The organism is Acidocella sp. C78, assembly GCF_907164655.1.
The window spans coordinates 1-107,292 of record NZ_CAJQZK010000007.1 but is presented as its reverse complement, the minus strand read 5'-3'; the positions used below and the strand labels follow the sequence as shown (position 1 = coordinate 107,292).

Annotated in this window: 93 protein-coding genes, 5 pseudogenes and 1 riboswitch; of the genes and pseudogenes, 55 read left to right on the top strand and 43 right to left on the bottom strand. The window is 66.2% G+C overall.

Annotated elements, in window-relative coordinates; translation table 11 throughout:
• Positions 1-531: ATP-binding cassette domain-containing protein (locus ACIDOCELLA78_RS000000102875; RefSeq protein WP_201728300.1), on the bottom strand; the 531-nt coding region annotated here is incomplete at its 3' end.
• A gap of 281 nt (positions 532-812) precedes the next feature.
• On the opposite strand from ACIDOCELLA78_RS000000102875, the gene ACIDOCELLA78_RS000000102870 reads away from it, so the two are divergent.
• Both ACIDOCELLA78_RS000000102870 and ACIDOCELLA78_RS000000102865 read left to right on the top strand, forming a co-directional pair.
• Complete coding sequence (locus ACIDOCELLA78_RS000000102870) at positions 813-1,565, top strand: SDR family oxidoreductase (RefSeq protein ID WP_201728299.1); 753 nt, start codon at positions 813-815, stop codon at positions 1,563-1,565.
• Entirely contained in the window at positions 1,565-2,383 is an 819-nt protein-coding gene (locus ACIDOCELLA78_RS000000102865; RefSeq protein WP_201728298.1) for an amidohydrolase, read from the top strand. Before ACIDOCELLA78_RS000000102870 ends, ACIDOCELLA78_RS000000102865 begins: the two co-directional genes overlap by 1 nt.
• Before the next feature lie 111 nt (positions 2,384-2,494).
• Here the strand turns inward: ACIDOCELLA78_RS000000102865 and ACIDOCELLA78_RS000000102860 are convergent, their stop codons facing one another.
• Together ACIDOCELLA78_RS000000102860 and uxuA are read right to left on the bottom strand one after the other, a co-directional pair.
• Positions 2,495-3,388 (bottom strand): sugar kinase, encoded by an 894-nt coding sequence (locus tag ACIDOCELLA78_RS000000102860; RefSeq protein WP_201728297.1) that lies wholly within the window; start codon positions 3,386-3,388, stop codon positions 2,495-2,497.
• Positions 3,388-4,569, bottom strand: coding sequence for a mannonate dehydratase (uxuA, locus tag ACIDOCELLA78_RS000000102855; RefSeq protein ID WP_201728296.1), 1,182 nt, complete (start codon positions 4,567-4,569; stop codon positions 3,388-3,390). Before uxuA ends, ACIDOCELLA78_RS000000102860 begins: the two co-directional genes overlap by 1 nt.
• 167 nt (positions 4,570-4,736) lie before the next feature.
• Here uxuA and ACIDOCELLA78_RS000000102850 point away from each other — a divergent pair, with 167 nt between their 5' ends.
• Together ACIDOCELLA78_RS000000102850 and ACIDOCELLA78_RS000000102845 are read left to right on the top strand one after the other, a co-directional pair.
• On the top strand, positions 4,737-5,531 hold the full coding sequence (locus ACIDOCELLA78_RS000000102850; RefSeq protein ID WP_201728295.1) for a GntR family transcriptional regulator: 795 nt from the start codon (positions 4,737-4,739) through the stop codon (positions 5,529-5,531).
• 100 nt (positions 5,532-5,631) lie between these two features.
• Positions 5,632-7,143, top strand: coding sequence for a UxaA family hydrolase (locus tag ACIDOCELLA78_RS000000102845; protein ID WP_201728294.1), 1,512 nt, complete (start codon positions 5,632-5,634; stop codon positions 7,141-7,143).
• Between the two features lie 60 nt (positions 7,144-7,203).
• Here the strand turns inward: ACIDOCELLA78_RS000000102845 and ACIDOCELLA78_RS000000102840 are convergent, their stop codons facing one another.
• Complete coding sequence (locus tag ACIDOCELLA78_RS000000102840) at positions 7,204-7,920, bottom strand: ABC transporter ATP-binding protein (protein WP_201728304.1); 717 nt, start codon at positions 7,918-7,920, stop codon at positions 7,204-7,206.
• Positions 7,913-9,163: a branched-chain amino acid ABC transporter ATP-binding protein/permease gene (locus tag ACIDOCELLA78_RS000000102835; RefSeq protein ID WP_283770826.1), complete on the bottom strand. Its 1,251-nt coding sequence runs from the start codon at positions 9,161-9,163 to the stop codon at positions 7,913-7,915. The genes ACIDOCELLA78_RS000000102840 and ACIDOCELLA78_RS000000102835 overlap by 8 nt, the downstream gene beginning before the upstream one ends.
• Before the next feature lie 104 nt (positions 9,164-9,267).
• On the opposite strand from ACIDOCELLA78_RS000000102835, the gene ACIDOCELLA78_RS000000102830 reads away from it, so the two are divergent.
• On the top strand, positions 9,268-10,494 hold the full coding sequence (locus tag ACIDOCELLA78_RS000000102830) for an IS256 family transposase (RefSeq protein WP_201728293.1): 1,227 nt from the start codon (positions 9,268-9,270) through the stop codon (positions 10,492-10,494).
• An 82-nt stretch (positions 10,495-10,576) separates the two neighbouring features.
• Here the strand turns inward: ACIDOCELLA78_RS000000102830 and ACIDOCELLA78_RS000000102825 are convergent.
• The 5 genes and pseudogenes from ACIDOCELLA78_RS000000102825 to ACIDOCELLA78_RS000000102805 all read right to left on the bottom strand — a co-directional run.
• Positions 10,577-11,110: pseudogene (locus tag ACIDOCELLA78_RS000000102825) on the bottom strand (branched-chain amino acid ABC transporter permease); the annotation flags it as partial.
• 33 nt (positions 11,111-11,143) lie between these two features.
• Positions 11,144-12,028 (bottom strand): branched-chain amino acid ABC transporter permease, encoded by an 885-nt coding sequence (locus tag ACIDOCELLA78_RS000000102820; protein ID WP_201728292.1) that lies wholly within the window; start codon positions 12,026-12,028, stop codon positions 11,144-11,146.
• A gap of 89 nt (positions 12,029-12,117) precedes the next feature.
• Positions 12,118-13,401, bottom strand: a complete 1,284-nt coding sequence (locus ACIDOCELLA78_RS000000102815; RefSeq protein ID WP_249675492.1) for an ABC transporter substrate-binding protein — start codon at positions 13,399-13,401, stop codon at positions 12,118-12,120.
• A gap of 124 nt (positions 13,402-13,525) precedes the next feature.
• Entirely contained in the window at positions 13,526-14,197 is a 672-nt protein-coding gene (gene bioD / locus ACIDOCELLA78_RS000000102810; RefSeq protein ID WP_201728290.1) for a dethiobiotin synthase, read from the bottom strand.
• The gene (locus ACIDOCELLA78_RS000000102805; RefSeq protein WP_201728289.1) at positions 14,194-15,339 is read right to left on the bottom strand and encodes an aminotransferase class I/II-fold pyridoxal phosphate-dependent enzyme; all 1,146 of its coding nucleotides are present in this window, start codon (positions 15,337-15,339) and stop codon (positions 14,194-14,196) included. Before ACIDOCELLA78_RS000000102805 ends, bioD begins: the two co-directional genes overlap by 4 nt.
• Before the next feature lie 87 nt (positions 15,340-15,426).
• Here ACIDOCELLA78_RS000000102805 and bioB point away from each other — a divergent pair, with 87 nt between their 5' ends.
• Together bioB and ACIDOCELLA78_RS000000102795 are read left to right on the top strand one after the other, a co-directional pair.
• Positions 15,427-16,413 (top strand): biotin synthase BioB, encoded by a 987-nt coding sequence (bioB, locus tag ACIDOCELLA78_RS000000102800; RefSeq protein ID WP_201728288.1) that lies wholly within the window; start codon positions 15,427-15,429, stop codon positions 16,411-16,413.
• The gene (locus ACIDOCELLA78_RS000000102795) at positions 16,410-17,666 is read left to right on the top strand and encodes an adenosylmethionine--8-amino-7-oxononanoate transaminase (RefSeq protein WP_201728287.1); all 1,257 of its coding nucleotides are present in this window, start codon (positions 16,410-16,412) and stop codon (positions 17,664-17,666) included. Before bioB ends, ACIDOCELLA78_RS000000102795 begins: the two co-directional genes overlap by 4 nt.
• Positions 17,667-17,755: 89 nt before the next feature.
• Here ACIDOCELLA78_RS000000102795 and ACIDOCELLA78_RS000000102790 read toward each other — a convergent pair whose 3' ends face one another.
• From ACIDOCELLA78_RS000000102790 to ACIDOCELLA78_RS000000102780, 3 genes are all read right to left on the bottom strand, one after another.
• Positions 17,756-18,451 (bottom strand): VIT family protein, encoded by a 696-nt coding sequence (locus tag ACIDOCELLA78_RS000000102790; RefSeq protein WP_201728286.1) that lies wholly within the window; start codon positions 18,449-18,451, stop codon positions 17,756-17,758.
• A gap of 119 nt (positions 18,452-18,570) precedes the next feature.
• On the bottom strand, positions 18,571-19,713 hold the full coding sequence (locus tag ACIDOCELLA78_RS000000102785; protein ID WP_201728285.1) for an acyltransferase: 1,143 nt from the start codon (positions 19,711-19,713) through the stop codon (positions 18,571-18,573).
• Positions 19,714-19,827: 114 nt separating this feature from the next.
• Complete coding sequence (locus tag ACIDOCELLA78_RS000000102780) at positions 19,828-20,703, bottom strand: glycoside hydrolase family 16 protein (RefSeq protein ID WP_214006276.1); 876 nt, start codon at positions 20,701-20,703, stop codon at positions 19,828-19,830.
• Positions 20,704-20,905: 202 nt separating this feature from the next.
• On the opposite strand from ACIDOCELLA78_RS000000102780, the gene ACIDOCELLA78_RS000000102775 reads away from it, so the two are divergent.
• The 5 genes from ACIDOCELLA78_RS000000102775 to ACIDOCELLA78_RS000000102755 all read left to right on the top strand — a co-directional run bounded on the left by ACIDOCELLA78_RS000000102775 (position 20,906) and on the right by ACIDOCELLA78_RS000000102755 (position 27,847).
• Positions 20,906-22,006 (top strand): acyltransferase, encoded by a 1,101-nt coding sequence (locus tag ACIDOCELLA78_RS000000102775; protein ID WP_283770824.1) that lies wholly within the window; start codon positions 20,906-20,908, stop codon positions 22,004-22,006.
• Positions 22,007-22,041: 35 nt separating this feature from the next.
• Entirely contained in the window at positions 22,042-23,172 is a 1,131-nt protein-coding gene (locus ACIDOCELLA78_RS000000102770) for a UDP-galactopyranose mutase (protein ID WP_201728282.1), read from the top strand.
• 4 nt (positions 23,173-23,176) lie between these two features.
• Positions 23,177-24,817 carry a GMC oxidoreductase gene (locus ACIDOCELLA78_RS000000102765; RefSeq protein WP_201728281.1) on the top strand — a complete coding sequence of 547 codons (1,641 nt, stop codon included), beginning with the start codon at positions 23,177-23,179 and terminating at the stop codon, positions 24,815-24,817.
• A 100-nt stretch (positions 24,818-24,917) separates the two neighbouring features.
• The gene (locus ACIDOCELLA78_RS000000102760) at positions 24,918-25,847 is read left to right on the top strand and encodes a DUF707 domain-containing protein (protein ID WP_201728280.1); all 930 of its coding nucleotides are present in this window, start codon (positions 24,918-24,920) and stop codon (positions 25,845-25,847) included.
• Positions 25,848-26,170: 323 nt separating this feature from the next.
• Positions 26,171-27,847: a PAS domain-containing methyl-accepting chemotaxis protein gene (locus tag ACIDOCELLA78_RS000000102755; RefSeq protein WP_249675489.1), complete on the top strand. Its 1,677-nt coding sequence runs from the start codon at positions 26,171-26,173 to the stop codon at positions 27,845-27,847.
• A 290-nt stretch (positions 27,848-28,137) separates the two neighbouring features.
• Here ACIDOCELLA78_RS000000102755 and ACIDOCELLA78_RS000000102750 read toward each other — a convergent pair whose 3' ends face one another.
• Entirely contained in the window at positions 28,138-29,790 is a 1,653-nt protein-coding gene (locus ACIDOCELLA78_RS000000102750) for a TonB-dependent receptor (RefSeq protein WP_249675486.1), read from the bottom strand.
• A 62-nt stretch (positions 29,791-29,852) separates the two neighbouring features.
• On the opposite strand from ACIDOCELLA78_RS000000102750, the gene ACIDOCELLA78_RS000000102745 reads away from it, so the two are divergent.
• A protein-coding gene (locus tag ACIDOCELLA78_RS000000102745) for an IS630 family transposase (protein WP_201728277.1) occupies positions 29,853-30,886 on the top strand; the annotation gives its coding sequence in 2 pieces (ribosomal slippage) (positions 29,853-30,372 and positions 30,372-30,886; 1,035 coding nt in all).
• On the opposite strand, the gene ACIDOCELLA78_RS000000102740 is transcribed toward ACIDOCELLA78_RS000000102745, so the two are convergent.
• On the bottom strand, positions 30,868-31,659 hold the full coding sequence (locus ACIDOCELLA78_RS000000102740) for a TonB-dependent receptor plug domain-containing protein (protein ID WP_249675481.1): 792 nt from the start codon (positions 31,657-31,659) through the stop codon (positions 30,868-30,870). The genes ACIDOCELLA78_RS000000102745 and ACIDOCELLA78_RS000000102740 overlap by 19 nt on opposite strands.
• 284 nt (positions 31,660-31,943) lie before the next feature.
• On the opposite strand from ACIDOCELLA78_RS000000102740, the gene ACIDOCELLA78_RS000000102735 reads away from it, so the two are divergent.
• Positions 31,944-33,677, top strand: a complete 1,734-nt coding sequence (locus ACIDOCELLA78_RS000000102735) for an IS1634 family transposase (RefSeq protein WP_201727483.1) — start codon at positions 31,944-31,946, stop codon at positions 33,675-33,677.
• Between the two features lie 72 nt (positions 33,678-33,749).
• Here the strand turns inward: ACIDOCELLA78_RS000000102735 and ACIDOCELLA78_RS000000102730 are convergent, their stop codons facing one another.
• Together ACIDOCELLA78_RS000000102730 and ACIDOCELLA78_RS000000102725 are read right to left on the bottom strand one after the other, a co-directional pair.
• Positions 33,750-34,517, bottom strand: coding sequence for an energy transducer TonB (locus ACIDOCELLA78_RS000000102730; RefSeq protein ID WP_201728276.1), 768 nt, complete (start codon positions 34,515-34,517; stop codon positions 33,750-33,752).
• A gap of 227 nt (positions 34,518-34,744) precedes the next feature.
• Entirely contained in the window at positions 34,745-37,105 is a 2,361-nt protein-coding gene (locus tag ACIDOCELLA78_RS000000102725) for a TonB-dependent receptor (RefSeq protein WP_249675477.1), read from the bottom strand.
• Between the two features lie 288 nt (positions 37,106-37,393).
• On the opposite strand from ACIDOCELLA78_RS000000102725, the gene ACIDOCELLA78_RS000000102720 reads away from it, so the two are divergent.
• The 6 genes and pseudogenes from ACIDOCELLA78_RS000000102720 (at position 37,394) to ACIDOCELLA78_RS000000102695 (ending at position 41,746) form a co-directional block, all read left to right on the top strand.
• The gene (locus tag ACIDOCELLA78_RS000000102720) at positions 37,394-38,683 is read left to right on the top strand and encodes an efflux RND transporter periplasmic adaptor subunit (RefSeq protein WP_249675473.1); all 1,290 of its coding nucleotides are present in this window, start codon (positions 37,394-37,396) and stop codon (positions 38,681-38,683) included.
• A gap of 10 nt (positions 38,684-38,693) precedes the next feature.
• Positions 38,694-38,861, top strand: a pseudogene (locus ACIDOCELLA78_RS000000102715) (ATP-binding cassette domain-containing protein); the annotation flags it as partial.
• A gap of 107 nt (positions 38,862-38,968) precedes the next feature.
• Positions 38,969-39,508: an ABC transporter ATP-binding protein gene (locus tag ACIDOCELLA78_RS000000102710; RefSeq protein WP_283770823.1), complete on the top strand. Its 540-nt coding sequence runs from the start codon at positions 38,969-38,971 to the stop codon at positions 39,506-39,508.
• Complete coding sequence (locus ACIDOCELLA78_RS000000102705; protein ID WP_249675470.1) at positions 39,418-40,797, top strand: ABC transporter permease; 1,380 nt, start codon at positions 39,418-39,420, stop codon at positions 40,795-40,797. The genes ACIDOCELLA78_RS000000102710 and ACIDOCELLA78_RS000000102705 overlap by 91 nt, the downstream gene beginning before the upstream one ends.
• A gap of 60 nt (positions 40,798-40,857) precedes the next feature.
• A riboswitch (Fluoride riboswitch) is annotated at positions 40,858-40,919 on the top strand.
• A gap of 124 nt (positions 40,920-41,043) precedes the next feature.
• Positions 41,044-41,421 carry a fluoride efflux transporter CrcB gene (gene crcB / locus ACIDOCELLA78_RS000000102700; protein WP_201728274.1) on the top strand — a complete coding sequence of 126 codons (378 nt, stop codon included), beginning with the start codon at positions 41,044-41,046 and terminating at the stop codon, positions 41,419-41,421.
• Position 41,422: 1 nt separating this feature from the next.
• Positions 41,423-41,746 (top strand): DUF190 domain-containing protein, encoded by a 324-nt coding sequence (locus ACIDOCELLA78_RS000000102695; RefSeq protein ID WP_201728273.1) that lies wholly within the window; start codon positions 41,423-41,425, stop codon positions 41,744-41,746.
• Here ACIDOCELLA78_RS000000102695 and ACIDOCELLA78_RS000000102690 read toward each other — a convergent pair.
• From ACIDOCELLA78_RS000000102690 to ACIDOCELLA78_RS000000102675, 4 genes are read right to left on the bottom strand one after another with little or no spacing between them, the layout of a single operon-like run.
• Positions 41,724-43,037 carry an efflux RND transporter permease subunit gene (locus ACIDOCELLA78_RS000000102690; protein ID WP_283770822.1) on the bottom strand — a complete coding sequence of 438 codons (1,314 nt, stop codon included), beginning with the start codon at positions 43,035-43,037 and terminating at the stop codon, positions 41,724-41,726. The genes ACIDOCELLA78_RS000000102695 and ACIDOCELLA78_RS000000102690 overlap by 23 nt on opposite strands.
• Positions 42,959-44,779: an efflux RND transporter permease subunit gene (locus tag ACIDOCELLA78_RS000000102685; RefSeq protein WP_283770821.1), complete on the bottom strand. Its 1,821-nt coding sequence runs from the start codon at positions 44,777-44,779 to the stop codon at positions 42,959-42,961. The genes ACIDOCELLA78_RS000000102690 and ACIDOCELLA78_RS000000102685 overlap by 79 nt, the downstream gene beginning before the upstream one ends.
• Positions 44,776-45,822 (bottom strand): efflux RND transporter periplasmic adaptor subunit, encoded by a 1,047-nt coding sequence (locus ACIDOCELLA78_RS000000102680; RefSeq protein ID WP_201728272.1) that lies wholly within the window; start codon positions 45,820-45,822, stop codon positions 44,776-44,778. Before ACIDOCELLA78_RS000000102680 ends, ACIDOCELLA78_RS000000102685 begins: the two co-directional genes overlap by 4 nt.
• A gap of 4 nt (positions 45,823-45,826) precedes the next feature.
• Positions 45,827-47,188: a TolC family protein gene (locus ACIDOCELLA78_RS000000102675; protein WP_201728271.1), complete on the bottom strand. Its 1,362-nt coding sequence runs from the start codon at positions 47,186-47,188 to the stop codon at positions 45,827-45,829.
• Positions 47,189-47,322: 134 nt separating this feature from the next.
• Here ACIDOCELLA78_RS000000102675 and ACIDOCELLA78_RS000000102670 point away from each other — a divergent pair, with 134 nt between their 5' ends.
• On the top strand, positions 47,323-48,021 hold the full coding sequence (locus ACIDOCELLA78_RS000000102670) for a response regulator transcription factor (RefSeq protein WP_201728270.1): 699 nt from the start codon (positions 47,323-47,325) through the stop codon (positions 48,019-48,021).
• Positions 48,018-49,427, top strand: coding sequence for a HAMP domain-containing sensor histidine kinase (locus ACIDOCELLA78_RS000000102665; protein WP_201728269.1), 1,410 nt, complete (start codon positions 48,018-48,020; stop codon positions 49,425-49,427). The genes ACIDOCELLA78_RS000000102670 and ACIDOCELLA78_RS000000102665 overlap by 4 nt, the downstream gene beginning before the upstream one ends.
• Before the next feature lie 28 nt (positions 49,428-49,455).
• Here ACIDOCELLA78_RS000000102665 and ACIDOCELLA78_RS000000102660 read toward each other — a convergent pair whose 3' ends face one another.
• Positions 49,456-49,929 (bottom strand): MarR family winged helix-turn-helix transcriptional regulator, encoded by a 474-nt coding sequence (locus ACIDOCELLA78_RS000000102660; RefSeq protein WP_201728268.1) that lies wholly within the window; start codon positions 49,927-49,929, stop codon positions 49,456-49,458.
• An 85-nt stretch (positions 49,930-50,014) separates the two neighbouring features.
• On the opposite strand from ACIDOCELLA78_RS000000102660, the gene ACIDOCELLA78_RS000000102655 reads away from it, so the two are divergent.
• Together ACIDOCELLA78_RS000000102655 and ACIDOCELLA78_RS000000102650 are read left to right on the top strand one after the other, a co-directional pair.
• Positions 50,015-51,844: a chloride channel protein gene (locus ACIDOCELLA78_RS000000102655; RefSeq protein ID WP_201728267.1), complete on the top strand. Its 1,830-nt coding sequence runs from the start codon at positions 50,015-50,017 to the stop codon at positions 51,842-51,844.
• A gap of 91 nt (positions 51,845-51,935) precedes the next feature.
• Positions 51,936-53,144, top strand: a complete 1,209-nt coding sequence (locus tag ACIDOCELLA78_RS000000102650) for a diaminopropionate ammonia-lyase (protein WP_201728266.1) — start codon at positions 51,936-51,938, stop codon at positions 53,142-53,144.
• Here ACIDOCELLA78_RS000000102650 and ACIDOCELLA78_RS000000102645 read toward each other — a convergent pair.
• Genes ACIDOCELLA78_RS000000102645 through ACIDOCELLA78_RS000000102635 form a run of 3 tightly spaced genes read right to left on the bottom strand, consistent with a single transcriptional unit; the run spans position 53,138 to position 56,251 of the window.
• Complete coding sequence (locus tag ACIDOCELLA78_RS000000102645; RefSeq protein ID WP_201728265.1) at positions 53,138-54,130, bottom strand: substrate-binding domain-containing protein; 993 nt, start codon at positions 54,128-54,130, stop codon at positions 53,138-53,140. The genes ACIDOCELLA78_RS000000102650 and ACIDOCELLA78_RS000000102645 overlap by 7 nt on opposite strands.
• A gap of 49 nt (positions 54,131-54,179) precedes the next feature.
• Complete coding sequence (locus tag ACIDOCELLA78_RS000000102640) at positions 54,180-55,214, bottom strand: ABC transporter permease (RefSeq protein ID WP_201728264.1); 1,035 nt, start codon at positions 55,212-55,214, stop codon at positions 54,180-54,182.
• Complete coding sequence (locus ACIDOCELLA78_RS000000102635) at positions 55,211-56,251, bottom strand: ATP-binding cassette domain-containing protein (protein ID WP_249675468.1); 1,041 nt, start codon at positions 56,249-56,251, stop codon at positions 55,211-55,213. Before ACIDOCELLA78_RS000000102635 ends, ACIDOCELLA78_RS000000102640 begins: the two co-directional genes overlap by 4 nt.
• On the opposite strand from ACIDOCELLA78_RS000000102635, the gene ACIDOCELLA78_RS000000102630 reads away from it, so the two are divergent.
• The 10 genes from ACIDOCELLA78_RS000000102630 (at position 56,241) to ACIDOCELLA78_RS000000102585 (ending at position 66,105) form a co-directional block, all read left to right on the top strand.
• Positions 56,241-56,681, top strand: a complete 441-nt coding sequence (locus ACIDOCELLA78_RS000000102630) for a cupin domain-containing protein (RefSeq protein ID WP_201728263.1) — start codon at positions 56,241-56,243, stop codon at positions 56,679-56,681. The genes ACIDOCELLA78_RS000000102635 and ACIDOCELLA78_RS000000102630 overlap by 11 nt on opposite strands.
• Positions 56,682-56,688: 7 nt before the next feature.
• A complete protein-coding gene (locus tag ACIDOCELLA78_RS000000102625) occupies positions 56,689-56,928 on the top strand; it encodes an FAD-dependent monooxygenase (protein WP_283770820.1) in 240 nt (79 codons plus the stop codon).
• Positions 56,877-57,935, top strand: coding sequence for an FAD-dependent monooxygenase (locus tag ACIDOCELLA78_RS000000102620; RefSeq protein ID WP_283770825.1), 1,059 nt, complete (start codon positions 56,877-56,879; stop codon positions 57,933-57,935). The genes ACIDOCELLA78_RS000000102625 and ACIDOCELLA78_RS000000102620 overlap by 52 nt, the downstream gene beginning before the upstream one ends.
• Positions 57,932-58,750 (top strand): alpha/beta hydrolase, encoded by an 819-nt coding sequence (locus ACIDOCELLA78_RS000000102615; protein ID WP_201728262.1) that lies wholly within the window; start codon positions 57,932-57,934, stop codon positions 58,748-58,750. The genes ACIDOCELLA78_RS000000102620 and ACIDOCELLA78_RS000000102615 overlap by 4 nt, the downstream gene beginning before the upstream one ends.
• Before the next feature lie 119 nt (positions 58,751-58,869).
• The gene (gene pqqC, locus ACIDOCELLA78_RS000000102610) at positions 58,870-59,634 is read left to right on the top strand and encodes a pyrroloquinoline-quinone synthase PqqC (RefSeq protein WP_249675466.1); all 765 of its coding nucleotides are present in this window, start codon (positions 58,870-58,872) and stop codon (positions 59,632-59,634) included.
• A gap of 210 nt (positions 59,635-59,844) precedes the next feature.
• Positions 59,845-61,245 (top strand): transporter, encoded by a 1,401-nt coding sequence (locus tag ACIDOCELLA78_RS000000102605; RefSeq protein WP_201728260.1) that lies wholly within the window; start codon positions 59,845-59,847, stop codon positions 61,243-61,245.
• A 74-nt stretch (positions 61,246-61,319) separates the two neighbouring features.
• Positions 61,320-62,153, top strand: coding sequence for a FadR/GntR family transcriptional regulator (locus tag ACIDOCELLA78_RS000000102600; protein WP_201728259.1), 834 nt, complete (start codon positions 61,320-61,322; stop codon positions 62,151-62,153).
• A 31-nt stretch (positions 62,154-62,184) separates the two neighbouring features.
• Positions 62,185-63,189 (top strand): substrate-binding domain-containing protein, encoded by a 1,005-nt coding sequence (locus ACIDOCELLA78_RS000000102595; protein WP_201728258.1) that lies wholly within the window; start codon positions 62,185-62,187, stop codon positions 63,187-63,189.
• Positions 63,190-63,199: 10 nt separating this feature from the next.
• Positions 63,200-65,101 carry a sugar ABC transporter ATP-binding protein gene (locus tag ACIDOCELLA78_RS000000102590; protein ID WP_201728257.1) on the top strand — a complete coding sequence of 634 codons (1,902 nt, stop codon included), beginning with the start codon at positions 63,200-63,202 and terminating at the stop codon, positions 65,099-65,101.
• Positions 65,098-66,105, top strand: coding sequence for an ABC transporter permease (locus ACIDOCELLA78_RS000000102585; RefSeq protein ID WP_201728256.1), 1,008 nt, complete (start codon positions 65,098-65,100; stop codon positions 66,103-66,105). Before ACIDOCELLA78_RS000000102590 ends, ACIDOCELLA78_RS000000102585 begins: the two co-directional genes overlap by 4 nt.
• Positions 66,106-66,110: 5 nt before the next feature.
• Here ACIDOCELLA78_RS000000102585 and ACIDOCELLA78_RS000000102580 read toward each other — a convergent pair whose 3' ends face one another.
• Positions 66,111-66,533 (bottom strand): hypothetical protein, encoded by a 423-nt coding sequence (locus ACIDOCELLA78_RS000000102580; protein WP_201728255.1) that lies wholly within the window; start codon positions 66,531-66,533, stop codon positions 66,111-66,113.
• A gap of 642 nt (positions 66,534-67,175) precedes the next feature.
• Between ACIDOCELLA78_RS000000102580 and ACIDOCELLA78_RS000000102575 the strand changes: the two genes are divergently transcribed.
• Genes ACIDOCELLA78_RS000000102575 through ACIDOCELLA78_RS000000102565 form a run of 3 tightly spaced genes read left to right on the top strand, consistent with a single transcriptional unit; the run spans position 67,176 to position 72,161 of the window.
• Positions 67,176-69,536 (top strand): bifunctional diguanylate cyclase/phosphodiesterase, encoded by a 2,361-nt coding sequence (locus ACIDOCELLA78_RS000000102575; RefSeq protein WP_214006275.1) that lies wholly within the window; start codon positions 67,176-67,178, stop codon positions 69,534-69,536.
• Entirely contained in the window at positions 69,520-70,116 is a 597-nt protein-coding gene (locus ACIDOCELLA78_RS000000102570; RefSeq protein ID WP_201728253.1) for a hypothetical protein, read from the top strand. Before ACIDOCELLA78_RS000000102575 ends, ACIDOCELLA78_RS000000102570 begins: the two co-directional genes overlap by 17 nt.
• Positions 70,116-72,161, top strand: coding sequence for a TonB-dependent siderophore receptor (locus ACIDOCELLA78_RS000000102565; RefSeq protein WP_201728252.1), 2,046 nt, complete (start codon positions 70,116-70,118; stop codon positions 72,159-72,161). The genes ACIDOCELLA78_RS000000102570 and ACIDOCELLA78_RS000000102565 overlap by 1 nt, the downstream gene beginning before the upstream one ends.
• Before the next feature lie 146 nt (positions 72,162-72,307).
• On the opposite strand, the gene ACIDOCELLA78_RS000000102560 is transcribed toward ACIDOCELLA78_RS000000102565, so the two are convergent.
• Together ACIDOCELLA78_RS000000102560 and ACIDOCELLA78_RS000000102555 are read right to left on the bottom strand one after the other, a co-directional pair.
• Positions 72,308-73,684, bottom strand: a complete 1,377-nt coding sequence (locus tag ACIDOCELLA78_RS000000102560) for a glutamate--cysteine ligase (protein ID WP_201728251.1) — start codon at positions 73,682-73,684, stop codon at positions 72,308-72,310.
• A 15-nt stretch (positions 73,685-73,699) separates the two neighbouring features.
• On the bottom strand, positions 73,700-74,416 hold the full coding sequence (locus ACIDOCELLA78_RS000000102555) for a 16S rRNA (uracil(1498)-N(3))-methyltransferase (protein WP_201728250.1): 717 nt from the start codon (positions 74,414-74,416) through the stop codon (positions 73,700-73,702).
• On the opposite strand from ACIDOCELLA78_RS000000102555, the gene ubiA reads away from it, so the two are divergent.
• The 6 genes from ubiA to ACIDOCELLA78_RS000000102525 all read left to right on the top strand — a co-directional run bounded on the left by ubiA (position 74,403) and on the right by ACIDOCELLA78_RS000000102525 (position 79,565).
• Complete coding sequence (ubiA, locus tag ACIDOCELLA78_RS000000102550) at positions 74,403-75,332, top strand: 4-hydroxybenzoate octaprenyltransferase (RefSeq protein WP_201728249.1); 930 nt, start codon at positions 74,403-74,405, stop codon at positions 75,330-75,332. The two genes, ACIDOCELLA78_RS000000102555 and ubiA, sit on opposite strands and share 14 nt — an antisense overlap.
• Positions 75,329-75,973, top strand: a complete 645-nt coding sequence (locus tag ACIDOCELLA78_RS000000102545; RefSeq protein ID WP_201728248.1) for a methyltransferase — start codon at positions 75,329-75,331, stop codon at positions 75,971-75,973. The genes ubiA and ACIDOCELLA78_RS000000102545 overlap by 4 nt, the downstream gene beginning before the upstream one ends.
• A gap of 114 nt (positions 75,974-76,087) precedes the next feature.
• Positions 76,088-76,519, top strand: coding sequence for a succinate dehydrogenase, cytochrome b556 subunit (gene sdhC / locus ACIDOCELLA78_RS000000102540; RefSeq protein ID WP_201728301.1), 432 nt, complete (start codon positions 76,088-76,090; stop codon positions 76,517-76,519).
• A gap of 35 nt (positions 76,520-76,554) precedes the next feature.
• A complete protein-coding gene (sdhD, locus tag ACIDOCELLA78_RS000000102535) occupies positions 76,555-76,932 on the top strand; it encodes a succinate dehydrogenase, hydrophobic membrane anchor protein (RefSeq protein WP_201728247.1) in 378 nt (125 codons plus the stop codon).
• A gap of 22 nt (positions 76,933-76,954) precedes the next feature.
• Positions 76,955-78,766 carry a succinate dehydrogenase flavoprotein subunit gene (sdhA, locus tag ACIDOCELLA78_RS000000102530; protein ID WP_201728246.1) on the top strand — a complete coding sequence of 604 codons (1,812 nt, stop codon included), beginning with the start codon at positions 76,955-76,957 and terminating at the stop codon, positions 78,764-78,766.
• Between the two features lie 16 nt (positions 78,767-78,782).
• Positions 78,783-79,565 carry a succinate dehydrogenase iron-sulfur subunit gene (locus ACIDOCELLA78_RS000000102525; RefSeq protein ID WP_013640436.1) on the top strand — a complete coding sequence of 261 codons (783 nt, stop codon included), beginning with the start codon at positions 78,783-78,785 and terminating at the stop codon, positions 79,563-79,565.
• Positions 79,566-79,630: 65 nt separating this feature from the next.
• On the opposite strand, the pseudogene ACIDOCELLA78_RS000000102520 reads toward ACIDOCELLA78_RS000000102525, so the two are convergent.
• A pseudogene (locus ACIDOCELLA78_RS000000102520) lies at positions 79,631-81,276 on the bottom strand (stimulus-sensing domain-containing protein).
• Positions 81,273-81,974 (bottom strand): response regulator transcription factor, encoded by a 702-nt coding sequence (locus tag ACIDOCELLA78_RS000000102515; protein WP_174503103.1) that lies wholly within the window; start codon positions 81,972-81,974, stop codon positions 81,273-81,275. Before ACIDOCELLA78_RS000000102515 ends, ACIDOCELLA78_RS000000102520 begins: the two are co-directional and overlap by 4 nt.
• A 68-nt stretch (positions 81,975-82,042) precedes the next feature.
• Between ACIDOCELLA78_RS000000102515 and ACIDOCELLA78_RS000000102510 the strand changes: the two genes are divergently transcribed.
• Together ACIDOCELLA78_RS000000102510 and ACIDOCELLA78_RS000000102505 are read left to right on the top strand one after the other, a co-directional pair.
• The gene (locus tag ACIDOCELLA78_RS000000102510; RefSeq protein WP_201728245.1) at positions 82,043-82,753 is read left to right on the top strand and encodes a HugZ family protein; all 711 of its coding nucleotides are present in this window, start codon (positions 82,043-82,045) and stop codon (positions 82,751-82,753) included.
• A gap of 109 nt (positions 82,754-82,862) precedes the next feature.
• Positions 82,863-84,485 carry a phosphoenolpyruvate carboxykinase gene (locus tag ACIDOCELLA78_RS000000102505; RefSeq protein WP_201728244.1) on the top strand — a complete coding sequence of 541 codons (1,623 nt, stop codon included), beginning with the start codon at positions 82,863-82,865 and terminating at the stop codon, positions 84,483-84,485.
• 168 nt (positions 84,486-84,653) lie between these two features.
• On the opposite strand, the gene ACIDOCELLA78_RS000000102500 is transcribed toward ACIDOCELLA78_RS000000102505, so the two are convergent.
• Positions 84,654-84,848 carry a hypothetical protein gene (locus ACIDOCELLA78_RS000000102500; protein WP_201728243.1) on the bottom strand — a complete coding sequence of 65 codons (195 nt, stop codon included), beginning with the start codon at positions 84,846-84,848 and terminating at the stop codon, positions 84,654-84,656.
• 214 nt (positions 84,849-85,062) lie between these two features.
• On the opposite strand from ACIDOCELLA78_RS000000102500, the gene ACIDOCELLA78_RS000000102495 reads away from it, so the two are divergent.
• From ACIDOCELLA78_RS000000102495 to ACIDOCELLA78_RS000000102475, 5 genes are all read left to right on the top strand, one after another.
• Positions 85,063-86,232: an amidohydrolase gene (locus ACIDOCELLA78_RS000000102495; RefSeq protein ID WP_201728242.1), complete on the top strand. Its 1,170-nt coding sequence runs from the start codon at positions 85,063-85,065 to the stop codon at positions 86,230-86,232.
• Positions 86,229-86,918: a MarC family protein gene (locus ACIDOCELLA78_RS000000102490; RefSeq protein WP_201728241.1), complete on the top strand. Its 690-nt coding sequence runs from the start codon at positions 86,229-86,231 to the stop codon at positions 86,916-86,918. Before ACIDOCELLA78_RS000000102495 ends, ACIDOCELLA78_RS000000102490 begins: the two co-directional genes overlap by 4 nt.
• Before the next feature lie 116 nt (positions 86,919-87,034).
• Entirely contained in the window at positions 87,035-87,580 is a 546-nt protein-coding gene (locus ACIDOCELLA78_RS000000102485; RefSeq protein WP_201728240.1) for a MarR family winged helix-turn-helix transcriptional regulator, read from the top strand.
• Entirely contained in the window at positions 87,580-88,683 is a 1,104-nt protein-coding gene (locus ACIDOCELLA78_RS000000102480) for an HlyD family secretion protein (protein WP_201728239.1), read from the top strand. Before ACIDOCELLA78_RS000000102485 ends, ACIDOCELLA78_RS000000102480 begins: the two co-directional genes overlap by 1 nt.
• A 27-nt stretch (positions 88,684-88,710) precedes the next feature.
• Positions 88,711-90,285, top strand: a complete 1,575-nt coding sequence (locus ACIDOCELLA78_RS000000102475) for a DHA2 family efflux MFS transporter permease subunit (protein WP_201728238.1) — start codon at positions 88,711-88,713, stop codon at positions 90,283-90,285.
• 86 nt (positions 90,286-90,371) lie between these two features.
• On the opposite strand, the gene istB is transcribed toward ACIDOCELLA78_RS000000102475, so the two are convergent.
• The 3 genes from istB to ACIDOCELLA78_RS000000102460 form a co-directional block, all read right to left on the bottom strand.
• The gene (gene istB / locus ACIDOCELLA78_RS000000102470; protein WP_013641220.1) at positions 90,372-91,166 is read right to left on the bottom strand and encodes an IS21-like element helper ATPase IstB; all 795 of its coding nucleotides are present in this window, start codon (positions 91,164-91,166) and stop codon (positions 90,372-90,374) included.
• Complete coding sequence (gene istA, locus ACIDOCELLA78_RS000000102465) at positions 91,156-92,685, bottom strand: IS21 family transposase (RefSeq protein ID WP_201727588.1); 1,530 nt, start codon at positions 92,683-92,685, stop codon at positions 91,156-91,158. The genes istB and istA overlap by 11 nt, the downstream gene beginning before the upstream one ends.
• Before the next feature lie 90 nt (positions 92,686-92,775).
• Entirely contained in the window at positions 92,776-94,404 is a 1,629-nt protein-coding gene (locus ACIDOCELLA78_RS000000102460; protein WP_249675459.1) for a peptidase domain-containing ABC transporter, read from the bottom strand.
• Between the two features lie 253 nt (positions 94,405-94,657).
• On the opposite strand from ACIDOCELLA78_RS000000102460, the gene ACIDOCELLA78_RS000000102455 reads away from it, so the two are divergent.
• A complete protein-coding gene (locus ACIDOCELLA78_RS000000102455) occupies positions 94,658-95,161 on the top strand; it encodes a GNAT family N-acetyltransferase (RefSeq protein ID WP_201728237.1) in 504 nt (167 codons plus the stop codon).
• Between the two features lie 110 nt (positions 95,162-95,271).
• Here ACIDOCELLA78_RS000000102455 and motA read toward each other — a convergent pair whose 3' ends face one another.
• The 9 genes and pseudogenes from motA to dapA all read right to left on the bottom strand — a co-directional run bounded on the left by motA (position 95,272) and on the right by dapA (position 103,523).
• Positions 95,272-96,141, bottom strand: coding sequence for a flagellar motor stator protein MotA (motA, locus tag ACIDOCELLA78_RS000000102450; protein ID WP_201728236.1), 870 nt, complete (start codon positions 96,139-96,141; stop codon positions 95,272-95,274).
• A gap of 39 nt (positions 96,142-96,180) precedes the next feature.
• Positions 96,181-97,263 carry a flagellar motor protein MotB gene (locus ACIDOCELLA78_RS000000102445; RefSeq protein ID WP_201728235.1) on the bottom strand — a complete coding sequence of 361 codons (1,083 nt, stop codon included), beginning with the start codon at positions 97,261-97,263 and terminating at the stop codon, positions 96,181-96,183.
• Between the two features lie 67 nt (positions 97,264-97,330).
• A complete protein-coding gene (locus tag ACIDOCELLA78_RS000000102440) occupies positions 97,331-98,314 on the bottom strand; it encodes a threonine/serine dehydratase (protein WP_201728234.1) in 984 nt (327 codons plus the stop codon).
• Complete coding sequence (locus ACIDOCELLA78_RS000000102435) at positions 98,311-99,741, bottom strand: glycosyltransferase family 39 protein (protein ID WP_201728233.1); 1,431 nt, start codon at positions 99,739-99,741, stop codon at positions 98,311-98,313. Before ACIDOCELLA78_RS000000102435 ends, ACIDOCELLA78_RS000000102440 begins: the two co-directional genes overlap by 4 nt.
• Positions 99,738-100,762 (bottom strand): annotated as a pseudogene (locus ACIDOCELLA78_RS000000102430) (glycosyltransferase). Before ACIDOCELLA78_RS000000102430 ends, ACIDOCELLA78_RS000000102435 begins: the two are co-directional and overlap by 4 nt.
• A gap of 82 nt (positions 100,763-100,844) precedes the next feature.
• On the bottom strand, positions 100,845-101,330 hold the full coding sequence (locus ACIDOCELLA78_RS000000102425; protein WP_201728232.1) for a peroxiredoxin: 486 nt from the start codon (positions 101,328-101,330) through the stop codon (positions 100,845-100,847).
• Between the two features lie 76 nt (positions 101,331-101,406).
• Positions 101,407-102,096, bottom strand: a complete 690-nt coding sequence (locus tag ACIDOCELLA78_RS000000102420; RefSeq protein ID WP_201728231.1) for a sulfite oxidase-like oxidoreductase — start codon at positions 102,094-102,096, stop codon at positions 101,407-101,409.
• Positions 102,097-102,165: 69 nt separating this feature from the next.
• Positions 102,166-102,645, bottom strand: coding sequence for an SsrA-binding protein SmpB (gene smpB, locus ACIDOCELLA78_RS000000102415; protein WP_201728230.1), 480 nt, complete (start codon positions 102,643-102,645; stop codon positions 102,166-102,168).
• Entirely contained in the window at positions 102,645-103,523 is an 879-nt protein-coding gene (gene dapA / locus ACIDOCELLA78_RS000000102410; protein WP_201728229.1) for a 4-hydroxy-tetrahydrodipicolinate synthase, read from the bottom strand. The genes smpB and dapA overlap by 1 nt, the downstream gene beginning before the upstream one ends.
• Positions 103,524-103,614: 91 nt before the next feature.
• Here dapA and ACIDOCELLA78_RS000000102405 point away from each other — a divergent pair, with 91 nt between their 5' ends.
• From ACIDOCELLA78_RS000000102405 to ACIDOCELLA78_RS000000102390, 4 genes and pseudogenes are all read left to right on the top strand, one after another.
• Entirely contained in the window at positions 103,615-105,651 is a 2,037-nt protein-coding gene (locus ACIDOCELLA78_RS000000102405; protein ID WP_201728228.1) for a lytic transglycosylase domain-containing protein, read from the top strand.
• Positions 105,633-106,115 (top strand): phosphatidylglycerophosphatase A, encoded by a 483-nt coding sequence (locus tag ACIDOCELLA78_RS000000102400; RefSeq protein WP_201728227.1) that lies wholly within the window; start codon positions 105,633-105,635, stop codon positions 106,113-106,115. The genes ACIDOCELLA78_RS000000102405 and ACIDOCELLA78_RS000000102400 overlap by 19 nt, the downstream gene beginning before the upstream one ends.
• Positions 106,112-106,584 (top strand): annotated as a pseudogene (locus ACIDOCELLA78_RS000000102395) (CinA family protein). Before ACIDOCELLA78_RS000000102400 ends, ACIDOCELLA78_RS000000102395 begins: the two are co-directional and overlap by 4 nt.
• A 138-nt stretch (positions 106,585-106,722) precedes the next feature.
• Positions 106,723-107,196, top strand: coding sequence for a PAS domain-containing protein (locus ACIDOCELLA78_RS000000102390; RefSeq protein ID WP_249675444.1), 474 nt, complete (start codon positions 106,723-106,725; stop codon positions 107,194-107,196).
• Positions 107,197-107,292: the final 96 nt, after the last annotated feature.

Genomic DNA, 107,292 nt, shown 5'->3' with positions numbered 1-107,292 from the left:
GGCCGCCGTCGGCTCGTCCATGATGACGACCTTCGCCCGCCAGTAGAGCGCGCGCGCGATCGCCACCGCCTGGCGCTGCCCGCCGGAGAGGTCGAGCACGCGGGTCATCGGGTCGGGAATATGGCTTTCGATCCGCGCCAGCAGGGCGGCGATCTCGCCATGGATCTTCCGCTCGTCGAGCATCGGCACCAGGCCCATGAAGCGCCGCATCGGCTCGCGGCCAAGGAAGATGTTGGCGCCCACATCGAGATGATCGGCAAGGGCGAGATCCTGATAGATCGTCTCGATCCCGGCATTGCGCGCATCGCGCGGCGAGCGGAACGACATCTCCTCGCCGCCGAGCCGGATCGAGCCGGAATCGGCCCGGTGCACGCCGGAAATCACCTTCATCAGGGTGGACTTGCCGGCCCCGTTGTCGCCAACCACGCCGAGCACCTCGCCGGGGGCCACTTCGAGCGACACGCCGCGCAGCACCTCGATCGCGCCGAACCGCTTGTCGACGCCGCGCACCTCGAGGGCGGGCACGCTCACGCCGTGATCTCCGTTCCGACCGGCGCGCCCGTTGCTGGGTCGTTCGCTCGCATCGTTTTTCCTCCCTCCGCCGGCGCTTCAGCACCAGCCATTGAGTTGCAGAATATCGATATGCGGCAACGCTGACAAGCGGGAAGCGCGTGCCCGTTTCTCACCATCGCGGGATCGTGGGCCGGCTTGCGCGGCGAGAACCCGATTGATAGCCTCGTCAGCATGTCTCGCAATTTTCATTGCGTATACACAATAATAAATTCGCGTAATCCGTGAGGGAGGGAGCAAAGATGGAACTTGGGCTCAATGGAAAGATCATTATCGTCACCGGCGGCGCCTCGGGAATCGGCGCCGCGGTGGTGGACACGCTCGCCGGCGCTGGCGCGGTGCCGGTCGTGCTCGACCGTGCCGCAGCACCCGGCGAGCATCACCGCCTCGACCTGACCGACGACGCCGCCTGCGCCGCGGCCATCGCCGCCATCGCCGCGCGCCACGGCCGGATCGACGGGCTGGTGAACAATGCCGGCGTGAACGACCGCGCCGGGCTTGGCGGCACGCTCGATATCGCCCTCGCCGCCTTCCGCGCCTCGCTCGAACGCAATCTCGTGCAGTGCTTCACCCTGATGCATCTGTGCCTGCCGCATCTGCGCCAGTCGCGCGGCGCGGTGGTGAACATCGCCTCAAAGGTCGCCCTCACCGGCCAGGGCGGCACCAGCGGCTATGCCGCGGCCAAGGGCGGCCTGCTCGGTCTCACCCGCGAATGGGCCGCCGAACTCGCCGCCGATGGCATACGGGTCAACGCCGTCCTGCCCGCCGAGGTCTCCACGCCGATGTACGACCAATGGCTGTCCGCCCAGCCCGATCCCGACGCCCGCCGCGCCGCCATCACCCGCACCATCCCGCTCGGCGCGCGCATGACGACGCCGGCGGAAATCGCGGCGAGCGTCGTCTTCCTGCTCTCCGTCGCCGCCTCGCACGTCACCGGCCAGCATCATGTCGTCGATGGCGGCTACGTTCATCTCGACCGCGCGCTGACCGCCTGATGCGCATCGACGCCCACCTGCATCTCTGGTCGCCCGCCCGTGGCGACTATGGCTGGCTGACGCCGGACCTGCCGATCTGCCGCGAGATCACGCTCGACGAGGCAAGCCGCACCGCGACGGGGATCGACGCCGTCATCCTCGTCCAGGCCGCGCCCACCGAGGCGGAAACGCGCTTCCTGCTCGACATCGCCGCCCGCGCCGGCGGCTTCGTCCGCGCCGTGGTCGGCTGGACCGATCTCGCGGCGGCGGACGCGCCCGCCCGCATCGCCGCCCTCGCCGGCGAACCGCGCCTCGCCGGCCTGCGCCCGATGCTGCAGGACATCGCCGATCCCGACTGGATTTTGCGCCCGGACATCGAACCCGCCCTCGCCGCGATGGAACGCGCCGGCCTGGTGCTCGACCTGCTGGTCCGCCCCGCGCATCTGCCGCGCTGCCGCGAACTCGCCCGCCGGCATCCCGGCCTCGCCATGGTGCTCGACCATGCCGCCAAGCCGCCGATCGCGCAGCGCGGCCACACCGCCTGGGCCGACGCGCTGCACCGCCTCGCCGCCGATACCGCGATCGCCTGCAAGCTCTCCGGCCTCATCACCGAAGCCGCACCTGGCGCGGGATTCGACGCGCTCGTCCCCTATGTGCGAACGGTGTTCGAGGCCTTCGGGCCGGACCGGATTCTCTGGGGCAGCGACTGGCCGGTGCTCACCCTCGCCGCCTCCTACGATGCCTGGCGCGGCGCGGCGGAAGCCCTCACCGGGATGATAGCACCTGATGCGATGGACGCGGTGTTCGGCGGCAACGCCGCGCGCATCTACCGGGGCTAGAGCATCATCCGATCAGATGGAGTCATCTGATCGGATAAAGATGCTCAGTTTATCAGCATGATAGAGCACTACATCCGATCCAAAAGGATCGGAAAGTGCTCTGAGCCCGGCTCACGCCTCTTCGGCGATCAGCGCGCCGCGCGTCAGCACCGCCCGCGCCGCCACCGCCTGCGCCGCCGCCACCGCAGAAGCGGGCGCCATCCCCTGCATCCGGCAGGCGAGGAAGGTGCCGTTGAACGCATCGCCCGCGCCGGTCGAATCCACCGGCGTCACCACCTCGCGCGGCACCACCTCGAAGCTGTCCGCACCAAAGCGCCCCAGCGTCGCCGCTGTGCCGTTCTTGACGACGATATCCCGCACCCCCGCCGCCGCCAGTCGCGCGACCGTCGCCGCCGGCGCCGCGTCGCCGAACAGGGCCGCCTCGTCCTCGAAGGTCGGCAGCGCGATATCCACGAGCGGCAGCACGCGCCGGACGATCTCCCGCGCCTCGTCGGCGTCGCGCCACAGCGCCGGGCGGTAATTGGTATCGAAGGCGATCTCGGCCCCCGCCGCCCGCGCCGCGCCGAGGACGTCCAGCAGCGCCGCCCGCCCCGCCGGCGGCAGGATCGCCAGTGTGATGCCCGAGACCAGCACGAGCCGCGCGCCCGCCAGCGCCCGTGCGAGGAACGCCGGATCGTCGGCCAGATGCGTCGCCGCCGAGTGCCGCCGCCAATAGGCGAAGCTCCGCTCGCCCGCCTCCACCCGGATCACGTAAAGCCCGACCGACGCGCCCTCGACCCGCCGCACGAACGCCGCATCGATCCCGGCCGCCTCGATCCGCGCGCGCATCGCGTCCGACATCCAGTCGGTCCCGATCGCGGTCACGTAGCGCACCGGCACGGCACCGCGCAGCCGCACCCGCGCCGCCCAGGCGGCGTTGAACGTATCGCCCGCGAAACCGAGCGTGTAGCCGCCCGCCTCGTTCGGCGCGAACTCCGCGAGGCACTCGCCGATGGCGACGAACATCAGGCCGCCGGCGCCGTGGCTTCGAGCGCGCGGATCACGCCGCGCAATTCCGCCAGCCCGCGCAGCCGGCCGATATAGGAATAGCCGGGATTGACCCGCCGCGCCGCATCGGCGGCGAGCAGATGCCCATGATCCGGCCGTAACGGGATCGACGCCCGCCGCCCCGCCGTCGCCGCCTCGCGTTCCTCGCGCAGCAGCAGGGCGAGCATGGCCACCATGTCGGTCCGCCCGTCGAGATGCGGCGCCTCGACGAAGGAGCCGTCCGGCTCGACCGTTACGTTGCGCAGATGGACGAAATGGATGCGGCTGCGGAACGTCTCGGCGATCGCCAGCACGTCGTTATCCGCGCGCGACCCGAGCGAGCCGGCGCAGAGCGTCAGCCCGTTCGCCCGCGAGGGCACCGCCTGGAACAGCGTCGCCAGATCCTCCAGCGTCGAGACCACGCGCGGCAGGCCGAACAGCTTCACCGGCGGATCGTCGGGATGGATCGCGAGCCGCACGCCGAGTTCCTCGGCCACTGGCACCACCTCGCGCAGGAAATCGCCCAGGTTGGCGCGCACCGCCGCGTCGTCCAGCCCATCGAACCGCGCGATCTCGGCGGCGATGGTCTCCCGCGTCTGCGACGCCGCCCCGCCCGGCAGGCCGGCGATGATGGTCCGCTCCAGCCGCTCCAGCGCCTGCGCGTCGCAGGCCGCCATCCGCGCCTCCGCCTGCGCGACCAGCGGCGCCGGATAGCCCTCCGCCGCCCCGGCGCGGCGCAGCACGAAGGCGTCGTAGAGAATAAAATCCACCATGTCGAAGCGCAGCGCCTTCGCCCCGTCCGGCATCTCGTGGGCGAGTTCGGTGCGGGTCCAGTCGATCACCGGCATGAAATTGTAGCAGATCACGCCCACCCCCGCCCGCGCCACCGCGGCGAGCGAGTCCTTCCACGCCCCGACGAGGCGCGGCCAGTGACTGTCTCGGCACTTGATGCCGGTCGGCACCGGGATCGACTCGCACACGCTCCAGCGCAGCCCGGCGGCCTCGATCGCGTCGCGACGCGCCTGCACCGCGGCGACCGGCCAGGGCTCGCCGGGGGGGATGTCGTGCAGCGCCGTCACCACGCCGGTCGCCCCCGCCTGCCGGACATGGGCGAGCGGGATCGGATCTTCCGGCCCGAACCAGCGCCAGGTCTCTTCCATCGCCCCGCCCTTTCCCCTTGTCAGTCCAGCGCACGGAGGCGCGCGCTGAACGGCCAGCCGATCCGCCCATAAGTCCCACCATCTTTATCCGATCCGGCGGGATCGGAAAGGGCTCCGGGCGCCCTACCCCGACTTGACCGAAAAAGCGCACCGGACCAAGAAGGCAGATGCCGCGTCCCCGCAAACATGAAGCCGGATTCACCGGCGATGAACCGGAAGACCCTTTCCTCGCGTCGCTTGCGGCGGTGTGGCTCGACCCCGCGATCGGCAAGACGGCGCAAATCTACACGATCATCCGCAACGGCATCGTCCAGCTCAAGCTCCCGCCAGGGGCGGCAATCAACGAGCGGGAAATCTGCGCCCGGCTCGGCGTGTCGCGCACGCCGTTGCGCGAGGCGATCCTGCAACTCGCGGCGGAAAACCTGGTTACCGTGGTGCCGAATTTGGGCACCAGCGTCGCTCCCATCCATATCCAGGACGCGTTCGACGGCCAGATGGTGCGCGACGCGCTGGAGATGCGCGTGGTGCGGCTCGCCTCATCGCGGATGAACCTTGCCGTCGAACGCGCGCTGGCCGCGAATATGGAAGCCCAGCACAAGGCCGCCGAAGCCCGCGACTTCGATGGGTTCTACCTGCTGGACGAGGATTTCCACCGCCTCATCAGCGAATGCGGCGCCTCGCCCACGGTCTGGCGCATCATCAACGGCGCCAAGGCGCAGCTCGACCGCATCCGCCGCCTCGGCTTCCCGCGCCCGCACCACGCCGAAACCGTGCTCGCCGAGCACCAGGCGATCTTCGACGCGCTGATGCGGCGCGATGCCGAGCGCGCCGCCGCCGCCATGCAGACGCATCTCGACCGGGTGTTCGAAACCGTGCGCCTGCTGATCGCCGAGCGGCGCGACTACTTCTCGCCCGATGCCGGCGAGGTGGCCCAGCGCGCGGGGCGGCCCGCCGGCGCTTGACCGGACTGCCGTTTATCGGAAAAATACAAACCGATATATTCCCTTCAACGACCGGGGCGCACCGCCGCCCCGCGCCTAGGCGAGAAACGGAACCAGACCCATGAACGCTCCCACCACCGTGCGCCTGAACGACGCCGACAACGTCCTCGTGGCGATAGAGCCGATCGCATCCGGCACCGGCGTCGCCGAGGGCCTGGTGACCTCGGCGCGCATTCCCCGCGGGCACAAGATCGCCGCCGCCCCGATCGAGGCCGGCGCGCCGGTGCGCAAGTTCGGCCAGATCATTGGCTTTGCGAAGGAGGCCATCGCCCCCGGCGCCTGGGTGCACGAACACAATGTCGAGGTTCACGAATTCGCGCGCGACTACACGCTCGGCGCGGTGAAGCCGGTCGAACCCGTCGCCGCCCCGGCGACGTTCATGGGCTTCCGCCGCGCCAACGGCCAGGTCGGCACGCGCAACTACATCGCCATTCTGAGCTCGGTGAACTGCGCCGCCACCGTCGCCCGCCAGATCGCGCTGCGGGCGGAACGGAGCGGCCTGCTCGACGGGTTTCCGAATGTCGACGGCATCGTCCCGCTCACCCACGGCACCGGCTGCGGCATGGCGGCCGACGGCGAGGGCTACGAGCTGCTCGAACGCACGCTCTGGGGGGCGGCCTGCAACCCGAACGTCGCCGGCGTGCTGTTCATCGGCTTGGGCTGCGAGGTGCTGCAGATCGCGCGGATGACCGCCCGCTACGGGCTGAAGGACGATCCCCGCTTTCACTGGATGACGATCCAGGATTCCGGCGGCACGCCCGCGACGATCGAGGCCGGGCTCGCCGCGCTGCGCGAGATCCTGCCCCGCGCCGACGCCGCGCGGCGCGAGCCCCTGCCCGCCTCGCATCTTGTTCTCGCCCTGCAATGCGGCGGGTCGGACGCCTATTCCGGCCTCACCGCCAACCCCGCACTCGGCGAGGCGGCGGACATTCTGGTGCGCCACGGCGGCACCGCGATCCTGTCGGAAACGCCGGAAATCTACGGCGCCGAACACCTTCTTGTGCACCGCGCCGCGAGCCGCCGCGTCGCCGACGACCTGCTGGCGCGGATCGACTGGTGGCGCGACTATCTCGCCCGCACCGGCGGACAGATGAACAACAACCCCTCACCCGGCAACAAGGCTGGCGGGCTGACCACCATTCTCGAAAAATCCCTCGGCGCCGTGGCCAAGGGCGGCACCACCCCACTCACTGCGGTCTACCGCTATGCCGACCCGGTCACCGAGCGCGGGTTCGTCTTCATGGACACGCCCGGCTACGACCCCGTCTCGGTCACCGGCCAGGTCGCCGGCGGCGCCAACATCCTGTGCTTCACCACCGGCCGCGGCTCGGCATTCGGCTGCAAGCCGGTGCCCTCGATCAAGCTGGCGACCAACAGCGATCTCTACCGCCGCATGGAAACCGACATGGACATCGATTGCGGCGACATCCTCGCCGGCATGACGATCGCGCAAAAGGGCGAAGAGATCTTCCGCCACCTGCTCGACGTCGCCTCCGGCGCGCGCACCAAATCCGAACTGCTCGGCTATGGCGACAACGAATTCGTGCCCTGGCAGGTTGGGGCGGTCATGTGACCGCCAGACGCAGCGTCATGTGACCGCCAGATGAAGCGTCATGTGACCGCGGCGCTGGCGTCAGTGGGCGCCGGCACCCAGCATCGCCGCGCGGAATCCCTCATCAGCGCGCAGCGCCTCGGTGGTATCCGCCCGCACGATCCGCCCGGTTTCCAGCAGATAGGCGCGATGCGCGACCTTCAGGCTCAGATTGACATTCTGCTCGACCAGCAGCACCGTCGTCCCTTGGGCGTTGATCCGCGCGATCGTCGCGAACACCTGCTTGACGATCACCGGTGCGAGGCCGAGCGAGGGCTCGTCCAGCATCAGCAGGCGCGGCTTCGCCATCAGCCCGCGCCCGATCGCCAGCATCTGCTGCTGCCCGCCGCTGAGCGACCAGCCCATCTGCGTGTAAAGCCGCTTGAGATCGGGGAAGATTTCGAGAATCCCCTCGATGTCACGCTCGGTTTCGGCGCGCGACACCTTCCGGTTCGACGTGCCCATGATCAGGTTCTCGCGCACGGTAAGCCCCGGAAACACGTGCCGCCCTTCCGGCACATGCGCGATGCCGCGGCGGACGATCGCCTCCGGCGCCATCCGGTCGATCCGCTCGCCCTCGAAGCGGACTTCACCGCGCGTCGGGTGCAGCAGACCGGAAATCGTCTTGAGCGTGGTCGACTTGCCAGCGCCATTGACGCCGAGCAGGGCGACGACCTCACCCGCCCTTACCTCGATGCTGATATCGTGCAGGGCGGTCACCTGCCCGTAGCGCGACTGGATGTTGCTGACCTCAAGCATATTCGACATCGTCACCCAGATACGCCTTCATCACGGCAGGATCCGACAGCACCTGCTTCACCGATCCCTCGCTGATCTTCTGGCCGAAATCCATCACATAGGCCCGCGTCGCCACGCTGGAGACGAAGCTCATGTCGTGCTCGATCAGCAGCATCGTCACCCCCAGCGCATGGATCCGGTAAAGGATCTGCGACAGCACCTCGGTTTCCTCGTGGTTCATCCCCGCCGCCGGTTCATCGAGCAGCAGAAGCTCGGGGCCGGAGACGATGGCCCGCGCGATCTCGACGATGCGCTGCTGCCCGTAAGGCAGGTTCTTCGCCTTTACATCGAGCCGGACGAAACCGAGAAAGTGCAGTGTCTCCCTTGCCTTTTCCATCGCCTCGCGTTCCTCGCGATAGCCGCGCGGCCGCGATAGCAGCGCCCCCGCGAGCCCGACCGTTCCCCGCCGGTAATGACCGACCGCCACATTCTCCAACGCGGTCAGTTCGGGAAACAGGCGGATATTCTGAAAGGTGCGTGAAATGCCGAGCCGGTTGATCCGCGTCGGGCCGAGATTGGTGATCTCCTTCCCGTCATAGACGATCGATCCCGCCGTCGCCGTGTAGATCCCGCTCAGCACGTTCAGCACCGTCGTCTTGCCCGAGCCATTCGGCCCGATCAGCACCGCCACATCACCGCGATTGACCGTCAGCGACACGCCATTGACCGCCTTGATGCCGCCGAAATGCTTGGCCAGATCACGAATTTCCAGAAGCGGCCGATCCGAGGCCACTGGCCGTTCAGGCACCGCGTCAGACTTGAGATGTGCGACCTCGTCCCGACCATCCTCGCGTCGCCCCAGCACCAGCGTCGTCACCGCGCCGACACCGCGCAGCAGCAAGCCGTATAGCCCTTCGGGCATGAACAGCACGACGACGACGACCAGCACGCCATAGACCGCGATGTAATAGGCATGCAGGAAGCGCAGCACTTCCGGCAGGAAGGTGATCAGCCCGGCGCCCAGCGTGGTGCCGACGATCGAAGCCTGCCCGCCCACCAGCGCCATCGCGAAGAAGGAGACGGACTGGTAGAAGTTGAACACGTTCGGGCTGATATAGAGCGAGCCGGAAGCATAGAGAATCCCGCCCATCGCGGCGAGCGCGGCGGAGACGGCGAAGGCGAGAACCTTCGTCCGGAACAGGCTGATTCCGTTTGCCGACGCGGCGATTTCATCCTCGCGCAGGGCGAACAGCGCGCCGCCCAGCCGCGAAGGTGGCGTCGTGAAGTGTGTGGAAATTCTGGGTGGCGTAATCTCCGGGTGAGTTCAACCACCAGACTCGGCGTTGTAGCGCCGATGGAGATCACGCCATGGAGAAGAATAGCACAGGAACGCCGGAAGCCAGGCTGTTTGATGGGACGGCGTGGTTCGACCCGATCGAGACGGGCGTTCGGGATCGGATCCGAGGGTTCATTGAAACCATGCTCGAGGAGGAGCTGACGGCGGCGCTCGGGCGGGGGCGATACCATCGGGATGGCGAGGCGGCGGCCGGATATCGTCACGGTGTCCGTCATCGGCAAATCCTCGGCTCGTTCGGACCGCTCGACATCACGGTGCCGCGGGGTCGGATGCCAAAGCCTGAAGGTGGAACCGCCGAATGGCGCAGCGCCGCACTGCCTCGTTATGCGCGGATGACGAAACAGGCGGAGGCGTTGATTGCGGCGACTTATCTCGCCGGCACGAACACACGGCGGGTGAAGCGGGCATTGGGGGCGTTGTTCAAGGGGGCGGTAGGCAAGGACGTGGTCAGTCGTACCTGGCGAAAGGTGAAGGCGGACTGGGAAGGCTGGAACCGGCGCAGTCTGGCCGATGATGACATCGTCCGGCTGATCCTGGACGGCACCGTGGTGAAGGTCAGGCTCGACCGGAAAGCGACCAACATCTCGCTGCTGGTCGTGCTTGGTGTCCGCCGCGATGGGCAGAAGCTGCTGCTGGCGGTGAAGAACATGGGAGGCGAAAGCGAAGCCGCCTGGCGCGCCGTGCTCGATGATCTCATCGCCCGCGGCCTGCGCACTCCGGAACTGCTGCTGATCGATGGTGGCGCCGGCCTCGAACGTGCGCTGGCCAGCCTGTGGCCAAACGTGCCGACGCAACGCTGCACCGTGCACAAGCACCGAAACCTGCTGGCCCATGCGCCAGACGCCCTGCACGAGGAGATCACCGCCGACTACAACGACATGATCTACGCCGAAACCAGTGCCGAGGTGATGCGCCGGCGTCGGCTGTTCCTGGCCAAATGGCGTCTGAAATGCCGCGGTGTAGCCGACAGCCTCGAAGAAGCCGGCGATCGGCTGTTCACCTTCACACGATTGCCCCAAAGCCAGTGGAGATCAGCGAGAACGACGAATGCGATCGAACGTCTGCATGAGGAGTTCAAGCGCCGGATCAAGACCCAGACCGTCCTGCCCTCGGCCGAAACCGCGGCGATGTTGTTCTGGTCATTGCTCGCATCCGGACAGATCTCCATGCGCAAAGTCGACGGGTGGCAGAGCCTCGGAGAGCCTCCCGCCTCAATGCATCTTGATCTCGTCGCCTGACCTCGTCATGTTCCACCAGCCGGAGACGCCGCCCAAGGCAATTTCCACACAATCCGAGACGCCACCGCCGCGAATGGCGCAGGCGGAACACAACATAACTCGCCAGCACGAGAACCGCGACGGAGATGAAATAGAACCCGTGGTCGCTGTTGATCGCGTAGCCGAACAGGCTCGGCCGGGGGATGTTGGAAATCCCGTCGGCACCGCCGGTCATGGCGTTCCAGTTGTTGAGCACAAGCTCGGTGATGATCTGAAACCCGATCGTCACCAGCGCGAGATAATGGCTGGCGAGCCTGAGCGAGATCGCGCCGAGGAAGAGGCCGAAGCCGGTGGTCACCACCACCGCCGCCAGCGCAGCACTCCAGTAGCCGACGTGATGGTTCACCGCGAGAACCGAGAACGTATAGGCGCCGATCCCGAAAAACGCTGCCTGGGCCAGCGAGATCTGCCCCGAATAACCGAGCAGAACCGTCAGCCCGAGCGCCGCGACGGCATAAGACAGCGAGAGGATGAGCAGCGTGAGATAATACGATCCGAGCCGCCCACCCGGCAGCAGGAACGGTATCAGCACCAGCAGTGCGATGAAGGGCAGGAACCTGGCGATCGACCTGATCATGTTGTCGTTTTCCTGAAGCCGCCGGCGCGCCGGTCAGACCTTCTGTGAGACTTTTTCACCGAACAGCCCGTATGGCCGGAAGATCAGGAACAGGATCAGCACGATGAACGGAAATGCATCGCGATACGATCCCGAGATATAGGTCGCGCCATAGGTCTCGATCAGCCCGATGCCGAGCCCGCCGACGATCGCCCCCTTCATGCTCCCGAATCCGCCGACGATCGCCGCGGCGAAAGCCTTGAGCGCGATGCTCGACCCCATCGTCGCCGTCACCGTGTAGACGGGTGCGATCAGCAATCCCGCAAGCCCGCCGAGCGCGGTGCTGATCGCAAACGTCAGCGCCGCCATCCAGGCCACGCGGATCCCCATCAGCCGCGCCGTGTCAGGGTCCTGCGCCGTCGCCTGCAACTGCTTGCCGAGCTTGGTTCGTTCGAGAAACCAGTTCAACAGCGCCACCATGGCCGCGGTGACAACGATGATGACGATGTATTGCGGATAGACATGAACGCCGAACACCGCGACGGAGTCAGCCTTGAAGATCGGCGGCAGCTGGTAAGGTATCGGTCCATAGATCAGCAGGAAGGCCTGTTCGAGAAAGACCGAGGCACCGACAGTGGCGATCATCACCGGCAGGAAGTTGCGCGGCCGGTTTCGCACCGGCTGAAAGATCAGCAGCTGGAACAGCGCGCCGACCAGACCGGTTGCCACCACTGCAAGTACCAGCGCGAGCCACCAAGGCAGATGCAGCACAACGACGAGGCTGACCATGAAATAGGCGCCGATCATCGCGAAATCGCCCTGGGCGAAATTCACCACATTGACGGAAGTATAGATCAGCACGAAGCCAAGCGCGATCAGCGCATAGATGCTGCCGACCGCAAGTCCCGCGATGGTCAGCTGGATGAATTCGGAGAACACGCAGACAATATCCCGGTCAGCTGATTTTCATTCCGGCAGAAAACGAATGCGCCGTCCGGGAGACGAGCCACCCGGACGACGCCCGGCATTCAGCCGACATATTTAATCGGGATCACCTTCCGATGCTTGATCTTGACCACCCAATAGCCGTGCAGCCCATCGCCGTTGGTGTCGAAAGTGTAGGTGCCCTCGACCCCGTGATAGCCCTTCACCGCGCGAATGCCCTTCTGGATCGCGGCCGGCGCGGTGCCATCCTTCGCGATGACCCGGCTGAGGACGTTCATCGCGTCATAGACCCACCCACCGAACACGTCGGGCTGGCTGTTATATTTCGCAACATAACGTTTGGTGAACGCCTTCGCCGCATCGTTGCCATCAGCCACGAAATCGGACACGCCATAGGTATCGTCGACCGCGGGGCCAGCAAGCTGGATACAGACCGAGGTCGCGATCGAGGTCGAGCCGATGATCTTCACCTTGAGACCCAGCTGGCGCAGCTGCTTGAGCATCTGCGCCTCGTCCTCGGAATTGGTCATGTAGGTTGCGAGCGTATCGGCGCCGGAACTTTTGACCTTCTCCAGAAACGACGTGTAATCCCGCGTCGCGGTGGTATAGCCCTGATCGCTGACAACCTTGGCGCCGTTCTTCACCAGCGCCACCTTGAGCAGCGCATTCCCGGCCGCACCGAAAGCGTCGGTATCGTAAAGAACGGCGACGTTCTTGCTGCCCATCGTCTTTACCGCGTACTGGGCCATCGTTGCCGACGCATAGGTATCGTTCGGCCGGAAACGGAACACCCACTGGTTGCCGACATGCGTCAGCTTCGGATCGGTGCCGCCGATCATGGTTGGGATCTTGTAGCGCGCGACATAAGGCAGCGTCGCCTGCACGATCGTGCTGCGGATCGAGCCGATGATGGCGACAATGTTCTGATTCGCGGCGAGCTTCTGATAGGCCGAGACGCCGGCCTGATTCTGCCCGCGATCGTCCTCGACAATCAGCTTGATCTTCTTGCCGGCGATGCCGCCATGGGCGTTGATCTCGTCAACGGCGAGCTTTGCGCCATCAACCTTGTGCTGGCCACTGAGCGCTGCGGGGCCTGTCAGATCGGCGATCATGCCGATCTCGATCGTGCCGGATGCTGCATGGGCCACACCCGCACCGCACAGAAGCGCAATCATGCCCGCGCCGCCGAGTAATTTTCCGATCATTGGTTTCATCTCCCTCGATTTTATTTGATTGGACGTCTTATTCCCCCTCCCGGCGCGACGGTTCGAGGGCGGGCAACTGACAAGGTTGGCGCCGTGTCGTGCATCGCTTCTGCAGAATACGCAGCCGGGTGGAGAGTGCAGGGAAGGGTCGCGCCGCAACATATTGCCGCTTGCCCAGGCAATCCGGCAAAAGAGCGCGCATCGGTCGGCCTCCCCTCGCAGATTATTGATAACCGGTATATAGGATTTTTGGGGGTGTCAACACGCGCGCGAGGGGCATGATCCCTCAGCGTCGGGCGGCCGCGTCGAGCCAGGCAAACCAGTCCGGCGTCGCATCCACCAGCAACGGGGGCGGGCTGGTGCCGAGATAACGCAGTAGCGTCTCCTGCGTCTGTCCAACCGGTACAGGCAGCGGTTCCATCGGGTTGATGACGATCGCGGCAATCGGAATCTCGCGCGCGCGCAGCGCCTCGACGGCGCAGAGCGTATGGCTGATCGTGCCGAGATACCCGCCAGCGACCAGCACCACCTCAAGGCCGAGTGCGGCGATCCAGTCGCGCACGGTATGCGTTTCATCCAGCGGTACCATCGCGCCGCCGACGCCTTCGACCAGCAGCGGGGCCCGCGCCTCGGCCAGCGCGGTCTCGCAGAAAGCGACGAGCGCATCGAAGGGAATGCGCCGGCCGGATCGCGCCGCCGCCATGTCGGGTGAGATCGGATCGGGAAACCGCCAGGGACAGATGGCGGCAACGTCATCGTCGGTGACCGCCGCCCTGCCCATCGCCCGCAACAGAATGCCAGCATCGCTCTCTGCCGCGAGGACTGGGTCATAGCCACTGGCAACCGGCTTGAGCGCCCGCGCGGAAACGCCACCGGCCCGCCAATGCCGGATCATGCCGGCGGCGACATGCGTCTTGCCGATCTCGGTGCCGGATGCGGTGATGAAGAAATGGCTCATGCGCTCCCCATGATTTTGGTGCGGACGAGTTGGGCCAGACGGTCGACGTCTTCTGGTAAATGCCCCGCGGTGAAGGCGAAGCGCAGCCGCGCCGTGCCCTCGGGCACGGTGGGCGGGCGAATGGCGGCGACGAGATAGCCCGCCGCCTCCAGCACCGTCTGGGCCGCGAGGGCGCGCTCGGCGGTCCCGAGCAGGAGCGGCACGATCGGGCTTTCGGCCGGCGCCAGGCCCAGGGCGGCGCAGAAGCGGCTTGCATGGGCGAGCGCGGCGGCGCACAGGGCGGGATCGGCCGCGATCAGGTCGAGCGCCGCGATCGAGGCGCCGACCACCGCCGGCGGCAGGCCGGTGGTGTAGACGAAGCTGCGGGCACGGTTGCGGATCAGCTCGCACACGACATGCGAAGCGCAGAGATAGCCGCCATAACTGCCCACCGCCTTGGACAGCGTCCCCATCTGCAACGGCACGCTATGGCCGTGGGCCGAGCCGCGCCCCTGGTTGATGACGCCGATGCCATGCGCGTCGTCCGTCATCAGCCAGGCGTCATGCGCGTTCGCCAAGGCGAGCATCTGGCCCACGGGCGCGAGGTCGCCATCCATCGAGAACACGCCATCGGTCGCCACCATCGCGTGGCGGGCGGCCGGGCGATGGGCGGCGAGAAGTTCGGCGAGATGAACGAGGTCGTTGTGCCGAAAGATGTGCAGCGCAGCGCCGGACAGGCGGGCGCCGGCCCAGATGCAGGCATGGGCGAGTTCGTCGACGAAGATCGCATCGTCCCGCGTCATCAGCGCCGGGATGATGCCGGTATTGGCGAGGAAGCCCGAGCCGAACACCACGGCGTCTTCCGTCTGTTTCAGCGCGGCGAGGCGCGCCTCGAGCGCGCGGTAGAGCGGATGGTCGCCGGTGACGAGGCGGGAGGCGCCGGCGCCGGCGCCGTGGCGGCGGGCGGCGTCGATCGCGGCGTCGATCACCGCCGGGTGGGTGGAGAGGTTGAGATAGTCGTTGCAGGAGAACGAGATCAGCCGCTGCCCGTCGCGCTCCAACATCGCGCCGGCGGCGCGGGCGGTCGGGCGCAGGCGGCGGCGGAGGGCGCCGGCCTCGAGCCGGGCGAGCTTGTCGGTCGCGAACTGGTCGAGCGTGGTCATCCTGTCTCAATCTGCCGCAAAAGCTTCACGAACGCGGATGCAGCGTTTATCACCGGTTCGACCCCTTGGGGCAAATCGGAGCTTGCCATGTCCATCGCACTCGATTCTTCCACTGCTGCCGCTGCTGCCGCTGCTGCCATGCCGTCCCCGACGCGGGCGCGCATCGCCGCCCTGCTGGCGCTGCCGCTGCCCGAGCTGATCTTCCAGGCGCAGACCGTGCACCGCCAGCATTTCGACCCGACCCAGGTGCAGATTTCCACCCTGCTCTCGATCAAGACCGGCGGCTGCCCGGAGGATTGCGGCTATTGCCCGCAAAGCGCGGGATTCGACGCGGGGGTGCCGGCGTCGAAGCTGATGGACATCGCCCCGGTGCTGGAAGCGGCACAGCGGGCGAAGGACGCCGGGGCGCAGCGCTTCTGCATGGGGGCGGCCTGGCGCTCGCCCAAGGACCACGATCTCGACCGGGTGGCGGCGATGGTCGAGGGGGTGAAGGCGCTGGGGATGGAAACCTGCGTCACCCTCGGGATGCTGCGGCCGGACCAGGCGGCGCGGCTGAAATCGGCCGGGCTCGACTATTACAATCACAATCTCGACACCTCGCCGGAATTCTACGGCAGCATCATCACCACCCGCACCTACCAGGACCGGCTGGACACGCTGGCGGCGGTGCGGGATGCGGGCATCAATGTCTGCTGCGGCGGGATCATCGGGATGGGCGAGGATCTCGACGACCGGGCCGGGCTGCTGGCGACCCTCGCCGATCTCGATCCGCCGCCGGAGAGCGTGCCGATCAACGCGCTGGTCGCGGTGAAGGGCACGAAACTCGGCGAGAGCGCGCCGATCGACCCGATCGATTTCGTACGCACCATCGCGGCGGCGCGGATCAGCATGCCAAAATCCTGGGTGCGGCTGTCGGCCGGGCGGGAGGCGCTGAGCGACGAGGCGCAGGCGCTGTGTTTCCTCGCCGGCGCGAACTCGATTTTCTACGGCGACACGCTGCTGACCACGGCGAACCCGGCGGCCGCGCGCGACAATGCGCTGTTCGACAGGCTCGGGATGACCAAGCTTTCGTGAGCGACTGGCTGGAGCGCGGCTGGCGGCATGTCTGGCTGCCCTATGCGCAGATGCAGACCGCGCCATTGCCGCTGCCGGCGGTGCGGACGGAGGGATCTAGCATCCATCTGGCCGACGGGCGGGTGCTGATCGATGGCGTCGCCTCATGGTGGACGTCGTGCCACGGCTACAATCATCCTCACATCCGTGAAGCGGTCGCGGCCCAGCTCGATTCGATGCCGCATGTGATGTTCGGCGGGCTGGCGCATGAGCCGGCCTATCGCCTCGCGACGCGGCTGGCAGGGATGATGCCGGACGGGCTGGAGCGGGTGTTCTTCACCGATTCCGGCTCGGTCGCGGTGGAGGTGGCGATGAAGGTCGCGGTGCAGGCGCGGCTCAATCGCGGCGAGCGCGGGCGGCACAAATTCCTCGCCTTCCGCGACGGATATCATGGCGACACGCTGGCGACGATGGCGGTGTGCGACCCGGAGGAAGGGATGCACGCGCTGTTCGCCGGGCTGTTGCAGGAGCATGTGATCGCGCCCCTGCCCCGGGATGCGGCGACGGAGGCCGCGTTCGCGGCGCTGCTGGAGCGGCACGCGGATGAGCTCGCGGGGATCATCGTCGAGCCGCTGGTGCAGGGGGCGGGCGGCATGGTGTTTCACGACGAGGCCGTGCTGCGGACGCTGCGGACGGCGGCGGACAGGTATGGGCTGACGCTGATCTTCGACGAGATCTTCACCGGGTTCGGGCGGACCGGAACGATGTTCGCCTTCGAGCAGGCGGGGGTGACGCCGGATATCGTCACCTTGTCGAAGGCGCTGACGGGCGGGACCTCGCCGCTGGCGGCAACCGTGGTGCACCGCGACCTGTACGAGGCGTTTCTCGGCGAAGACCCGATGAAGGCGCTGATGCACGGGCCGACCTTCATGGCCAATCCGCTCGGCTGCGCTGCGGCGAATGCCTCGCTCGATTTGTTCGAGACCGAGGACCGGCTGGGGCAGGCCACGCAAATCGGGGCCTGGCTGCGCGAGGGGCTGGAGTCGTGCCGGGGGCTGCCGGGCGTGGTCGATGTGCGGGTGAAGGGGGCGATCGGCGTGGTGCAGCTGGAGCGGAGCAAAAATCCGGCGGGGTTGCGGGAGCGGTTCGTCGCGCGCGGGGCGTGGATCCGGCCGTTCCGCGACATCGTCTATCTCACCCCGGCGCTGACCATCGCGCAGGACGAACTGGCGCGCCTGACCGGGGCGATCAGGGACGTTCTGGTCGCGGGCTGAACGTCCGATCCCGCGCCCCCTCGCCATCCGAGGGGCGGAGGAAGGCCGGTGACGGAAGAGCGTGAAGGGCCGAGGCAGCACGAACACGCTTACACTGTGGCGCCAAAAAGATGACCGATCAGGGTGGTGGCAGCCATGGCAAGGGCACCCCAGAAGGCGACGCGCATCGCCGGTTTGACCATCGGTGCGCCCCCTGCGCGGCCACCGACGGCACCGAGCACGGCAAGGAAGATGAGGGCGCCGAGACCGATCCCGGCGGTGAGAACTGGCTTCGGCAAGACAACGGCGAGGGTGAGCGGGGCTGCGGCGCCGATGGCGAAGGTGGCGGCCGAGGCGAGTGCCGCCTGGATCGGATTGGCCGCGGTGAATTCGGTAAGGCCGAGTTCGTCGCGGGCATGGGCGCCAAGCGCGTCATGCGCCATGAGCTGGGTGGCGACCGCGCCGGCAAGATCAGGGTCGAGACCACGGGCGACGTAGATTGCGGCAAGTTCGGCATGTTCGGATGCGGGATTTTCGGCGAGTTCGGCGCGCTCCTTGTCGAGTGCGGCGGACTCAGTATCCGCCTGGGAACTGACGGAAACGTATTCGCCGGCGGCCATGGCCATCGCGCCAGCGACCAGCCCGGCGACGCCGGCGACCAACGCATCGTGCCGGACCCCGCTGGCCGAGATCACGCCGAGTATAAGGCTGGCGGTTGAGATGATGCCGTCATTGGCGCCGAGCACAGCGGCGCGGAGCCAGCCGGTACGGCCAAGGAGGTGAAATTCCGGATGGGGAAGATGCATTTCGTGTCCTTCGCTGCGCGGCCCGGATGGTGTGATGTAACAACAGCAGCACAGATTTTGGACAGGATAGCGCCGTTCGCTGCGTCATTGAAGATGAACAGAGGCGGGGCAGGCGAAGCTCAGCCGGCACCCGGCGGCACGACAGCGGGCAGCCTTACAGCTTCGCGGCCGGCACGGTTGAGCCAACGGCGCAATGGCACATCATAGAACCGGCCAGCCGCCCAGGCGAGGCCGATCGAGGCCAGGGCCGCAAGAAGTGCGAGTTCTGGAGCAAGGCGATGCAAGTGATGATTCGCGAGGTCCGCGAGCCCGGCGACCAGCGGGTAATGCAGGACGTAGAGCGGATAAGAGAGCGCTCCGAGCCATTTCCAGACCGGATCAAGACGGCGGCTGGGCGTGGCGAGTGCGCCGGCAGCGACCAGGGCCGGAAAAGCGAGCAGCACCGCCGCGATATCGAACCAGGCACCCAGCGGCAATGGCGCGGCGAGGAGCAGGAGAAGCAGCGGCACCGTGGCGTGCGCGGCGGTGCGCCAGGCGGCGCGCGCCGGCGCCGCGGCAGGGGATGGAAGAATGGCACGGCGCATCAACAGGCCGACAGAGAAGGGGAAGACCACCCGCGCCGCTGCGGCCCAAAGATCGATCCAGCGATAGCCGGCATTCAGCCCGTGATAATGCAACGCGGTAGCGCCCATCAGCACGGCGCCGAGAAGGCAGGTGGCGAGAAGGCTGGCGCGCGTGAGCCAGCGGAAGCACAAAGCGTAAATAATGTTCACCATCAACTCGATCGATAGCGACCATAGCGGCGTGTCGAGCGGGAAGGCCCAGGGGCGGAAGCCAAGCAGGGATCGGGTGGGCAGCAGCAGCGCGTTTGCCAGCGCTGCCCGCAGGACGGCGCTGGCGCCGGGACCGCCGGGGGCGGTGGCGGCAACGAGATAGCCGGCGGTGCCGAACAGCACACCGAGCCCCGCAAGGGGATAAAGCCGAATCAGCCGCAAGCGCAGGAAGCCGGGAAAGCTCATGCCGCCGCGCAACTGCCGGTCATAGGCGTGAGCGATGACAAACCCGCTGAGCATGAAGAAGAAATCGACGGCGAGATAGCCGTGGACGGGCTTGAACGGCAGACGGAAATATTCCGTGACGTGAAATGCCAGCACGGTAACCGCGGCGATGCCTCGCATACCGTCGAGGACGAGATAATGCGTGGTCTGGTCGGACTGGCGGGCCGATATGTCGCGCAGGGCCTGGATGGCGGCTCTCCTCACCCCGACACGCCATCAAAGCATCAGGGTTGTTTAAAAAATGATAATAAATACGAAATTATTTTTTTAGAGTAATTTTTTTGATCCAACAACACTGTCTGTCGAGACCTGCATAATTTAATTTTCACGATCGCATGGCCACGGCCGGTCGCGCTGCCAGACCTTGATCTGGCGGATGCGCAGGGTCAGCGGCGAGGTGAGGTTGCCAATCGGCCAGCCGCCACCGAGCGCGAGATCGGCCAGCATATACATTGGCTGGCGGTATTGCGGCGGCGTCGGGGTCGACCAGAAACGGCGGCGGTTGAGATAGAAACTCGTGGTCCGTGGCGTGATCAGCACCCCGAAACGATTGAACCGGGAGGTCAGCAGACCGTCCGGAACCCGAACCAGTCGGCTGCGCAGCAGGGCGTTGCGGCCGCGCACCCAGACATGCTCGGTGGCATGGAAGTAGCGCGGAAAGCCGCCGTAATACTCGATCACGTCGATCTCGTCGGCGAAGTCGCGCTTGTCCATGCCGATCAGCCAGAACGCCGGCCAGGTCCCCATTCCACCCGGCAATTCCGCTGTCATTTCGAAATATCCGTATTTCTGGGTGAATCCGGCATGCGGATCATTGTCCCGATAGGCCGAGCTGATCAGCCCGGAACGCCACTTTCCTCCTGCCGTTTTGCTGGCGATGATGGAAAGCCCTTGCGGGGTGATACGGAACACTTCCGGCGAGGGATTGGCGAAGGCGGCGTCGCCGAAATCGCCTCCCCAGGGCGTGTGGGCGCTCCATACCGTGTCGGGCCCATGGGCTGAGAGGCTGAGGGTCTGGAAGCGGTCGAGGAATGTGACGTGATAGACGGACAGGTCAATCCGCGTGCCGCCCCCTGCCCTTCCCATACTGCCACGCAACGCGACCACGGCCGCGAGAGCGACGCAAAATCCCGCGAATGCCGCATAGCTCAGGCCACGGAGGGAAGGCCGCAAGGAGAGGAAAAGGTTGGGCACCCGCACTTGGTGGCAAATCGCGTGACATTTGGCAAACAGTCAGCCATCTGTTCAAAAAAAGTAAAATTATAAAAAAAATCTAATTATTTTTATTGCGATGTTGTTAATTTAAATTTATTTCGGTTGCGGCGACATGGCTCGGTCGGCCCACAAACGGTGACAGACAGGACACAGCGTGAGGACCACCTCGATATCTGGCCGTATGGCGGAAACTGGCGGCCGCAGCAGCGGTTTCGACGACCTGCGACTGATTCTGGCAGTGTCTGTAGTCGTTCTGCACGTCGCCGCGGTATCGCACGGGATGCAGGCGGAAATGGCGGTGTTTCTGAGCCCGCTGCGCCCGCTCGTGCGGTTCATCCTGCCGGCTTTTTTCGCACTCAGCGGCTTCCTCGTGGCCGGGAGTCTGGCGCGATGCCGCACCGTGGCGCTGTTTCTCGGGCTGCGGGGGTTGCGGGTGATGCCCGCCCTGACCTTCAAGGTCTTGCTGGCGGCCCTCGTGCTCGGACCTCTGGCGACGCGCGACACGCTTGGACGATATTTCCATAGCCCCAGTCTCTACACCTATCTGCTGAACATCGTCGGCAGCGTGCATTTCGGGCTGCCAGGCGTATTTATCGACAACCCGCTGCCTGGGGTGGTGAACGGGCAACTCTGGACCATTCCCTTCGAGGTGGCGAGCTATGTCGTGCTCGCCGGGCTGGCTGTGCTGGGGCTAAGCCGCAGGCGAAGCCTTGCGCCGGCCGCGGCGGTGGGGATGACCTTCGCATATCTGGCCACAACCCTGATACGGCATGGCGGGGTGCTGGTGCCGGTACCGGGCATGCCCAACGGCGCGCTTCTCATTGTCTGCTCGCTCTGGGGGGTCAGCCTCTACCAGTATCGGGATATCGTACCGTATTCGCGGCCGCTCTGCCTCGTCGCGGCGGCGGTGGCGGCGTCCTGCCTCGGCTTCATACCCTATGGCGACTTCCTTGCGCCGCTGCCCGCCGCCTATGTCACGGTCTATCTGGGGCTCAGAAATCCGAAGCGCCGGTGGCTGGGCAAAGCCGACTATTCCTATGGCATCTATCTCTCAAGCTTCATGATCCAGCAGGCGTGCTGGCAGTTCCTGCCAGCGGCGCGCAGCTGGGAAGGCAATCTTCTGATCGCGCTGCCGCTCTCGGTTGGGGCGGCTGCAATATCGTGGCATTTCATCGAGAAACCGGCGCTAGATCTGCGCCACGCACTGCGCGAGATCGAGACGGCGTGGCTCGAACGCCAGGCGCGGCGCGCCGACGCCAGCCTGCCGGCAGAGGCCGACTGAGCGTGTCGGGGCACAGGATGGGCAAGGGAGCGGATATGACGATTCTGGTGGTCGGGGCAGGATTTTCGGGCTCCGTCTATGCGCGCACGCTGGCCGAGGCGGGATACCGGGTCGTGGTTATCGACCAGCGCCCGCATATCGGCGGCAATGCCTATGACCAGGAGGACGAGAACGGGGTACGGGTGCATGTCTACGGTCCGCATCTGTTCCATACGCGCTCGGCGCCGGTGCTGGAGTGGATCCGCCGGTTCGGGCAGTTTGTCCCCTACGAGCACAAGGTTCGCGCGAAGCTGCCGGATGGGCGGATGGCTCCGCTGCCGATCAATCTCGACACCGTCAACATGGTGTTCGGCACGAACTACGAGACCAGCGCCGAGGTGCAGGCGCATCTCGCCCGGGTGGCGCTCGATTTTCCGCAGCCCCGCAATGCCGCCGAACATCTCTACGCAACCATCGGCCGCGAGCTGACCGACCTGTTCTTCCGCCCCTACACCCGGAAGATGTGGCAGCAGGAGCTGGAGGACATGGCCGCCGCGGTGGTCAAGCGGATTCCGTTGCGCACGGACAGGGTCGATACCTATTTCGCGAGCGAGGACACGCAACTGATGCCGGTGGACGGCTATACCGCGCTGTTCGGCGAAATTCTCGGGCATCCCGGCATCGAGGTGAGGCTGGGGACCAGATTCGAGCGGGCGATGCTCAAGGAATTCGCCTTCTGCTTCAACGCGATGCCGATTGACGAGTATTTTGACTTTGAGCTGGGCGACCTGCCCTATCGCTCGATCCGCTTCCATCACCGCAGCGAGCCAGATGGGCCGCCCCCCCCGGCACCGGTGGTCAATTTCACCGATGACGGACCGTTCACCAGGGAGACGTGGTGGGATGCGCTGCCCCATCACCGCAGGCGGCAGACCGGGCGGCGCAGCGTGACCACCGAGGAGCCGTGCGATTACCGCGACAACGGGATGGAACGGTATTACCCGGTGCGAACCGCGGACGGCCGGTATCAGACGCTGTATGCGGCCTATAAGGATCTGGCCGCGCGCGAGACGCGGATGGAATTCATCGGGCGCTGCGGCACATATCAGTATCTGGACATGGACCAGGTCATCAACCAGTCGCTCACCGGGGCGCGGCGCTGGCTGGCGGCGCAGGGCCGCGGGTGAGCGGATGAGAAATTTCCGCGTCCCGGCGGACCTGCCAGAGGCGGACTGCGCCGCGGATCTGTGCATCGCGGGGACGGGGCCGGCCGGGGCGACGCTGGCGCGGGAGCTTTCCGGGTCGGGTCTACGGATCCTGCTCCTGGAAAGCGGCGACGAGACGCGACAGGTCGAGGCCGACGCGCTCAACGAGGTTGAGCAGGCCGGCTATCCGAGGGTGGAGGATCAGTGGCTGGTGCGCAACCGCATTCTCGGCGGCACATCGCACACCTGGAGCGGGCGGTGCGTGCCGTTCGATGACATCGATTTCGTGCGCCGCCCCTGGGTGCCTCATTCAGGCTGGCCTCTGGCGCCGCGCGACCTTGCCCCCTATCTCGACCGCGCCGCCGCCTATCTCGGCCTCGATCCGGGAACCGGATTTTCCGACGCACGGTTCTGGGCGCTGGCGGGCCGGCGATGCCCGCTGCCGGAATTCGACCCAACTCTGGTACTTCCGCATCTGTGGCAGTTCTCGCGCGATACGACGAGGAGGCGGGATTACATGCGCTTCGGCCAGAGGCTGAAGTCGCAACTCGGCGACAATGTCACGCTGGTTACCAATGCGACGCTCTGCGACATCCATCTCGTCCCATCCTGCGACCGGGTGAGCGGCATCACGCTGGCAGGGCCGGACGGGGCGCGGCGGCGGATCGCCACCGGGATGGTGGCGATCTGCTGCGGCGGGATCGAAAATGCAAGGCTGCTGCTGAACGCCGACAGCCAAGTGCCGGGCGGCATCGGCAACGGGCGCGATCTGGTGGGGCGGCACCTGATGGATCATTTGCGCGGGCCGACCGCCACGTTCGCGCTGCGCGGGAGCGCTGCGCTGCGGCGTGTGTTCGGCCATTACCGGCTGAATAACGGACAGGTTTTCGCACTCGGGTGGCGGCTGAGTCCTGCGTTGCAGGAGGCGGAGGAACTGCTCAACTGCAGCGCCTGGCTGGAGGGACGGATCTCCGCCGATGATCCCTGGAACGCGCTGAAGGCACTGACCCGCGGGCGCGGTGGGGTGCGGGCCATAGGCCGGGTGACGACCCATGCCGGGTTACTCATGCGCGGAGCACACGACTATCTCGTGCGGCGCATCGGCCTGCCACGCAAGATCGACCGGCTGGACCTCGTTTGCATGGTCGAGCAGATGCCGGACCCGAACAGCAGGGTCACGCTATCGGCACGGCGAGATCGGCTCGGACTGCGGCACGCACGGATAGAGTGGCGGGTAAACCACCAGGACATCCGAACCATGACGCGGATGACCGCGGTTCTCGGCGCTGAGTTCACCCGGCTCGGCCTTCCGTCCGCAAGGCCCGACGCCTGGGTGGCGGACAGCGGAACGCTGCCCGAGACATTCCGTGATGTCGCACACCCGACCGGAACCACGAGGATGGGGCGCTCGCCGGCTGACAGCGTGGTCGACCCAGACTGCCAGATACACGGGGTCGCCGGGCTGTTCGTTGCGGGAAGCTCGGTGTTCCCGACCTCGAGCCACGCAAACCCGACGCAAATGATCGTGGCGCTCGCGCTGCGGCTGGCAGACCGGCTGCGCGAGACCGCGCGGCAAGGCAACATGGCCGGCGACCGGGTGCGGGATGACGCGGCGGTGGGGATGTAATGGGATACTCGCCTGGATTTGCCGATGTTTCGCTGGTTCCAGCAGGAATTAGCCATTATCTGGATAATCAAATCGTTTTGAGGATAAGGGTTTCAGCGCCATGAACGGGCAGATTTCCGGCCGACGCCGCAACCTCGTGATCGTGCGGGCGGGCGACAATTCGTTGCATCCTCGCTGGCTCGCCGGCGGCGACGCACGAACCTGGGACATTGTTGTAAATTATTACGGCGAGCAGGAACAACTCTACCGCCGGCCCGATATCGAACGGATCGACAGCAAAGGACCGAAATGGCCGGCGCTGCAATTATTGCTGCAGGAGACCCCCCGCTTTTTGCGGGACTATGATTATGTCTGGCTGCCGGATGATGACCTCGACACCACGTCGGACCAGATCGACCTTCTGTTCCGGATCATGTCCGGGCACAATCTCCAGGTGGCGCAGCCTTCACTCGAGCACAGCAGCTATTTCGGCCATCTGACCACGCTGCATAATAACCGGTTCCGAATCCGCTATACCAACTATGTCGAGGTCATGGCCCCGTGCTTCACGACCGCGGTGCTGGAACGGGCGGTGCCGTTGTTCAACGCCAACCTCAGCGGGTGGGGGCTTGATTTCGTCTGGCCGAAGCTGGTCGATGAGCCCGCGTCACAGATCGCGATCATTGATGCGGTGCAGGTGCGCCATACCCGTCCGGTCGGCGGACCGAACTACAAGATGCTGCGTGAGCGTGGGGTTTCACCCTGGGACGAACTGCGCAGCTTCTGCCGGATGAACGACATCGAGGAAGAACCGGTGATTGCGACGCTCGCGGCGGTGACCAGCGACGGTAACCTCGTCGACGCAATGGCGCAGCAGCGGCGCTTCGTCTTGCAATTGCTGGCCGGCTACCTGCCCGCGCTGAAACGCACGCCGCAGCGCCAGCACATGCTACGGCGGATGGGTGGGATGCTGTGGAAGGCGCTGAACAATCTACCGGATCGGGTGGCCGAGCTGCCGATGCCACGCAAGTTGGCACTGCGCCGCCCATAGGCGATGGCGTTTTTGGCCAGACCTGACGGAACCGGCAGCAGTTGGTCACTCCTGCTGACATGATTACATATGAAAAATTGACGCTCTCGAATATCACGTTTTTGTGATATCGAGAAAAATGCCTTTGGATTATCTTGAATATTAGGACCGAACGCACACGGCGCATGGCTGACTGACCTGAAATTCGGAATTCCGCGAAACTTTCCGTTAATGATCTGGCTTGATACTCATAACATACAAGAACGATCGTTTCATTTCGACATTTTGGGGTAAAAATGTTTTTATCAGCGAAGGCTGCGATAAATTCCCAGAATTTTGCCTCTATGCAGAATTCCTTCCTGGTAATCAGTTTTTCTCCAGACGGTGAAATTCTTTCCGCAAACGAAAAATTCCTGGAGGCAACAGGCTACAGGCTCGGCGACATTGTCGGGCGCCACCATCGCATATTTTTGGACACTGCCGAGCGGGACAATTCAGACTACGCCCGTTTCTGGCCCGAGCTTGCTGCAGGAAAACCCCGTTCGGGCGAATTCCGCAGGATCGGCAAGGCTGGCGAAGCGATCTGGCTTCGCGCGGCCTACAACCCCGTGCGCGTCAGGAGCGGCAAGGTCATCCGCATCGTCAAGGTCGCCCTCGATATCACCGGGCAGAAAGAGCAATCGGCGGAAAACGCGAGCGTGCTTGCCGCAATCGGCCGCTCTCAGGGGATCATCACCTTCGGGCTGGATGGCACAATTCTCGATGTAAACGACAATTTCCTTTCGTATATGGGCTACACCCGCGACGAGGTGATTGGCCGCAAACACAGCATGTTCGCCCGGCCCGAATTCGCTGCCAGCACAGAATACGCGGCGTTCTGGGCGCATCTGCGCAGCGGTGAGTATCTCTCCTCGGAATTCGAACGCATCGCCAAGGGCGGCCGGCAGGTCTGGCTGCAGGCGACGTATAACCCCGTGTTCGACACACAGGGAAAGGTCGTGAAAGTGGTGAAGTTCGCGGTCGACATCACCGAGCGGATGCATAACCTCTCGCGCATCGCCGCGGCGCTCGAAAGTCTTTCGGCCGGCGACCTCACGGCGCGGATCGGCGAGGCGCTGATCCCCTCGCTCGATCGGCTGCGGGTAGACTTCAATACCGCGATTGCCACGCTCGGCGAAAGCATCAGCGGGGTCAAATTGAGCACGGAAGAGATCAGCCTCGGGGTCGGCAAGATTGCCAAGGCGGCCGAGGATCTGGCGCGGCGCACCGAGCAGCAGGCAGCAGCCCTGGAAGAGACCAGCACCGTGCTCGACGGTGTTACCGGCGATATCCGCAAGACCGCTGACAACGCCGCCAAGGCGGCCATGGCGGTGGACGCGACCAGCGCTGCAGCACACCGCTCACACAAGATCGTCAGCGAGGCGGTGATCGCGATGAACGGCATCGAAACCTCATCGCGCGAGATCGATCAGATCATCGGACTGATCGACGAAATGGCGTTCCAGACCAACCTCCTGGCCCTGAATGCCGGCGTCGAGGCGGCGCGTGCCGGCGATGCGGGGCGGGGTTTTGCGGTTGTGGCGTCAGAGGTGCGCGCCTTGGCCCATCGCTCCGCCGAAGCGGCGAAATCAATCAAGGCGTTGATCGCGAGGTCGTCCAAACAGGTGGGCGATGGGGTGAGGCTGGTGGGCGAAACCGGCACCGCGCTCGACACCATTCTGCGTCATGTCGCGGAAATGCACGGGATTGTCGGCGAGATCGCCGATGCGGCAGGGAACCAGGCGGGCAATCTTTCCGAAATCAACATTGCCGCCGGGCAGATGAACCAGGCAGTGCAGCAGAATGCCGCCATGGTCGAGCAGACTTCCGCAGCGACCCATTCGCTACGCGAGGAAATCGCGCGGCTAAACTCTCGCGTCGCCGGATTTCTCACCCCAGAGACCGAGGAGCAGGATCAGTTCCGGCCGATGAACCAAACCTACCGGCCGCGGACAGCCCTCCGGGTATTACACTCAGGCTGAAGCAGCTCCCGCTCGAGGAGGCGGATGTCGTGCCTAATCACATTGCTGCTCAAAAATCCGGCACCTCGAATCCGCTGAAGCATTTCACGGATGGGCCGGATGTTGAGTTTTTCTGATCTGGAGCACCACCCGATCTGGTCCGATCGAGCATCGGACGGCGACTTATCCCATTGTTTTCGAGCGGTAGAATGACACTACGCGCGGGCAACGCAGAGGCCGTACGGAGCGAGCTCCGCACGGCACTACGAATTTATCGGACCCAACTGGTCTGAGCCACCAGGTTGGGCTCGTCAGAAATGAACCGCGACGGTACCGTAAATGCCAAAAGGCGCACCCGGATAGGCATAGACCAAGGCGTTCGACCCTACGGCAGGGGTCGGGACAGTCGCGCCCGGCGGTGAGAAATAACCACCTGCACCAACGATTTCATACTGGTTGTACCGGTTGTTGGTGACGTTCAGCGCAGTGAGACTGACATCCACCGTATTGCGTCCGGCATAGGGGAGTCGGACGGGCACCTTCAGCTTCAGCGCCATATTCAGAACGCCATAGGCCGGCATCTGGACGTTGGAAGGAGCGCCGGTCGTATCGTCGAACATGTACTGGCTGCCCGTGTACTGATACCAAAGCTTCGGCTGCAAAATCATACCGCCCATCGGGATGTCGTAATAGGCCCCGACATTGAAATTCACCGCCGGCACATACGGGACATGACTGCCGTTATAGGATGTGCCGCCAGTAACATAGCTTTGGTATTTGGCATTGATAAGCGACAGATTGCCAAACACGAACAGATTGTAGAGCGGATTGTCATCAACGAAGAGATTCGCCCCGTCATAGATTGAGGTTCCGGTCGCGAAAACCGACTGACCGCCACCGATCGCATAGCTCAGCGACTGCTTGGCATAGCGGATGTGGAAATAGTCGATGCCCGCAAGGAAGTGGTGCAGGAATCCCCGGTTCTCGACATTAAACTTCAGACCGGCGTCGTAATACTGTCCCTGTTCCAGACCATAGGCGGAGGGGTTGATCTTCGCAAACAAGCCGAACGCACCGCCAACCGCGGGCGTACGATAGGCCTCGCTATAGGAGCCATAGGCTGTCAGCCAGGGCAGGAGTTGGGCGTTTACCGAGATCGAGGGTTCGATGCCATTGCGGCTGGCATGGGAGCCGCAAATGGAGCCGGAATCGAAGCTATTGCCATTGCCGATCTGCAAATGCCCCCCGGTAAGGGCGCATTTCGCATAGTATCCCTGGTTGGGCAGGATGGTGAAATCCTGCAACGCAGTGTCGTTATAAGCGGTCTGGAAGCTGACGAAACGAATGCCGGGAACAATGTGCAGCATTCGGATCGGATGGATATCGTCCTGCGCGAAGAGAGCGAAATCGTTCTGGCTGAAATTACCCGACCGGAAGAACGGGCCCGCGACAGTGGTGTTGGTGCCATAGGCTGTCGAGTAGAAATTGTTCCGCGTATTATAGTCGTCGTGGATGTAATAGGCCCCAAGCGTCGCCTTGTTCAGCGGCAGCCGGGTCGTGAGCCATATCTTGTCGCCGATCGCGTTGGTATGCGGATCGTTATACTCCATCGCCTCATTCTGACCGAAAGAATAGAACAGGTCATGCAGACGGGAATGGGTTCGCTTGTAATTCTGATAATAGGTCAGGTTATGCAGTGTGGTGGACGAGTCGAGGCGGATATTTTCTCGCGCATAGACCATCCAGAACCGGTTCTCGTCCTGCTTCTCATAAACATTGAAGGGCGGTGTGCTATAATACCCCGATGTTTTCTGACTGTAAGGAACGCTGCCGGTACTACCGGTGATATAGATTCCAGGATAAGGCGAGGTCGGGATGATCGGTGCGCGGTAAGCAACGCTGCGCGCGAAATAACCGCCAAATTCAAAAGAGCCGGCGGAAAAGCTCTTGATCGTCTTACTCACCAGTCGGTAATTAAGACGACATTTTGCTAGTCGTATGTTTGCGGGGATGATATAATTCTGGCATGAAACGGGACGGTCGCAGATTTGATCATCGCACCCTGGAAACCATCCGGCTGATGGCTGTAGAGCGGGTGCGCGAGGGCGAAGCGGCCTCTTTGGTGATTGCCTCATACGGGTTCAGCCGCACAACAATCTATAAATGGCTCAGCGCGGCATCGAAGCCTGGGGTCGGGGTGAAAGCCTTGCGGTCACGGCCGGCAACCGGCCGGCCGCGGCGTCTGACGCCGCGCCAGGAGCAGCAGGTGTTGCGTTGGATCAATGGCCGCGATCCGCGCCAATACGGCCTGGATTTCGGGCTGTGGACCCGGCACGTTGTGGCCGAACTGATCGAGCGCAAGTTTGGTATCAAACTCGGTGTGACGGCTGTGGGCGAACTGCTGTCGAAACTGGGCCTGACGCCGCAAAAGCCGTTGCAGCGTGCCTATCAGCGCGATCCGGAGGCGATCGAGGCATGGCGACGTGAGCGGTTTCCTGAAATCGCCAGGCAGGCCAAGTCCTGTGGCGGCGAGGTCTTTTTCTGGACGAGTCCGGCTTTCGGGCCGACGCCGTGCATGGCAAGACCTGGGGCGTGAAGGGACAGACGCCGATCGTCGAGCGTCCGGGCCAACGGCAATCGATCAGCGCCGCCTCGGCGGTGACAGCCCGCGGCGGGTTCTGGTATTGCACTTATGAAGGCGGCCTGAATGCTGAGTTGTTCGTAGCGCTGCTACGCCGGATGATGCGGCACCGCACGAGGCCGGTGCACCTGGTCCTCGACGGGCTGCCTGCCCACAAAACAGCGCTGGTGAAAGCCTACGTGGCGTCGACCAATGGAATGCTGACGTTGCATTTTCTGCCAGGCTACGCCCCTGACCTGAACCCAGATGAACTGGTCTGGAGCCACATGAAGCGGACGGGCGTCGCCCGGACTCCGCTACGCCAAGGCGAAAAGCTTCAGGACAAAATCGAAGCCCAACTCGCCGCCATCAAGCGCAAACCACGTCTCGTGCAATCATTCTTCAAAGCACCAACTGTCGCCTATATTACCGACTGCTGAGTAAGATAGATCGCATAGTCGTTATAAGGATTTTGGAAACCATCAGCCGCTTTTCGGAAGCTGTTGCCATTACCCATGCCGCCGGCAAGGACAGTCGACCAGCCGTGATAGCTGCCGGTGCGCAGGTTGAACTCGATATTCTTCTGGCCGTAATTTCCATAGGTCGCGGTGATGTCGCCACCGGGCTTCGTCGTTGGTTGAACCGGGGTGAACTCCACATTGCCCGCGACATTGGCATACCAGCGATCGGCCGGGTTGCCGGGGCCGTAGGTGGTGGTCGCGCTCACAATAAGCCCGTTCTGCGGAATGAAGTTCGACTGCCACAAATCAGTCGAAGGATCGACCATCGGCACACCGTCCATGGTGATCATCACCGCGCCATCGCCAGTAAAGCCGCCAAAGCCACCCCAGCCCTGCTGAACGCCGTTCAGGGTGATCGTGTATTTGTCGGCACCGGTGTTGCCGTAGCCTGAAACCTGAACGCCCGGCGCGTAGGAAAGCATCTGCGCGGCGCCCCCAACCGGACCGGCCGCATCGAGGATCTTGCGGTTCAGAACACGCTTCGTTGTGCCCGACTTGAATATCTTCTTCTGGCTGGGCGCCTGTGTGGCATCCGCAACGAGTCCAGCCGCGCCGCTGGCGCTCACCTCTCCGGCACTCACCGTCTGTGCGCCCGCCGCGATGGGGACCAGACAACTCGTCGACAGGAGCAGGATTGTCAGCCGACGGCGCATACCCCGCGTGACGCCCTTGGAACCAAGATAACTCCGCATCATTCATATCCCTTTTCTGGTGCGGGTGCTGACCCACCACGCCTGGCCGAGAAGACCGCGCGGAAGTCGTTGCCCGACCCGAGGCAAGGCCAGAATGGGCGAACATGGACAACCCGTAAGATCGGATTTCAAAACGATTTCACTGAAATTTCTCTAACCTGAAGTTTTTACTTGGGAATGACCTGAACGTGGCGGATAGCCTCGCGTAGCGCTGATTTCTTGCGAGCGTTTTGTGTCCATAAATGGGGCTTGCGGTGCGACTCGATCTGTGATTCGCTCGGGTTATGTTCATCGATGTGGTTCCGAATGGCCGATCGGCGCCGGCCGTGCTGTTGCGGGAGAGTTTCCGCGAGGGGCGGAAGGTTCACAAGCGTACCATCGCCAATCTGAGCCAGATGCCGCCCGCGTTGATCGATGGCCTACGAGCGCTGCTCGCGGGTGGCGCGGTGGTTGGTGGTGCCGATCAGGCGCTGGAGATCCGGCGTTCGCTGCCGCATGGTCATGTGGCGGCGGCACTCGGGATGATGCGCAAGCTCGGGATACCCCGCCTGCTGGGCCGGAGGGCGTCGCGCGAGCGCAGTCTCGCCCTGGCGCTGATCGCCGGCCGGGTGATCGCGCCGGGATCGAAGCTCTCGACCCTGCGCGGCCTGAACCCGGAGACCGCAACATCGAGCCTCGGGCAGATGCTTGATCTCGGTGTCATTGAAGAGCGCGAGATCTATGCGGCGCTGGACTGGCTGGGCACGCAGCAGGGGCGGATCGAACGGGAGTTTGCAAGGCGCCATCTGCGCGACGGCACGCTGGTGCTCTACGACGTCAGTTCATCCTACCTCGAAGGCCGGCATTGCGAACTGGCACACCACGGATACAGCCGGGATCACCGGCCCGATCGGCCGCAGATCGTCTATGGTCTGCTGTGCGATCGCGAGGGGCGGCCGATCGCAGTGGAAGTGTTCGAAGGCAACACCGCCGATCCGGCGACGATCGCCGCCCAGGTGGAGAAACTCAAGCGCCGGTTCCATCTCGAGCGCGTCGTCCTGGTGGGTGATCGCGGAATGATCACCACGGCGCGGATCCGCGAGACGATCAAGCCGGCGGGGCTGGACTGGATCAGCTGCCTGCGCGCGGGGCAGATCCAGGATCTTGCCGAGGGACCGCTGCAGATGTCGCTGTTCGACGAGCGCGATATCGCCGCGATCACGTCGCCCGATTATCCGGGCGAGCGGCTGATCGCCTGTCGCAACGCCGCCCTGGCGACCGAACGACGGCGCAAGCGCGAGGCGCTGCTCGTGGCCACCGAGACGGAACTGGCGCGGATCCGGGATGCGACACGGCGCAAACGCGCTCCTCTTCATGGCGAGGCCGCGATCGGGCTGGCGGTGGGGGCGGTGATCAACCAGCGCAAGATGGCCAAGCATTTCGATCTCACCATCACCGCCAGCCGCTTCGATTTCCAGCGCAACGCCGCCAGCATCGCGCGCGAGGCGGCCCTCGACGGCATCTATGTCATCCGCACCAGTGTGAGCGCGGACGTCATGAGCGAGACCGAAGCCGTGTCAGCCTACAAGGATCTCTCACGGGTGGAACGGGCGTTCCGGTCCCTCAAATCGGTCGATCTCGCGATCCGCCCGGTGCATCACTGGCTCTCGCCGCGGGTGCGTGCCCACGTCTTCCTCTGCATGATGGCCTATTACGTCGAATGGCATCTGCGCGACGCCCTCAAGCCCCTGCTGTTCCAGGATCACGACCGGCCAGGCGCGGAAACTGAACGCTCATCGCCGGTTGCCCCCGCATCGATATCCCCGGCCGCCGATCGCAAGCGCGGGCGACGCCGCAACGACCAGAACCTGCCGATTTCGAGCTTCACCGACCTGATGGCGCATCTCGCCACACAGACCCTCAACACCGCCTCCCTACCCAAGGCGCCGAACGCCACCTTCACCGCTCTGGCAAACCCCACGTCGCTGCAAACCACCGCCTTCGCCCTGATCGGGATCGACCCCATGCGTGTCCAGTAAGCGGCAAAATCAGATCTCGAAGTTCACCGATAAATACAGGGAATTTGCTTTCGAATCAGTGAAAACTTCAGGCTAACGGCTGCGTAGCCGGATAAAGATCGTCACCGTGATCGGGTGGTGAGGCATGTCTGACGAGAACGGCGGCAGCCGCGTCGCGCGTACCGCGGCCAGTGCTGCACGGTCGATCGGCGGAGCGCCGGAGGAGCGCACCACGCTGGCCGAAAGCAGATGCCCATCAGGGGCGATGCGCAGCGCAAGTTCGGTAACGCCGGAGAGTTGCATCATCTCGACGACCCGCGGCACCTTGAGATCCGCCTGCACGGCCGCATGAACGGCGCCGGCATAGGATTCGAGCGCGCTTTCCTGAACCGCAGCGGGCACCGGCTGCGGCTTCGGCTGTGGCGGAGCAACGGGCTTCGACACCGTGCGCGGCAACGGTTTGGACTGCGGCTTCGGCTTGTGATGAACAACGTGGCGCGGCACCGGTTTGGGGCGCGGCACCGGCTTAGGCGGTGGCGGCACCGGCACCGGCACCGGCGGTTTCGGTAGTGGCGGCGGCGGCGGCGTTTGCGGCTTGGGCGGCGGCGGCAGCGGCTTCGGCGGAGGCGGCACCGGCTTGGGTGGCGGCGGCAGCGGCTTCGGCTTTGGCGGTGGCGCCAGCATCTTGATCCGTGTGACCTGCGGATGCGGCGCGACCGCGGCATGGCTTGGCGGCAGGTAGGCAACAAGGAGAACCAGCCCGACTTCAAGGGCCAACGCCACGATGAGCGCGAGAGGGAACGAGAAGCGATCTTCTGGCAAGGGATTCATGCCATCACCGACGCCGCGAAAAGTGTTCATGAAAACTCATGGTCCGGTTGGGAAAAAATCCGGCCGGATGATGCCATCTGGCAGGATCGTCTCCGCGTGGTCAGGTGAGCAGAACCCGCCCCCGGCCCTGTCCGGCGGGGACGCGTTCCGGATAATCCACTCCAGCCAAAGCCAGAAGGAGTGGAACAGGCGGAAGGAATGCGCCGGGAAACGATGGCGCGGACCGAAACGGCCCGCGCCAGTGACCCGATCAGACGTCAGAAGTGAAAACCAACGCTGCCATAGATCGTGAACGGCGCGCCGGGATAGGCAAGACGGTAGCCGCTGGTCGAGGTTCCGAAGTAACCGCCGCTCGAGATGTATTCGAAAGCGTTATATTTATTGCCAGTGACATTAAGAGCGGTCAACGACACGTCCATGGTCTTGTGCCCAGCATAGGGCAGATTCACCGGAACGTTCAGCTTCGCAGACATGTTGAGCGTGCCGTAGCCCGCCATTTTCTGGTTGCTGGGCCCTGGGTTGCCGCCGGGGCTTGATGCACCGGTATTGTCGAACAGATACTGCGATCCAGTATACTGGTACCAGATCCGCGGGGTGAGAACCATGGAGCCGATCGGCAGGTTATAATACGCGCCGATGTTGAGGTTCATGTCCGGCACGTAGGGGACGTGATAACCGTTAAAATATTGCGGCGCGTTACCCGGTCCAGGATTGGCGTTGTAGCTCTGGTATTTTGCCTGGACGAAAGAGGCATTGGCAAAGACGAAGAGATTGTAGATCGGGTTGTCATTGGCAAAGAGATTGACGCCCTGATAGACCGACGAACCCGTTGCGAAATAACCGTTGCCGTTGATCTGCACGCTGAGCGACTGCTTGGCGTAACGGAGGTGGAAGTAATCCACACCGGCGAGGAAGTGATGCAGGAACGGCCGATTGTCTGCATGGAATTTCAGACCGGCGTCGAAATACTGCCCATATTCAGGGGCGTAGGTCGTGACAGGATTTATCTTCTGGAACAGGCCGCCACCGCCGCCCACCTGAGGTGCGCGGTACACGTCCGCGACGGTGCCATAGACCGCCATCCACGGCAGAACCTGAAAATTCGCCGACAACGACGGCTCGACGCCGTTGCGACTGACATGCGCGCCACAGACCGAGCCCTGCTCGGTAACATTGCCAGCGGTCGAAGTCCCGTTAAGGACACACTTGGTGCCGAGCACCGCGCCTGGAGCGAGCCCGAAATCCTGCTGCGCCGAGTCGCCATAGGAGGTCTGGAAGCTGACGAAGCGGACACCCGGCGTGATGTGCAGGCGCTGGATCGGATGAATGTCATCCTGTAGGAAGAAGGCCACGTCGGTCTGGCTGAAATATCCGGAGCGGACCTTGCCGCCGATATTGGCAACGCCCTTGTTCCCGCCATTGGCAGTATTATAGAAATTATTTCTTGTATTATAATCGTCGTGGATAATGTAGGCGCCGGCATCAACTGTGTTAAATGGCAGCTTCTCGGTAAGCCAGAGCTTGTCGCCGATCACGTCAGTATGGGGATTGTTGTATTCCATCTGCTGCGGCCCGGCGCTGTAGATATCGTTGAGCCGGGAATGGACGCGGGAGAAATTCTCGAAATACGTCAGATTGTGCAGCGTCGTGTCACGGTCGAGATTGATGTTTTCGCGGCCGAACACCATCCACAGCGCGTCGGTGTCAAATTTCTCGTAGTTGGTGAAACTCGGCGCACTGTAGAAGCCGGAGCTCTGCTGGCTGTACAGCGTACCGGACGTGCCATTGGTGTAGACGCCGGGCTGAACCGAGGTCGGGATTACCGGGGTGCGGTAGCCGGCGCTGCGGGCAAAATAGCCGCCGAAAGCGACATTACCAGCCGAGAAGGTCTTCACCGTCTTCAGGTAGATCGAATAGTTCTCGCTCGGGCTCTTGAAGCCGTCAGGGGCAGTGCGGAAGCTGTTGCCATCACCGGTGCCGCCAGCAAGGATTGTCGACCAGCCATGGTAATTGCCGGTGCGCAGGTCGAACTCGATGTTCTTCTGACCGTAGCTGCCATAGGTGAGGTTGATGTCACCGCCAGGTTTTGTCGTCGGCTGCAACGGCGTGAACTCGATGCCGCCGCCAAAATTGTTATACCAGCGATCGGCCGGCTCGCCGGGACCATAGGTGGTGCTGACGCTCTGGATCATCCCGCTCTGCGGGATCATGTTCGACTGCCAGAGATTGGTGGACGGATCGACAACCGGCACGCCATCCAGCGTGACGCCAAGCAGACCGTCGGCGCTCAGCATGCTGCCATAGCCACCCCAACCCTGCGACACGCCGTTCAGAGTAACGGTGTATTTGGTGGAGCCGGTATTACCATACCCACTGACCTGCACACCCGGCGCATAGGACAGCATCTGCGCGGCGCCCGCGACCGGGCCCGCCGCTTCAAGAAGCTTGCGGTTCAGCACGCGGGTCGTGGTTCCCGACTTGAACACCTTCTTCTGGCTCGGCGCCACGGTGGCGCCCGCGATATAACCGGAGCCGGCGGCGCTTACCTCGCCGGCGCTGACCGTCTGCGCATGCGCAGCGACTGGGATGAGGCAGCTTGACGAGAGAAGAAGTGCCACGAGGCGACGCTGCGCGACACGGCCGCCTGACCGGGCCGTTTCATGGTTGAGCGACCGTGCCTGCTGAGAAAACCGCACAATGAGTCCCTTTCCGATAGTGGGTTTTTTCAGACCGTCTCGCCCGCAAGCCTGTCGGATTGCGGGGGGTCTGATTGTGTCGGCGTGTAAGCAGACCGGATGGAGGGTTACAATGTGGCAGACCTGGCGAACCGGCTGGTTTCACTGAAACTTCGTCGAAACGACCCTGAAGTGTAACATTCGCAATCAGCCTTCCGGAGACGGATTGATATGCGTCATGGCGTCCGCCCGCTGGCCGTGCGCAAGGTGCAACGCCATCCGCCGGCGGGCCGTTCGAGCGGATGCGCCGTGCAGGAGACGACGCATGAGCGGGACGCCGGGCGCGGATGCGAAGGGGATTTTGGCTCGGCGCGCGAGGCGCGCGGCGATGATGCTCACCGTTGCGGCGCTGGCGGCTGCCGGGGTGTTCGGCTGGCAGGCGGCGCAGCGGCGGCGGCAAGGGCCTGCCTACATCACCGCCGCGATTACCCGCGGCAACATCGTCGAGGCCGTGACCGCGACGGGGACGGTCAATCCCGTGCTCAGCGTGATCGTCGGCTCCGCGGTTTCGGGATCATCCAGTCGATCGACTGCGACTACAACACGATCGTGCGGCTCGGGCAGGTCTGCGCGCGGATCGATCCCCGCCCCTATCAGGCGGTCGTGGACCAGGATATCGCGGCGGTGGCGGTGGCGCGGGCGCAGCTCGCCAAGGATGCGGCCGGGCTCGACTACGCGCGCCGCAACGCAAGCCGGCTCGCGGCACTGGCGCCGCGTCAATATGCTTCGCGCAATGCCGCCGACAGCGCCAAGGCCGCGATGCGCCAGGGCGAGGCGCAGACCACGCTGGACCGCGCGGTGATCGCGCAGGACGAGGCCCGGCTCAGCGCGGCCCGCGCCAATCTTGGCTACACCGACATCGTCTCGCCGGTGAACGGCATCGTCGTCTCCCGCAACGTGACGATCGGGCAGACCGTCGCGGCCTCGTTCCAGACGCCGACCCTTTTCCTGATCGCCACCGATCTGACGCGGATGCAGGTCGATACCAATGTCAGCGAGGGTGACATCGCCGGTGTCCGGCCCGGGGAAACGGCGCAATTCACCGTGCTGGCCTTTCCGGGCAAGATGTTCGAGGGGCGGGTGACGCAGGTTCGCCAGTCGCCGCAGACGGTGCAGAACGTGGTCACCTATGATGTGGTGATCGCGATCGACAACCGCGACCTCGCGCTGAAACCGGGCATGACCGCCTCGGTCAGGATCATCACCGCATCGCGTGAAAATGTGCTGCTCGCGCCGGGACAGGCGCTGCGCTTCGCCCCCGCGGGCGCGACCGGTGGAACTGGGGCGGGCGCGCGGGTCTGGGTGATGCGGGACGGCAGGCCTGTCGCCGTGCCGGTGAAGACCGGACTTGCCGGCGACAACCAGACCGAGATTGCCGGCGGCGGGCTGCGGGTGGGCGATGCGGTGATCATCGGCGAGCGGCTGAAGCGCGTGGGCGCGCCCTGGGTGCCGCGATTCTGAAGGCGAGGGAATGACGGCGACACCAGTCATCGCGTTGCAGGGGATCGGCCGGAGCTATGGCAGCGGCGGGTTCGCGGTGCGGGCGCTGCAAGATGTCGATCTCGTGGTGGAGCGTGGCGAGTTCGTCGCCATCATGGGGTCGTCCGGATCGGGGAAATCGACACTGATGGCGATTCTCGGCTGTCTCGACCGGCCGAGTTCCGGGGAATACCGCTTCGAGGGCGTCGATGTCGCCGGGCTGGCGGAGCCGGTGCTCGCGGGATACGCAGCGCGCGGATCGGCTTCGTGTTCCAGAGCTTCAACCTGCTCGCCCGCACCAGCGCGCTCGACAACGTGGCGCTGCCGCTCGTCTATGCCACGGCGGGGTCGGTGGATGGCGCGGCGCGGCGGGCGCGGGCGCGGGCGGCACTCGACCGGCTCGGTCTCGCCGGGCGGGAGGCGAACACGCCCGCGCAGCTTTCGGGCGGGCAACAGCAGCGCGTCGCGATCGCGCGGGCGCTGATCAATGCGCCGCAGCTCCTGCTGGCCGACGAGCCGACCGGCAATCTCGACACCAGGACATCGCACGAAATCATGTCGACGCTGGCGGCGCTGAACCGCGAGCAGGGGGTGACGATCCTGGTGGTGACCCATGAGCAGGATATCGCGCGCTATGCGCGGCGGGTGCTGACGATGCGCGACGGGCGGATCGTCGCGGATGAGCGGCAGGACGCACCGGCCGGCCCGGCGGAATCGTGTCCGTCACCGCCGGCGGCGCCAGAGCCGGCGCCGGCCATGGCACCGCCCCGCGGAAGCAGCGGCGCGGCGCTCGCTTCGTCCGCATGATCGTCGCGGCGGCATTGCAGGCGCTGGCGCGCAACCGGCTGCGGGCGGCGCTGACAATGCTGGGCGTGTGCATCGGCGTGGCCGCGCTGATCGCCATGGTCGCGGTGGGCCAGGGCGCGAACCAGGCGATCCGCAAGCAGATCGAGGGATTGGGCACCAACCTGCTCGTGGTGCTGCCTGGGGCGACGACGGCGGGCGGCGCCCATGCCGGGTTCGGCAGTGCCTCGACGATCACGGTGGATGACGCGCAGGCGATCCTGCGCGAGGACCCGGCGGTGGGCCGGGTCGGCTATCTGATCCGGGCCGCGGCGCAGGTGCGCCACGCCAGCCAGAACTGGACCACCGCGATCCTCGGCGTCAGCCCGGATTATCCCGCGATGACCAACTGGCGGATCGCCGAAGGGCGGGCGCTTACGCCGCATGACGAGGTGGCCGGCGCGCTCGTCGGGCTGATCGGGCAGACGGTGCGGCAGATGCTGTTCGCACGCGGAGAGACGGCGCTCAGCGCCACCGTGCTGGTGAAAGGCGCGCCGATCCGCATCGTCGGCGTGCTCGCCGCCAAGGGGCAGACGCCGTTTGGCACCGATCAGGACGATGTGATGATGCTGCCTTTCAGCACCGCGGAGCAGCGGGTGCTCGGCGCCGCCGCGCCGAGCCGGGAGGAGACGCCGCTGAACTGGCCCTACCCGCCCTGGCCGAACCCCTATGCGCTGCAACCCCGGCTCGCCGGATATGTGAACCAGCTCTTCGCGCAGGCGGCGACGCCGCAGGCCGTGCCCGCGGCAATGGAGCAGATCGGCCGCACGCTGAGCCAGCGCCACCGGATCCAGCCGGATGGGCTGAAGGATTTCTCGGTGCGTAACCTGAGCCAGATCGCCGCAGCGGCGCAGGGATCGAGCCGGGTGATGGCGCTGCTACTCGCGATCGTCGCTTCGATCTCGCTGCTGGTCGGCGGCATCGGGATCATGAACATCCTGCTGGTTTCGGTGACCGAGCGAACCCGCGAAATCGGGCTCAGAATGGCGATCGGGGCGCGGCGGCTGCATGTGCTGCTGCAGTTTCTCGCCGAATCGGTGATCCTGAGCGTGACCGGCGGGCTGGCGGGCATCGTGCTTGGCGCAACGCTCTCCGGCGCCATCACGCTGTTCGCCGGCTGGCCGGCGCCGCTCTCGCCGCTGGCGGTGGCTGGAGGCTTCCTGTTCGCGGCGGGCGTTGGCGTGGGGTTCGGGTTCTATCCCGCGCGCAAGGCTTCACGGCTCGATCCGATCGAGGCGCTGCGCTACGAGTAAGCGGCGGCGGACAGATTGACAGCGCCCGGCCTCGCATCGCAATCATGACCCGCGCGGCCCGGCCGCGCCGGTGATGGGGTTCGCCGCAAACCGCCCGCGGGGCTGATGACTCCTGTTTCATTCCGTCAGACTCGGAGGAACAGGCGTGCCTATCACCCGACCTTGCCGAACGAACCGCGCGGCGCGCGCCGCTGCCGTTCCCCTCCCCAGCCATTCAAATGCATCGCCACGACAGAAAGGCAGTTCATGATCAAGACGCTTGCGTCAATCGCCGTGTTCGGCTCGCTCGGCTGCTGGGCGCGCTACGGCCAGACGATTTTCATGCAGGGGCTTTTCGGCCGCGGCTTCCCCGTCGCCGTTCTCAGCATCAACGTGCTCGGTTCGTTTGCGATCGGGTTTCTCTTCGTCCTGACCGCCGAGCGCGTCGCCATCGATCCGGCGCTGCGCACCGGTATCCTGACGGGGTTTCTCGGCGGTTATACCACGTTCTCGACCTTCGAGCTTGAATCCCTCATGCTGGTCGAGAACGGCGAGATCGCGAGAGCGGGGCTCTATGTGCTGCTGTCGGTCGTGCTCGGGTTCATCGGCGCCTTTCTTGGCGTCTATCTGGCAAGGAATGTCTGAGATGGAAGAACAGGCCACACTGGTGCGCATCGCCCTCGACGAATCCGACCACGGGCGGCGGCGGCATCTGATGCAGACCATCCTGGAGCGGCTGCGCGACGATTTCACGCTCGACGGGGTTTCGGTGTTCCGCGGCATCGCCGGAATGAACGGGCAGCGGATCATCCATGCCGCCGACCTGATGCATTTCGATGTCGACCTACCGCTGATGATCGAATTCTGCTGCGCGCCGGAGACTGCCCGCGCGGCGGCGGCGGCACTGATCGATCTGGTGCCGGAAGGGCATGTGATTTCCTGGCCGGTCACCCGGCATCTGCCGGGATAACAAGGCGCAGCAGCGCCGGCAGGGCGAACAGCACCAGCGGAAACGCCACCGCGAACCCCGAGATCACCGCGATGGCGAGCGGCTGCTGCATGCCGCTGCCCTGGCCGATGCCGAGTGCCAGCGGCAGCAGCGTCAGGATCGCGGCCAGCGTGGTCATCGCGATCGGCCGCAGCCGGTTGCGGCTCGCCGCGACCAGCGCCTCATGCCGCCCCTGGTGCGCGGCGAGGCTCTGGAATTCCGAGACGTAGAAAATCGCCATCTCGGTCGCGAGCCCGACGATCATCGTCATCCCCATCAGCGCGGTGATGTTGAGCGCCACACCCGAGAGATCGAGCCCGATGAACACCGCGAGGCTTGAGAGCAGCGCGGTGACGACGATGGCCCCGGCGATGACGAAGCTGCGGTAGAGGAACAGCAGCAACACGAATTCCGCCAGCACGGCGGCGACGAACACGCGGGCAAGGCCGATGAACGCCTTCTGCTGCTGCCGGTAGAGCCCGCCGAGCCGGTAGCTCATGCCCACCGGCAGCAGGCCCGGCCGCGCCAGCACCCGGCGCACTGCGGCAATCGCCGTCGAGATGCCGCCGCCGCTGATCCTCCCCGTCACCGCGACGATCTGGCGCAGATTGTCGCGGGCGATCTCCGGCCGGCCCGACACCGTGTTCAGCGTCGCGATCGCCCCGAGCGGCACCAGCGCGCCCGAGGGCGCGGCCAGCGGCAGGCGCAGCAGGTCGCCGGTCTGCGCGAAGGCGTCGCGCGGCAGTTCGAGCCGCACGCCGGTAAACCGATCCTGACCCGGCAGCGCGGTGACCACGCTGCCGCGCAGCGCCGTCGTCACCTGCCGCTCCACGGCGAGGGGATCGAAGCCGAACATCGCCGCCTTCGCCGGATCGACATGGATGTCGATCGTATCGCCGGCGATCACCACCCCGTCCTGCACGCCCACCACGCCCGGAATCTGCCCGATCGCCGCTGCCACCGTCTTCGCCGTGGCGTCCAGCCGCGCCGGGTCGCCATGCAGCTCGATCTCGATCGGCTCCGGCTGGCTCACGAGATCGCCCAGCAGGTCGGACATCAGCTGCGATTCGTCGAAATCAATGCCCGGTACGCGGTCGATGATGCGCCGGCGGATCCGGTCCATCACCGTCCAGATCGGCGCCCGCTGCCCGAGGGGGCGGAGTTGAACGAAAATGTCGCCCTGATACGGCTCGTTCAGGTCGCCGCCGAGCCCGGCGCCGAGCCGGGTCGACCATGTCGCCACCGCCGGGTCGGCGCGCAGGATATCGCCCACCTGCCGGACCTCGCGTGCCCCTCGGCCAGCGAGGTGCCGGGCCGCGCCTGATAGTTGATCACGAACCCGCCCTCGTCCATCCGCGGCATGAAGCCGGTCGGCACCACCGAATAGGCATAGGCGCCGGCCAGCGCGAAGGGAATGAGCGCCACCAGCAGCCAGGCCGGCCGCGCCACCACGCGGTCGAGCAAGCGCCCATGCACGCGCGCCAGCAGCGACTCCTGCGCCCCGCCGCCGGCGACCGGATCGTGCCACTTGTCGAAATCGATCAGCCAGCGCGCCAGCACAGGCACCGCGAAGGCCGAGAACAGCCAGGAGGCGATCAGCGTGGAGGCCATGGTGATGGACAGCGCCTTGAAGAAGGCGCCGGTCACGCCCGAGAGAAAGGCAAGCGGGACAAACACGATCAGTGTCGCCAGCGAGGAACCGGCGAGCGGCGCGAGGAATTCCTCGGCCGCCGCCAGCACCGCGCCGCGCGCCGCGATCCCGCCCGCGCGCCCGGCCCGCCGCGCGACGTGCTCGATCATCACGATCGCATCGTCGATCACCAGCCCCACCGCGGCGGCGAGCCCGCCCAGCGTCATGATGTTGAAGCTCATGCCCAGCAGCGTGAGGATCAGCACCGCGGTCGCCATCGAGGCCGGCAGCACCAGCAGCGCGATCAGCGTGACGCGCCAGCTCCGCAGGAAGCCGATCAGCACCAGCCCGGCCAGCACCACGCCGATCGCGATCGCATCGCGCACCGAGCCGGCGGCGGCGGTCACCAGCGTGCTCTGGTCGTACCATTTCACCAGCCGCACGCCCGCCGGCAGCCGTTTTTCATAGGCCGCCAGTGTCCGGCGCACCGCCGCGTCCACCTGCACGGCGTTGCCGCTGGGCTGCTGGAACACCTGCAACGTCACCGCGCGGTGGCTGTTCTCGCTCACCCGGTCATAACGCGGCACCCGGCCCATCTCGACCCGCGCCACCTGGCCGAGCCGCACCACCCCGTCCGACCCGCCGCCGACCACGATGCGCCGCACCTGCGCCATGGTCCGCAGCGTGTTCTGCTGCACCACCAGATAGAGACTGTCGTGATCGGTGAGCCGGCCGACCGAGGCGAGCACGTTCGCCCGCGACACCGCCTGCTCGACGCTCGTCAGCGTCACATGCATCGCCGCGAGCTTCGCCGGATCGACGATAACGTGCACTTCCGGCGTGTCGCCGCCCTGCACGCCGATCTTGGCCACACCCGGAATCCGTTCGAGCACCGGCAAGATGTGATATTGCGCGATCGTTCGCAGTTCCGCCTCGGAAATGCTGTGCGAGATCAGCGCATAGGCGATGATGGGAAACACGGTCGGGTCCATCCGCCGCACCACGTAGCGCGTGCCCTTCGGCAGGTCGGGTAGGCGCTGCGCCAGTGCTGCGTCGACCTCCAGCGTCGCCGCCCGCATGTTGGTGCCCCAGTCGAAATCGATGAACGCCTGCATCGACCCGCGCGAGGTGGTCGAGCGCACCCCGCGCACGCCGGGCAGCGCCCGCAACGCCTGCTCGACCGGCTGGGTCACCTGCAGCATCATCTGATGCGCCGGCCGCGCCCCTGAATCGATGTTGATCCGCACCCGCGGGAACGAGGTGCGCGGAAACAGCCCCACCGGCAGCGACAGCGCGCCGACCGCCCCGGCCAGCGCCAGGCTCGCCATCAGGAACAGGATCGCCTTCTGCTGGCGGCCGAGGAAGCCGGCGAAACTCGGTATCAATATCCCTGCTCCGCCTGCACGCGCACGGCGATTCCCGGTTTCAGCTGGGCATTGCCCGCGACCACGACCGGCAGCGCCGGATCAACAGGCCCGGCGACGATACTCTCGCCATGCGCGCTCGCCAGCACGTGGACGATCACCCGCACCGCATGGCCGGCCCTGACCTGCCAGATCACGTCGCGCCCCTCCGCCGGCAGCGCCGCGTCGCGCGGCACGAGCACACCGCGCACCGTGCCGGTATCGATGCGCGCGCGGACCATGGCGCCGATCAGCGCCGGCGCGCCGCCGAGCCCGACCGTCGCATTGACCAGCCCCGTCCGCGGATCGACCTCGCCGGACACCGTCTTGATCCGCCCGCGCAGCGCAGCGCCGCCAAACACATCCACCGAAGCTGGCTGTCCCGCGGCAAGGCGCCCGGCCTCGGTCGGATCGACGCCGACCACCGCGACCAGCCCCGCCCGCCGCACCACGGTCGCGATCGCCGTCCCTGGCGGTAACGTGGCACCTGGCGCGGCGGCAATCGCGGTGACAATGCCTGCGAACGGCGCCTCGATCGTCGCCGCAGCCCGGTCCGCCCCCTCGCGCTTCAGCGCGTCGAGCGTCGCCAGCGCGGTTCGCGCCGCCTGTTCCGACTGCGCCAGCTGGGTCCGTGTCGCGAGGTGCCGGGCCAGCAGCGCGCGCGTATGGGCGAGCACCCGCAGCGCCCCATCCCGCGCCGCGACGGCCTGCGCATAGGCGGCACGCGTCGCCGGCGCGGCGGCGATCCGGGCGATCACCTGCCCCTTGCGGACAGCCATGCCCGGCCGCGCCTCCACCGCCGTCACAACCGCTTCGTAAAAGGTCGTGAGCGTCCGTGCCGCTCCCATCCCCGGCGCGATCCGCCCATAGGCGGTGATCGTGCGCTCGAGCGCGCCCCTCGTTACCGGAATGGTGGTGACCAGCACGCTCGGCCCGGCGGCCAGGGCGGCGTTTCCCGCAAACCAAGCAACGGCCACCACCACCCCGGCAAGGCGCCGCGCGTCAGAGCAAAAAAATCGTGTCATCGCATCAGTCCTTGCCGGAAGCGGAGAGGGAGCGGATCGTCGGCAGCCCGGCGCCGAGCAGCGTGCGCAGCGACACCCGCCCGGCCGCGATCCGGCCCCGGAGGTCGATCGCCTCGGCCTGCCGGTTGGCCGCCGCGTCGATCAGGTCGGCCTCGGCGCGGGCGTCGATCAGCCCCGCCGCAAAGGCGCCTCGCGCCGCCGCCGCATCGCGCCGGGCGATCGCGGCGCGCCGCGCCGCCCGGCGATATTCCGCGCGAAGCAGGGTCAGCGCCTGTTGCGCCGCCTCGGCCTGCCCGGCCGCCCGATCGAGTGCGGCACGGAAGGCGGCCTTGAGCTGCCGGCGCGAGGCCCGCGCCACCGCGATGGCGCCGCGATGGCCATCGAACAGCGGCAGGTCGAGCGTGATCGTCGGCCCCAGGCTGGCCACCCTCGTGGTGTCGGTCCCGCCATTCACCGCGAGCGAGACCAGTGGAAACTGTGCGCGGAGTGCGGCGCGCAGATCGGCATTCGCCGCCCGATAGCCATAGCGCAGGGCGATCAGGTCGGGCCGCCGCCGGGCGAGGCTGCCGACCAGTGCGGCCACCCGCCGCGTCGGCAGCCCGGCGATGTCGGGCGAAGCGACCGGCAGCGCCGCGCCGGGCGCGAGGCCGAGCAACGCGGCAAGGGCGGCGTGATCGGCCTGCTCCCGCCGCGCGATGGCATCCCGCGCCGTCTCGATCCCGGCAAGGCTCGCCGCCGCCGCCGCCCCCGCGCCGAGGGCAAGATCGCCCTGCCGGATCGCCGCGCGCGACGCCCGATCGAGCCCGGCCAGCGCGCCGCGCGCCCGGTCCAGCGCGGCCAGCCGCCGCCGCTCGCCCCAGAGGCCGATCGCCAGCGTCTCCGCCTTCGCCGCCACCTGCCATTCCTGCCACTCGAATTGCGCCGCCGCCGCCGCCGTCCGCGCCCGGGCGGCGGACAGGCGCGGGCCGCGCGTGGCCAGCGCCGCAATATCCTGGGCGATGCCACCCGAGATCGACGGCGCGACCGCCGGCCCGCCGAGCAGGGCCGCGAACCCGCCGCTCACCTGCGGATCGGGCAGCAGACCGGCGGCGAACTGCCGGGCGGACGCCAGCCGCACCCCCGCCCGCCCGGCGGCCAACGCCGGATCGTTCAGCACGGCGAGCGCCGCATAGGCGCCGGGTGTCAGCGCGCCGCGCGCCGCAATCCTCCCGCCGCCCGGCAGCGTGCGGTCGAGTGCCGTGAGCGACACGGCGGCGGATGGGCGCAGCGCGAGCGGCGCGGGATGAAAACGGGCGCAGGCCGACAGGCCGAGCATCACGGCAAGCCCGGTGAGGCGGCGGAGGAACGCGAGGGGAGAGCGGATCACGCCCGGCTGGATGGCGGAGGGCTGCTGCCCCGCAGCTTACGCGGAGTTTGTGATTCGGTAATGTTTCCCGCCGTCGCTTGACCAGCGCGCCGCGACCATGATTCTCACGCATCGTGAATGACCGGACCGATGCGATGACGCGACCCAGCCTGGACATCCTGCTGGTCGAGGACGACGAGCTGACCGCCAATCTTGTGCGCGCCGCGCTCGGCGCCGAGGGGCATCTCGTCGCCGTCGCCGCCGATGGCCGGGCCGGCCTGCTGCGCGCCGCCGCCGGTCATGAGGGCCGGGCTTGGGACCTGCTGATCGTCGACCGCATGCTCCCTGGCCTCGACGGTCTCGCCCTGGTCCGCACCCTGCGCGGCGCCGGCCTGACGATGCCGGCGCTGTTCCTCACCGCCCTCGGCGGCATCGACGACCGGGTCGAGGGCCTGCGTGCCGGCGGCGACGACTACCTCGTCAAGCCCTTCGCCGCCGCCGAACTCGCCGCCCGCGTCGCCGCCCTGGCCCGGCGCGGCGAGATGCGCCCCTCCGGGCCGGTGCTCCGGGTCGACGATCTCGAACTCGACCGGCTCACCCGCGCCGTCACCCGCGCCGGCCGGCGCATCGACCTGAAGCCCCGCGAATACGAGGTGCTGGAATACCTGATGCGCCATGCCGGGCGCGTGGTGACGCGGACGATGCTGCTCGAGGATGTCTGGAACTTCCATTTCGACCCGCGCACCAGCGTGGTGGAGTCGCATGTCTCCCGCCTGCGCGCCAAACTCGGCGCCGGGCGCGAACTGCTGCACACCGTGCGCGGCGCCGGATACCGCATCGGCGACCCCGCATGACCCGGCGCTGGCTGGCACCCGGCCACCCCGCGATCCTGCGCACCTCCGGCGTCCGCCTCGCCGCCCTCGGCGCCGCGGTGGCGGCGATGGGGGCCGTCATCGTCTTCGTCGTCATCTATTACGGCACCCTCGGCTCCCTGCGGCAGACGCTCGATGCCTCGGTCACCAACGAGATCGGCGAGATCCTGCCGCAGGGAACGGCAACGCCGTCGGCGGAGGCGGCCGGCGCCATCCGCGCCGCCCTCGCGGAGAAGCCGTTCCGCATCTTCTACGCGCTGGCCGGGCCGAACGGCGCCGCCCTTGCGGGCAATCTGCGCCTCCCGCTGCCCGCGCCCGGCTGGCACACGCTGGACGCGCCTCATGCCGGCGGCTTCGCCCCAGGCGTGACGGAGCTGCGCGTGCTCGTGATCCGCCTGCGCGATGGCGCGTCGCTGCTCGTCGGCGTCGACGGCACGATGATCCATCGGCTGAACGCTCTGATCCGCCGCAGCTTCCTGATCGGCTTCGGCCTCACCCTCAGCCTCGGCCTCGTCGCCGGCATCGGCTTCGGCCGCAAGGCCCTCGCGCGGGTGAACGCGGTGAGCCTCGCCAGCCGCGAGATCATGGCCGGCGACCTGTCCCGCCGCATCCCGCTTGCCGGCACCGGCGACGAGTTCGACCGCCTGGCCGAAACCGTGAACGCGATGCTCGACCGCATGCAGCACCTGATGGAAAATCTCGGCGCCGTCGGCAACGACATCGCCCACGATCTCCGCTCGCCGCTGGCCCGGCTGCGCGAAACCCTCGAACTCGCGCAGCGCGACCCCGACCCGGCAGCGGCCGGGGACGCCATCGCCGAGGCGATCGCGCAGGTCGACGGCGCGCTGGCGCTCTGCGGCGCCATTCTCCGCCTCGCCCAGATCGAAACCGGCGCCCGCCGCGCCTCGTTTTCCGACATCGACCTGAGCGACCTGCTGGACCGGCTGGTCGAGACCTACGAGACCGTGGCGGAGGAGGCGGGCCACAATCTCGTCGCTCATGTTCCTCGAAGCCTTTCCATCCGTGGCGATGCACAGCTCCTCAACCAGATGTTCGCCAATCTGATCGAGAACGCGATGACCCATGCGGGCGAGGCGGCGCGCATCGCCCTCGTCGCCGTCGCCGCGGCGGCCGGCGTGGTTGTCCGCCTGGAGGATGACGGGCCCGGCATCGCGCCGGAGCAACGAGGGGCCGCGCTGCGCCGCTTCGGCCGGCTCGACCCGGCGCGCCACCGGCCCGGCTACGGCCTCGGCCTGCCGCTCTCCGCCGCCATCGCCGAGCTGCACGACGCCGCCTTCACGCTCGATGCCGCCGCACCCGGCGCCGATCGCCCGGGCCTCGCCGTCACCCTGGTCTTTCCGGCGGGCGATGCCTCCAGACCTGGGTAACGATGACGTCGAGCAGCGGGCGGCCCACTCACGACCGGGATTTGCAGTGCACCGCTCCGTTGCGCGCGGTGCCGCGAACCCGGCGCCGATAACGCTGGATGCGCGTCAGCAGGTGCCGTAACTCGGGGCCGATCTGTTCCAGCTCGTCGAGATGCGTTTGCGACAGCGCGGCGAGCCGCGCTTCTCCGCTTTCGGTCAACGCCAGCCGCACCCGCCGCCCGTCCTCGGGATCGGTCGCCCGCATGACGAAACCGGCGGCCACCAGCCGATCGACCAGTTCCACCGCGCTGTTGTGCTGCAGGATCAGGAACGCCGCCAGGTCGGACACGCTGGCGCTCCCCCGGTCCTGCATGGCGCGGATGCCGAGCAGCGCCTGATGCTGGCGCGGCGTCAGCCCGTCGCGCCGGGCGGCGGCCTCGCTGAAGGCGATGAATTTCCGCAGGGCAAAGCGGAACGAGGCCAGCATTTCGTAGTCCTCGTCGGTCAACCGCGCATCGGCCATGCTGTCTCCTTTTTCCGGCTGGTTGCCGTTGTATATCGTATTGCGATATATGACCAGCTCTTCCCCGACTCGGAGTCCGCCATCGATGTCATCTTCGCCCCATCTGCCACCGCCCGTTCGCCTTGGCGATTTCACGACCGATCGCGGGATCTTCCGGCTGATCGGGTTCGGCGCCTGCGCCGGCCTGTTCGGCGTCGTCGCCGGCTGGACTCTGCTGCGCATGATCGGGCTAATCAACGATCTCGTTTACTACGGCGTCTGGTCGACACGGATGCTGGCGCCGGGTGGCGCACAGGCGGGCGGCCATCCGGGGCTCTGGACGATCCTCGTTCCCGCCGGCGGCGCCGTGCTGATCGGGCTGATGGCCCGCTACGGCTCGGAGAAGATCCGCGGCCACGGCATTCCCGAGGCGATCGAGGCGATTCTGCTCGGCGGCGCCCGGCTCGACCTGCTTGTGGCGATCCTCAAGCCGATCTCCTCGGCGATCTCGATCGGCACCGGCGGCCCGTTCGGCGCCGAGGGGCCGATCATCATGACCGGCGGCGCCGCCGCCTCGCTGATGGCGCAGTGCTTCACCCTGACCGACGCCGAGCGCAAGACCTTGCTCGTCGCCGGCGCCTGCGCGGGCATGACGGCCGTGTTCGGCACCCCGGTCGCGGCCATCCTGCTCGCGGTCGAGCTCCTGCTGTTCGAACTGAAGCCGCGCAGCATCATCCCGGTCGGCACCGCCTGCATCACCGCCGCGATCCTGCGCCGCTTCTGCATGACGCCGGCGCCGCTGTTTCCTTATGCCGGCGGCGTGATCGTCGATCCGCTGCACGCCCTCGGCTGGCTCGGCCTCGGCCTTGCCGCCGGCTTCGGCTCCGCCCTGCTCACCGTGCTCGTCTATGCCGCCGAGGACGGTTTCAACAAACTCCCGGTCCATTGGATGTGGTGGCCGGCACTGGGCGGCCTCGTCGTCGGCATCGGCGGCATGGCCGACCCCGCGGCGCTCGGCGTCGGCTACCCCGACATCGCGCGCCTGCTCGCCGGCGCGCTCGCCGGCGGGGCCGCGATCCGTCTCGTCCTGGTCAAGGGCGTGATCTGGTCGGTGGCGCTGGGCTCGGGCACCTCGGGCGGCGTGCTGGCGCCGCTGCTGATCATTGGCGGCGCGCTCGGCGCGGTCCTCGCCCCCGTCATGCCGCACGCCGCCCCCGGCTTCTGGGCGGTGCTCGGCATGGCGGCGATGATGGGCGGCACGATGCGCGCCCCACTGACCTCGACGCTGTTCGCCGTCGAACTCACTGGCAATCATCTCATCCTCCTGCCGGTGCTCACCGCCAGCATGGCCAGCATGGCGGTAACCGTCCTGCTGATGAAACGTTCGATCCTCACCGAGAAGATCGCCCGCCGCGGCCATCACCTCACCCGCGAATACAGCATCGACCCGCTGGCCGTGACCCGCATCCGCGACATCATGGCAACCAGGGTGGACACGCTGGGCGCCGACCTGCCGATTGGGGCGGCGATCGAGCGCTTCCTCTCGCACGCGGCGGCGCACCGCGCCTTTCCGGTGACCGAGCCTGACGGGGTGGTGCTCGGCCTCGTCTCCCGCGCCGACATCCTCGACTGGATCGGCGACGAGGTGCGGCGCGACCTGCCGTTGCGCGCGATGATCGCCGGACGCAAGGTGGTCACCGCCGCGCCCGACGAGATGGCCGATGCCATCGCGGTGCGGATGCTCACCCGGAACGCCCCGCGCATTCCCGTGGTCGACACGGATGGCCGCCTCCTCGGCCTCGTCTCCCGCGCCGACCTGCTGCGCGTCCACCAGCGCGTCATGCTCGCCGAAACCCGCCGCGAACGCTTTTTCTCCTTCCGCCGCCGCGCCGGCGCGAAGGAAGCCGGAAAGCCCGAGCCGCTCGCCGTGCCATGAGGCGCACGCCGGATTGGCGCGCCGCCCCCGACCCCGGCATAACGGCGGCGGACCATGAGGCCGGCCCCTCGACTCCGGCGGGAGCAAAGACATGCTGATCCTGAACCCCGATCCCGCCCACCGCGCGCCGCTCGACGCCGCCGATGCGGCACTGCTCGGCGCGGACGCGGCCGATGAACTCGCCCGCTACCTCGCCCACCGCCCCGATCACCGCCCGACGCCGCTCATCGCCCTGCCTTGCCTCGCAGCCCGGCTCGGCGTCGCGGCCCTCCACCTGAAGGACGAATCGCCCCGCTTCGGTCTCGGCAGTTTCAAGGCGCTGGGCGGCGCCTATGCCGTGGTCCGCCTCGTGCTGGAGGAAGCCGCCCGCCGCCTCGGCCGCCCCGTCGGCTACGATGAAATGACCGCGCCGGAGATCCGCCGCATCGCCGCCGCCATGACCTTCGCCTGCGCGACCGACGGCAATCACGGCCGCTCGGTGGCGCAGGGCGCGGCGATGCTGGGCGGCCGCTGCGCGATCCTGGTGCATGAGGGCGTCAGCCCGGCGCGGGTGGCGGCGATCGCCGGCCTCGGCGCCGAGATCATCCGCGTCGACGGCACCTATGACGACTCGGTGGCAGAGGCCGCCCGCCTGACCGCCGCCCGCGGCTGGACGCTCGTCTCCGACACGTCGTGGCCGGGCTACGAGCGGATTCCGGGCCTCGTCATGCAGGGCTATGTCGCGATGGTGGACGAGGCGCTCGCCGCCATGCCGGCCCCGCCCACCCATGTCTTCATCCAGGCCGGCGTCGGCGGCCTCGCCGCGGCGGTCGCCGGCCATCTCGCCGTGCGCTTCGGCGCGCTCCGGCCGACACTGGTCGTCGTCGAGCCCGACCGCGCCGCCTGCGTGCTGGCGGCGGCGCGCGCCGGACGCCCTGTCCGCATCGCCGCCGGCGCGCCGACGGTGATGGCCATGCTCGAATGCTACGAAACCTCGCTGCTCGCCTGGCGCATCCTCGCCCGCGCCGCCGACGCCTTCATGACGGTGAGCGAGGACGACGCCGTCGCGGCGATGAACCGCCTCGCCCGGCCCGAGTCCGGCGACGCGGCGGTGGTGGCCGGCGAAAGCGGCGGTGCCGGTCTCGCCGGCCTGCTCCGCGTCGCCGCCGATGCCGGGGCACGGCAGACGCTCGGCTGCGGCGCGGATGCGCGGGTCCTCGTCTTCAACACCGAAGGCGCGACCGACACGGCGCGGTACCGCGACCTCGTTGGCCTCGACCCGGCGCTGGTAGCCGGCGCCGAGTCAGCGCCGGATCAGTAATAACCCTTCTTGATCAGCGGCTCGATCTTGTCGAGCAGCGCCTTGTCGTCGGTGCCGGCGGCGGTGTTGACGTTCATGCCCTCGAGGTCGAACCGCCTGGTGAGCACGCATTGCACCACCGGCAGGAAGCCCTGCAGGTAGAGCTGCTGGTTCAGTGTCGCCGCGATATAGCCGCTTTTCACCCCGGCGATGGTGGTCGGCGCGAGATCGATGCCGCCCACGGTGATCTCCCCAGGCTTCTTGCCGGCCTCCTGCAGCGCCTTCGGAATGAACGAGGTCACCAGCCCCTGCTGCGTGCCGATCGCCTTGAGCTTCGGATGTCGCTCGATGAAGGCGACGAGGATCGGCACCGACAGCGCGGGGTCGGCGTTGACGGCGTCAGAGATGTTGAGCTTGAAGACCTTGAGGCCCGCTGCCTTCAGCCCCTTCACCACGCCCTCGGCGGACTGGCCGCGGATGCCCTCGGCGAAGACGCCATAGACCAGCGCTTCGTCGCCCGGCTTCAGGTGCCCGGCCTTGACCATCGCCGCCGCGGTGGTCTCCCCACCCTGCACAAGAAAGGTGCCGACATAGCCGAATCCGTTGGCCCGGTATTGCGCCTCCAGCTTGGGCAGCGGCACGTTACCGGCGGTGACCACCATGCCCTGGGCCTCGGCCTTGCTCACCAGCGGGGCGAAGGCGGCATTGCCCGGATGGCCCATGATCTCGGCGCATTGCGGGCCGGCGGCTATGGCCTGGCGGAACTGCTCGATCATCTTTTCCGGCTGCCAGTTGGAATATTGCGCGATCAGCCGCACGCCGAGCGCCTTGGCCGCCGCCTTGGCGCCGAGTTCGCGCGGCAGGGTCGAGGCGTCGCCGGGGCTGCCGCCCATCTGGAAATACATGGTCAGCCCGGTGCCGAGCTTGTGCGGAGCCGCGGCGGCCGTGCCGCATACCAGTGCCGCCGCGATGGTGACCGCCGATGCGAAGGACGTCCTGAGTCTCATCTCGTCTCTCCCTGTATTTGCCTTGAGAGGCCCGTCATACCGGCGGGCTTCACTCGCGTTGCATCAGTCTCCGCTGCAGAGCCTTCACCCTCGCCGGGTCGCCGAGACCGGTGTGCAGCACCACCGCGGCGACGAACACGAGGCCGACGATCACCTCGACCCAGAACCCCGAAACCCCGGTCGCGACGATCCCGGCATCCAGCATGCCGATGATCATGGCGCCGAAGAAACTGCCGACCACGGTGGCCGATCCGCCGAACACCGAGGAACCGCCGATGAACACGGCGGCGAGCGCCGAGAGCAGCAGCCCCTGGCCCTGTGTCGAGAAATAGCTGAGATTGGCGACCGTCATCAGGAAGCTCGCGAAGCCGGCGAGCGCGCCCATCAGGGTGAACAGCCTGACCCGTTCGCGGACCGTGTTGATTCCGACCACCCGGGCCACCTCGCGCGAGTCGCCGATGAACAGCAGGTGCTCGCCGAAGCGGTGCCGGTTCAGGATCGCCCAGATCAGCACCGCGACGGCCACCGCCCACAACGCCTCCACCGGCACGCCGAGCAGCGTTCCCGAGAAGACCCGCGCGATCACCGTTCCGGTCAGATCGTTCAGCGCGTAGGACAGGCCGCCCGAGAGCACGGTCGCCACCCCCGTCCAGAAGAACGACGTGCCGATGGTGATGATGATCGAGGGAATCCCGAGTGCGGCGACCAGCCAGCCATTGATCACCCCCACCAGCGCGCCGCCGCCGAGTGCTGCGGCCAGGCCGAGCCACGGCAGGTGCAGCTTGTCGGCGCAGAACGCGAACAGGAAGCCCGACAGCGCGATGACCGCCGGGAACGACAGATCGATCTCCCCGGCCGCGACCACGAGTGTGAGGCCGAGCGAGAGCACCAGCATCGGCGGAATCGTGACGAGGAAGGAATTGTAGATCGGCCAGCGGAGAAACACCTCCGGCGCGAAGCCGATATAGACGCCGATCAGCGCGAAGAACACGACGATGATCGGTACCGCGCCGAGATGCGCGAACCAGCGCGGGGAGGATTTCGACGCCACCGGACGTCCCGGGCTCACGTCGCTGCCGCTCATGCGTGGCCTCCTGTTGCCGGCGTGCCGTGTTGCAGCTCGATCAGGAACCGGGTGAGATCCTCGAGGGTCATCTCCCCGGGCCTGATATTCGCGACGATCCGGCCGCGGTCGAGCACCACCAGCCGGTCCGCCAGCGCGTGAACATGCGCGAGATTGTGCTCGATATAGATCGCCGCGCGCCCCGAGCGCTTGATGGAGCGAACGAAGTCCAGCACCTTCTGCACCTCGCTGATGGCGAGTGCGGTGGTCGGCTCGTCGAGGATGATCAAGTCGGAATCGAAATGCATCGCCCGGCCGATCGCAATCCCCTGCCGCTCGCCGCCCGACAGCTTGGCTACGGTGGAATCCGCGTCGATGCCGACGCCGCGGAACCCGAGCTGGCGCTGCAGGATCTCGTTGGCGATGCGCCGCTGCTCGCGCACGTTGATGAAGCCGAAGCGGTTGACGATCTGCCGGCCGACGAAGAAGTTCCGCCACAACGGCTGCTTCTCGCCGAGCGATTTCTCCTGATACACCGTCTCGAATTTCAGCGAATGCGCGCGCCGGACCGAGTAATTATACAGGTCCACCGGCTCGTCGCGAATATAGAGCCGACCCGAACTCGGCCGCACCACGCCTGTCAGCGCCTTGATCAGCGTGGACTTGCCAGCCCCGTTGTCGCCGATCAGGCCGACAATCTCGTTGCGCCCGATCGCCAGGTCAATATTGTCGAGGGCGCGAACCTTGCCGAATTCGACACAGAGCTTCTCGGCGCGGACAATGTCGGACCAGTCGCTGTGCAGTGCCGCATGTCCCTCCGGCGTGCCGCCGCGGGACTCCGCGATCGGATATCCTGGTGAGCCCATCGTTCGGCTTCCATTTTGACGTTTCCTTCCGTTCATTATTGATGAAAGACAGATCGAGTCAATCAATGTATCAGTCCCCGAGTACAATTTTCCGTGCGCAGGTAAATCGGCTTCCCCGCATCCTCGGCTTGCCCGCGCCGCCGCCGCCTGATTTAACAATCCCAAACAGGGGAGACCGACCATGAACGACATGCCGCCGGGAATCACGAAGGCCGACGAGGGGATCGACGGTGTGGTCTGGAACGTCCTCGGCCAGACCTACACGCTGAAGCAGGACTCCGACCCTTCGATGGCCTGGCACGCGATCTTCCCGCCCGGCACCTTCGTCCCCCCGCATGTCCACCCGACGCAGGACGAATTCATCTACATGCTGGAGGGAAAATTCGATCTCTGGCTCGACGGTCATGACCTCGCGGCCGGCCCCGGCGACCTGATCCGCATGCCGATGAACAAGCCGCACGGCATCTTCAACCGCTCCGACACCGACGTGAAATGCCTCTTCTGGGTCGCCCCGGCCCGCTCGCTGCGCGCCCTGTTCGAGCGCATCCATAACCTCGCCGACCCCGCCGAGGTCGTCCGCATCGCCGCCGAGCACGAAGTCCATTTCCTGCCGCCGGGCTGAGCCCGCCATGCGCGTGCTCATCGCCGGCGGCGGCATCGGCGGGCTCACCCTCGCTCTCATGCTGCACCGACGTGGCATCGAGTGCCTCATGCTAGAGGCCGCGCCGGAAATCCGCCCGCTCGGCGTCGGCATCAATATCCTGCCGCACGCCGTCCGCGAACTCGCCTCCCTCGGCCTGCTGCCGCGCTCGACGAAATCGGCCTGCGCACCCGCGCGCTCTCCTACCTCAACCATCGCGGCCAGGTGATCTGGACCGAGACGCGCGGCCTGCACGCCGGCCACGACGCGCCGCAATTCTCCATCCATCGCGGCCGGCTGCAGCACATGCTCTGGCGCGCCGCGCGCGAGCGCCTGGGGGAGGAGGCCCTGCGCCCGGATGCGCGGGTCGTCGCCGCCACCGAGGCGGACGACGCGGTGCGGGTCACGCTCGCCAGCGCCGCCGGTGCTCGCGAGACGATCGCGGGCGACGCGCTGATCGGCGCCGACGGCATCCATTCCACCCTGCGCCCGCTGCTGCTCGGCGCCGACCCGCCGATGCGCTGGAACGGCATCCAGATGTGGCGCGGCGCGCTCGACTGGCCGGCCTTCGGCAGCGGCGACGAAATGATCATCGCCGGCAACGCCACCGCCAAGCTCGTCTTCTACCCGATCGGCCGGCCCGCCGCCGACACCAGCACGCGGCTGACCAACTGGGTGGTCTATGCCCGCACCGGCGCCGAGGGCATGCCGCCGCCCGCGCGCGAAAGCTGGTCGCGCCGCGGCACATGGGAAGAATTCGCCCCGCTGGTCGCTGGCTTCGCGCTGCCCTTCGTCGATATCGAGCGCCTCGCCCGCGAAACGCGCGAAATCTTCCTCTACCCGATGTGCGACCGCGATCCGCTGGAGCGCTGGACGCGCGGGCGCATCACTTTGCTCGGCGACGCCGCGCACGCGATGTATCCGGTCGGCTCGAACGGCGCTTCACAAGCGATCCTCGACGCCCGCTGCCTCGCCGACCGTCTGGCCGAAAGCGCCGACACCCCCGCCGCACTCGCCGCCTACGAGGCCGAGCGCCGCCCCGCGACCGCCGCCGTCGTGCGCTCGAACCGCGTCGGCGGCCCCGAGCGCGTCATCGACCTCGTCGCCGCCCGCGCCCCCGACGGCTTCGCCCGCATCGACGAGGTCGCCCGCCCCGACGAGCTGGAGGCCATCGTCCGCGGCTACGCGACCCTCGCCGGCTTCGCGGCGCCGCAACCTGCGAGCGGCGCGCCATGACCGGCCCGTCCGACCCCGTCTTCCAGTATCTCGCCGGGCAGATGCGCCCCGGCCATCCGGCGCTGATCGAGGCCTTCCTGCGCGAGGGCGACGCCGCCATCGCCGCCCGCGCGCCGCGGCTCGACATCCCCTACGGCCCGCATGAGCGCGAACGCTTCGACCTCTTCGCCGCCCCCGGTGCCGCGGCGACCCTGCTCTACCTGCACGCCGGCTACTGGCAGGGGCGTGACAAGGCGCAGTTCCGCTTCCTCGCGCCGCCCTTCGTCGATGCCGGGTTCAACGTGGCACTGGCGAACTACCCGCTCTGCCCCGATGCCAGCCTCGCCGCGCTGACCGCCTCGGTGCGCCGCGCCGTCCCCGCCGTCCTGAACGCCGCCGGCGGCACCGGCGGCCTCGTCGCCATCGGCCATTCCGCCGGCGCCCATCTCGCCGCCGAACTCGCGCTGACCGACTGGGACGGGCCCAGCCCGGTTACCGCCATCATCGGCCTCAGCGGCGTGTATGATCTCGACCCGCTGCGCGCGACACCGCTGAACGACAGGCTCGGGCTCGACGCCGAAGCCGCCCGCGCCGCCTCGCCGGTGCATCGCGTGAAGCCGCACATGCCGCCGGCGATCTTCGCCGTCGGCGGCGACGAAACCCCCGCCTTCCGGGCGCAGACCGGCGCGATGCACGCGGCCTGGCGCGCCGCCGGCAACATCGCGCACGAGATCGTCGTTCCCGGTGCCGATCATTTTTCTCTCCTGCGCCACCTGGCCGATCCCGCCTCATCGCTCTTCGCCGCCATCGCCCCGCTCGCTGCCCCGCGCGCTTGATTCGCGCGCCTGACCGGCGCGACGCTCATCCATCCCCGCCGCGCAATGATGGAGATCAATGCGCCGTCCGCCGCCCCCTGTCGTCTTTCGGGCCGCACACTTTCGGGGAATGTCCAATGATGAGAGCCGATCTCCTGGCCGAGGCGCCACCCGCCGATGACGGCCGCGCGCCGTGGTCGCACGCCGAATTCGAGGCGAAGCTGCGCGAGGCCGGCAGCGCCTACCACATCCACCATCCGTTCAACGTTATGCTCAACACCGGCAAGGCGACGCCGGAGCAGATCCGCATGTGGGTCGCCAACCGCTTCTATTACCAGATCGCGATCCCGGTGAAGGACGCGGCGATCCTCTCCAACTGCCCCGACCGCGAGATCCGCCGCGGCTGGATCCGCCGCCTCCTCGACCATGACGGATTCGACTACGAACTGCCCGACGGCACCCATCTGCGCGACGAGGGCGGCATCGAGGCCTGGCTCCGCCTCGGCATCGCCGCCGGCCTCCCGCGCGAGGAGATGCTCGACCTGCGCCACCTCCTGCCCGGCGTGCGCTTCGCGGTCGACGCCTATGTCAATTTCGCCCGCCGCGCGCCCTGGCAGGAGGCCGTCTGCTCCTCGCTGACCGAGCTTTTCGCGCCCGACATCCACCGCCAGCGCCTCGCCACCTGGCCCGGCCACTATCCCTGGATCGAGAGCGAGGGCCTCGACTATTTCCGCAACCGCACCAGCCAGGCCCCGCGCGACGTCGTCCACGGCCTGCGGATCACGCTCGCCCATTTCGCGACGCGGCCGATGCAGGAGCGCGCCCTGCAGATCCTCAAGTTCAAGCTGGATATTCTGTGGACGATGAACGACGCGATGGGACGGCACTACGGCGTGAACGCGTGAGCCAGCCGCACGGCGCCGTCACCGGGGAGCGATGCCGCAAGGCTGGTTGCGTCGGTGGGAACCGGAATCTGTCGCGCATTATGAACTTTCACGCGCAAATCAATAATTGAACGGAAAAATTAAATGAGTATAAGGAATTGATCATTTTTGGTCCGGGCTTTCAAATTTCTTTGTGCAAGGCGCTGCACGAGACGCGGGGACGGAGAGGCTATGAGCAGAATTCACTTGATCTCGCGGACGATGCTCGGCGGGCTGGGTATCGCCCTCATGGTTCAGGGAGCTGCAGATGCCGCAACGCCGGAGACCTCCGCGCGGATCCGTGAACTGAACGCAAGACTGGACCACCAGGCAGCTGTGTTGCAGCAACAGAAATCGAGCCTGGTCGCGCAGATGGACGCGATCCGCACGGAACTCGAATCGATCCGGCGTGAGCGTGCCGAACTCGCCGCGTTGAACGGCAGCGCCCCGCCGCCCACGCGCCGCCTGCCTCGCCGGCGTGTTGCGGAAGCCCCGGGCGCGCCCTCAGCGACGGCTGCCGAGCCGGCGCAAACCACGACGGCGCCGCGCGAGACGACGGCCCCGGCCGCCGAGGCCGCCGCCTCGACCCAGCGCGAACAGGCCGACGCCAACCGCAAGGCGCGGACCAACCTGGTGCTGCAAACAAACTCGTCCCTCGCCCAGTCCGGCGGGGTGCTGACGCCGAAGGGGACGCTCGTGATCGAGCCGTCGCTGCAATATTCCTATTACGATACCAATCAGGTGAACGTCAGCGGATTCACCATCGTCCCCGGCATCACCTTCGGCAATATCAACATCAACAAGGTATATGAAAATCTGCTCACCGAGCAGCTCACCCTGCGCTATGGCCTGACCGGGCGGTCGGACGTCTATGTGCGCATCCCTTTCGAGACCGGTTACAACACCACGATCACCTCACCGATCCTGGTCGGCCAGAGCGTGGGGCCGCTGACCGTCTCGGCGCACGCCTTCAACCTTGGCGATATCCAGTTCGGCGGCAGCTACCAGCTCAACCGCGGCTCGGAATCGGTGCCGACCTTCGTCGCCAACCTCAACTTCAAGACGATGACCGGAACAAGCCCGTTCAGCGTGCCGATCTTCACGACCAACTCGCCTCAGGGAATCTACCTTCAAGGGGTGGACAAGCGACTGCCGACCGGCACCGGCTTCTACCAGCTCCAGCCGAGCCTGACGATGCTGTATCCGACGAGTCCGGTCATCCTGTTTGCCAACCTGAAATACGTCTATAATTTCGGCCGTACCGTCAGCATCCAGAACCCCGGCGGCGGCGCGGCGGTGAAGGCGAAGCTGCAACCGGGCAATGGCATCGGCCTGTCCTTCGGCATGGGCTTCTCGCTCAACAACCGCGCCTCGTTCAGCGTCGGCTACGAGGAGGACCAGTATTTCGACGAGCAGCAGAACGGCCAGAGCATCAAGGGCACGGCGTATGACGCGGGCGCCTTCGATTTCGGGCTCGGCTACCAGATCACCCATAATGCCAGCCTCAATGTCGGGGTCAGCATCGGCGTCGGTCCCAACTCGCCTGCCGCACAGATCGTCGTCCGCCTGCCGATCAGCCTGAATATTCTCTGAGCGCCACCCCCGAAACACGCCGGGGAATTTAAGGTCCGGGCGGAGTGAACGGCTCGCTTGACCGTGAGCGGCGAATGGTGTTTGCTCCGCTGGTCTGCTGGCTGGGCCAGTGGACAAGCGGGAGGATAAACGACGTGCCGCAAGGCGCCTTTTCCGTGATCGGGCATCTGCCGGATCTGCGCGACTCCGTCATGCGGCGGACGACGCGCGAGCTGGTTGCCGAAAAGATCGCCGGGCTGATCGCCGCCGGGATCGTCCGGATCGGGGATGCGCTGCCAAGCGAGCGAGATCTTGCCACTTCGTTTCAGGTCAGCCGCGAAACCGTTCGCGGCGGCATCCAGATCCTCGCGGCGCGGGGCGTGATCGAGGTATCGCAAGGCGCACGGACGCGGGTCATCAGCACCGACCTCGGCCTCATGGCGCCCGGCGTGACCGAGACCCGGCGGATCAATGAATACGATATCGAGACCGTTCACGCGGCACGCATGCTGGTCGAGCGCGAAGTGGTCGCCGCCGCGGCGCGGGAAATCAGGCAGGACGATCTCAACTTCTTGCGCCGCTGCCTCGAGACGCAGAAATCGGCGCAGACCGACCCGGTGCGGTTCCTGATTTCCGACCGCGAATTCCACCTCGCGATCTATCGCGCCTGCGGCAATCCCGCGCTCGCCGATTTCGTCAGCGACCTCTACGCCCACATGATGGAGATCCGCCGCCGCGCGGTAGCGCAGGACCAGGCCGTGGCGCGGAGCGTCGCCGATCACGAGGCGATCCTTGATGGGCTGGCGCGGCATGACGAGGCGGCGGTGGTCGCCGCCTTCGACGTGCATCTCGACCGGATCTACCAGACCACCCGCCACGTGATCGAGGGCGGCAGGCCGCCATCCGGCGCAGCAGGCCGGAACGACTGAACCTACAGTCTCAAACAAACAGGAGGAAACCATGACTGACGACATCATCATCCGCGCCAAACCTCGCCTGATCACGAGGCGAACCCTAGGCAAGCTCGCCGCGCCGACAGTCTTCGCCGCGGCGATGGCGCCGGGCCTCGCCTTCGCCAAGGGCAAGCGCCTCGCCTACATCACCCCGGGGCTAGACCTGCCCTACTGGCGCACCCTGTCCAACGGCATCGCCGACGAGGCGAAGAAACACGGCGCCAGCTCGGTCACCTATGACAGCCACAACTCGGCGCAGACCCAGCTGACCAACGCGCAGGACGCGATCGCCAAGAATGTCGACGGCATCATCCTCTCGCCGACCGACACCTCGACCGCGCCCTCCGTTCTCGCCGCCGCCGCCCGCGCGCGCATCCCCGTCGTCATCGCCGATATCGGCACCTCGGGCGGCGAGTATCTCTCCTTCGTCATTTCCGACAACCGCAAGGGCGCCTATGGCATCGGCAAGGTGCTGGCCGCCGAACTCAAGGCGAGCGGACGCAAGCACAACACCGTCGGCCTGGTGACGATCTCGCTCGCCCGCCAGAATGGCAAGGATCGCACCGCCGGCTTCATGCAGGCGATGGACGAAGCCGGGATCAAGCGCGTCGCCCTCTCGCAGATGCAGACCTACACGGCCGATGAAACCTTCAAGTTCGTGCAGGACATGCTGACCGCGCACCCCGAGATGGACGGGCTCTTCGTCGAGACCGACGAGCCGACCATCGGCGCGCTGCGCGCGATCCGCGCCGCCCACCGGCAGAAGACGATGAAGGTCGCCGCGTTCGACGGCATCCCCGAATTCATCAAGATGATCGAGGACGGCACCATCGTCGGCTCCGGCATGCAGCAGCCCTACCTGTTCGGCACCGAATCGGCGAATGCGCTGTTCCAGCATTTCGCAGGCACAACCCCGCCGAAGCGGATCGAGATCCCGATCATCGTGGTGGACAAATCGAATGTCGCCAAGGAAGCGCCAATCGTCCGCAAGACGACGTTCGGCCTGAGCTGAGCCGATCGCCGTGGCCCTGCTCGAACTGCACGACATCTGGAAGCGTTTCGGGGTCACCCAGGCGCTTTCCGGTGCCGCGTTCGATCTCCGCGCGGGGGAAATCCACGCTCTTGTCGGCGCCAATGGCGCCGGCAAGTCGACCCTTTCGCGGATCATCTCGGGCCATATCAGGCCCGATTCCGGAGAAATCCTGCTGAACGGGGCCCGGTTGCGGCATGCCGGCGCGCGCGACGCCATCCGCGCCGGTATCACCATGGTGACACAGGAAACCTCGCTCGCGCCCGATCTTTCGGTGCTCGAAAATATCATGCTGCCGCGGATCGCGATGCCTGGCCGGCTCGACTGGCGCGCCCTCCGGGCGCAGGCGCGGGCGCTGATCGGCGAGATCGGCCAGAGCGACGTGCTGCGGCCCGACATGAAGGTGAGCGAGCTGAGCATCGGCCAGCGCCAGCTGGTCGAGATTCTCAAGGCGCTGGCGCTGGACAGCCGGATCATCATTTTCGACGAGCCGACCGCGGCACTGTCGCCGCACGAGGCGGAGCAGCTGTTCGGATTGATGCGCAGCCTTGCCACGAGGGGGCACGGGCTGATTTTCGTGTCGCACCGGCTGGAGGAGATTTTCGCCGTCACCGACCGGGTGACGGTGCTGCGCGAGGGGCGGATCGTCGCCAGCGGGCTCGCGACCGAGACCATGCAGCAGGGCGAGCTAGTGCGCCTGATGGTGGGACGCGAGTTGCAGGACATCTACGACCGCGGCGGCCGCAGCCGGCGGCGCACGGACGGCGCGGTGGTCTTGCGGGTCAGTCACCTGAGCTGCCCGCCGATGGTGCGGGACGTGTCCTTCGAGGTACGCGCCGGCGAGGTGCTCGGCCTTGCCGGGCTGGTCGGCGCCGGACGATCGGAAACGATCGAGACGATTTTCGGCCTGCGCCAGCCGGTCTCGGGCACGATCGAACTGGATGGCAAACCATTCCGGGCGCGCTCGCCGCGGGATGCGATAAGGGCAGGCATCGGCCTTGTACCGGAAGACCGGCGGGGCCAGGCGATCGTGCCGGATTTCTCGGTGCGCGAGAACCTGCTGCTCGCGCATCTGGGCGCGCGCTCGGCGATGACGCTGGGCTATGGCACGCGCGGCGCCGCGGTGCGCGCGCTGCTCGAACGGCTGGACCTGCCGGAGCGGCGCCTGCTCGACGCCAACATGCTCAATTTCAGCGGCGGCATGCAGCAGAAGGTGATCCTGGCGCGCGGTCTCGTGCTCGCGCCACGGCTGCTGCTGCTGGACGAGCCGACCCGCGGCGTCGATATCGGCACCCGCAGCAGCATCTACGCGATGCTGCGCCGGATCGCCGATGAGGGTGTTGCCTGCGTCGTGGTGTCGTCGGATTTCGAGGAAGTGATCGGCGTGTCCGACCGCATCGCCGTGCTCAGCGACGGCGTCAGCGTCGCGGAACTGCCCGCGGAGCTGATCGACATCGAAAAGCTCGGCATGTTCGCCGCACCGCGCAGTTCGGCGGAAAAGACCCATACCATGCTCGGGCAGCTGGTGGCGCGGTATGGCGGCACGGCCTACTGGATGGCCGCCGAGGGAGGGCGGCTGTTCTGCTTCGACAGGGTGGGCGACGATCCGTCGGCCGATCCCGGCTTCGTCACCGGCGGCTTCCCCGAAATCGCGGCGACTTCGATCGCCCATGCGGTGGGGGCGCCGCGCGGCGCGCTGCACCGGGCGCCTGATGGTTCGCGCCCGACCCTGCTGGTGCCGATTTCCGGCAAGCGCGGCCACAGCCTCGGGATTGTCGGGCTGACCTTCGGGCGAGAGCCGGCGGATTTCGACGCCCCCGCGGTGACCCAACAGATTCTCGCAGCGCTCGGCGAGCGGCGGGATGCTCAAAACGAGACCAGGATCGAGGCATGACCCCCATGAACGGACCCGCCACTTCCCTCACTGGGCAGACCGGCGCCGCACCGCGCCGCACGCTGCTCACCCTGCTTGCGACCCAGATCGAACTGCGCATGTCGCTCGTTGTCGTCGCGGTGATGGCCGTGCTGTCGCTGATCTCGCCGTATTTCCTCACCTTCAACAACATGCTGAACCTGCTGAGCCAGTCGGTCGTGGTCGGGCTGCTGGCACTCGGGCAGACGCTGGTGATCCTGATCGGCGGCATCGATCTGTCGGTGGGCTCCCTGGTGGGGGTGACGGGGATCGTGCTCGGCCTCTCGCTGCACCATGTCCCGATGCCGGTGGCGTTCCTGTTCTGCCTTGCGGCGGGCGCCGCGGCCGGGCTGGTCAACGGCCTGATCATCACCTACGGGCGGGTGGCCGCCTTTGTCGTCACGCTCGGAATGATGTCGGTCGGGCGCAGCCTTGCCTATGTGCTGAGCGGGGCGAATTCAATCAGCGGACTACCGGCTGGCCTCGGCGCGCTTTCGGCGGACTCGCTGTTCGATATTCCGGTGGACTTTCTCGTGCTGATCGCGTGCTATGCGCTGTGCTGGTGGTTCCTGAACCATACCAAGGGCGGGCGGACGCTATATGCGCTCGGCTCGAACGCCGAGGCGGCGCGGGTCGCGGGCCTGCGGATCGGGACGTGGAGCGTGCTCGCCTATGTGATTTCGGGGCTGATGAGCGGGGTGGCCGCGATATTCATGGCATCGCGAATCCTGTCCATCGACCCGATCGGCGGCCAGGGACTGGAACTCGACGCGATCGCGGCGGTGGTGATCGGCGGCGCCAGCCTGTTCGGCGGGCGCGGCTCGATCGTCGGCACCCTGTTCGGCGTGTTCGTTATGCTGTTCATCCGCAACGGGCTGAACCTGCTCAACGTGTCACCCTACTGGCAGGGCACGGCGATCGGATCCGTGATCATCATCGCGGTTCTGGCCGAGCGGCTCCTGAGCGGCGCCCGCCGCCGCGGCTGAGCCGCTCAGAACCTGTAATGCAGGCCGGCTGAAATCAGGTTTTCCGACTCCATGCCGCCGGTGCGGTCTTCGGTAGCCGTGAAATAGGTGTCCTGCAAGCGGACGAACCAGGCGCTGGCGAGCGGCAGATCGACACCGAATCCGCCATCAAGCCCGTATTTGCCCCAGCCGGCCACCGCGCCGAATTTGGCGAAGACCGGGTAACCCGGGAGATAGACAAGGCCATCGAGGCTGAATTCCGGCCCCGGCCGCACCGCCCGCTCTTCCTTGCCGGTCGTGATCAGGAACGCATCGATGCCGAACGTGGTCAGGCCAGGAACCGCATGGCGATAGCCGAGCGAGACATAGGCGGAGCCGGGAATGAAATTATACCCCGCACCGATATCGACGTTCCGAGCCTGCGCGGCGGAGCCGAATGACACTGCCATCAGGATGCCGGCAATGCTTGCCCCGCGGCGGGCTTTCGATGCGATTGTTTTCATTATGAGTTTGGCACCTCCCGAGCCTGACCGCTATGCCACCGTACACAGCCGCGATCCGCGGCCTGCGCCGTGCGAGCGGTTCGTTGAGCAGCGTAGCCTTCGCGACAGGCTCAATCAAGCGACCGGTGCCGCGTTCGGGAACAGCGTAGAAGGATCGGACGGTCGTCTTATCCGGAAAGACTACGCATTGTTATTTGCATGAACGAATACTGCCAATGAGTCGTTCTGCGAGGCACGCATTGCGATTAGGTAAATTTTTTGCTAACAAAATAGTCAATTGCTTTTTTGAGAAATTGTTTCGGAGGAAGTATTTTTTTGATGCATAATTCTCAAAATTATCAATTTGATTTTTCGTTTGTACTTATGTGGTGCGCCGATGGCAAAACCCGCTAAACTCGTCATTAACAATTCTGATATAATGATTTTGTGGCGGCGGCAGGCCCGTCGATGTTTTGCAAGCCGGCAGATTTTACCGGATCATTTTCGAAGCCTTCCTGATTTGTCACCGTTCAAGAATGCCATGCATGTAATCGTCCGGGCCGAACGCTTACCCAACGATGCGCCTGTACGGCGGTGCACAACGGCACCATGCTGAATGCGCATCCCCTATTGAGCCTGTTGAAGGCGCCGCTTATCGGGATTGGCACGGCAAGCGTCGTTTACGCGATAGCGGCGCGCGCCGGGGGCATGAAGCCACGCGCACGCATTGCCCTCGCCGGACTCGCCGGAACCGTGGCGGCGATCGGGGGCTGGCGGGTATTCCTGGTCAGCCTGCACATCTATTTTCCGCATGTTCGCGACGCGATTCCCCTCGCGGCAAGGCTTGAATCGTTCAGCTTCATGACGGGCGGCGCGTTTATCGCGCTATTCATCACGCTGTTTCTGACGCGTAACAGCCGGAACATGGCGCTTGCCAGTTCGACGATCGCCGCAGGTGCGTCCTGTATGGTGTTCGCCGCCGTCAGCGGCATCGCCGAGCCTTTCACCCTGGCGTACGAGCTCAGCCGGGTCATCATCACGATGCTGGCCGGCGGCCTGCTCGCCGCGGCCGGAATCCGGTTGGCAAACCGGGAAGACGGCTTCCGCATCCTGAGCATTCCCGCGCTGGGATTTTCGCTCGTGGTGCCGATTTTCGGCGCACTTTCGGCCATCCTGCCATTTGCCGACTGGGTGACGGCAACGCGCCAGCAGAACGCCTTTGCGCTGCATCCCCTGCAACTTGTGTTTGTGTCCGAACTCGTCGTGATGCTGGCCTTCGCACTGGCCGGCGCCGGCGTCGACAGGCAGAACGCGCTCAGGGTTGCCAGCGAAAACACCCGCCTGCGCGAACTGACCGACAACATGTTCGAGGCTCTGCTGATCCATCGCAAGGGTGTGATCGTCGACATCAACCAGGTGTGCTCGCAACTGCTCGGCTGGCCGGCCGAAGTTCTGGTGGGCAGCCCGATCGACCGCTTTCTGCCAGGGCTCGCGACGGCCGACTGGTCCGACGCCGAGAGGCCGCATGCCGCGGAAACCATCATCATGACGGCGGGCGGCGAAACCATTCCGGTCGAAACACTATCGCGGATGATCAGCTTTGGGGGCAGCAAGGCGCAGGTCACGGCATTGCGCGACATCAGGAGCCGACGCGCAGCAGAAGAGAAAATCCGCTTTCTCGCGCATCATGACGCGCTGACAAAATTGCCGAACCGACTGATGCTGCAAGACGCACTGGCGCGGGAGATCGCGGCGATCCGTGCAGGGGGGCTCGGGCTTGCGATCTTCTACATCGATCTCGATCGCTTCAAGTCAGTGAACGACACGCTCGGCCACCAGATCGGCGACAAGCTACTGCAGATGGCTGTGGCGCGCATTCTGTCCAATATCCGGGACATCGACCTGCTGTGCCGGATTGGCGGCGATGAATTCGTGCTGCTGCAGCCGCGTGTCGAGCATCCCGACATCGCAGGGTCGCTTGCGGCGCGGCTCAATCATGCGATCAGCCAACCCTACGACATCGACGGGCATGCGGTGAATATCGGCGCCAGCATCGGAATCGCGCTGGGCCCCCAGGATGGAACGGAAGCCGAGATGCTGATCGGCAAGGCCGATGTCGCACTCTACCGCGCCAAGGCCGACGGCCGGAACCGACATTATTTCTTCAGGCCCGGCATGGATACCGTCCTGCGCCGGCGACGCGTGCTCGAACAGGAACTCTCGGCTGCGATCGAGCACGAGGATCTTACCATCTGTTACCAGCCGGTGGTGACGGCTGATCACGAGTTGGTCGGGTTCGAGGCTTTGCTGCGCTGGACGTCACCGACATGTGGCAGCATCTCGCCTGACGAGTTCATTCCGATTGCCGAGGAGACCGGGCTGATTGTCCGGCTCGGCGCCTGGGTGCTCGACGCCGCCTGCCGGCAGGCGACAAGCTGGGGCGGGCGATACTGGGTGGCGGTCAACGTGTCTCCACGGCAACTGACCGAAGAGGACTTTCCTCGCCTGACGGCGGAAACCATGGCACGCGCCGGGCTGGCCGCGCATCTGCTCGAACTCGAAGTCACCGAAGGCGTGGCGCTGCACGACAACGCCCAGGCGCTCAACGCCCTTGCCGCGTTGAAGCATCTCGGCCTGCGTATCTCCCTCGACGATTTCGGCACCGGGTATTCCGGTCTGTCCTCGCTGCATCACTACCCGTTCGACAAAGTCAAGATCGATCGATCCTTCATCGCCCGGATCGCCGATGGCGATCGTGCGCGAGCCATCGTGGCAGCAGTGCTGGCGATGAGCCGGCAACTCGGCCTGACCGTGACAGCCGAGGGAATTGAAACGGCAACCGAATTCACGGTGGTACGCGACAGCGGCTGCGATCTCATGCAGGGCAATTTCCTGAGCCCGCCGATATGCGACAATGACCTTGATCTCTACATCGAAGCCCGGGAATGCCGCGATGCCGCACACGCGTGAGCGCACAGATCCGCGGGCACAACAGGTCAGTCCATCTGCCGGAACCACGCGGATTGTCTTCGCATTCGTTCTCGGGTTGGCGCTTCTGGCCGGCATCGCCTATGGCCAGACCCCACCCTCCGCGCCGTCCTTTACCGCAACAGATATCAAGGTCCTCAACAAACTGCTGACCTTCGTTCGTCCAGCGGTGAAAGGCGATGGCATCATCGCGATCGCGTATCGCCCGGGCAATGCGGCCTCGAAAGCCGACGCCGAGGCGATCGCAGCAACAATAGGCCATGGCATCATGACGGGCACCGCCCATCTCCGACCGGTTCCGGTCCCAGCCAACCGGCTGATGGCAGGTGAATTCGACATCATAATTCCCGCTGACAGGGCTCCCATGCAGGAAGTCGCCGCGGCATGGGCCTCGCATCATGCGCTTTGTGTCACCTCACAAGTCGCACGGGTGCGGGCCGGAACGTGCACGCTTGGCATCGCATCGCGACAACGGGTGACAATCGTCCTGAACACGAAAGCAGCGCGCCGCGCCAGGGTGGATTTTGCTGCCGCGCTGTTATTGATGATCGAGGAAGTATGATGCGGCAGCAACATCGCAGATCGGCTTGTGCGATCATTCAGCTGGCTCTGCTTGCGTCTCTGTCCCTGACGGGACGGGCCCATGCGCAGATCTTCCCGTTCGGTCAACTGGAACAGGTGTTCGGCGCGCCGGTCACCGCAGCGGCCACGGGCACGCCGCTGCTGGCGCGCGATGCGCCGGCCAATGTGGTGATCATCACCCAACAGCAGATCCGGCGTTCGGGGGCGATTTCGATTCCCGGCGTTCTGCAGTATGTGACCGGACTCGACGTGCGCCCCTATACCCTCAACGCGCCGGAGGTCGGCGTGCGGACCTACAACCAGCCATACAATCCGCGCCTCCTCGTGCTGCTGAATGGCCGGCAGGTTTATCTCGACGAATTCGGCCACGTCGCCTGGAGTTCCATCCCGGTTCAACTCTCGGAAATCCGGCAGATCGAGGTCATCAAGGGGCCGGCAACCGCACTATATGGATTCAACGCCGTCGACGGTGTGATCAACATCGTGACCTTCGATCCTCTCGATGATCGGGTAGACAGTGCCGAGGTCTATGGCGGCACCCAGAGCCAGTATGGAGCGTCGCTTGCCGGTACCGCCCATGTCGGGCGTATGGGCATTCGCCTCTCGGCGGGAAGCTATTCGGCCGATCCGAAATATACGACCGTCCTGCAACGGCCGGACGCCATCTCGCTGCTCAAGCCCCGGAACGACGAGATTCATCTTGCGACCCGCACGGCGCTTACCCCCGGCGTCAGCCTGTATGCAAGCCTGAGCTACAGTTATGGCGAAATCCCAAGCGAGAGTTTCGCATCGGTTCTGAGCACGCTCTTCCTCTACACCAATTCGCAGCGAGTCGAGCTTGACGCGGATACAAGGATCGGGCGGATCAGCCTGAATGCCTATCGCAACGGTTTGCGGGAAAATATCTTTGTCCCGTTCTTCACCCAGCCCAACAACCTGTTGCAGCAACGCGTCTATGTCTTGCAGGCTACCGACCTCATCAGGGCATCACGCAACCACGTTATTCGGCTAAGCCTCGAATATCGCAACAACTCCGCCCACTCGCTGGACTTTCTCGGCGGAACAGCCAGCTATCAGGACATCGCCGCCGATGCGACATGGATGTGGCATGTAACACCGTCCATTTCCCTGACAAACGCGGTGCGGGTTGACGATCTCTGGCTCGGATATGACGGCGTGCCGATCCCGAATTCCGGCCTGACCGCGCAGCAGATCCGCCAGGGCGGGTTCGCAGCACTAAGCTTCAATTCCGGGCTCGTCTACAAGCCTACAAACATTGATACGCTCCGGCTGCTGCTCGGCCAGGGGGTGCAGGCGCCGAGTCTGATCGATTTCGGCCTGCAAGGAGCCGCGGGAGCGTTTGGTCTGGTGGGAGCCACCGGCAATCCATTTCTGCACCCGATGATCGTCGATAACGCCGAACTTGACTGGGATCGGCAACTCCCGGCCCTGCATTCAACACTCCATACGGCGCTTTTCATCCAGCGCGACCACGACATCATCACCTCGCCGGTCGGTGGCATCATCGTGCCGACGCCAGCAGCGCCCATCATTCTTGCGGCAGAAAATTCCGGCTGGTCCGAAGCGGGCGGGGGCGAAATCTCGCTGAAGGGCCACACGAGTTCAGGATGGCGTTGGTCGCTTGGATTTGCCTACGAAGACACATTCGAACGCAAAGTCGGCAATCGCCAGATTGTATTCGACAGCAACAGCAACCTGTTTTCGACCGTTCCACGCGACAGCGTTATTGCCCATGTCGGGCGCACCTGGGGCCACTTCGATATCGATGCTTACGGCCGCTGGCAATCTTCTTATCGTGATATTTCCTTTACGACGGCCATGCTGAATTTTATTCCTGTAACGATCTCCAGCAACTTCACGCTCGACGCGCGGGTGGCCTATCACCTGAGCAAACATGTCACCTTGTCGGTCGTCGGGCAGCAGCTCAACGCGATCCGTATTGCCTCGACACCAGGACCTTACACCAACCGCCAGGTCATCATTGCGCTGACGGCCCGATATTGAGCGCCTGACCCTGATATGCGTTCTCGACCATCAGGGTCAGGGAAGCCGCAACCACCCCTCCGGAACAACCGAGCCGCTCTCAACACCGTCGGCCGGCGGAGGGGCGGCGCGTGGATAACCATCCCCACCCTACGCCCGGGACAGCGTCAGAGTTCAGCTTCGGTGAAAATGCGGGTGATGTCGCCGTGCCAGGCGCCGTGATAGCGGCCAAGCCAGTATTCGGCCTGGGTCGGCCCACCATTGGCGATTGCCTCAAGCGGGGCGAGGTAGATGCGCTCGTCCTCGCCCTTGTCGTTCGTTCGCGCGCGCGACTTCAGCCCCCCGGCAGCAATTGCGATAACGTCGCGCGCGAGGTCGCGCAGGGTGCCCGCGCCCAGCGCAATATCCAGACCATGACGAGGCACCTCCTCGCGCAGATGGACGATCTGCTCGTAGGAGAGGTCACGGATCAGGGCACAGGCTGAATCAAGCGCCGCGTCATCGTAGAACAGACCGGTCCAGAGGGCGGGCTGGGCCAGAAGCATCGCCGGATTGCCGGCATCAGCGCCGCGGGTCTCGATGAAGCGCTTGAGGCGGACATCGGGAAAGGTTGTGGTGGTATGATCGGCAAAATCACCGATCGTGGCCGGCTCAGCGCCGAGCCCATCGAGCCGTCCGGCGATGAAGTCACGGAAAGACTTGCCGGAGACGTCGATATACCGGCCGTCCCGGTAGACGAAATACATCGGAATATCGAGCATGTAGTCGGCATAGCGCTCGAAGCCGAACCCGTTCTCGAAGACCATTCGCGGAATGCCGGCGCGCGCATTATCGGTATCGAGCCAGACATGGGCGCGATTGGAGAGCAGACCGCTCGGCTTGCCCTCGACGAAGGGGCCATTGGCAAAGAGCGCCGTGGCGAGCGGCTGCAAGGCGAGGCCGACGCGCATCTTCTTCACCATGTCGGCCTCGGAGGAAAAATCGAGATTGGCCTGAACGGTGCAGGTGCGGAGCATCATGTCGAGCCCGCGCGTGCCAATCTTCTGCATGTAGGCGCGCATGATGGCGTAGCGGCCCTTGGGCATCCAGTCGAAATCCGCGCGCCGCGCCGTCGGGTGAAAGCCGAGCGGCGCGAAGCCGAGGCCGAGCGTGTCGCCGATGCGGTGGACACGGGCGATATGGTCGTCAATCTCCCGCTTCGTCTCGTGGATCGAGGCGAGCGGGGCGCCGGACAGCTCGAACTGGCCGCCGGGTTCGAGGGAGATGGAGAACCCCCTGCCCTTCAGGCCAATCGGGTTGCCGGAATCGAGGATGGGCTCGATCCCCTCGTCGGCGGCGACCGAGTCGAGCACGGCGCGAATGCCGTCCGGCGCGTAGGGCGGCGGAGCAAAATTGTCGCGGCGGAAGCCGAAGCTCTCGTGTTCGGTGCCGACGCGGAAATCGGCTGGCGGCTTGCAGCCCGCGGCAAACCAGTCGGCGAGTTGCCGGGCTGCGGGCTGAGCGGGATCGATCGGGGTGGCGTCGGCCTCTCCGGGGTTGGACAAATTCGGCTCCTGAAATCAGCTGGGCGCGGAACCCGCGAGCAGGCGCGCGAGCCCGGCGATGGCGGCGGTTTCGGCGCGCAGGATGCGCGGTCCGAGTGTTACCGATGACACAAACGCATGGCGGGCCATCGCGTCAAGCTCTTCCGGCGCAAAGCCGCCTTCGGGACCGACAAGAAGCGCGTGGGGTTGCAACGGATCGACCGGCGACAGGGGGGCGGCGTGGCGGCGCTCGGCAGCAACGAAAAGGCGGCGAGACGGCGGAAAGGCGGCGAGAAAACCCGCGAGCGGGAGCGGCTCGGCGATTGCGGGGATGGTCAGGCGCTCGGACTGTTCAGCCGCCTCGGTGGCGATGGCGGCGAGGCGGTCGGCGCGCAGCCTTGCAGGCTGGGTGCGGGCCGTGAGCACGGGAACGAGGCGGGAGACGCCGAGTTCTGTGGCCTTTTCGACGACGAGTTCGGTCATGTCACGCCGGATCGGGGCGAAGCAGAGCCAGCAATCGGGCTCGGGCGCAGGGGCGCGGGTCCGTTCGCCAATCACGAGATGGACGGAGCGGCGGTCGAGCCGGTCGATAGAAGCGGCGAATTCGCCGGATTCGACATTAAAGACCAGCAGCCGGTCGCCGGCGCGGCGGCGCATGACCGCCCCGAGATAGTGCGCCTGGGCTTCCGATGTGGCAAGGGTTGCGCCGGGCGACAGTGGCAAGGGAAGGTGCAAACGGATGAGCGAGGCCATGAGCGACCCTGTAGCAGGCGGAACGCGTTTTACCGATATCCGGGCCGGAGGATGGGTGGCACGACTGCCGGCGCGATTCCGGCCTTTGGCACTGCTGGCGCGACTGGACCGGCCGATCGGCGTGTGGCTGCTGTTCCTGCCGGGGCTCTGGAGCATCCTGCTGGCGCAAGTGGGCGCGTGGACCAGCCTCGGCCTGGTCGCGCTGTTTGCCTTGGGCGCCATCGTGATGCGGGCGGCCGGGTGCGTGGTGAACGATTTATGGGACCGCAAGCTCGACCGGCTTGTGGCGCGGACGGCGGGGCGGCCGCTGGCCTCCGGCGCGGTGTCGGTCCCCGTGGCATTGGGGTTTCTGCTCCTTCTGCTGCTGGCGGGGCTGACGATCCTGCTGATGCTGGGGCGGACAGCACAAATTCTCGGCGTCGTCTCGCTGGTGCTGGTGGCGCTTTATCCCGCGGCGAAGCGGGTGACCTGGTGGCCGCAGGTGATGCTCGGCTTCACCTTCGGCTGGGGCGCGCCGATGGGCTATGCCGCGGCGCACGGCGCGCTGGGCTGGCCGGTGCTGCCGCTCTATGCCGGGACGATTTTGTGGATTCTCGGCTATGACACGATCTACGCGCATCAGGACCGCGAGGACGATGCGCTGGCGGGCATCAAGTCATCCGCGCTCAGGCTCGGCGGACGCACGCGGCTGTGGGTCGCGCTGTGGTATTCTGGAACGATCGCGCTGATCGCCGCCGCGATGGCGATGGCCGGGATGGGGCGGGACGCGATGATCGCGCTGGCGCTGCCGGGCGCACTGCTGGCCTGGCAGGTGGCACGGCTCGATATCGATGACCCGGCGCGCTGCCTCGCGCTGTTCAGGCTGAACCGATGGGTCGGGCTGCTGGTGGGCCTGGCGATGCTGATCGGGCGATGAAGGACGCGGCCGCCTTCATTCGCGCGAGCACGGCGCGCGCAGCACCGGCGCTGGTGCCGGAAATCGAACTGCATCTGGCCACCGAAATCACGCCGATCTGGCAGGCGACCGAAGCATTCCTGGCGGAGACCGGCATTGCGCCGCCCTACTGGGCCTTCGCCTGGCCGGGCTCGATCGCACTGGCGCGGCATGTGCTCGACCACCCGGAGAGCGTGCGCGGCAGGCGGGTGATGGATTTCGCCGCCGGCTCGGGCCTCGCCGCGATCGCCGCGGTGAAGGCGGGGGCGGCACGGGTGACGGCGGTGGAGATCGACCTGGTGGCGGGGGCGGCGATCGGGCTGAACGCGGCGGTGAACGACGTTGCGGTCGAGATCGTGATCGGGGATGTCACCGGCAGTCTGCCGGCGCAGGATCTCATTCTCTGCGGGGATGTCTGCTATGAGAAACCGATGACCGCGCATATCTGGCCGTGGCTGCAGCGCTGCGCGGCGCAGGCAGACGTATGGATTGCCGATCCCGGCCGAGCCTATGTGCCGCGGGCAGGGCTGGTTGAATTCGGACGCTGCACGGTTCCGACCCTGCACGAACTCGAAAGCAGAGTCGCGCGAGAGACCGTATTGTACCGGATCGCGAACGCTTGACAGTGAATTGACCCTCGCCACCTCGGGGACTAAGCAGGTGCAGCATTTCAATTTCGTCATGTGGCGATACTCGGTTCCCGTCATGCGACGACCGTCAGAAAGGTGATGACGAACATGCAGGATGTGCGTGAAGCGCTCATGCAGGGGCGCAACTCGGCGGGCGGAACGGTCCGCCGCCCCCTGTCGCCCCATCTTCAGGTCTATCGTCCGCAGATCACCTCCACCCTGTCGATCCTGCACCGGATCACCGGAGTTGCGCTGTCCGCCGGGGCAATCCTGCTGTCGCTCTGGCTCGCGGCGGCGGCGACCTCGTCCGGCGCGTTTTCCGTGGCACAGGCGATCGTCGGCTCGGTGCTCGGCATGATCGTGCTGTTCGGCTTCACGCTCGCCCTCTTCTACCATTTCTGCAACGGCATCCGGCATCTGCTCTGGGATGCCGGGTTCGGCTTCGATCTTCCGAGCGTGCATCGCTCGGGCAAGGCCGTGGTGCTCGCGGCGGCAGGTCTGACGGTTCTGGCATGGCTGATCGGGCTGGTGGTGCTGTGAGCGCCGGGGGACAGGCTGGTGAAGGAGTTTCATCGATGAAGATCATGCGGTCCGCACTTGGCCGCGCGCGGGGCATGGGCGCCGCCAAGGCCGGCGTGCATCACTGGTGGGCGCAGCGGCTGACCGCCCTGGCCCTGCTGCCGCTCGCGCTCTACGCCGTGCTGTCGGTGCTGCTGCTCAAGGGCGCGACCCAGGCCGAAATGCTGCGCTACATGGCCGAGCCCTGGAACGGGGTACTGTTCCTCGCCCTGGTGATCGCGCTGTTCTATCACCTGCAGCTGGGTTTGCAGGTCGTGATCGAGGACTACATCCGCTCCGAGGGCAAGCGGCTCACGGTCATGCTCGCGATGCGGGCGACGGCCGGGTTCTTCGGTCTGCTGGCCGTCATCTCGGTTCTGAAACTGTCCTTCTGACCCGCCTGGGGAAAACATCGTCATGAACGCAATGTCGAAGCCGTCGCTCGGCGCCTATACGATCATCGATCATACCTATGACGTCATCGTCGTCGGCGCCGGCGGGTCCGGCCTGCGGGCGACGCTCGGCATGGGCCAGGCCGGGCTCAAGACCGCCTGCATCAGCAAGGTGTTCCCGACCCGCAGCCACACCGTCGCCGCGCAGGGCGGCATCGGCGCAGCACTCGGCAATATGGAGCCGGACGACTGGCGCTGGCACATGTATGATACGGTCAAGGGCTCGGACTGGCTCGGCGACCAGGACGCCATCGAATACATGTGCCGCGAGGCGATTCCGGCGATCCATGAGTTGGAGCATTTCGGCGTGCCGTTCAGCCGCACCGAGGACGGCAAGATCTACCAGCGGCCGTTCGGCGGGCACATGAAGGATTTCGGCCAGGCGCCGGTTCGCCGCGCCTGCGCCGCCGCCGACCGCACCGGCCACGCCATCCTGCACACGCTGTATCAGCAGAGCCTGAAGGCGGATGTGGAGTTCTTCGTCGAGTATTTCGCGACCGACCTCATCATGGATGACGAGGGCGCGTGCCGCGGCGTTATGGCCTGGTGCCTGGAGGACGGGACGATCCACCGCTTCCGCGCGCAGCTCGTGGTGCTGGCGACCGGCGGCTATGGCCGCGCCTATCTCTCCTGCACCTCGGCGCATACCTGCACCGGCGATGGCGGCGGCATGGCGCTGCGCGCCGGGCTGCCGATGCAGGACATGGAGTTCGTGCAGTTCCACCCGACGGGCATCTTCCCGGCCGGCTGCCTGATCACCGAGGGCGCGCGCGGCGAGGGCGGCTACCTGACCAACGCCGAGGGCGAGCGCTTCATGGAGCGCTACGCGCCGACGGCGAAGGACCTCGCCTCGCGCGACGTGGTCTCGCGCTCGATGACGATCGAGATCATGGAAGGGCGCGGCTGCGGGCCGAACAAGGACCACATCCTGCTGCACCTCGAAGGGTTGAAGCCGGAGCAGCTGCATGAGCGGCTGCCGGGGATTTCGGAAACGGCGCGGGTGTTCGCCGGCGTCGACGTGACCAAGGCGCCGATCCCGGTGCTGCCGACCGTGCACTACAACATGGGCGGCATTCCGACGAATTATCGCGCCGAGGTGCTGCGCCCGACGAAGGACAATCCGGACGCGATCGTGCCGGGGCTGATGGCGGTGGGCGAGGCGGCGTGCGTTTCGGTGCACGGCGCGAACCGGCTCGGCACCAACTCGCTGCTCGATCTCGTGGTGTTCGGCCGCGCGGCGGCGCATCAGGCGGCGAAGGTGGTGACGCCGGGGGCAACCCAGCCAGCCCTGCCGACCCGCGCCGGCGAGGCCTCGCTCGACCGGCTGGACGCGACGCGTCACGCCAAGGGCGGCACCACCGTCGCCGCACTCCGCGACCAGATGCAGCGGACCATGCAGAACCACGCCGCGGTGTTCCGCAACTCCAAGACGCTGAAGGAAGGTGTGGCAAAGATGTCCGGCCTCTGGCAGGGGCTGAAGGACATCTCGATCGCCGATCGCGGGCTGATCTGGAATTCGGACCTGATGGAAGCGCTGGAGCTGCACAACCTCATGGGCAACGCCATCACCACCATGGCCTCGGCCGAAGCCCGGCACGAGAGCCGCGGGGCGCACGCGCATGACGACTTCCCCGAGCGCGAAGACGCCGAGTGGATGAAGCATTCGCTCGCCCATTGCACGGATGAGGGCGAGGTGGCGCTCGATTATCGCCCGGTGCGGATGCAGACGCTGACCAATGACGTTTCGGTGTTCCCGCCGAAGAAGCGCGTCTACTGAGAAAGGGTTTCGAACCATGGCCGAACTGACCCTCCCGAAGAACAGCCGCGTGACCCAGGGCAAGACCTACAAGGCCGAGCCGGGGGCAACCCGGGTGAAGAGCTTCAAGGTGTATCGCTGGAACCCGGACGAGGATGCCAATCCGCGCGCCGATACCTACGAGATCGACCTCGACAAGTGCGGGCCGATGGTGCTGGACGCGCTGATCAAGATCAAGAACGAGATCGATCCCACACTCACCTTCCGCCGCTCCTGCCGCGAGGGCATCTGCGGCTCCTGCGCGATGAATATCGACGGGACCAACACGCTCGCCTGCCTCAAGCCGATCGAGGAGGTGAAGGAGGCGGTGAACATCAACCCGCTGCCGCACATGCCGGTGGTCAAGGACCTCGTGCCCGACCTCAACCAGGCCTATGCGCAGTATCGCTCGATCGAGCCCTGGCTGCAGGCCGAGACGCCGCCGCCGCCGGATGGCGAGCGCAAGCAGAGCGTCGAGGAACGCGCGGAGCTGGACGGGCTGTGGGAATGCATCCTGTGCTTCTGCTGCACCACCTCCTGCCCCTCCTACTGGTGGAACGGCGACCGCTATCTCGGCCCGGCCGTGCTCATGGCGGCGTATCGGTGGATCGCCGATTCGCGCGACGAGGCGACCGGCAAGCGGCTCGACGCGCTTGAGGATCCGTTCAAGCTCTATCGCTGCCATACGATCATGAACTGCACGCAGACCTGCCCGAAAGGGCTGAACCCCGCGAAAGCGATCGGCAAAATCAAGCAGATGATGGTCGAACGCCAGGGCTGACCCCGGCACGCCTGCGGATCGGGAAAAGGGTCGGCGCAAATGCCGGCCCTTTTTCGTGGGCGGAATTATCCGCGCGGCAGACGGATGACAAAGCGGGCACCGATGACGCCCCATCGGGGTCGCGGCGGTTCTCGGCGGTGATGCGGCCCTGATGCGCCTCGACGATCTGTCGGGAAATCGACAGACCGAGGCCGGAATGGTTGCCGAACCCCTCGCCCTGCGGGCGCTCGGAGTAAAACCGGTCGAACACATGGCCGAGTTTGGCATCGGGAATGCCCGGGCCTTCATCTTCGACGGCGAGTTCGACGATGCTGCCGGTAACGCGACCGCGCAGCCAGATCTTGCCGCGTGGCGGACTGAACGAGATGGCATTGCCGATCAGGTTGCGCAGGACCTGAACGAGCCGCCCCTCGGCGCCACGAACGACAAGGTCAGCCTTCGGCGCGTCGAGCACCATGATCGGCGCATCGGCCTCACGGGTCGATTGATGAATTTCGGCGAGGGCGGCGAGGATGGGAGCGAGGTCGACCGGTTCGAGCGCAGTGCGCGACATTTCGGAATCAAGGCGCGAGGAATCGCTGATGTCGGAGATCAGCCGGTCAAGCCGGCGAACGTCTTGCGAGATGATGTCGAACAGGCGGGCGGCGCGGGCGGGATCGTCCATCCGGCGGACGGTCTCGACAGCGGATCGGATCGAGGAAAGCGGGTTCTTGATTTCGTGCGCGACATCGGCGGCGAACCGCTCGATCGCATCCATCCGCGCCCACAGGGCATGCGCCGATTCCTCCAGGGCGCGGGCAAGGACGCCGATTTCATCGTCGCGCGCGGCGATTGGCGGGGGCACGGGCTCGGTCATCGCACCGCGGCCTTCGCGCAGGCGGCCGGCCGAAGCGGCGAGGCGGAGGAGCGGCGTCGCGATCGTGCGGGCGAGATAGACCGAAAGCAGCACGGTCAGCACGAGGGCGAGCACGAACAGGCCGAGGATCGACACCCGCACGGCAAAGACCGCGCGGTCCACCTCGGTCGCCTCGCGGGTGAGGAGTACGGCGCCGACCGTGTTCTTGGCGCGGACGATCGGCACGGAGACGGTGATCAGCAGCCGGCCATCGGCGGCACGACGGATGAAGGGCGGCGCCGCGCGCGCTGGCTGCGCACTGGTAAGTTTCAGCACCTCCCGCACGCTGGGCTGCCAGCCGAGACCCGCAGCGCCCGGATCGTGCCCGGCGGAGGTGACCTCGGCGCTGGGGAGAAAGGCGACGAACTGATCGTAGAGGAAGCTGATGGCGCGGGCGAAGTCGCCACGCGGGCGAACCGGCGGCAGCGGTTCGGTAATGATGGCGCCGCCCGGCCCCTGACGAATGCGCGAATTGGCGATCACCCGACCATCCGGGCCATAAACCAGCGCTTGAGCGTTCGGCGTCGGCTCGATCAGGCGATAGAGCAGCGGGCGGGCAAGATCGGGCTTCAGCGCCGGCTGGTTGGCCACATCGGTCTGCACCGCCGATTCGGCGAGCGCGCCGGCATAGATCCGCGCCTGCTCACGCAGCGCGGTGACCTCGGCGGTCAGCAACCCGTGCTGGTACTGGTCGAGATAAAGCAGGGCGGCGACGATGAGGGCCAGCGGCAGGGCATTGACCAGCAGGATCCGGCGCAGCAGCGGCGAAATCCGCCGCCAGCCGAGCATCGCCGCACCCGGACGGGCCAGGCTCATGCTTCCTTGTAGCGGTAGCCGATGCCGTACAGCGTCTCGATCTGGTCGAACTCGTCATCGACGGCGCGAAACTTGCGCCGCAGCCGCTTGATATGACTGTCGATCGTGCGGTCATCGACATAGACGCTCTCGCCATAGGCGGCGTCGATCAGCTGGTCTCGCGACTTGACCATGCCCGGGCGAGCGGCAAGCGCCTTGACCAGCAGGAATTCGGTGACGGTGAGCTGGATATCCTGCCCCTTCCAGAGGCATTGGTGCTTGGTTTCATCGAGCGTGAGATCGCCCCTGCCAATGACGCCGGTGGGGGCGGCGCCGGAGCCTTCGGCGCGACTCGTCTCGTTGCGGCGGAGCAGGGCGCGAATGCGCTCGATCAGCAGGCGCTGGCTGAAGGGTTTGGTGATGTAGTCGTCGGCGCCGAGGCGCAAGCCCATCAGCTCGTCAAGCTCATCGTCCTTGCTGGTGAGGAAAATGACCGGCATCGCCGAGCGGGCGCGGAGGCGCTGGAGCAGCTCCATCCCGTCCATGCGCGGCATCTTGATATCGAGCACGGCGAGATCGGCCGGACGGGTCAGCAAACCCTGGAGTGCCGACTCCCCGTCGGTATAGGTGCGAACGGCATATCCCTCTTGTTCGAGTGTCATCTGCACCGATTCGAGGATGTTCCGGTCGTCGTCGACGAGAGCGATGGTCTGTTTCATGAAAATTTTGCCTTGCAGCGAACTTCGTCGCATTATCCCGACATGACGTGACGGGAATATGGCGCCAAATGCAAGAGCACCGTGAGATCCAGAACGACATTCACCGTGACGCGCGGCTGCTGCTGCGGGCGGCACGGTCAGGCAGTCTTGCGGTGATCGAGGACGATTATCCTGCGATCGCGCTTGTTACCCCGGCCGTGCTGCTGGATGGCGACGTCGTGGTGCTGCTCTCCCAGCTTTCCGCCCATACCAGGGCGCTCGACCGCAACCCCGCCTGCGCGTTGATGGTGAGCGGCGAGGCAACCGAGACGAACCCGCAGACCAGCCCACGCCTGTCGCTGGTATGCGATGCCGAACGGTCCGAAGCGCCAGAGGACCGGGAGCGCTATCTGACGATTCACCCCTATGCCCGCGCCTATGCCGGATTCAGCGATTTCGGGGTCTATCGGCTGACCCCCGTTGCGGCGCGGTTTGTCGGCGGGTTTGCCCGGGCGGCGACGCTGGATGTCGACCGGCTGGCGCCGCGCACCCCGGCGCTGCGGGATGAACGGGCCTGCATCGAGGCGATGGCGACCGCAAACCGCACGCTCGGCGCGCGGCTGGATGCGGCCGCAGCGGCGGCGGGCGGCACCGGAGGCGGCTGGACGATGGTGACGCTCGACCCCGACGGGTTCGATCTGGCACGGGAGGACATCGTGCTGCGCATCGACTTCGAGCGGATGTTGCGGGTCTATTCCGACGTGCTCACGGTCTTGGCCGATAGCGCGGCGCATGGTTGAGTTTCGCTGAACGCGGTCATATTTTCGCTTTTCAGGTTTGGAAAAACCCGAAAGGGACGGCATAAGGCTTAAATCGAACATCAAAGCCGAGCCAAGAAAGATCAGAGCCGTGACGCCAAAGACGACGAACACCGACTCCGCCGCCCGCAATGCGGCGATCCTGGCCCATGCGGGCATTACCCGCGCCGCCACTCTGCACGTGAACCTGACCGCTCCGGCGCTGGTGACCCATGCGCTACGCCGCGGCGAAGGACGACTTTCCGCAGACGGCGCGCTGATGGTCGAAACCGGCGTGCATACCGGCCGGTCGGTTGCCGACAAGTTCGTTGTGGACGAGCCGGAATCCACCTCGGAAATCTGGTGGGGCAGCGTCAATCAGAAATTGTCCGCTCCACATTATGCGACGCTCCGTGGCCGGGTGCAGGCCTTCCTGCAGGACCGTGAGCTGTTCATTCAGGACCTGTTCGCGGGCGCCGATCCGAAAAACCGCATCCGCGTGCGGCTGGTGACCACCAATGCCTGGCAGGCGCTTTTCGCCCGCAACATGTTCATCCGCCCCGCTGAGGCGGAGCTGGAGGGTTTCGAGCCGGATTTCGTGATCCTGCACGCGCCGGACTTCGAGGCCGACCCCGCAATCGACGGGGTGCGCTCCTCGACCGCGATCGCCCTGTCCTTTGCCGAGCGGCGGATCGTCATCGCCGGAACCCGATATGCCGGCGAGATCAAGAAATCGATCTTCACGGTGATGAACTGGCTGCTGCCCGCGCGCGGCGTGCTGCCGATGCATTGCAGCGCCAATATCGGCCAGGACAACGACGTCGCCCTGTTCTTCGGCCTGTCGGGCACCGGCAAGACCACCCTCTCCTCCGACCCGGCGCGCCGGCTCATCGGCGATGACGAGCATGGCTGGGGGCCGGATGGCGTGTTCAATTTCGAGGGCGGCTGCTACGCCAAGGTGATCGACCTCTCGGCCGAGGCCGAGCCGGAAATCCATGCCGCAAGCCATCGCTTCGGCACCGTTCTCGAGAACGTGGTGGCGGATGCGCGCGGGGTGGTGGACCTCGCCGATCGCAGCCTGACCGAGAACACGCGCTCGTGCTACCCGATCGAGTTCATCCCGAATGTCGAGCGCAGCGGCCGCGGCGGCATGCCGCGCAACGTGGTGATGCTGACAGCGGATGCGTTCGGAGTGCTGCCGCCGATCGCGAAACTGACGCCGGCGCAGGCGATGTATCATTTCCTCTCCGGCTACACCGCCAAGGTGGCAGGCACCGAGAAGGGGCTGGGCCGCGAGCCGCAGGCGACCTTCTCGACCTGTTTCGGCGCGCCGTTCCTGCCCCGCCCGCCGCGGGTTTACGGCGAGTTGCTGGCGAAGCTGATCGCCGAGCATGGCGTCTCGTGCTGGCTGGTGAACACGGGCTGGACCGGCGGGTCGTTCGGCACCGGTCAACGCATGTCGATCCGCCATACGCGCGCTTTGCTCAATGCAGCATTGTCCGGCGCGCTGGAGGGCACAAGCTTCCATCCCGACCGGGCGTTCGGCCTGATGATCCCCGATGCGGTCGCGGGCGTGCCCTCCTCGGTGCTCGATCCGCGGGAAGCCTGGGCGGACAAGGCAGCCTACGACCGGCAGGCGGCGGAGCTGGTGGCGCGGTTCGAGGAGAATTTCGCCCGGTTCGCGGAAACCGTCGACGAGGATATTCGCGCCGCGGCAATCCGCTCGGCCGCCTGACGCGACCGAAGCCAGAATGGCCATTGTTTCCCGAATATCGGAGACAGCCCTGGGCCAAATGAAACGCCCCTGAAATTCGCATGTGAATTTCAGGGGCGGCATTCCTGCGTATTGCCACCAACATCGCGACCCGCCGCATGCGGCGGGCGCAAAGTCAGCGCGTTTTACTCAGTTGTTGTGCTGGGCCTCGGCAGGGGCAGTCTGGCCGGCCGTGTGGCTGGTCTTGAACTGCGTGCCGTAAGCGTTGTTGATCTTCTGCACGAGCTGGTCGTGGGCGCTGCCGATATTGGCGGCGCTGGCAGCAGCCGGCGCGATGGCGCCAAGGGCGGCGATGAGGGCGATTGTGCGGGTCAGCTTCGTCATGGGAGTCTTCCTTTCTGATCTGGCTTTCGGCCTTGCTGTTCCGGAGCCGCGCTCCGTCTGAAACTGCATATAGACCCTTTGCTGCACCGCAATAACGGGTGAGGAATACCTATCACCCATACGTCAGCCGCATGAAACCTTTTGCCGATGCAGGTTGAGCCAAGCAGCGCGGCATGGGTGACGGCATAGTGGTTTTGGTCTTATTCTCGACGCCATGACGATCGATGAGCAGCTCATTGCATGGGCAGCAGAATTTTCCTCCTGGCGCCGCGACTTCCACGCCCATCCTGAACTCGGCTATCAGGAACGCCGCACCGCGGCGCTGGTGGCTGAACGGCTTTCGGCGTTCGGCCTGGAGGTGACGACCGGGATCGGCGGCACCGGCGTGGTCGGCACGCTGCGGGCGGGCTCGGGCAACCGGGCGATCGCGCTGCGCGCCGATATGGACGCGCTGCCCATCGAGGAGGCGGGCGACGCGCCCTGGCGCTCGACCACTCCGGGGACGATGCATGCCTGCGGCCATGACGGACACACCACGATGCTGCTTGCCGCGGCGCGCTACCTCGCCGCGACGCGGCGGTTTTCCGGGACAATCCATTTCATCTTCCAGCCCGCCGAGGAAGGCGGCGCCGGCGCGCGGGCGATGCTGGAGGACGGGCTGCTGGAACGGTTCCCGTTCGATTCGGTGTTCGGCGCGCATAACGATCCGCTCCTGCCGATGGGTGTGGTTTCGGCATCCCCCGGAACGGTGAACGCGGCATCGGATACGCTGCGGATCCGGCTGACCGGCAAGGGCGGCCACGCGGCGAGGCCGCACCAGACGATCGACCCGATCGTCGCAGGGGCGCAGATCGTGGTCGGGTTGCAGAGCCTGGTCGCGCGGCGGATCGCGCCGCTCGATTCGGCTGTGGTCTCGGTCTGCACCTTCCATGCCGGCAGCGCCAATAACGTGATCCCCGAGGCGGCGACCCTGTCGGGTACGGTGCGCACGCTGCTGCCGCACGTGCAGGACCACATGGCGCGCGAGATTCCGGGCCTGGTGGCCGAACTCGCCGCCGCCGCCGGGGTGGCGGCGGAGATCGGCTACGAGCGGGGCTATCCGCCGGTGGTCAACGATGTCGCCGCCGCTTCCGCCTTCGCCGAGGCGGCGCGGGGGGTGGTCGGCGCGGCGCAGGTGCGGACGACCATGCCAGCCTCGATGGGCGGGGAGGATTTCGCCTTCTATGCGCTGGAGCGGCCGGGCTGCTTCTTCCGCATCGGCCAGGCCGACGGCGAGCGCGGCGCGGTGCCGCTGCATCACCCGCGCTATGATTTCAACGACGCGATCATCCCGCTCGGGGCGGCGCTGTTTGCCGCTGTGGTGGCGCGGGAGCTGCCGGCTTGAGCCTGTTCGGCCCCGGGCTGCACGCCTTCCTGCTCGGGTTTCCGGCGCTGCTGTCGATCGTCAATCCGCTCGCCGGGGCGATCATCTTCAACGAGATCACCGGCAATGCGAGCCGCTCCGTGCGGGCGATGCTGGCCCGCAAGGTGGGGATGAACAGCGCCGCGGTGATGCTCGTCTCGCTCTGGGCGGGCAGCTATATCCTGAATTTCTTCGGCATCACGCTGAACGCGCTGCGGCTGGCCGGCGGCGCGGTGGTGGCGAGCCGGGCGTTCCAGATGCTGAACGCGCCGGAAGTCACCGAAGCGCGCAAACAGGCGCAGGCGGCGAGTTCGCTGCCGGCACCGGACCAGGACCCGGACGAAATCGCCTCGATGGCGTTCTTTCCGCTCACCCTGCCCTTCACCACCGGGCCGGGAACCATCGCCGTGGCGGTGACGCTGGGGACGGAGCGCGGCGCTTATGGCACGCCGCTCGGCGCGTTCTTCACCGGCATGTCGCTCGCGGCGATCGCGATCGCCGCGATCACCTGGATCAGCTACGCGGCGGCCGATCGGCTGGATGTGATTCTGGGCGCGACCGGGCGGCGGGTGCTCTCGCGCCTCGCTGCATTCATCCTGCTTGGAATCGGCGTGCAGATCATGCTGTCCGGCGCCATTCCGGTGTTGCACGAGGCGCTGGCCCGGTAAGCGCCCGGAGCCGGCGCGGGCGGCGCAAGGGCATGAAACGAGGACCGGCCCCTGCGAAAAACGCAGAACTGCGGCAGTAGCACTTACTCGTAACGCACCTTATTATCTCGGGGGCTATGTCCCAGTTACCCGCCGAACCCGACCTGCTGCTGCTGCTGCACGATGTGGCGCGGCTGCTGCGGCTTGAAACCGATCGCCGTGCGAGGCTGCACGGCATGAACCGCGCGCAATGGGCGATGCTGATCAAGCTCGCCCGGCATCCCGGCCTGTCGCAGAAGGATCTCGCCGAATTGCTCGAGGTCGAGCCGATGAGTGTGGCACGGCTGACCGACCGGCTGGCGGCGCGCAACCTGGTGGAGCGGCGGGCCGACCCGCGTGACCGGCGTATCTGGCGCCTGCACCTGACCGAGGCGGCGCAGCCGCTCCTCGCCGAGATCGAGACCCAGCGCGGCGCCGTCGCCGCACTGATCGGCAACGGGATCGCGCCCGAGACGATGGACACGCTGGTCACCGGATTGCTGCGGATCAAGGCGACCCTGCTCGGCGCGGGCCGCTGCGGGGCCGCGACACATGATGAGACCGGCGCGACAGATCACGGCACAATGGCCGGCGATGCGCCTCGCGACAATACCACGGCAGACGCCGAACAGGAGATGGTTTGATGTCCCATACGAGTACAGCCGCCGGCCCGGTGGCCCGCGAGGCCGAGACCCGCGAGGAAGCGACCCGGGGCCGTCGCTCGGGCCGGATGCTGCGGCCTTTGCTGATGATCGGCGGCGTGGCGGTGATCCTCGGCGCCATCCTTGTCTACTGGCTGGTGAGCGGTGGGACGGTGAGCGTGACGGACACCTATGTCCAGGCGGGCAAGGTGGCGCTGTCCACCGACGTGTCAGGCCTGGTGGAAACCATCGACGTTCACGACAATGAAAAGGTGAAGAAAGGCCAGGTGCTGTTCACCCTTGATCCCTCGCGCTTCGAGGTGGCGATCGCGCAGGCGAAGGCCAACCTCGCCGAAGTGAGCCAGCAGGTCGAGGCAACTCGGGCCGGCTATCGCGCCGAGATCGCCAAGATCCGTACCCAGCAATCGGTGGTCGACAACGACAGGCTGAACTTCAAGCGCTACGCGGCACTCGTGCATACTGGCGGCGTGACGCGCACCGCCTATGACGATGCGAAATACAAGCTCCAGGGCGACGAGGCGACGCTAGATGCGATGACCGCGCAGGCGGGTGTCGATCTCGCGAAACTCTCGGGCGACCCGAAGATCAAGGCGCAGGACACGCCGCAATACAAGGCGGCGAAGGCGGCGCTGGCCACCGCCGAGCTGAACTACCGCCATTCGATCGTGCGTGCGCCCTTCGCCGGAGTAGTAACCGAAACCGACAAGCTGCGGCCGGGCATGTTCCTGCCGGCCGGCACCGCTGCCTTCGCACTTGTCTCGAATACGGATATCTGGATCCGCTCTCAGCCGAAGGAAACCTCGCTGACCTGGGTGAAGCCGGGGGACAAGGTGAGCGTGCATGTCGACACCTATCCGGGCCGCACCTGGCAGGGCGTTGTCGCCAGCATCGCGCCGGCCAGCGGGTCGAGCTTCTCGATCCTGCCAGCGGAGAATTCCTCAGGCAACTGGGTGAAGGTCGTGCAGCGCATTCCGCTGCGGGTGAACATCATCGGCGGGCCGAAAAATCTCGTGCTGCGCAACGGCATGACCGCCGAGATCACGATCCATACGGGCCATCAGAACCGGCTTTCGGACCTGTTCTGAGCCGGATTGACGCGGGGGCGCTGAACCATGGCCGGGCCGGCTTCGCACGAGGAGGAAATGCAGCTCAGCGGGCTGCCGCGCGCGATCGTGACGGTCGGCTGCATGATCGGCACGCTGATGCAGGCGCTGGACGCGACCATCGCCAACGTCTCGCTGCCCTACATGCAGGGCTCGCTCTCGGCCTCGTATGACGAGATCACCTGGGTTCTGACCTCCTACGTGATCGCCGCGGCGATCATGACCGCGCCGGTTGGCTGGCTTGCCGCTCAGTATGGGCGGAAGAACATCTTCCTGTTCTCGCTGGTGGGCTTCACCGTCAGCTCGATGATGTGCGGCGTCGCCACCTCGCTCGGCGAGATGGTGATGGACCGGCTGCTGCAAGGCGTGTTCGGCGCGGCGCTGGTGCCGTTGAGCCAGTCCACCATGCTGGACATCTACCCGGTCGAGAAGCGTGGCTCGGCAATGGCGATCTGGGGTGTTGGCGTGATGATCGGCCCCATCCTCGGGCCGACGCTGGGCGGCTATCTCACCTATTTCTACGACTGGCGCTACGTGTTCTTCGTCAACGTGCCGTTTGGCGTCGCTGCCCTGCTGGCGCTCGGCGCCTTCATGCCGAAGCGGGCGAAGCGGCCGGCAAGCGGGCATTTCGACTGGATCGGCTTTGCCGTGCTGTCGCTCTTTCTCGGGTCGTTGCAGATCATGCTTGATCGCGGGCAGGAGAAGGACTGGTTCGGTTCACCCGAAATCGTCACCTTCGCGGTGCTGGCCGTCATCGGGCTCTATCTGTTCATCGTCCACATGATGACCGCGAAGGCGCCTTTCATCCCGCGCGGCGTGTTCGCCGACCGAAATCTGAATGCCGGGCTGATCACCATGTTCGCGGTCGGCTCGGTGCTGCTCTCCTCGGCGACGCTGATGCCGCCCTTCCTGGAAAAGCTCGGCAACTATCCGGTGGAGACGGCGGGCCTCGTGATGGCGCCACGCGGCATCGGCACGATGGGCGCGATGATGCTGGCGGGGCGGCTGTCGAACCGGATCGACCCGCGCGCGCTGATGGCGGCGGGCTTCGCGCTGCTCGTCGTCTCGTTCTGGATGATGCAGCAATGGTTGCCCTCCTCGCCGCAGGACTACATGGTCGAAACGCTGATCGTGCAGGGGATGGGGCTTGGGTTCGTGTTCACGCCGCTGCAGGTCGTCGCCTTCTACACGCTGCCGCAGGCGCTACGCACACAGGGAACCTCGCTGCTCAGCCTGATGCGAAATATCGGCATGGCGGTGGGCATTTCCGTCACCGAGGCGGTGCAGGTGCAGATGGCGCAGGTGAACCACGCGACTCTGGCCGACCACGTGACGCCATTCAGCCGCAACCTTCAGGTGGGCGGCGCTGTATCGCACATGCTCGATCCACTCACGCATGCCGGCGCCGCGCTGCTGAACGCAACCCTCGACCAGCAGGCCCAGATCATCTCCTTCATCGATTCGTTCAAGTTCATGATGATCGTGAGCATCCCGACCATGTTCTGCCTGTTGCTGATGCGCCGGCCGCCACGCACCGCCATGGCCGCGAAGACGGAGAAGCCGGAAATGGCGGTCATGGAGTGATTTTTCACCTTCCTGTTGATTTCCGCTGAGATCTGACCCGGGAATTCCATCGAGATTTGACCCGCCCATAGTTTATGATTTGAGTTTCATGATGGGGTCAAGGCTGGATTTTTCTCCTTTCGTTTTTGGGATTTCTGCACGGAGCTATTTTTGAACCTGAAGCTGTCATTTCCGGTCTCGAGGATATGGCAGTGGTGGGTGAGGCGATCGAGGAGCGCGGTGGTCATCTTGGCGTCGCCGAAGACGGCGGACCATTCGCTGAAGCTCAGGTTGGTGGTGATGACGACGCTGGTGCGCTCGTAGAGCTTGCTGAGCAGATGGAACAGCAAAGCTCCGCCTGAGGCGCTGAAGGGCAGATAGCCAAGCTCATCGAGGATGACGAGGTCGGCATGGATCAGACGGCCGGCGATTTGCCCAGCCTTTCCCTGAGCTTTTTCCTGCTCCAGAGCATTGACCAGCTCGACGGTGGAGAAGAAGCGGACGCGCTTTTTGTGATGCTCGACGGCCTGCACGCCGAGCGCGGTGGCGATGTGGGTTTTGCCCGTGCCCGGGCCGCCGACGAGCACGACATTGTCGGCGGGTTCGATGAAGTCGCAACGATGCAACTGGCGGACCAGGGCCTCATTGACCTCGCTGCTGGCGAAGTCGAAGCCGGCCAGGTCGCGATAGGCCGGGAAGCGGGCGGCCTTGAACTGATAGGCCATGGAGCGGACCTCGCGCTCAGCGGTCTCGGCCTTGAGCAACTGGGAGAGTACCGGGATGGCGGCTTCGAAGGCCGGGGCACCCTGCTGGGCCAGTTCATCGACGGCCTGTGCCATGCCGTGCATTTTGAGGCTGCGCAGCATGATGACGAGCGCGCCGGTGGCGGGATCATGACGCATGGCGGGCCTCCTCAGATTGGCGCAAGCTATCGTAGCGCTCGACGTCAGCCTTGGGTTCATTGGCCAATGTCAGTGCCTGTGGCGCGGTGATGACCGGAGGCGGAGCCTGTTTGCCGTCGATCAGCCGGTGGAGCCGGTTGATGATATGCGTCTTGGACGGCACGCCGTCCTCCAGCGCCAGTTCCACCGCCACCAACACCGCCTGCTCGTCATGGTGCAGCACCAGGGCCAGGATCTCCACCATCTCCCGGTCACCGCCAGGACGGCGCAGGAGATGTTGCTGCAGCCGCTTGAAGGCATCGGGCAATTCCAGGAACGGCGCACCGTTGCGCAAGGCGCCCGGCTTGCGCTGGATCACCGCCAGATAATGCCGCCAGTCATACACAGTGCGCCCTGGGCCGTTGTGCGTCCGGTCGATGATGCGCGGATGCTCGCAGATGATTTGCCCCTCCGCCGCCACCACCAGCCTGTCGGGATAGACCCGCAGGCTGACCGGCCGGTTGGCAAAAGAGGCCGGCACGCTGTAGCGGTTACGCTCCAAGTGGATCAGGCAGGTCGAGGAGACCCGCTTGGTGTGTTCCACGAACCCATCGAACGGACGGCCCACAGGCATGAGGCTCTCAACCTCGCTGGCCCAGACATCGGCAATGGTTCCCGGCTCGTTGCCATGCGCGGTCTGCTCCCACAGCTCCCGGCAGCGCCGCTCCAGCCAGTCGTTCAGGGCGTCCAAGCTTTCGAACGGAGGCATGGACTGCCACAGGCGGTGGCGTGCATCCTGGACGTTCTTCTCAACCTGCCCCTTCTCCCAACCGGCGGCCCGATTACAGAACTCGGCCTCGAAGAGATAATGGCTGGTCATCGCCAGGAAGCGGGCGTTGACGCTGCGCTCCTTGCCACGGCCGACCTTGTCAACGGCGGTGCGCATGTTGTCGTAAATCCCGCGCCGCGGTACGCCGCCGAGAGCTTGGAAGGCGTGGTTATGCGCGTCGAACAACATCTCATGTGTCTGCAGCAGATAGGCCCGAACAATGAACGCCCGGCTATGCGACAGTTTGGTGTGCGCCACCTGCAACTTGACGCGGACGCCACCGATGATCGCAAAATCTTCGCTCCAGTCAAACTGGAACGCCTCGCCAGGCGCAAAGGCCAAGGGCACGAAGGTTCCCCGGCCGGCGGTCTGCTGCAGCCGTTGGCACTCCCCCTTCCAAGCCCGGGCAAAGGCCGCCACACGATTGTAGGAACCGTCATAGCCCAGGCTGACGAGATCACCGTATAGCTGCTTGACCGTCCGCCGCTGCTTGCGCGGCCGGCCAGCTTCACGGCGCAGCCACGCCAAAAGCTTCTCGGCATAAGGATCAAGCTTGCTCGGCCGGTCCGGAACCTGAAACTTCGGCTCAATCACATCAGACCGAAGATATTTGCGGATCGTGTTCCGCGACACGCCTGTGCGCCGGGAAATCTCTCGGATCGGCACATGCTCACGCTTATGCCACCGGCGGATAATGCTCAAAAACGCCATGTCCAACACTCCGTTCGCCCCCGCCTCTTCCAGACGGGGAAACAGTCAAACATGGGTCAAATCTCAGTGGAAAAATCCGGCCTTCCCGGGTCAGATCTCAGCGGAAATCAACATCCCCTGGAGCAGACGGGTGATCGTGGATTTGCCCGATCCGGAACGGCCGACAATGCCGAGCATGGTCCCCTCGGGCACCGCGAAACTGACCTTGTTCAGCGCCGGTGTCTTTGCGCCCTCATACGTGAAGGTCACATCCTCGAATTCGATGGCGCCATGAAAAGCCGGGCGCAGGCCGGTGTTCATGGCGCGCCGTTCGGTCGGCCGGTTAAGCACTTCGCCGACAATGGCAAAGGCCGCGCGAGCCTCCTGCGCGTCCTGCACAAGACGGGCGAAAGAGACCAGCGGGCCGGCAACACGCCCGCCGAGGAGCATGAACCCGACCAGCGATCCGGCGGCGAGCGGATTCTGCGCGGTAAGCGCGACATAGCCGCCCAGCAGCAGAACGCCGATCGAGGCATAGCGGTCGAAGGGGAGCGAGAGCACCTGCGGCCAGGCCGAGAGCTGGCCCATTTCGAGGTTAAGCCGACTTGTCAACGCGACACGGCCATCCCAGTCATCAGCGCGAACCTTTTCAAGCGCCAGCGATTTCACCGTCCGCACGCCGTAAAGACTCTCGACGAGAACCGCGCCCTTCGCGCTCTCTGCCTCGATGATGCGCCCGGTCAGACGGGCGATCGCCGGGAGAAAGGCAGTGATGATGATGGCGATGATCGCCGAAGCGATCAAAATGGTCCAGGCCAGGAAGGCATTGAGGTAGAACAGGATCGGCAGAACCAGCGCGATCATGAAGATGTTGATGAAGGTCGTCAGCAGGCGACCGGTGATGAAGTCGCGCACACGATAGATCTGGGAAACCTTGTAGGCGATCTGCCCCGCCTGGTTGCGTTCGAAGAATTCGATCGGAATCGTCATCAACCGATCGAAGATCATCAGATTCAGCCGGGCATCGATCCTGGTGGAAAGCGTGACCAGCATCATCTGCCGACCCCAGGTGAGCAGCGCCTCCCAGAGAATGCTGATACCGAAGATGATCGACATCAGCGCCAGCGTATTCATCGCGTGGTATTCGATCACGCTGTTGAGCACGACCATGACGAGCAGCGCCGGAATGATCTGCAGGATGGTCAGGGTGACGGAACTCACCGCGATGTCGCGCAGGAGGCGCTTCTCACGCCAGACCATCCGGAACAGCAGGGTGAAGTTGAAGATCGGATCGGCGTCTTCTTCGGCGCGCTCGCCGCGGATCAGCAGAACCGTGCCATCCCAGAGCTGGGCGAGTTGCAGCTCGTCAATCGGCACCGAAGCCGTTCCCTGCGGGGCGCGGGGATCGCGCAGGAAGACGACGGCGCGCTCACGGTCGCAGGCCATCATCAGCGCCGCGCCGCCATCCTTCATCAGGAGAATTACGGGAGCGGTCGTGTCAGTCTTGAGGAGCTGGCGGAAACCGACACGGATGGCGCGTGCCCAGAGCCCGGCCTCGCGCGCCCACTCGACAAGGGCGGGCGAGCCCGGCACTGCCGCAGGATCCGTGTCCTTGCGTAGCAGCTCAGGGTCGAGATCGACCCCGTGAAACCGCGCCGCCGCCCTGACCGCGAGGACGCGGACATGAGGTACCACGCCGCTCTGCGGCGCAGGGTCGATCGGCTCGCTGGTATCGTGCATCAGACAAATTCTTTCCCCGTTGCGATGGATTTTTCGCCCGGGGCGCATCTGCCGGTCTGCAGCGCCGAAATGAGGCACCGCGGGGTGCAAAAAACGCACCCGGTTACGAAATAAAATATCCAATCAAACATCTATCCATAACCTAACACTAAATCAGACCATTTGCCATAGATCGTGCTCACTGGCGTGCGGGTCTTGCGTTTCCGAACCGGCGGTGCTGCATCAGAGTCCGACCTGCAAAGGAGTTGCGTCGATGGATATCCGCCCCGCCACCCCGGAAGATCTGCCCGCCTGCCAGGCGATCTACGCCCATCATGTGCTGGAGGGCACCGGCACGTTCGACGAGGTGCCACCCTCGCTCGAGGCGGTTGCGGCGCGACATCGCGAGATCACCGGCAGGGGACGAAGCTGGGTGGTCGCGGCGGATGCGACGGGCATTCTCGGATATGCCTATTTCGACCAGTATCGCGACCGCTCGGCCTATCGGTTCACGGCTGAGGACAGCGTCTATGTGCGGGAGGACGTCAGGGGCCAGGGCGTGGGCAAGGCGCTTGTGGCACGGCTGCTCGATGAAGCGCGCGAAGCAGGATTCCGGCAGATGCTTGCAGTCATCGGAGATTCGGACAATGTCGGCTCGATCGGCGTGCATGCGAGCCTCGGGTTCCAGCGCGTCGGCACGCTCCGCGACGTGGGGTTCAAGTTCGGCCGCTGGATCGACGTCGTCCTGATGCAACGGCATCTCGCCGGACCAGGCTAAAGCGTCATCGGCGCCTCTGGGATCATCCGACCGGATCGGGACACTGTAATCCTCGATATCACAGACCGACATATTCGATCCGGGAGGATCGGAACATGTCATGGGCATGATCAGGTTGCGATCTTGAGGGATTCGATCGACTCCTCAAGCTCGCTGAATGTCGGCATCAGGGGGTTCGGCACCATCTTGCGGCCGACCTCCACACTGACCTGCGGCGCGTTGCCGTGCAAATGGGCAACCAGAACCGCGCGGATCACTTCCAGATAGCGGGATTCCTCCTCGACCACGCCGCGTAGCCGCGTGGACAGCGGCCCCACCACGCCATAGGCCAGCAACACGCCGAGAAACGTGCCCGTGAGGGCCTCGCCGATCATCTCCCCGAGCACCGCGGGCGGCTTGCTAATGTCGGCCATGGTCTTGATCACGCCAAGCACGGCCGCGACGATGCCGAGCGCAGGCAGACCATCCGCCATGGTCTGCAACGAATGCGCGCCGTGCAGTTCCTCGGCAAGGGTCTTGCGCAATTCCCGCGCCATCACGTCCTCGATCTGGTGCGGATCGTCGGCGTTCATGCCAACCATCCGCAGATAGTCGCAGATGATGCCGGTGGCCTCGTGATTTTTCAGGATCGTCGGGAAATGCTTGAAGACCGGACTTTCATCCGGCCGCTCGATATGCGGCTCCAGCGCCATTGCGCCGCGTGTCGCCGCGAGGCGGACGAGGTAGAACAGCAGGCACAGCAGATCGATATAATCGGTCTTCTTGAAGGCGCTGCCGCGCAGAACCTTCTTGAAGCCGCCCATCGTGTGCTTGATGTCGTGCATCGAGTTGCCGGCCACAAACGTGCCAATCGCAGCGCCGCCGATCGTGATGAGTTCGAAAGGCATCGACTTGAGCAGCGGGATGATGGCCCCCCCAGTAACGATGAAGACCCCGAATACACAGACGAGCAGGAATGCAACGCCTCCCAGAGTGAGCATAAATCACCGATATTCCAGAATATTGCTTCTCCGGTCGGGTCATGGCGCCGCAGCGCCAGCTGTTTTGACCCCTTTAGGCAGTGCCGGTCGCACCACCAGTATCCCCACCCGCCGATTGGCCGCCGCCAGAGGGTTGGATGGGATGAGCAACTTGTGGTCGGCATAGCCGCTCACGCGCGCGATCAGTCGCTTCGGAAAGCCGGCCTTGACAAGAACCTGGCGCGTCGCGTTCGCGCGCTCGACAGAAAGATCCCAATTGTCCTTGGGGCCAGCGACGTAAGGTCTCGCGTCGGTGTAGCCGGCGATGCGGATGTGATCGCCGAGGCCGCTCAGGATTGGCGCTATCTTGGTGAGCAGCCGCAGCGTCATGGGATTGGGCTGGGACGACCCCAACGCGAACATCGGCCGCTTGTGCGCGTCCATGATCTGGATGCGCAGGCCTTCCGGCGTGACCGTCACGCTCACCTGTTTGGACAGCGAGGCGAGGTTCGGATCCTGCGCCACCATATCCTTGATCTCGGTGCCGGCGATCTTCAGTTGGGCGATCCCGAGATTGCCGGGCGCAACCCCACCGAAGGCGCCCTGGATGGCTGACCCGGCAGAGCCGGCTGGCTGCGGCTTCTGCAAGACAGGTGCCGGGCGCGGCGTGGATGACGATTGCGAACTGTCGGCACGGGGCTGATGGCCAGAACCCGGCGAGGTATTCACCATGTCCTTGCCGGTCGGATGGTCGGGACGGACCTGACGCCCCTGCGGCGTGTGCGGCACCTGATAGGAGACGGGGTTGTGCCCGACAGTGACACGGACCGCACCGAGATCGGACGCGAGCGAGCCTTTGTCGAATGGAGTCTTGCCACCGAAGGGCTTGCCCTCGCCGGAAGCGCCGCGATTGAGCACGTTGGCCTGGCTGAAATAGTCGGCAAGGCCGATGCGCTGCGCCTTTGTCGTGGCGCTGATCAGCCACATCAGCAGAAAGAATGCCATCATCGCCGTCACGAAGTCGGCATACGCGATCTTCCAGGACCCGCCATGATGGCCGGCCTCGATGATCTCTTCGCGACGGATGATCAGGTTGACCGCCTGATCGCCGCCCTTGCCGCCCTTTTTCTTGCGCTGCGCCATGAACTCCGTGCTGCCTTTCGGAGCCGGAGTATCAGGGGTAGGTGTTAAAAAAGCCTAAATCAGGCCATCAGGAGGTCACAGCAAGGACGCGGGTCAGAATTTCCGGATCGGCGTTCCCCCCCGACAGGACAACGCCGACGGACAAACCGTCAAGCGGCAGCGCCTCGGCCAGCACCGCCGCCAGCGCCACGGCGCCCCCGGGTTCGACCACGAGCTTGAGATGCCGCAGCGCGAAGCCCATCGCGGCAAGCACCTCCACCTCGCCAACCGCGACGGCGCCGGCGAGGCGGGGCGCGTTCAGCGCGAAGGTGAGTTCGCCGGGCGTCATCGCCATCAGCGCGTCGCACAGCGCGGAGCCCGCACCGTCATTGGCGAGGCGGGCGCCGGCCGCCAGCGAACGGCCGGTATCGTCCCACCCCTCGGGCTCGACGGCGATCAGCCGGGTCTCCGGCGAGGCGTGTTCGAGGGCAAGGGCGCAGCCGGCGGTGAGGCCGCCGCCGCCGGTGCAGACGAAGACAATATCGAGTTCGGCGCCCGCCGCCCGCGCGTCATCCACCAGTTCGAGGGCAAGGGTGCCCTGCCCGGCAATCACGTCGGGATGGTCGAAAGGCGGGATAAGGACGGCGCCGGTGCGCGCGGCAATTGCGGCGGAGATTGCGACGCGGTCTTCGGTACGGCGGTCGTACTGGACGATTTCGGCGCCCCAGGCGGCGGTCGACTCGCGCTTGATGGCAGGCGCGTCGCGCGGCATCACGATCGTGGCCGGAATTCCGAGAGCCGCCGCAGCGCAGGCCACCGCCTGACCATGATTGCCCGAGGAATAGGCGACGACGCCCGCTTCACGCGCCGCAGGGTCGAGTCTCAGGATCGCGTTGGTCGCGCCGCGCAACTTGAAGCTGCCCGTGCGCTGCAAGGGCTCGGCCTTGATGAAGACCTCGGCGCCGGTCCGCTCGTCGAGCGCGGGAGAGCGCAGCGTCGGGGTGCGGACGATGTGCGGGGCGATCAGGGCGCGGGCGGCGAGAACATCCTCGGCGGTGGGCAGGCGGGTCATTGCTTGGGCCTCATGAGTGCGGCGGGGGCGGCGGCGAGCCGGGCGGCGGACAGGACGTAGGATTCGATCGCGACGCCGGCGCGCCGGCGGGCGGCATGGCCGGCAGGGGCGGCGGCGGCGACCTCGCTTGCGGCGAAACCGGCGAGCCAGGACGGTTCGACCAGCAGGACCGGCGTGCCGGGCGCGGCTGGCGGGGCGGCGAAGAAGCACCAGCGCGGGCCGAGTCCGACCACGGCGAAGCGGGGCGGCAGATCATGTGCCAGTTCGGACAGGGTGCTGTAGTCGGTGCTGGCGATCACGGTGAGATGGCGCGACGCGGCGGCGCGGGCGACATTGCGCGCCAGCGCCTTCCAGCCAGCGAGGCGGATTGCGGTCGGATCGCGATGCGGAGGCAGCGGGAACAGGGCGACGGCGGCCTGGAGCCAGACAATCGCGGCCAGCAGGAAGCCGAGTGCTGCGGCGGCCCGCAGCCAGACGTGGGCGATTCGCGGGGCGATGGCGCCGGCCGCGAGGGCGGCGCCGGGATAGAGAATGGCGGGCCAGTTCGCCTGCACCGGGCCGGAGAGCGTGTGCTCGACGAAGACGGCGGCGGGCACCAGCACCGCAAGCAGGACAAGGCGGGCTGGGGCGGAACGGTCGCGCCGCAGCGACCAGACGCCCCAGACCATCAGGCCGAGGACGATCGGGGTGGCGAGGCCCACCTGCCCGCCAACCAGCCCGAGCAGGTGACCCGGCAGGCCGACAAGGTCGAGATGCGCGGAGCGGCCGCCCTGCTTGGCGAAGCTCGCCCAGCCATGCGCCGCGTTCCACCTCACGACCGGCAGCATCGCCAGCAGGCCGAGCAGCAGGCCGAGCCAGGGCAGAGGCCGGCGCAGCCCCGCCCTGCCCTCGCGCGTGACCAGCATGAACAGGCCGATCGCGACGAACAGCAGGGCGGCGGTGTATTTGGCCTCGAAGCCGAGCCCCGCGGCGAGGCCGGCCACGAGGACCCAGCGGTCGTCGCCGGTGGCGAACCAACGCGCCATCGCCCAGAGCGACGCCGTCCAGAACAGCAGGAGCGGCGTGTCGGGCGTGGTGATGATGGCGCCGGCGTTCAGCACCAGGGTGGCGTTGAGCAGTAGTGCTGCGGTGAGGCCGGCGCGGCGGTTGGGAAAGAGGTCCTCGCCGGCGCGCCAGAGCAGCAGCGTGCCGATCGCGGCGGAGAGCGGCGAGAGCAGGCGGATGCCGAGCGCGCCGTCACCCGCGAGGGCGGTGCCGGCGCGGATCCAGAGCGCGACCAGCGGGGCGTCGTCGTAATAGCCGGTGGCGAGGTGCTTCGACCACAGCCAGTAATAGGTCTCGTCCGGCGCAAGCGGAATGAGGGCGGCGAGGACGAGGCGCAGGAGGGTGAGGCCGGCCAGAGCCACCAGCCAGGCCCGGCGGCTCATCGCACCCGCCAGACCAGGGTGGCGGAGACCGCGTAGTTCCAGACGACGCCAACCGCCGAGCCCGCGGCGCTGGCAGCAAGACCGTTGGCATCGGCGCCATGATAGAGCGCGCCGGCAATGCCGATATTGGCGATGGCGCCGAGGCCGCAGACCAGCATGAACAGCACAAGCCCCTGCCAGTAGCGCGCGCCGCGCAGCTTCATCGTGCGGTAGGTCAGGCGGTTGTTCAGTTCGAAATTGGCGATCATGGCGACGACGGTGCCAAGCGTCTGCGCCGCGCCGAAATCGAGCCCGGCGGCGCGGCTCGCCTGCATCGCCGCAAGGTTCACGACAATGCCGCACAGCCCCACCAGGGCGAAGGCGATGAAACGCAGCGGCACCATGCCGCCCAGCGCGCGGTCGACGAACTGGCCGGCGAACTGGACCATCACCAGAATATCGAGCTTGCTCTCGCCGGCGGCGCGGGGCGGAAGCGGTAGGGCAGTTCGGCGACCTTTAGCGGCGCCGGCGCAGAAAGCAGCAGGTCGAGCAGGATCTTGAAGCCCTGCCCGTTCAGCCGGTGCGCCAGATCCTCGAACAGCGACTGGCGGAGGAGGAAGAAGCCGCTCATCGGGTCGGAAATCCTCACACCAGCGAGTTTCTGGGCGAGGCCGATGCCGGCGGCGGAGAGGCGCTGGCGCAGCGGCGAGGCGAGACCGGCGGCGTCGCCGTCGCCGACATGGCGGCTGCCCACCGCGATGTCCGCCCCCGCGCGCACCGCCTCGAGCATCGCGGGGAGGATGGTTTCGTCATGCTGGAGGTCGCCGTCGATCACCGCGACAAAGGGGGCGGAACTGGACAGCACCCCCTCGATGACCGCCGAGGACAGGCCGCGCCGGCCGATCCGGCGGAGGCAGCGCACGCGGCAATCGCTCCGGGCGAGAGCGCGGGCGGCGTCGGCCGTGCCGTCAGGGCTGTCGTCATCGACGAAAATCACCTCCCAGTCGATGCCGGCAAGCGCGGCATCGAGGGCGGCGACCATGGGGGCGACGTTCGGCTCCTCGCGATAGCAGGGAACGACGACGCTCAGCGTCGGGCCGCAGTTTGCACTCACGCGGGCAGGCTCAGCCGCCGAGCGACTCCAGCACCGCCTCGGCCCGGCTGACGTCGAACCCGCCGGGCTGTTCGATGGCGAGATGCGTCACCACGCCATCCTGCGCCACGAGGGCATAGCGCTGGCTGCGCACGCCGAGGCCACGGGCGATGAGATCCAGTTCGAGGCCGATGGCGCGGGTGAAGGCGCCAGAGCCGTCGGCGACGAAGGTGATCTTGCCCGCGGCCTTCTGATCATCGGCCCAGGCGGACATCACGAACACGTCGTTCACCGCGATGCAGACGATTTCATCGACGCCCTTCGCCTTCAGCGCGTCGTGATGCTCGAGGAAGCCGGGCACGTGCTTCGCGCTGCAGGTGGGGGTGAAGGCGCCGGGAACGGCGAAGAGCACCACCGTCTTGCCGGCGAAGAGCTCGCCGGTGTCGATCTCCTGCGGCCCCTCGGCGCCGGGGGTCATCAGCTTCATGGCCGGGAGCCTGTCGCCCACCTTGATCATCGCGTTTCTCCTGATTTGGATACCCTGTTCGAGCCGACTGGTAGCCGAAGCCGGGGCCCGCGTGAAGGCGGGGGGATCAGGCGTAACGTTCCTCGGCCCAGGGATCGGCGTTGTTGTTGTAGCCGCGGGTTTCCCAGAAGCCCTTGCGGTCGGCCGTCGCGAAGGTGATGCGGCGGACCCATTTGGCGGATTTCCAGAGATAGTAGCGCGGCACCAGCACCCGCACCGGCCCGCCGTGCTGACGGGTCAGCGGCTGTCCCTCCCAGCTGTGCACCAGGCAGCAATCCTCGGCGGCGAACTGGTCGAGGCGAAGATTGGTCGTGTAGTCGTCATAGGACTCGAAAAGGACGTGGGTCGCGTCCGGGTGCGGCTGGACGAGGTCGAGAATGGTGCGGATCGACACGCCGCGCCAGTGGTTGTCGTAGCGCGACCAGGTGGTGACACAGTGCATGTCGGACACGCTGTCCTGCTGCGGCAGGGCCATGAACCTGTCCCAGTCGAGGGTGACGGGGCTGGCGACAGCGCCGTCGATCGCGAGGCGGAAGGCGGATTTCGGCACCTCCGGCTGGATGCCGAGATCGAGCACCGGCCAGTCGGTGACGAGGCGCTGGCCGGGGGGGAGGCGCTGCGCCGGCGGCGCGGTGGCGCCGGTCAGGCCCCGCCCCTCGCGCGACCAGTCCTGCTTGCGGCCGATCAGCTTGTCGCGGATCTGGCCGATCAGGCTGATATCCGGTCCGTCGTTTCCCTGCTTGTCCGCCTCGTCCATCGCCGTTCTCCTTTCGGGCCACACGATGATATGGGGTGAAAGGGGGCGCGGTCCAGCGCGCGGCGAGGGTCAGCGGTTCTTGAGGATGCGGGCCTTGTCGCGTTCCCAGTCGCGCTTGGCGATGGCCTGGCGCTTGTCGTGCTGCTTGCGGCCCTCGGCAATGCCGAGCGTGACCTTGGCGAGGCCGCGCGGGTTGAAATGCACATCGAGCGGAACGACGGTCGAGCCCTGCCGGGCGATGGCGCCGAGGAGCTGGTCGATCTGCTTGCGCTTGAGCAGCAGCTTGCGCGGGCCCTTGGTGTCGAAACGGGAGAGCACGCCGCCCTGATATTCGGGGATGTACATGTTGAAGAGATACATCTCGCCGTCACGCTCGCCGGCGAAGGCCTCGGAGAGGGTGGCGCGCCCCATGCGCAGCGACTTCACCTCGGCGCCGCGCAGCACGAGTCCGGCCTCGACCGTGTCCTTGATCGTGTAGTTGAACCGGGCCTTGCGGTTCTGCGCGGCGACCCCGTGGGAGATCAGCCCGGATTTCCGGGGTTCGGCCATCAGCCGAGCAGCCCGAGCCCGGTCATCGCGGCGCGCATCTGCGCCTTCGTCGCCTCGGCGAGCGGGGCGAGCGGCAGGCGGCAGACTTCCGAGCCGAAGCCGAGCAGAGAGGCGGCATATTTCGCCGGGGCGGGATTGCTCTCGGCGAACATCGCATCGTGCAGGGGCAGCAGGCGGGACTGGATCGCCATCGCGGTCTTCACATCGCCGGCGCGCCAGGCCCCCTGCATCTCGGCGCAGAGGCGCGGGGCGATGTTGGCGCTGACCGAAATGCAACCGACCCCGCCGGAGGCGAGAAAGGCGAGTGCGGTGTGATCCTCGCCCGAGAGCTGGCAGAACGACGCGCCGCAGGCGGCGGCGGTATGCAGCGGGCGGGTGAGGCTCGCGGTCGCGTCCTTCACCCCGACGATGTTGGGGTGCTGCGCGAGGCGCGCCATCGTCGCCACGCTCATGTCGATCACCGAGCGGGGCGGGATGTTGTAGATGATCAGCGGAATGCCGATCGCATCGGCGACCGCGGTGAAGTGGCGGAACAGCCCGTCCTGCGTCGGCTTGTTGTAATAGGGAGTGACGACGAGAACGCCGTCGGCGCCGACGGATTCGGCATGCTTCGCGAGGCCGATCGCCTCGCGCGTGGCGTTGGAGCCGGCGCCGGCGATCACCGGGACGCGTTTCTTCGCGACCTCGATCGTGATTTCCACCACGCGCTTGTGCTCGTCATGGCTGAGCGTGGGGGATTCACCCGTGGTGCCGACCGGGACGAGGCCGTCGGTGCCCTCGGCGATCTGCCATTCGATGAAACGTTCGAGTGCGGCCTCGTCGATGCGACCGTCTTCGTGCATCGGGGTGACCAGCGCGACCAGTGAGCCGTGAAACATTGTAATCTCCGTGAGTGGACGTAACCTATTCGCAGCATTCGGCGGCGACAAGGGATGGGAGCGCGGGATCAGTCCTGCTATTGATTCGTGCATGGTCCGGATGTTGCTGCTGCTGCTGACGTCCCTGCTCGCTCTCGGCGCCGCACCCGCGCCGCTGGGCGTGGTTGCCATCGCGGCACCGCTGCAACCCGTCCCTGCCCTCGCCCGGATCATGAACGACATCCGCGCCAATCGCTGGACCGAGGCGGAAACTCTGGCCGCCACCCAGCCGGACCGGCTGGTGGCGCGGCTGGCGACCTATTACCGGCTGCTCGACCCCGGCGCTGCGAACGAAACCGAGATCGCCGCGTTCATGGCGAAATATCCCGACTGGCCAGAACAGGGGATCCTGGCGCGACGGTGGAACGAGGCGCTGGCCGCCGACCCGGACGACGCCGCGGTGCGGCGCGAATGCCGCACCCGGCTGCCCGCAACCGCCGCCGCCAATGCGCGCTGCGCCGCCGCCCTCGACCCGGTGGCGCCGCGCGAGGCGGCGCGCTTCGCCCGGCGCGCCTGGATCGACGGGTTCGACAGTCCGGCCAGCGCGGCGACATTCGAGGCGAAATACGGCGCGCTGCTGACGCGGCAGACAAACTGGGCGCGGTTCTCGCGCCTCGCCATCGCCGGCAAACTGAGCGTGGCGACGATGCTGCTCGATCAGTTGCCGGCCGGCGAGGCCGCCACCGCGCGCGCCTTCATGGCACTCGCGCATGGCGGCAAGCAGGCGCAAGCGGCGGTGGCGGCGCTGACCATCGAGCAGCGGGCGACCCCGTTCCTGTTCTTCGCCGAACTCGCCGCAACTCCCGATCAGGCCGGACGACTCGCGCTGTGGCAGGCGCTGGGCGCGGATGCGGCGAAGCAGGCGACGGGGCTGGCGCGCGCGCTGCTCTGGCGGCGGCGGGAGAGTTTCGCGCGCGACCTGCTTGCCGCCGGCGATGCGAAGGACGCCTATGCGCTGGTCGCCACCGCCCGGCCGCCGGGCGAGGACGCGCGGGCCAGCCGCGATTTCCTCGCCGGATTCATCGCCCTGCGCATGCTGCAAGAACCGGCCGTGGCGCGGCCCTGGTTCGTGCGGCTGGGCGCGCTTTCCACCGCCGTGATCACCCGTGCCCGCGCCTTCTACTGGCTGGCGCAGACCGAGAGCGGCCAGGCGGCGCGGGCCGATTTGCTGCGCGCCGCCGCCTATCCGGACACGTTCTACGGCCAGTTGGCCGCGCTTCAGGCGGGCGAGACGCCGGCGCAGCTGGCGGTGCGAATCCGCACGCTTGGCCCCCCTGCGGTGACGACGGGGCAGGCCTCCGCCTTCGCCGCCCGCGAATTGCCGCAAGCCGCGGTGCTGCTGGACGAGATGGGCGCGCCGCGCCGGGCCCGCGCCTTCCTGCTGCGGATGGCCGAGCTTAGCCCCGGCCTCGTCGACAGATATCTCGACGCGCGGCTTGCCGACGGCATCGGCCAGGTGTCGGCTTCGGTCATGGTCGCGCGAATGGCCGGGACGGCGGGCGACATGCTGGTGCATATCGGCTGGCCGATCCCGCCGGGGCTGCTGCCGGCACCCGGCCAGCCGCGCCTTGAACCCGCCGCGGTGACCGTTCCGCCGCCCCCGCCGCCGCCGCCGCGCAGCGTGATCCTGTCGCTGATCCGCCAGGAAAGCAGTTTCGATCCGCGTGTGGTCAGCCCCTCCGGGGCCGAGGGGCTGATGCAGCTGATGCCGGGAACGGCAAGGCAGGTGGCGCAGCGCGCCGGCCTTGCCTTGCCGCCGCGGGCGTTGCTCGATGATCCGTCACGGAACATCGCGCTCGGCTCGGCCTATTTCGCCCATCTGCTCCAGCGTTTCGGCGATTGCCTCCCGCTGGCGATCGCGGCGTATAATGGTGGTCCCGGCAACGTCATGAAGTGGGTCGCCACCAATGGCGATCCGCGCATGCCGAAGGCGGAAGGCGGGGCCGACCTGGTGACGTGGATCGAAGAGATCCCGTTCGGGGAGACGCGCAACTATGTGGAACGGGTGACGGAGGGGATCGTGATCTATCGCGCGCTGGAGGGAAAACCGGCGACCGACCCGGTGGTGCGGTGGACCGCATCGCGGTGAGCGCCTCTGGCGTTCTGGGCCGAGCCGTGGCCTCGGGCCTTGGCGTCGGCTTCGTGCCGCGCGCGCCGGGCACCGCCGGCGCACTGCTCGGGCTGCTCGTCGGCTGCATACTTTACAATTACGGTATCGGCGCGCTCGTCGGCGGAATCCTGCTGTCCAGCGCTGCGGGGCTGATTGCGATCCCCGGAACCGGCATGGCGCGGCGCGATCCGGGCTGGATCGTGATCGACGAGGTGGCGGGGCAGATGATCGCCCTGCTCGGCCTGCCCTGGCTGACCGGCTCGGGCGTGCTGCTGGCCTTCCTGCTGTTCCGCATCTTCGACATCCGGAAGCCCTGGCCGATCAGCCTGGCAGATGCGCGGCACGACGCCTTCGGCATCATGGCGGACGACTGGATCGCCGGAGCCTTCGCCGCGATCGTGCTGGTGGTGTTACGCTTCATCTGGCCGGGAACGGGGCTGTGAACCCGAAAGCGGCGCTGGTGATCGGGCGGGCGCGGGACGCGGGATGCAGGATCACGACCGCGGAAAGCTGCACCGGCGGAATGATCGCCGCGGCGCTGACCGACATCGCCGGCGCTTCCGCCGTGTTCGGCCACGGCTTCGTCAGCTACGCGAACGATGCAAAAACGACGATGCTCGGCGTTCCCCCGCGTTGATCGCGCGGGATGGGGCCGTGAGCGAGGCGGTGGCGCGGGCAATGGCCGAGGGTGCCCTGGCACGCGCGGAAGCCGACCTCGCCGTGGCGGTCACCGGAATCGCCGGCCCGGAGGGTGGCTCGGCGGAGAAACCGGTCGGCACGGTCTGGTTCGGCCTGGCACGCAAGGGCGGCGCGACCCTGGCCGAACGGCGCGTCTTTGCCGGCAACCGGGGCGAGGTGCGGCGGGCGACTGTGGACCACGGGCTCGACCTGCTGGCCAGGGAACTGGGATGAGCCAGCCGGGTTAACTCTCAATTAATCAATTCATCGCATATTGATACGATCGCCTCGCATCGGGGCTGTGTATGTTTCATTATGGATGCGGCCTGGAGGCGGGCCGGATTCTCGACACCGTACGGAGACTGAAACGGGATGTCGACAGCCGACGCCGCGACAAACGGGTTGCGGCAGGACCGCGATCGCTATGCTCTGCTGGCATTCTGCTGGGGCGACCTGCTTCTGACGATCGACCGCGATCTCCGGATCGAAACCATGTCGGGCGCAAGCGAGGCGCTGACCGGCCGAAGCATAGCGGCCTGGACCGGACGGCCGATCGACGACCTGATCGACCGGGCAGATCGCGGCCGGATCACCGGCATGCTGGAGGCCCTGACGCCCACACGGCGAGCGATGGCGGGCACGGTGCGCCTTGCCGGGCAGCAGGGAACCGTTACTCGGGTCAGCATGGCGGCACATCGGCTCGAGGGCGGCAGTGACCGCATCTACGTCGCGATGCGCCGGCTGCCGGAGACGCGCCCGAGACTGCGCCGCCGCCGGATGCGGTCGAGGAGGCGCGGCACCTTTCCGGGCGCCTCGCGACGGCGGGAGCCGGCGGCGCGGAAATGACCCTGCTGGCGATTCCGCCCGTGGCGACGCGGCGATACCCACGGCAAGCCTCTCGGCGACACTCTGGACGACCTGCTCAAGGCCCACTCGCTCGGT

Bases quoted from the DNA above. Each gene is read 5' to 3' on its own strand.
- ACIDOCELLA78_RS000000102870 (WP_201728299.1), top strand. From the start codon at position 813: ATGGAACTTGGGCTCAATGGAAAGATCATTATCGTCACCGGCGGCGCC.
- ACIDOCELLA78_RS000000102865 (WP_201728298.1), top strand. From the start codon at position 1,565: ATGCGCATCGACGCCCACCTGCATCTCTGGTCGCCCGCCCGTGGCGAC.
- ACIDOCELLA78_RS000000102860 (WP_201728297.1), bottom strand. From the start codon at position 3,388: ATGTTCGTCGCCATCGGCGAGTGCCTCGCGGAGTTCGCGCCGAACGAG.
- uxuA (WP_201728296.1), bottom strand. From the start codon at position 4,569: ATGGAAGAGACCTGGCGCTGGTTCGGGCCGGAAGATCCGATCCCGCTC.
- ACIDOCELLA78_RS000000102850 (WP_201728295.1), top strand. From the start codon at position 4,737: ATGCCGCGTCCCCGCAAACATGAAGCCGGATTCACCGGCGATGAACCG.
- ACIDOCELLA78_RS000000102845 (WP_201728294.1), top strand. From the start codon at position 5,632: ATGAACGCTCCCACCACCGTGCGCCTGAACGACGCCGACAACGTCCTC.
- ACIDOCELLA78_RS000000102840 (WP_201728304.1), bottom strand. From the start codon at position 7,920: ATGCTTGAGGTCAGCAACATCCAGTCGCGCTACGGGCAGGTGACCGCC.
- ACIDOCELLA78_RS000000102830 (WP_201728293.1), top strand. From the start codon at position 9,268: ATGGAGAAGAATAGCACAGGAACGCCGGAAGCCAGGCTGTTTGATGGG.
- ACIDOCELLA78_RS000000102815 (WP_249675492.1), bottom strand. From the start codon at position 13,401: ATGTTGCGGCGCGACCCTTCCCTGCACTCTCCACCCGGCTGCGTATTC.
- bioD (WP_201728290.1), bottom strand. From the start codon at position 14,197: ATGAGCCATTTCTTCATCACCGCATCCGGCACCGAGATCGGCAAGACG.
- ACIDOCELLA78_RS000000102805 (WP_201728289.1), bottom strand. From the start codon at position 15,339: ATGACCACGCTCGACCAGTTCGCGACCGACAAGCTCGCCCGGCTCGAG.
- bioB (WP_201728288.1), top strand. From the start codon at position 15,427: ATGTCCATCGCACTCGATTCTTCCACTGCTGCCGCTGCTGCCGCTGCT.
- ACIDOCELLA78_RS000000102790 (WP_201728286.1), bottom strand. From the start codon at position 18,451: ATGCATCTTCCCCATCCGGAATTTCACCTCCTTGGCCGTACCGGCTGG.
- ACIDOCELLA78_RS000000102775 (WP_283770824.1), top strand. From the start codon at position 20,906: ATGGCGGAAACTGGCGGCCGCAGCAGCGGTTTCGACGACCTGCGACTG.
- ACIDOCELLA78_RS000000102770 (WP_201728282.1), top strand. From the start codon at position 22,042: ATGACGATTCTGGTGGTCGGGGCAGGATTTTCGGGCTCCGTCTATGCG.
- ACIDOCELLA78_RS000000102765 (WP_201728281.1), top strand. From the start codon at position 23,177: ATGAGAAATTTCCGCGTCCCGGCGGACCTGCCAGAGGCGGACTGCGCC.
- ACIDOCELLA78_RS000000102760 (WP_201728280.1), top strand. From the start codon at position 24,918: ATGAACGGGCAGATTTCCGGCCGACGCCGCAACCTCGTGATCGTGCGG.
- ACIDOCELLA78_RS000000102755 (WP_249675489.1), top strand. From the start codon at position 26,171: ATGCAGAATTCCTTCCTGGTAATCAGTTTTTCTCCAGACGGTGAAATT.
- ACIDOCELLA78_RS000000102740 (WP_249675481.1), bottom strand. From the start codon at position 31,659: ATGCGGAGTTATCTTGGTTCCAAGGGCGTCACGCGGGGTATGCGCCGT.
- ACIDOCELLA78_RS000000102735 (WP_201727483.1), top strand. From the start codon at position 31,944: ATGTTCATCGATGTGGTTCCGAATGGCCGATCGGCGCCGGCCGTGCTG.
- ACIDOCELLA78_RS000000102730 (WP_201728276.1), bottom strand. From the start codon at position 34,517: ATGAACACTTTTCGCGGCGTCGGTGATGGCATGAATCCCTTGCCAGAA.
- ACIDOCELLA78_RS000000102720 (WP_249675473.1), top strand. From the start codon at position 37,394: ATGCGTCATGGCGTCCGCCCGCTGGCCGTGCGCAAGGTGCAACGCCAT.
- crcB (WP_201728274.1), top strand. From the start codon at position 41,044: ATGATCAAGACGCTTGCGTCAATCGCCGTGTTCGGCTCGCTCGGCTGC.
- ACIDOCELLA78_RS000000102695 (WP_201728273.1), top strand. From the start codon at position 41,423: ATGGAAGAACAGGCCACACTGGTGCGCATCGCCCTCGACGAATCCGAC.
- ACIDOCELLA78_RS000000102680 (WP_201728272.1), bottom strand. From the start codon at position 45,822: ATGACACGATTTTTTTGCTCTGACGCGCGGCGCCTTGCCGGGGTGGTG.
- ACIDOCELLA78_RS000000102670 (WP_201728270.1), top strand. From the start codon at position 47,323: ATGACGCGACCCAGCCTGGACATCCTGCTGGTCGAGGACGACGAGCTG.
- ACIDOCELLA78_RS000000102665 (WP_201728269.1), top strand. From the start codon at position 48,018: ATGACCCGGCGCTGGCTGGCACCCGGCCACCCCGCGATCCTGCGCACC.
- ACIDOCELLA78_RS000000102660 (WP_201728268.1), bottom strand. From the start codon at position 49,929: ATGGCCGATGCGCGGTTGACCGACGAGGACTACGAAATGCTGGCCTCG.
- ACIDOCELLA78_RS000000102655 (WP_201728267.1), top strand. From the start codon at position 50,015: ATGTCATCTTCGCCCCATCTGCCACCGCCCGTTCGCCTTGGCGATTTC.
- ACIDOCELLA78_RS000000102650 (WP_201728266.1), top strand. From the start codon at position 51,936: ATGCTGATCCTGAACCCCGATCCCGCCCACCGCGCGCCGCTCGACGCC.
- ACIDOCELLA78_RS000000102645 (WP_201728265.1), bottom strand. From the start codon at position 54,130: ATGAGACTCAGGACGTCCTTCGCATCGGCGGTCACCATCGCGGCGGCA.
- ACIDOCELLA78_RS000000102640 (WP_201728264.1), bottom strand. From the start codon at position 55,214: ATGAGCGGCAGCGACGTGAGCCCGGGACGTCCGGTGGCGTCGAAATCC.
- ACIDOCELLA78_RS000000102630 (WP_201728263.1), top strand. From the start codon at position 56,241: ATGAACGACATGCCGCCGGGAATCACGAAGGCCGACGAGGGGATCGAC.
- ACIDOCELLA78_RS000000102635 (WP_249675468.1), bottom strand. From the start codon at position 56,251: ATGTCGTTCATGGTCGGTCTCCCCTGTTTGGGATTGTTAAATCAGGCG.
- ACIDOCELLA78_RS000000102625 (WP_283770820.1), top strand. From the start codon at position 56,689: ATGCGCGTGCTCATCGCCGGCGGCGGCATCGGCGGGCTCACCCTCGCT.
- ACIDOCELLA78_RS000000102615 (WP_201728262.1), top strand. From the start codon at position 57,932: ATGACCGGCCCGTCCGACCCCGTCTTCCAGTATCTCGCCGGGCAGATG.
- pqqC (WP_249675466.1), top strand. From the start codon at position 58,870: ATGAGAGCCGATCTCCTGGCCGAGGCGCCACCCGCCGATGACGGCCGC.
- ACIDOCELLA78_RS000000102605 (WP_201728260.1), top strand. From the start codon at position 59,845: ATGAGCAGAATTCACTTGATCTCGCGGACGATGCTCGGCGGGCTGGGT.
- ACIDOCELLA78_RS000000102600 (WP_201728259.1), top strand. From the start codon at position 61,320: ATGGTGTTTGCTCCGCTGGTCTGCTGGCTGGGCCAGTGGACAAGCGGG.
- ACIDOCELLA78_RS000000102595 (WP_201728258.1), top strand. From the start codon at position 62,185: ATGACTGACGACATCATCATCCGCGCCAAACCTCGCCTGATCACGAGG.
- ACIDOCELLA78_RS000000102585 (WP_201728256.1), top strand. From the start codon at position 65,098: ATGACCCCCATGAACGGACCCGCCACTTCCCTCACTGGGCAGACCGGC.
- ACIDOCELLA78_RS000000102580 (WP_201728255.1), bottom strand. From the start codon at position 66,533: ATGGCAGTGTCATTCGGCTCCGCCGCGCAGGCTCGGAACGTCGATATC.
- ACIDOCELLA78_RS000000102575 (WP_214006275.1), top strand. From the start codon at position 67,176: ATGCTGAATGCGCATCCCCTATTGAGCCTGTTGAAGGCGCCGCTTATC.
- ACIDOCELLA78_RS000000102570 (WP_201728253.1), top strand. From the start codon at position 69,520: ATGCCGCACACGCGTGAGCGCACAGATCCGCGGGCACAACAGGTCAGT.
- ACIDOCELLA78_RS000000102565 (WP_201728252.1), top strand. From the start codon at position 70,116: ATGCGGCAGCAACATCGCAGATCGGCTTGTGCGATCATTCAGCTGGCT.
- ubiA (WP_201728249.1), top strand. From the start codon at position 74,403: ATGAGCGAGGCCATGAGCGACCCTGTAGCAGGCGGAACGCGTTTTACC.
- ACIDOCELLA78_RS000000102555 (WP_201728250.1), bottom strand. From the start codon at position 74,416: ATGGCCTCGCTCATCCGTTTGCACCTTCCCTTGCCACTGTCGCCCGGC.
- ACIDOCELLA78_RS000000102545 (WP_201728248.1), top strand. From the start codon at position 75,329: ATGAAGGACGCGGCCGCCTTCATTCGCGCGAGCACGGCGCGCGCAGCA.
- sdhC (WP_201728301.1), top strand. From the start codon at position 76,088: ATGCAGGATGTGCGTGAAGCGCTCATGCAGGGGCGCAACTCGGCGGGC.
- sdhD (WP_201728247.1), top strand. From the start codon at position 76,555: ATGAAGATCATGCGGTCCGCACTTGGCCGCGCGCGGGGCATGGGCGCC.
- sdhA (WP_201728246.1), top strand. From the start codon at position 76,955: ATGAACGCAATGTCGAAGCCGTCGCTCGGCGCCTATACGATCATCGAT.
- ACIDOCELLA78_RS000000102525 (WP_013640436.1), top strand. From the start codon at position 78,783: ATGGCCGAACTGACCCTCCCGAAGAACAGCCGCGTGACCCAGGGCAAG.
- ACIDOCELLA78_RS000000102515 (WP_174503103.1), bottom strand. From the start codon at position 81,974: ATGAAACAGACCATCGCTCTCGTCGACGACGACCGGAACATCCTCGAA.
- ACIDOCELLA78_RS000000102510 (WP_201728245.1), top strand. From the start codon at position 82,043: ATGCAAGAGCACCGTGAGATCCAGAACGACATTCACCGTGACGCGCGG.
- ACIDOCELLA78_RS000000102500 (WP_201728243.1), bottom strand. From the start codon at position 84,848: ATGACGAAGCTGACCCGCACAATCGCCCTCATCGCCGCCCTTGGCGCC.
- ACIDOCELLA78_RS000000102495 (WP_201728242.1), top strand. From the start codon at position 85,063: ATGACGATCGATGAGCAGCTCATTGCATGGGCAGCAGAATTTTCCTCC.
- ACIDOCELLA78_RS000000102485 (WP_201728240.1), top strand. From the start codon at position 87,035: ATGTCCCAGTTACCCGCCGAACCCGACCTGCTGCTGCTGCTGCACGAT.
- ACIDOCELLA78_RS000000102480 (WP_201728239.1), top strand. From the start codon at position 87,580: ATGTCCCATACGAGTACAGCCGCCGGCCCGGTGGCCCGCGAGGCCGAG.
- ACIDOCELLA78_RS000000102475 (WP_201728238.1), top strand. From the start codon at position 88,711: ATGGCCGGGCCGGCTTCGCACGAGGAGGAAATGCAGCTCAGCGGGCTG.
- istB (WP_013641220.1), bottom strand. From the start codon at position 91,166: ATGCGTCATGATCCCGCCACCGGCGCGCTCGTCATCATGCTGCGCAGC.
- istA (WP_201727588.1), bottom strand. From the start codon at position 92,685: ATGGCGTTTTTGAGCATTATCCGCCGGTGGCATAAGCGTGAGCATGTG.
- ACIDOCELLA78_RS000000102460 (WP_249675459.1), bottom strand. From the start codon at position 94,404: ATGCACGATACCAGCGAGCCGATCGACCCTGCGCCGCAGAGCGGCGTG.
- ACIDOCELLA78_RS000000102455 (WP_201728237.1), top strand. From the start codon at position 94,658: ATGGATATCCGCCCCGCCACCCCGGAAGATCTGCCCGCCTGCCAGGCG.
- motA (WP_201728236.1), bottom strand. From the start codon at position 96,141: ATGCTCACTCTGGGAGGCGTTGCATTCCTGCTCGTCTGTGTATTCGGG.
- ACIDOCELLA78_RS000000102445 (WP_201728235.1), bottom strand. From the start codon at position 97,263: ATGGCGCAGCGCAAGAAAAAGGGCGGCAAGGGCGGCGATCAGGCGGTC.
- ACIDOCELLA78_RS000000102440 (WP_201728234.1), bottom strand. From the start codon at position 98,314: ATGACCCGCCTGCCCACCGCCGAGGATGTTCTCGCCGCCCGCGCCCTG.
- ACIDOCELLA78_RS000000102435 (WP_201728233.1), bottom strand. From the start codon at position 99,741: ATGAGCCGCCGGGCCTGGCTGGTGGCTCTGGCCGGCCTCACCCTCCTG.
- ACIDOCELLA78_RS000000102425 (WP_201728232.1), bottom strand. From the start codon at position 101,330: ATGATCAAGGTGGGCGACAGGCTCCCGGCCATGAAGCTGATGACCCCC.
- ACIDOCELLA78_RS000000102420 (WP_201728231.1), bottom strand. From the start codon at position 102,096: ATGGACGAGGCGGACAAGCAGGGAAACGACGGACCGGATATCAGCCTG.
- smpB (WP_201728230.1), bottom strand. From the start codon at position 102,645: ATGGCCGAACCCCGGAAATCCGGGCTGATCTCCCACGGGGTCGCCGCG.
- dapA (WP_201728229.1), bottom strand. From the start codon at position 103,523: ATGTTTCACGGCTCACTGGTCGCGCTGGTCACCCCGATGCACGAAGAC.
- ACIDOCELLA78_RS000000102405 (WP_201728228.1), top strand. From the start codon at position 103,615: ATGGTCCGGATGTTGCTGCTGCTGCTGACGTCCCTGCTCGCTCTCGGC.
- ACIDOCELLA78_RS000000102390 (WP_249675444.1), top strand. From the start codon at position 106,723: ATGTCGACAGCCGACGCCGCGACAAACGGGTTGCGGCAGGACCGCGAT.